At 69.0% G+C, this 114,015-nt stretch carries 108 protein-coding genes, 9 pseudogenes and 3 CRISPR repeat arrays (2 of these 120 running past the window's edge); of the genes and pseudogenes, 41 read left to right on the forward strand and 76 right to left on the reverse strand.

Features of this window, described 5'->3' with window-relative positions; translation table 11 throughout:
• Positions 1-740, reverse strand: partial view of a transcriptional repressor LexA gene (gene lexA, locus P3G67_RS24515; protein WP_276095410.1) — the 5' portion only. It extends 31 nt beyond the left edge of the window; the window shows 740 of its 771 coding nt (coding positions 1-740); its start codon is at positions 738-740; its stop codon lies beyond the left edge, outside the window.
• A gap of 510 nt (positions 741-1,250) precedes the next feature.
• Here lexA and nrdR point away from each other — a divergent pair.
• Together nrdR and P3G67_RS24525 are read left to right on the forward strand one after the other, a co-directional pair.
• A complete protein-coding gene (nrdR, locus tag P3G67_RS24520; RefSeq protein ID WP_276095411.1) occupies positions 1,251-1,850 on the forward strand; it encodes a transcriptional regulator NrdR in 600 nt (199 codons plus the stop codon).
• Positions 1,851-2,051: 201 nt separating this feature from the next.
• Complete coding sequence (locus P3G67_RS24525; protein ID WP_276095412.1) at positions 2,052-4,982, forward strand: vitamin B12-dependent ribonucleotide reductase; 2,931 nt, start codon at positions 2,052-2,054, stop codon at positions 4,980-4,982.
• A gap of 71 nt (positions 4,983-5,053) precedes the next feature.
• Here the strand turns inward: P3G67_RS24525 and P3G67_RS24530 are convergent, their stop codons facing one another.
• The gene (locus P3G67_RS24530; protein WP_276095413.1) at positions 5,054-5,458 is read right to left on the reverse strand and encodes a VOC family protein; all 405 of its coding nucleotides are present in this window, start codon (positions 5,456-5,458) and stop codon (positions 5,054-5,056) included.
• A gap of 97 nt (positions 5,459-5,555) precedes the next feature.
• Between P3G67_RS24530 and P3G67_RS24535 the strand changes: the two genes are divergently transcribed.
• From P3G67_RS24535 to P3G67_RS24545, 3 genes are all read left to right on the forward strand, one after another.
• Entirely contained in the window at positions 5,556-6,161 is a 606-nt protein-coding gene (locus tag P3G67_RS24535) for a DUF4937 domain-containing protein (protein WP_276095414.1), read from the forward strand.
• Positions 6,149-7,114, forward strand: coding sequence for an RNA polymerase sigma-70 factor (locus P3G67_RS24540; RefSeq protein WP_276095415.1), 966 nt, complete (start codon positions 6,149-6,151; stop codon positions 7,112-7,114). The genes P3G67_RS24535 and P3G67_RS24540 overlap by 13 nt, the downstream gene beginning before the upstream one ends.
• Positions 7,115-7,241: 127 nt before the next feature.
• Positions 7,242-8,051, forward strand: a complete 810-nt coding sequence (locus P3G67_RS24545) for an SDR family oxidoreductase (protein WP_276095416.1) — start codon at positions 7,242-7,244, stop codon at positions 8,049-8,051.
• On the opposite strand, the gene P3G67_RS24550 is transcribed toward P3G67_RS24545, so the two are convergent.
• Positions 8,024-8,650 carry a TetR/AcrR family transcriptional regulator gene (locus P3G67_RS24550; protein WP_276095417.1) on the reverse strand — a complete coding sequence of 209 codons (627 nt, stop codon included), beginning with the start codon at positions 8,648-8,650 and terminating at the stop codon, positions 8,024-8,026. The genes P3G67_RS24545 and P3G67_RS24550 overlap by 28 nt on opposite strands.
• 165 nt (positions 8,651-8,815) lie before the next feature.
• Here P3G67_RS24550 and P3G67_RS24555 point away from each other — a divergent pair, with 165 nt between their 5' ends.
• From P3G67_RS24555 to P3G67_RS35860, 3 genes are all read left to right on the forward strand, one after another.
• Positions 8,816-9,736: an ADP-ribosylglycohydrolase family protein gene (locus P3G67_RS24555; protein WP_269856612.1), complete on the forward strand. Its 921-nt coding sequence runs from the start codon at positions 8,816-8,818 to the stop codon at positions 9,734-9,736.
• Positions 9,737-9,934: 198 nt separating this feature from the next.
• Positions 9,935-10,630 (forward strand): ribonuclease HII, encoded by a 696-nt coding sequence (locus P3G67_RS24560; protein ID WP_269856611.1) that lies wholly within the window; start codon positions 9,935-9,937, stop codon positions 10,628-10,630.
• Between the two features lie 296 nt (positions 10,631-10,926).
• Positions 10,927-11,286 carry a hypothetical protein gene (locus P3G67_RS35860; protein ID WP_313881196.1) on the forward strand — a complete coding sequence of 120 codons (360 nt, stop codon included), beginning with the start codon at positions 10,927-10,929 and terminating at the stop codon, positions 11,284-11,286.
• A 40-nt stretch (positions 11,287-11,326) separates the two neighbouring features.
• On the opposite strand, the gene P3G67_RS24570 is transcribed toward P3G67_RS35860, so the two are convergent.
• The gene (locus P3G67_RS24570) at positions 11,327-11,920 is read right to left on the reverse strand and encodes a hypothetical protein (RefSeq protein WP_276095419.1); all 594 of its coding nucleotides are present in this window, start codon (positions 11,918-11,920) and stop codon (positions 11,327-11,329) included.
• 196 nt (positions 11,921-12,116) lie between these two features.
• The gene (locus P3G67_RS24575; RefSeq protein ID WP_276095420.1) at positions 12,117-13,931 is read right to left on the reverse strand and encodes a helicase-related protein; all 1,815 of its coding nucleotides are present in this window, start codon (positions 13,929-13,931) and stop codon (positions 12,117-12,119) included.
• Positions 13,932-14,110: 179 nt separating this feature from the next.
• Here P3G67_RS24575 and P3G67_RS24580 point away from each other — a divergent pair, with 179 nt between their 5' ends.
• The gene (locus P3G67_RS24580) at positions 14,111-16,270 is read left to right on the forward strand and encodes a RecQ family ATP-dependent DNA helicase (protein WP_276095421.1); all 2,160 of its coding nucleotides are present in this window, start codon (positions 14,111-14,113) and stop codon (positions 16,268-16,270) included.
• 111 nt (positions 16,271-16,381) lie between these two features.
• On the opposite strand, the gene P3G67_RS24585 is transcribed toward P3G67_RS24580, so the two are convergent.
• The 5 genes from P3G67_RS24585 to P3G67_RS24605 form a co-directional block, all read right to left on the reverse strand.
• Positions 16,382-17,749 (reverse strand): hypothetical protein, encoded by a 1,368-nt coding sequence (locus P3G67_RS24585; protein ID WP_276095422.1) that lies wholly within the window; start codon positions 17,747-17,749, stop codon positions 16,382-16,384.
• Positions 17,750-18,943: 1,194 nt separating this feature from the next.
• Positions 18,944-19,507 (reverse strand): hypothetical protein, encoded by a 564-nt coding sequence (locus P3G67_RS24590; RefSeq protein ID WP_276095423.1) that lies wholly within the window; start codon positions 19,505-19,507, stop codon positions 18,944-18,946.
• Between the two features lie 134 nt (positions 19,508-19,641).
• Positions 19,642-21,903, reverse strand: a complete 2,262-nt coding sequence (locus P3G67_RS24595; RefSeq protein ID WP_276095424.1) for a hypothetical protein — start codon at positions 21,901-21,903, stop codon at positions 19,642-19,644.
• A gap of 52 nt (positions 21,904-21,955) precedes the next feature.
• Positions 21,956-22,771 (reverse strand): hypothetical protein, encoded by an 816-nt coding sequence (locus P3G67_RS24600; protein ID WP_276095425.1) that lies wholly within the window; start codon positions 22,769-22,771, stop codon positions 21,956-21,958.
• 102 nt (positions 22,772-22,873) lie between these two features.
• Positions 22,874-23,563 carry a Crp/Fnr family transcriptional regulator gene (locus P3G67_RS24605; RefSeq protein WP_313881200.1) on the reverse strand — a complete coding sequence of 230 codons (690 nt, stop codon included), beginning with the start codon at positions 23,561-23,563 and terminating at the stop codon, positions 22,874-22,876.
• Positions 23,564-24,347: 784 nt separating this feature from the next.
• On the opposite strand from P3G67_RS24605, the gene P3G67_RS24610 reads away from it, so the two are divergent.
• Positions 24,348-26,474, forward strand: a complete 2,127-nt coding sequence (locus P3G67_RS24610; protein ID WP_276095427.1) for a hypothetical protein — start codon at positions 24,348-24,350, stop codon at positions 26,472-26,474.
• A gap of 121 nt (positions 26,475-26,595) precedes the next feature.
• Here P3G67_RS24610 and P3G67_RS24615 read toward each other — a convergent pair whose 3' ends face one another.
• From P3G67_RS24615 to P3G67_RS24625, 3 genes and pseudogenes are all read right to left on the reverse strand, one after another.
• Positions 26,596-27,924, reverse strand: coding sequence for an alpha/beta hydrolase family protein (locus P3G67_RS24615; protein ID WP_276095428.1), 1,329 nt, complete (start codon positions 27,922-27,924; stop codon positions 26,596-26,598).
• A gap of 134 nt (positions 27,925-28,058) precedes the next feature.
• Positions 28,059-28,622 (reverse strand): helix-turn-helix domain-containing protein, encoded by a 564-nt coding sequence (locus P3G67_RS24620; RefSeq protein WP_276095429.1) that lies wholly within the window; start codon positions 28,620-28,622, stop codon positions 28,059-28,061.
• A gap of 114 nt (positions 28,623-28,736) precedes the next feature.
• Positions 28,737-29,278 (reverse strand): annotated as a pseudogene (locus tag P3G67_RS24625) (IS5 family transposase); the annotation flags it as partial.
• A 32-nt stretch (positions 29,279-29,310) separates the two neighbouring features.
• Here P3G67_RS24625 and P3G67_RS24630 point away from each other — a divergent pair.
• A pseudogene (locus P3G67_RS24630) lies at positions 29,311-29,760 on the forward strand (recombinase RecQ); the annotation flags it as partial.
• A 115-nt stretch (positions 29,761-29,875) separates the two neighbouring features.
• Positions 29,876-30,696: a CRISPR direct-repeat array (repeat unit 29 nt; unit sequence CGGAACACCCCCGCGTCGGCGGGGAGCAC).
• Between the two features lie 17 nt (positions 30,697-30,713).
• Here the strand turns inward: P3G67_RS24630 and cas2e are convergent.
• From cas2e to cas3, 8 genes are all read right to left on the reverse strand, one after another.
• Positions 30,714-31,043, reverse strand: a complete 330-nt coding sequence (cas2e, locus tag P3G67_RS24635) for a type I-E CRISPR-associated endoribonuclease Cas2e (protein WP_276095430.1) — start codon at positions 31,041-31,043, stop codon at positions 30,714-30,716.
• Between the two features lies 1 nt (position 31,044).
• Positions 31,045-31,980 (reverse strand): type I-E CRISPR-associated endonuclease Cas1e, encoded by a 936-nt coding sequence (gene cas1e / locus P3G67_RS24640; protein WP_276095516.1) that lies wholly within the window; start codon positions 31,978-31,980, stop codon positions 31,045-31,047.
• A gap of 56 nt (positions 31,981-32,036) precedes the next feature.
• On the reverse strand, positions 32,037-32,696 hold the full coding sequence (gene cas6e / locus P3G67_RS24645; protein ID WP_276095431.1) for a type I-E CRISPR-associated protein Cas6/Cse3/CasE: 660 nt from the start codon (positions 32,694-32,696) through the stop codon (positions 32,037-32,039).
• Positions 32,693-33,484: a type I-E CRISPR-associated protein Cas5/CasD gene (cas5e, locus tag P3G67_RS24650; protein WP_276095432.1), complete on the reverse strand. Its 792-nt coding sequence runs from the start codon at positions 33,482-33,484 to the stop codon at positions 32,693-32,695. The genes cas6e and cas5e overlap by 4 nt, the downstream gene beginning before the upstream one ends.
• The gene (gene cas7e, locus P3G67_RS24655) at positions 33,481-34,608 is read right to left on the reverse strand and encodes a type I-E CRISPR-associated protein Cas7/Cse4/CasC (protein WP_276095433.1); all 1,128 of its coding nucleotides are present in this window, start codon (positions 34,606-34,608) and stop codon (positions 33,481-33,483) included. Before cas7e ends, cas5e begins: the two co-directional genes overlap by 4 nt.
• Positions 34,608-35,273: a type I-E CRISPR-associated protein Cse2/CasB gene (casB, locus tag P3G67_RS24660; RefSeq protein WP_276095434.1), complete on the reverse strand. Its 666-nt coding sequence runs from the start codon at positions 35,271-35,273 to the stop codon at positions 34,608-34,610. Before casB ends, cas7e begins: the two co-directional genes overlap by 1 nt.
• Positions 35,274-35,282: 9 nt before the next feature.
• Positions 35,283-36,920 (reverse strand): type I-E CRISPR-associated protein Cse1/CasA, encoded by a 1,638-nt coding sequence (gene casA / locus P3G67_RS24665; protein WP_313881205.1) that lies wholly within the window; start codon positions 36,918-36,920, stop codon positions 35,283-35,285.
• 203 nt (positions 36,921-37,123) lie between these two features.
• Positions 37,124-39,988 (reverse strand): CRISPR-associated helicase Cas3', encoded by a 2,865-nt coding sequence (gene cas3, locus P3G67_RS24670; protein WP_276095436.1) that lies wholly within the window; start codon positions 39,986-39,988, stop codon positions 37,124-37,126.
• A 166-nt stretch (positions 39,989-40,154) separates the two neighbouring features.
• A CRISPR array of direct repeats spans positions 40,155-42,198; the repeat unit is 29 nt; unit sequence GTCCTCCCCGCCGACGCGGGGGTGTTCCG.
• A 91-nt stretch (positions 42,199-42,289) separates the two neighbouring features.
• Positions 42,290-43,594: a CRISPR direct-repeat array (repeat unit 29 nt; unit sequence GTCCTCCCCGCCGACGCGGGGGTGTTCCG).
• 614 nt (positions 43,595-44,208) lie between these two features.
• Between cas3 and P3G67_RS24675 the strand changes: the two genes are divergently transcribed.
• Entirely contained in the window at positions 44,209-45,099 is an 891-nt protein-coding gene (locus tag P3G67_RS24675) for a DUF5655 domain-containing protein (RefSeq protein ID WP_276095437.1), read from the forward strand.
• Between the two features lie 81 nt (positions 45,100-45,180).
• Here P3G67_RS24675 and P3G67_RS24680 read toward each other — a convergent pair whose 3' ends face one another.
• On the reverse strand, positions 45,181-45,513 hold the full coding sequence (locus P3G67_RS24680) for a hypothetical protein (protein WP_276095438.1): 333 nt from the start codon (positions 45,511-45,513) through the stop codon (positions 45,181-45,183).
• Positions 45,514-45,578: 65 nt separating this feature from the next.
• On the opposite strand from P3G67_RS24680, the gene P3G67_RS24685 reads away from it, so the two are divergent.
• Positions 45,579-45,782, forward strand: coding sequence for a hypothetical protein (locus P3G67_RS24685; protein WP_276095439.1), 204 nt, complete (start codon positions 45,579-45,581; stop codon positions 45,780-45,782).
• Here the strand turns inward: P3G67_RS24685 and P3G67_RS24690 are convergent.
• Complete coding sequence (locus tag P3G67_RS24690) at positions 45,773-46,339, reverse strand: DUF6417 family protein (RefSeq protein WP_276095440.1); 567 nt, start codon at positions 46,337-46,339, stop codon at positions 45,773-45,775. The genes P3G67_RS24685 and P3G67_RS24690 overlap by 10 nt on opposite strands.
• Positions 46,340-46,488: 149 nt before the next feature.
• Positions 46,489-46,713, reverse strand: coding sequence for a hypothetical protein (locus P3G67_RS24695; protein WP_276095441.1), 225 nt, complete (start codon positions 46,711-46,713; stop codon positions 46,489-46,491).
• Between the two features lie 365 nt (positions 46,714-47,078).
• Here P3G67_RS24695 and P3G67_RS24700 point away from each other — a divergent pair, with 365 nt between their 5' ends.
• Entirely contained in the window at positions 47,079-47,975 is an 897-nt protein-coding gene (locus P3G67_RS24700; RefSeq protein ID WP_276095442.1) for a NucA/NucB deoxyribonuclease domain-containing protein, read from the forward strand.
• Positions 47,976-48,051: 76 nt separating this feature from the next.
• Positions 48,052-48,492, forward strand: a complete 441-nt coding sequence (locus P3G67_RS24705; RefSeq protein WP_276095443.1) for a hypothetical protein — start codon at positions 48,052-48,054, stop codon at positions 48,490-48,492.
• A 111-nt stretch (positions 48,493-48,603) separates the two neighbouring features.
• On the opposite strand, the gene P3G67_RS24710 is transcribed toward P3G67_RS24705, so the two are convergent.
• Positions 48,604-48,864 carry a hypothetical protein gene (locus tag P3G67_RS24710; protein WP_276095444.1) on the reverse strand — a complete coding sequence of 87 codons (261 nt, stop codon included), beginning with the start codon at positions 48,862-48,864 and terminating at the stop codon, positions 48,604-48,606.
• Between the two features lie 22 nt (positions 48,865-48,886).
• Positions 48,887-49,435, reverse strand: coding sequence for a hypothetical protein (locus tag P3G67_RS24715; protein ID WP_276095445.1), 549 nt, complete (start codon positions 49,433-49,435; stop codon positions 48,887-48,889).
• A gap of 305 nt (positions 49,436-49,740) precedes the next feature.
• Here P3G67_RS24715 and P3G67_RS24720 point away from each other — a divergent pair, with 305 nt between their 5' ends.
• The 4 genes and pseudogenes from P3G67_RS24720 to P3G67_RS24735 all read left to right on the forward strand — a co-directional run bounded on the left by P3G67_RS24720 (position 49,741) and on the right by P3G67_RS24735 (position 53,198).
• Positions 49,741-50,232, forward strand: a complete 492-nt coding sequence (locus tag P3G67_RS24720; protein ID WP_276095446.1) for a GNAT family N-acetyltransferase — start codon at positions 49,741-49,743, stop codon at positions 50,230-50,232.
• A gap of 139 nt (positions 50,233-50,371) precedes the next feature.
• Positions 50,372-51,450: pseudogene (locus P3G67_RS24725) on the forward strand (IS701 family transposase).
• A 502-nt stretch (positions 51,451-51,952) separates the two neighbouring features.
• Complete coding sequence (locus tag P3G67_RS24730; RefSeq protein WP_276095447.1) at positions 51,953-52,186, forward strand: DUF397 domain-containing protein; 234 nt, start codon at positions 51,953-51,955, stop codon at positions 52,184-52,186.
• 94 nt (positions 52,187-52,280) lie between these two features.
• Positions 52,281-53,198, forward strand: coding sequence for a helix-turn-helix domain-containing protein (locus P3G67_RS24735; protein WP_276095448.1), 918 nt, complete (start codon positions 52,281-52,283; stop codon positions 53,196-53,198).
• Positions 53,199-53,267: 69 nt separating this feature from the next.
• Here the strand turns inward: P3G67_RS24735 and P3G67_RS24740 are convergent, their stop codons facing one another.
• From P3G67_RS24740 to P3G67_RS24770, 7 genes and pseudogenes are all read right to left on the reverse strand, one after another.
• Positions 53,268-54,071: an SAM-dependent methyltransferase gene (locus P3G67_RS24740; protein ID WP_276095517.1), complete on the reverse strand. Its 804-nt coding sequence runs from the start codon at positions 54,069-54,071 to the stop codon at positions 53,268-53,270.
• Between the two features lie 398 nt (positions 54,072-54,469).
• Positions 54,470-54,688 (reverse strand): hypothetical protein, encoded by a 219-nt coding sequence (locus tag P3G67_RS24745; protein WP_276095449.1) that lies wholly within the window; start codon positions 54,686-54,688, stop codon positions 54,470-54,472.
• A gap of 314 nt (positions 54,689-55,002) precedes the next feature.
• Entirely contained in the window at positions 55,003-55,356 is a 354-nt protein-coding gene (locus tag P3G67_RS24750) for a helix-turn-helix domain-containing protein (RefSeq protein WP_276095450.1), read from the reverse strand.
• An 830-nt stretch (positions 55,357-56,186) separates the two neighbouring features.
• The gene (locus P3G67_RS24755; RefSeq protein ID WP_276095451.1) at positions 56,187-56,441 is read right to left on the reverse strand and encodes a hypothetical protein; all 255 of its coding nucleotides are present in this window, start codon (positions 56,439-56,441) and stop codon (positions 56,187-56,189) included.
• A 1,240-nt stretch (positions 56,442-57,681) separates the two neighbouring features.
• Positions 57,682-58,797, reverse strand: coding sequence for a DnaB-like helicase N-terminal domain-containing protein (locus tag P3G67_RS24760; protein WP_276095452.1), 1,116 nt, complete (start codon positions 58,795-58,797; stop codon positions 57,682-57,684).
• Positions 58,797-60,062, reverse strand: a complete 1,266-nt coding sequence (locus P3G67_RS24765; protein WP_276095453.1) for a DNA cytosine methyltransferase — start codon at positions 60,060-60,062, stop codon at positions 58,797-58,799. Before P3G67_RS24765 ends, P3G67_RS24760 begins: the two co-directional genes overlap by 1 nt.
• Positions 60,059-60,409: pseudogene (locus tag P3G67_RS24770) on the reverse strand (hypothetical protein); the annotation flags it as partial. The gene P3G67_RS24765 and the pseudogene P3G67_RS24770, both read right to left, overlap by 4 nt.
• A gap of 140 nt (positions 60,410-60,549) precedes the next feature.
• On the opposite strand from P3G67_RS24770, the gene P3G67_RS24775 reads away from it, so the two are divergent.
• The gene (locus P3G67_RS24775) at positions 60,550-61,059 is read left to right on the forward strand and encodes an NUDIX domain-containing protein (protein WP_276095518.1); all 510 of its coding nucleotides are present in this window, start codon (positions 60,550-60,552) and stop codon (positions 61,057-61,059) included.
• Here P3G67_RS24775 and P3G67_RS24780 read toward each other — a convergent pair.
• The 30 genes and pseudogenes from P3G67_RS24780 to P3G67_RS24925 all read right to left on the reverse strand — a co-directional run bounded on the left by P3G67_RS24780 (position 60,977) and on the right by P3G67_RS24925 (position 83,625).
• On the reverse strand, positions 60,977-63,193 hold the full coding sequence (locus P3G67_RS24780; RefSeq protein WP_276095454.1) for a tyrosine-type recombinase/integrase: 2,217 nt from the start codon (positions 63,191-63,193) through the stop codon (positions 60,977-60,979). The two genes, P3G67_RS24775 and P3G67_RS24780, sit on opposite strands and share 83 nt — an antisense overlap.
• A complete protein-coding gene (locus P3G67_RS24785; RefSeq protein WP_276095455.1) occupies positions 63,190-64,233 on the reverse strand; it encodes a tyrosine-type recombinase/integrase in 1,044 nt (347 codons plus the stop codon). Before P3G67_RS24785 ends, P3G67_RS24780 begins: the two co-directional genes overlap by 4 nt.
• Positions 64,234-64,267: 34 nt before the next feature.
• Positions 64,268-64,795: pseudogene (locus tag P3G67_RS24790) on the reverse strand (hypothetical protein); the annotation flags it as partial.
• A gap of 105 nt (positions 64,796-64,900) precedes the next feature.
• Complete coding sequence (locus tag P3G67_RS24795; protein ID WP_276095456.1) at positions 64,901-65,242, reverse strand: hypothetical protein; 342 nt, start codon at positions 65,240-65,242, stop codon at positions 64,901-64,903.
• A gap of 176 nt (positions 65,243-65,418) precedes the next feature.
• Complete coding sequence (locus P3G67_RS24800; RefSeq protein WP_276095457.1) at positions 65,419-66,222, reverse strand: hypothetical protein; 804 nt, start codon at positions 66,220-66,222, stop codon at positions 65,419-65,421.
• A gap of 71 nt (positions 66,223-66,293) precedes the next feature.
• On the reverse strand, positions 66,294-67,031 hold the full coding sequence (locus P3G67_RS24805) for a DUF317 domain-containing protein (RefSeq protein WP_276095458.1): 738 nt from the start codon (positions 67,029-67,031) through the stop codon (positions 66,294-66,296).
• Complete coding sequence (locus tag P3G67_RS24810) at positions 67,028-67,663, reverse strand: hypothetical protein (RefSeq protein WP_276095459.1); 636 nt, start codon at positions 67,661-67,663, stop codon at positions 67,028-67,030. Before P3G67_RS24810 ends, P3G67_RS24805 begins: the two co-directional genes overlap by 4 nt.
• A gap of 159 nt (positions 67,664-67,822) precedes the next feature.
• A complete protein-coding gene (locus P3G67_RS24815) occupies positions 67,823-69,625 on the reverse strand; it encodes a TraM recognition domain-containing protein (RefSeq protein WP_276095460.1) in 1,803 nt (600 codons plus the stop codon).
• A gap of 45 nt (positions 69,626-69,670) precedes the next feature.
• Positions 69,671-70,402 carry a DUF317 domain-containing protein gene (locus tag P3G67_RS24820; protein WP_276095461.1) on the reverse strand — a complete coding sequence of 244 codons (732 nt, stop codon included), beginning with the start codon at positions 70,400-70,402 and terminating at the stop codon, positions 69,671-69,673.
• Positions 70,403-70,407: 5 nt separating this feature from the next.
• Entirely contained in the window at positions 70,408-71,013 is a 606-nt protein-coding gene (locus P3G67_RS24825) for a hypothetical protein (protein WP_276095462.1), read from the reverse strand.
• Between the two features lie 71 nt (positions 71,014-71,084).
• The gene (locus P3G67_RS24830; protein WP_276095463.1) at positions 71,085-71,918 is read right to left on the reverse strand and encodes a DUF317 domain-containing protein; all 834 of its coding nucleotides are present in this window, start codon (positions 71,916-71,918) and stop codon (positions 71,085-71,087) included.
• Positions 71,915-72,271 (reverse strand): hypothetical protein, encoded by a 357-nt coding sequence (locus P3G67_RS24835; RefSeq protein ID WP_276095464.1) that lies wholly within the window; start codon positions 72,269-72,271, stop codon positions 71,915-71,917. The genes P3G67_RS24830 and P3G67_RS24835 overlap by 4 nt, the downstream gene beginning before the upstream one ends.
• Before the next feature lie 55 nt (positions 72,272-72,326).
• Positions 72,327-72,725, reverse strand: a complete 399-nt coding sequence (locus tag P3G67_RS24840) for a DUF317 domain-containing protein (RefSeq protein WP_276095465.1) — start codon at positions 72,723-72,725, stop codon at positions 72,327-72,329.
• A gap of 93 nt (positions 72,726-72,818) precedes the next feature.
• Positions 72,819-73,043, reverse strand: a pseudogene (locus tag P3G67_RS24845) (DUF317 domain-containing protein); the annotation flags it as partial.
• Positions 73,044-73,175: a hypothetical protein gene (locus P3G67_RS24850; protein ID WP_276095466.1), complete on the reverse strand. Its 132-nt coding sequence runs from the start codon at positions 73,173-73,175 to the stop codon at positions 73,044-73,046.
• Positions 73,172-73,978: a DUF317 domain-containing protein gene (locus P3G67_RS24855; protein ID WP_276095467.1), complete on the reverse strand. Its 807-nt coding sequence runs from the start codon at positions 73,976-73,978 to the stop codon at positions 73,172-73,174. The genes P3G67_RS24850 and P3G67_RS24855 overlap by 4 nt, the downstream gene beginning before the upstream one ends.
• The gene (locus tag P3G67_RS24860) at positions 73,975-74,364 is read right to left on the reverse strand and encodes a hypothetical protein (protein ID WP_276095468.1); all 390 of its coding nucleotides are present in this window, start codon (positions 74,362-74,364) and stop codon (positions 73,975-73,977) included. Before P3G67_RS24860 ends, P3G67_RS24855 begins: the two co-directional genes overlap by 4 nt.
• A gap of 342 nt (positions 74,365-74,706) precedes the next feature.
• Entirely contained in the window at positions 74,707-74,883 is a 177-nt protein-coding gene (locus tag P3G67_RS24865) for a hypothetical protein (RefSeq protein WP_276095469.1), read from the reverse strand.
• Between the two features lie 50 nt (positions 74,884-74,933).
• Entirely contained in the window at positions 74,934-75,128 is a 195-nt protein-coding gene (locus tag P3G67_RS24870; protein WP_276095470.1) for a hypothetical protein, read from the reverse strand.
• Between the two features lie 151 nt (positions 75,129-75,279).
• On the reverse strand, positions 75,280-76,683 hold the full coding sequence (locus P3G67_RS24875) for a hypothetical protein (protein WP_276095471.1): 1,404 nt from the start codon (positions 76,681-76,683) through the stop codon (positions 75,280-75,282).
• A gap of 119 nt (positions 76,684-76,802) precedes the next feature.
• On the reverse strand, positions 76,803-77,681 hold the full coding sequence (locus P3G67_RS24880; protein ID WP_276095472.1) for a hypothetical protein: 879 nt from the start codon (positions 77,679-77,681) through the stop codon (positions 76,803-76,805).
• Positions 77,681-78,457, reverse strand: a complete 777-nt coding sequence (locus P3G67_RS24885; RefSeq protein WP_276095473.1) for a tetratricopeptide repeat protein — start codon at positions 78,455-78,457, stop codon at positions 77,681-77,683. The genes P3G67_RS24880 and P3G67_RS24885 overlap by 1 nt, the downstream gene beginning before the upstream one ends.
• Positions 78,454-78,876 carry a hypothetical protein gene (locus tag P3G67_RS24890; RefSeq protein ID WP_276095474.1) on the reverse strand — a complete coding sequence of 141 codons (423 nt, stop codon included), beginning with the start codon at positions 78,874-78,876 and terminating at the stop codon, positions 78,454-78,456. The genes P3G67_RS24885 and P3G67_RS24890 overlap by 4 nt, the downstream gene beginning before the upstream one ends.
• Before the next feature lie 105 nt (positions 78,877-78,981).
• Positions 78,982-79,479: a hypothetical protein gene (locus P3G67_RS24895; RefSeq protein WP_276095475.1), complete on the reverse strand. Its 498-nt coding sequence runs from the start codon at positions 79,477-79,479 to the stop codon at positions 78,982-78,984.
• 49 nt (positions 79,480-79,528) lie between these two features.
• Positions 79,529-79,960 carry a hypothetical protein gene (locus P3G67_RS24900; protein ID WP_276095476.1) on the reverse strand — a complete coding sequence of 144 codons (432 nt, stop codon included), beginning with the start codon at positions 79,958-79,960 and terminating at the stop codon, positions 79,529-79,531.
• 27 nt (positions 79,961-79,987) lie between these two features.
• On the reverse strand, positions 79,988-81,271 hold the full coding sequence (locus tag P3G67_RS24905) for an MFS transporter (RefSeq protein WP_391858337.1): 1,284 nt from the start codon (positions 81,269-81,271) through the stop codon (positions 79,988-79,990).
• A 28-nt stretch (positions 81,272-81,299) separates the two neighbouring features.
• The gene (locus P3G67_RS24910; RefSeq protein WP_276095478.1) at positions 81,300-81,647 is read right to left on the reverse strand and encodes a hypothetical protein; all 348 of its coding nucleotides are present in this window, start codon (positions 81,645-81,647) and stop codon (positions 81,300-81,302) included.
• Between the two features lie 2 nt (positions 81,648-81,649).
• On the reverse strand, positions 81,650-82,180 hold the full coding sequence (locus P3G67_RS24915) for a hypothetical protein (protein WP_313881220.1): 531 nt from the start codon (positions 82,178-82,180) through the stop codon (positions 81,650-81,652).
• Positions 82,181-82,229: 49 nt separating this feature from the next.
• Positions 82,230-82,973, reverse strand: a complete 744-nt coding sequence (locus P3G67_RS24920) for a glycosyltransferase family 2 protein (protein ID WP_276095520.1) — start codon at positions 82,971-82,973, stop codon at positions 82,230-82,232.
• A 67-nt stretch (positions 82,974-83,040) separates the two neighbouring features.
• The gene (locus tag P3G67_RS24925; RefSeq protein WP_276095479.1) at positions 83,041-83,625 is read right to left on the reverse strand and encodes a hypothetical protein; all 585 of its coding nucleotides are present in this window, start codon (positions 83,623-83,625) and stop codon (positions 83,041-83,043) included.
• Positions 83,626-84,336: 711 nt separating this feature from the next.
• Between P3G67_RS24925 and P3G67_RS24930 the strand changes: the two genes are divergently transcribed.
• Both P3G67_RS24930 and P3G67_RS24935 read left to right on the forward strand, forming a co-directional pair.
• Complete coding sequence (locus P3G67_RS24930) at positions 84,337-84,672, forward strand: hypothetical protein (RefSeq protein ID WP_276095480.1); 336 nt, start codon at positions 84,337-84,339, stop codon at positions 84,670-84,672.
• 131 nt (positions 84,673-84,803) lie between these two features.
• The gene (locus P3G67_RS24935) at positions 84,804-85,226 is read left to right on the forward strand and encodes a hypothetical protein (protein WP_276095481.1); all 423 of its coding nucleotides are present in this window, start codon (positions 84,804-84,806) and stop codon (positions 85,224-85,226) included.
• A 255-nt stretch (positions 85,227-85,481) separates the two neighbouring features.
• Here P3G67_RS24935 and P3G67_RS24940 read toward each other — a convergent pair whose 3' ends face one another.
• The 7 genes from P3G67_RS24940 to P3G67_RS24970 all read right to left on the reverse strand — a co-directional run bounded on the left by P3G67_RS24940 (position 85,482) and on the right by P3G67_RS24970 (position 92,820).
• Positions 85,482-86,996, reverse strand: coding sequence for a VirB4 family type IV secretion system protein (locus P3G67_RS24940; protein ID WP_276095482.1), 1,515 nt, complete (start codon positions 86,994-86,996; stop codon positions 85,482-85,484).
• Between the two features lie 46 nt (positions 86,997-87,042).
• Positions 87,043-87,513 (reverse strand): DUF6238 family protein, encoded by a 471-nt coding sequence (locus tag P3G67_RS24945; protein ID WP_276095483.1) that lies wholly within the window; start codon positions 87,511-87,513, stop codon positions 87,043-87,045.
• Positions 87,514-87,573: 60 nt separating this feature from the next.
• Positions 87,574-89,046, reverse strand: coding sequence for an SCO6880 family protein (locus tag P3G67_RS24950; RefSeq protein WP_276095484.1), 1,473 nt, complete (start codon positions 89,044-89,046; stop codon positions 87,574-87,576).
• 87 nt (positions 89,047-89,133) lie between these two features.
• On the reverse strand, positions 89,134-90,504 hold the full coding sequence (locus P3G67_RS24955) for an SCO6881 family protein (protein WP_276095485.1): 1,371 nt from the start codon (positions 90,502-90,504) through the stop codon (positions 89,134-89,136).
• Positions 90,505-90,539: 35 nt separating this feature from the next.
• Entirely contained in the window at positions 90,540-91,232 is a 693-nt protein-coding gene (locus P3G67_RS24960; protein WP_276095486.1) for a hypothetical protein, read from the reverse strand.
• Positions 91,233-91,547 carry a DUF6112 family protein gene (locus P3G67_RS24965; RefSeq protein ID WP_276095521.1) on the reverse strand — a complete coding sequence of 105 codons (315 nt, stop codon included), beginning with the start codon at positions 91,545-91,547 and terminating at the stop codon, positions 91,233-91,235. It lies immediately after the preceding gene.
• A 136-nt stretch (positions 91,548-91,683) separates the two neighbouring features.
• Positions 91,684-92,820 carry a C40 family peptidase gene (locus P3G67_RS24970; RefSeq protein ID WP_276095487.1) on the reverse strand — a complete coding sequence of 379 codons (1,137 nt, stop codon included), beginning with the start codon at positions 92,818-92,820 and terminating at the stop codon, positions 91,684-91,686.
• A gap of 529 nt (positions 92,821-93,349) precedes the next feature.
• Here P3G67_RS24970 and P3G67_RS24975 point away from each other — a divergent pair.
• From P3G67_RS24975 to P3G67_RS25050, 16 genes and pseudogenes are all read left to right on the forward strand, one after another.
• Positions 93,350-94,105, forward strand: coding sequence for a DNA-methyltransferase (locus P3G67_RS24975; protein ID WP_276095488.1), 756 nt, complete (start codon positions 93,350-93,352; stop codon positions 94,103-94,105).
• Positions 94,106-94,275: 170 nt separating this feature from the next.
• Positions 94,276-94,929 carry a DUF4913 domain-containing protein gene (locus tag P3G67_RS24980; protein WP_391858335.1) on the forward strand — a complete coding sequence of 218 codons (654 nt, stop codon included), beginning with the start codon at positions 94,276-94,278 and terminating at the stop codon, positions 94,927-94,929.
• The gene (locus tag P3G67_RS24985; RefSeq protein WP_276095489.1) at positions 94,926-95,414 is read left to right on the forward strand and encodes a hypothetical protein; all 489 of its coding nucleotides are present in this window, start codon (positions 94,926-94,928) and stop codon (positions 95,412-95,414) included. The genes P3G67_RS24980 and P3G67_RS24985 overlap by 4 nt, the downstream gene beginning before the upstream one ends.
• Positions 95,411-96,160 (forward strand): DUF3631 domain-containing protein, encoded by a 750-nt coding sequence (locus P3G67_RS24990; protein WP_276095490.1) that lies wholly within the window; start codon positions 95,411-95,413, stop codon positions 96,158-96,160. The genes P3G67_RS24985 and P3G67_RS24990 overlap by 4 nt, the downstream gene beginning before the upstream one ends.
• A gap of 251 nt (positions 96,161-96,411) precedes the next feature.
• Positions 96,412-97,101, forward strand: a complete 690-nt coding sequence (locus P3G67_RS24995; protein WP_276095491.1) for a hypothetical protein — start codon at positions 96,412-96,414, stop codon at positions 97,099-97,101.
• A 55-nt stretch (positions 97,102-97,156) separates the two neighbouring features.
• Entirely contained in the window at positions 97,157-97,882 is a 726-nt protein-coding gene (locus P3G67_RS25000) for a hypothetical protein (RefSeq protein WP_276095492.1), read from the forward strand.
• Between the two features lie 199 nt (positions 97,883-98,081).
• On the forward strand, positions 98,082-98,429 hold the full coding sequence (locus P3G67_RS25005; RefSeq protein WP_276095493.1) for an SH3 domain-containing protein: 348 nt from the start codon (positions 98,082-98,084) through the stop codon (positions 98,427-98,429).
• A 110-nt stretch (positions 98,430-98,539) separates the two neighbouring features.
• The gene (locus tag P3G67_RS25010; RefSeq protein ID WP_276095494.1) at positions 98,540-98,995 is read left to right on the forward strand and encodes a hypothetical protein; all 456 of its coding nucleotides are present in this window, start codon (positions 98,540-98,542) and stop codon (positions 98,993-98,995) included.
• Complete coding sequence (locus tag P3G67_RS25015; RefSeq protein WP_276095495.1) at positions 98,992-99,432, forward strand: hypothetical protein; 441 nt, start codon at positions 98,992-98,994, stop codon at positions 99,430-99,432. The genes P3G67_RS25010 and P3G67_RS25015 overlap by 4 nt, the downstream gene beginning before the upstream one ends.
• Positions 99,433-99,444: 12 nt before the next feature.
• Positions 99,445-99,867 (forward strand): hypothetical protein, encoded by a 423-nt coding sequence (locus tag P3G67_RS25020; protein ID WP_276095496.1) that lies wholly within the window; start codon positions 99,445-99,447, stop codon positions 99,865-99,867.
• A gap of 32 nt (positions 99,868-99,899) precedes the next feature.
• The gene (locus P3G67_RS25025; RefSeq protein WP_276095497.1) at positions 99,900-100,796 is read left to right on the forward strand and encodes a winged helix-turn-helix transcriptional regulator; all 897 of its coding nucleotides are present in this window, start codon (positions 99,900-99,902) and stop codon (positions 100,794-100,796) included.
• Positions 100,793-101,368, forward strand: a complete 576-nt coding sequence (locus tag P3G67_RS25030; RefSeq protein ID WP_276095498.1) for a hypothetical protein — start codon at positions 100,793-100,795, stop codon at positions 101,366-101,368. The genes P3G67_RS25025 and P3G67_RS25030 overlap by 4 nt, the downstream gene beginning before the upstream one ends.
• Complete coding sequence (locus P3G67_RS25035; RefSeq protein WP_276095499.1) at positions 101,365-102,606, forward strand: MFS transporter; 1,242 nt, start codon at positions 101,365-101,367, stop codon at positions 102,604-102,606. The genes P3G67_RS25030 and P3G67_RS25035 overlap by 4 nt, the downstream gene beginning before the upstream one ends.
• A gap of 53 nt (positions 102,607-102,659) precedes the next feature.
• Positions 102,660-102,998 carry a hypothetical protein gene (locus P3G67_RS25040; protein ID WP_276095500.1) on the forward strand — a complete coding sequence of 113 codons (339 nt, stop codon included), beginning with the start codon at positions 102,660-102,662 and terminating at the stop codon, positions 102,996-102,998.
• Between the two features lie 98 nt (positions 102,999-103,096).
• Complete coding sequence (locus tag P3G67_RS25045; protein ID WP_276095523.1) at positions 103,097-104,299, forward strand: ATP-grasp domain-containing protein; 1,203 nt, start codon at positions 103,097-103,099, stop codon at positions 104,297-104,299.
• 103 nt (positions 104,300-104,402) lie between these two features.
• Positions 104,403-104,570: pseudogene (locus P3G67_RS25050) on the forward strand (DUF317 domain-containing protein); the annotation flags it as partial.
• Between the two features lie 82 nt (positions 104,571-104,652).
• Here the strand turns inward: P3G67_RS25050 and P3G67_RS25055 are convergent.
• The 6 genes and pseudogenes from P3G67_RS25055 to P3G67_RS25080 form a co-directional block, all read right to left on the reverse strand.
• A complete protein-coding gene (locus tag P3G67_RS25055) occupies positions 104,653-107,184 on the reverse strand; it encodes a TniQ family protein (RefSeq protein ID WP_276095524.1) in 2,532 nt (843 codons plus the stop codon).
• On the reverse strand, positions 107,181-108,257 hold the full coding sequence (locus tag P3G67_RS25060) for an AAA family ATPase (RefSeq protein ID WP_276095501.1): 1,077 nt from the start codon (positions 108,255-108,257) through the stop codon (positions 107,181-107,183). The genes P3G67_RS25055 and P3G67_RS25060 overlap by 4 nt, the downstream gene beginning before the upstream one ends.
• Positions 108,254-110,299: a Mu transposase C-terminal domain-containing protein gene (locus P3G67_RS25065; protein ID WP_276095502.1), complete on the reverse strand. Its 2,046-nt coding sequence runs from the start codon at positions 110,297-110,299 to the stop codon at positions 108,254-108,256. Before P3G67_RS25065 ends, P3G67_RS25060 begins: the two co-directional genes overlap by 4 nt.
• Positions 110,296-111,054, reverse strand: a complete 759-nt coding sequence (locus P3G67_RS25070) for a TnsA-like heteromeric transposase endonuclease subunit (protein WP_276095503.1) — start codon at positions 111,052-111,054, stop codon at positions 110,296-110,298. Before P3G67_RS25070 ends, P3G67_RS25065 begins: the two co-directional genes overlap by 4 nt.
• A gap of 369 nt (positions 111,055-111,423) precedes the next feature.
• The gene (locus P3G67_RS25075) at positions 111,424-112,200 is read right to left on the reverse strand and encodes a class I SAM-dependent methyltransferase (protein ID WP_276095504.1); all 777 of its coding nucleotides are present in this window, start codon (positions 112,198-112,200) and stop codon (positions 111,424-111,426) included.
• A gap of 203 nt (positions 112,201-112,403) precedes the next feature.
• Positions 112,404-112,926: pseudogene (locus P3G67_RS25080) on the reverse strand (AAA family ATPase).
• Between the two features lie 198 nt (positions 112,927-113,124).
• Here P3G67_RS25080 and P3G67_RS35865 point away from each other — a divergent pair.
• The 3 genes and pseudogenes from P3G67_RS35865 to P3G67_RS25090 all read left to right on the forward strand — a co-directional run.
• Positions 113,125-113,268 (forward strand): annotated as a pseudogene (locus P3G67_RS35865) (DUF317 domain-containing protein); the annotation flags it as partial.
• On the forward strand, positions 113,269-113,832 hold the full coding sequence (locus P3G67_RS35870) for a DUF317 domain-containing protein (RefSeq protein WP_391858338.1): 564 nt from the start codon (positions 113,269-113,271) through the stop codon (positions 113,830-113,832).
• Positions 113,833-113,857: 25 nt separating this feature from the next.
• Positions 113,858-114,015, forward strand: partial view of a hypothetical protein gene (locus tag P3G67_RS25090; protein WP_276095505.1) — the 5' portion only. It continues 343 nt past the right edge of the window; only the first 158 of its 501 coding nucleotides appear in the window; the start codon lies at positions 113,858-113,860; the stop codon falls past the right edge of the window.

Here is a 114,015-nt window from a genome sequence, read left to right on the forward strand (position 1 = left end):
CCGAGGATGGTCGCCTCGTCGCCGGGGATCGGCTGGTAGGCGGCGTTGTGCGGCAGCAGCCACACATGCCCGTTCTCCCGCTTGAAGCGCTTGACGGTGGCCTCGCCGTCCAGCATCGCGGCCACGATGTCCCCGTTCTCGGCGACGGGCTGGCGGCGCACCGTGACCCAGTCGCCGTCGCAGATGGCCGCCTCGATCATCGAGTCACCCACCACCTTGAGCACGAACAGGTCGCCGTCACCGACCAGTTGGCGGGGCAGCGGGAAGACGTCCTCCACCGACTCCTCGGCCAGGATCGGCCCACCGGCCGCGATCCGGCCCACCAGCGGCACGTAGGATGCGGAGGGCTTGCCGGTGGTGTCCGTGGGCTGCGAGTGCGGGGCGTCGGAACCGCGCACCTCGTAGGCGCGGGGGCGGTGCGGATCGCGCCGTAGGAACCCCTTCCGCTCCAGCGCCATCAGCTGGTGGGCCACTGAGGACGTGCTGGACAGGCCGACGGCCTGACCGATCTCCCGCATCGACGGGGGATAGCCGCGGCGCTGCACCGAATCCCGGATGACCTCGATGACCCGGCGCTGCCGATCGGTGAGGCCGGAGCTGTCGGCCCTGATGCCCGGCGGGCGGCCGGGCAGCGAGCGTCCTGGCTTGGCAGTGTCGTCGTTCATCACGTTCATCGGATCGAGCCGGTCCTGGGAGCGGTCCTGGGCGCTGATGGTCGCGCTGTCTGCGGTCGTGGTCACGGCGGCCCCTCTCTGGTGTTCTCCCTAGTGAGACAACGGTAGTTGCTTTCGAAAGGTTGCGCCAAACACACGTTCGAGTGAAAATTTATGATTCACCTGTCGTGATCAAGATATTGGGTGTATAGGCCGGAATTTGGCCATGCCAGGCGGCCCGCCGCCGGATTCCGGCCCGGGCCGCCCGGCGCCGCGCACCGTACCCCACCGTCGTCCGCGTGGCACCCAGCGTGACACCCGGGGCCGCGCGCACACCGTACCCGGGCTTCACGTAGGCTCGCAGGCGCCGCGCCGCCGCGACACGCGAGCACGGCACATTGACCCCCGGCACCAGATCTAGTGGTTTGATGGGGGGCAGCCACCTACAAGTTGTGGTTCCCGCGGTCTTCGCGGCCCCAGGGATCGCCTATGCTTGAGGCTGCTTCGCGGGGCCCAACAGGCCGTGCGAAGCGATGTTTTTCCATATCCGCGCGACGGTCGTCCGTGCGCGGACATCAGGGTGAGGAGGGAGAGGACATGCACTGCCCCTTCTGCAGGCACCCAGACAGCCGCGTGGTCGACAGCCGCACCACCGACGACGGAACCTCGATTCGGCGGCGACGCCAGTGCCCTGACTGCGGTCGGCGGTTCACCACGGTCGAGACCGCGTCCCTGATGGTGATCAAGCGCAGCGGAGTGACCGAGCCCTTCAGCCGGGACAAGGTCATCGCCGGGGTGCGCAAGGCGTGCCAGGGCCGCCCGGTCACCGAGGACGCGCTGGCCCAGCTCGGCCAACGCGTCGAGGAGGCCGTCCGGGCCACCGGAAGCGCCGAACTGTCCACCCACGACGTGGGACTGGCGATACTCGGCCCGCTCCAGGACCTCGACCTCGTCGCCTACCTGCGGTTCGCCTCGGTCTACCGGGCCTTCGACTCGCTCGACGACTTCGAGGCGGCCATCAACGAGCTACGGGCGGGCGGCGCCGCCGGGGCCGCCCCGGCCCCCTGTGCCACCCGGCCACCGGCCGACGGCCCAGGTCAGCGGCCCGGGGAACCCCGTGCCCCGCGGTCGGCGGACGCCCGCGGCACCGACGGGGGCGCGGCCGTCGCCGTCCCATCCGGCCCGGCCTCGCCCTGAGGCCGGGCGGCCCGGCGCGCCCCCACCGGGCGCCCGCGGCCCTGCCCCCAGGGGGACACGCGGCGCGGCGTACCGCGGGACCGCGACACACAGCAGGACACAGACTTCGTCCGGTGCCACGGGCGCCGAGGCGGCAGACAACACCGTGCGGCGGGAAGAACCGTGGCACTTCAGGGCGTTTTGCCCGTATAGGGAGGCGGCATGACAGAGACGACGAGCGGCTCGGCACGTAGCTCTCGCTCCAAGGACGGAAACGCTGAGAAGGCCGAAAAGGCAGTGAAGACCACCAGGACCGCCAAGCCCGGCAAGGGCCTGCGGATCGAGCGCATCCACACCACTCCCGGTACGCACCCGTACGACGAGGTGGTCTGGGAGCGCCGCGACGTCGTCATGACCAACTGGCGCGACGGCTCGGTCAACTTCGAGCAGCGCGGCGTGGAGTTCCCCGACTTCTGGTCGGTGAACGCGGTCAACATCGTCACCAGCAAGTACTTCCGTGGCGCCGTCGGCTCCGCCAGCCGTGAGAACAGCCTCAAGCAGCTCATCGACCGCGTGGTGAAGACCTACCGCGCCGCGGGCGAGGAGCACGGCTACTTCGCCTCCCCCGCGGACGCCGAGATCTTCGAGCACGAGCTGGCCTACGCCCTGCTGCACCAGATCTTCAGCTTCAACTCCCCGGTGTGGTTCAACGTCGGCACCGCCCAGCCGCAGCAGGTGTCGGCCTGCTTCATCCTCTCCGTCGACGACTCGATGGACTCGATCCTCGACTGGTACAAGGAAGAGGGGATGATCTTCAAGGGCGGCTCCGGCGCCGGCCTGAACCTCTCCCGCATCCGCTCCTCCAAGGAACTGCTCTCCTCCGGCGGCAACGCCTCCGGCCCGGTGTCCTTCATGCGCGGCGCCGACGCCTCGGCAGGAACGATCAAGTCCGGTGGCGCGACCCGCCGTGCGGCCAAGATGGTCGTGCTGGACGTGGACCACCCGGACGTCGAGGCCTTCATCGAGACCAAGGTGAAGGAGGAGGAGAAGATCCGCGCGCTGCGCGACGCGGGCTTCGACATGGACCTCGGCGGCGAGGACATCACCTCCGTCCAGTACCAGAACGCCAACAACTCGGTCCGGGTGAACGACGAGTTCATGAAGGCCGTGGAGAACGGTGAGAAGTTCGGCCTGCGCGCCCGGCTCACCGGCGAGGTCATCGAGGAGGTCGACGCGAAGAGCCTGTTCCGCAAGCTGGCGGAGGCCGCCTGGGCCTGCGCCGACCCCGGCATCCAGTACGACGACGTCATCAACCACTGGCACACCTCGCCGGAGTCGGGCCGGATCACCGCCTCGAACCCGTGCAGCGAGTACATGCACCTGGACAACTCCTCGTGCAACCTGGCCTCGTTGAACCTGATGAAGTTCCTGCGCGACGACGACCAGGGCAACCAGAGCTTCGACGCCGAGCGCTTCGCCAAGGTGGTCGAGCTGGTCATCACCGCGATGGACATCTCCATCTGCTTCGCCGACTTCCCCACCCAGAAGATCGGCGAGACCACCCGCGCCTTCCGCCAGCTGGGCATCGGCTACGCCAACCTCGGCGCCCTGCTGATGGCCACCGGCCACGCCTACGACAGCGACGGCGGCCGTGCCCTGGCAGGTGCCATCACCTCGCTGATGACCGGTACCTCCTACCGGCGCTCCGCCGAACTGGCCGCGGTCGTCGGCCCGTACGACGGCTACGCCCGCAACGCCGACGCCCACAAGCGCGTCATGAAGCAGCACGCGGACGCCAACGCCGTCGCCACGCGCATGGACGACCTGGACACCCCGGTGTGGGCCGCGGCGACCGAAGCCTGGCAGGACGTGATCCGGCTCGGCGAGAAGAACGGTTTCCGCAATGCGCAGGCGAGCGTGCTGGCGCCTACCGGCACCATCGGCCTGATGATGGACTGCGACACCACCGGTGTCGAGCCGGACCTGGCGCTGGTGAAGTTCAAGAAGCTGGTCGGCGGCGGGTCGATGCAGATCGTGAACAACACCGTGCCCAAGGCCCTCAAGCGGCTGGGCTACCAGCCGGAGCAGGTCGAGGCGATCGTCGCGCACATCGCCGAGCACGGCAACGTCATCGACGCCCCGGTCCTGAAGCCGCAGCACTACGAGGTCTTCGACTGCGCCATGGGCGAGCGGGCCATCTCGCCGATGGGCCACGTCCGGATGATGGCGGCCGCCCAGCCGTTCCTGTCCGGCGCCATCTCCAAGACCGTGAACATGCCGGAGTCCGCCACCGTCGAGGAGATCGAGGAGATCTACTTCGAGGGCTGGAAGCTGGGCCTGAAGGCGCTGGCCATCTACCGCGACAACTGCAAGGTCGGCCAGCCGCTCTCGGCGAAGAAGAAGGAAGAGGAGAAGAAGGCCGGGCAGCCTGCCGCCCCGGCCGAGGTGGAGAAGGTCGTCGAGTACCGCCCGGTCCGCAAGCGGCTGCCGAAGGGCCGTCCGGGACTGACCACGTCCTTCACGGTGGGCGGCGCCGAGGGCTACATGACCGCCAACTCCTACCCGGACGACGGTCTCGGCGAGGTCTTCCTGAAGATGTCCAAGCAGGGCTCGACCCTCGCGGGCATGATGGACGCCTTCTCCATCGCCGTGTCCGTCGGCCTGCAGTACGGCGTGCCGTTGGAGACCTACGTCTCGAAGTTCACCAACATGCGCTTCGAGCCGGCCGGTCTGACCGACGACCCGGACGTGCGGATGGCGCAGTCGATCGTCGACTACATCTTCCGCCGCCTGGCGCTGGACTTCCTGCCCTTCGAGACCCGCTCCGCGCTCGGCATCCACTCCGCCGAGGAGCGCCAGCGGCACCTGGACACCGGCTCCTACGAGCCGGAGGGCGAGGACGTGGACGTGGAGGGCCTGGCCCAGTCGGCGCCCCGCCAGGTGGAACCGCCCAAGCAGTCCCCGGCCCGCGGCACCCAGGACGCGGCCGAGCAGCCGTCGCCCCGGCTGGCGCACAACTCCACGGAACTGCTGGAGATCCAGCAGGGCCTGAACGCCGACGCACCGCTGTGCTTCTCCTGCGGCACCAAGATGCGCCGCGCGGGCAGCTGCTACGTGTGCGAGGGCTGCGGCTCGACCAGCGGGTGCAGCTGACACCGCTGAGTGAGGCATGAGGCGGGGCGCGGACCTTCCAGTCCGCGCCCCGCCTCATGCTGTGCCGGTGGTCAGTACGACTGGAGTTCGATCAGGTTGCCCTCCGGGTCGCGCAGATGCGCGGTGCGCAGGTTCGGGCCCCACTGCGGGCGGTCGCGCGGCTCCACGACGACCATGGCGCCGTGCCCGGCGAGCCTGCGCGCGGCCTCGTCCACATTGTCGACCCGCAGCACCAGCATCGCCGTGTCCTGCCCGGGCGACCGCGCCGGCAGCGCCTCGGTGCCGACGGTGCGGGCGACCGCCTCGCGCGCGTACAGCACGAGCACCGCCTGGCCGTCCACGTCCCAGTTCGCGTATCCGTGGTCGGGCAGCACCTTGACCGGCTCGACTCCGAGCAGGTCGCGCAGCGCCGCGGACCAGAACCGGGTGGCGGCGTCGAAGTCGCGGACCAGCAGGCGTGGGTACAGAGCGTCCATGCCGTGATCGTACGACCGTGCCCACAAGGGGAGTTGGGCGGGTGACGGGCTTTGCCGCCCGCACGGTGCGGGCACCTGGCGGCCATAAGATGGCGCGGTGCTGGTGAAGTGGAGTCGCTGTCGTGTGCTGGACCGGGAGGCGTTCGAGCGCGGGCAGCGAGAGTGGTCGGGGTTGCTGGGCGAGCCGGGGTTCCGGGGACAGGGCGGCGGATGGGGGCGCGGTCGCCCGAACGAGGCGCATGTCTTCTGCTTCTGGGAGAACCGCCGGTTCTACGACATGTTCATGGCCGGGCCGCACGACTCCATAGCCGTGGCCCAGGCGGGCACCTACGACCGTGCCGACGTCCGCCTCTTCGAGCAGCGTCAGGAGGTGAAGGTCGGGTTCCGGGCCCAGTTCAGGGACGCGGACCTGGTGCGCGCCGCGCACCTTCGGGTGCGTCCCGAGCAGGTGGAGCACTTCATGACGATGCAGGAGAAGGTGTGGAACCCGGCGATGGCCGGATCGCCCGGGATGCTCAGGGGCGTCTTCGCGGAGGGCGCCGGAAGCGAGTTCCTGGTCCTGTCGATGTGGGACTCCTCCACCGAGCGCGGCAAGTACCGCCCGGCCGCGGTCGGCAGACTGGAGCAGCGCGCGGAGTTGGACGCGGACCTGGTGTCGGTGGCGGGTGACATCATCGATGTGGTGCAGGCGTGGACGGTGTGAACTCCGGCCCGGCTCAGGCGGTTTCGCCGAGCGCCGGGTCGTCGTGCCTTCCGGCGGCGCTCGCCGAGCCGGCTGTGGTGTTCGAGCGGGAGCGGTCACGGCTGTTCGCGGTGGCCTACCGCATGCTGGGCTCGGCCGCCGAGGCCGAGGACGTGGTGCAGGAGGCCTATCTGCGGTGGCAGCGCGCGGACCGCGGCCAAGTCGCGGTGCCCGGCGCGTGGTTGGCCAGGACGGTGGTCAACCTGTGCCTGAACGTACTGGATTCGGCGCGGCTGCGCCGCGAGCGGTACGTCGGCCCCTGGCTGCCGGAGCCCGTGCTGACCGCGGACGGCGCGTTGGGGCCGCTGGAGAGCGCCGAGCGGCGCGAGTCGGTCTCCTTCGCGCTGCTGGTGCTGCTGGAACGGCTGACTCCGGCGGAGCGCGCGGTCTTCGTGCTCCGTGAGGCGTTCGGCTACCCGCATGCGCAGATCGCCGAGGTGCTGGAGCTGTCCGAGGACAACAGCCGCCAGTTGCTGCGCCGGGCCCGCAGCCGGGTCGGCGAGCCGCAGGCCCGTTTCGAGGCGACGTGGGAGCAGCGGCGGCGGATGGTCGAGGAGTTCCTGCGCGCCGCCGGGGACGGCGATGTGGCGGGTCTTGAGGAACTCCTCACGCAGGACGTGGTGGCCTGGGCGGACGGCGGCGGCCGGGTGTCGGCCGCGCGGCGTCCGGTGCTCGGCCCGTCGAAGGTGGCCCGCCTGGTCGCCGGGTTGGTGCTCAAGGCGCCGCCGGGCCTTCGGGTGGAGATCGTCGAGGTGAACGGCGAGCCCGCGATGGTCGCGCTGCTCAGGTCCAGGGTGCTCGGCGTGCTGGTGCCGGAGTTCGCCCACCAGGGCATCGTCGGGCTGCGCAACGTGCTCAATCCGCGGAAGCTGGAGTTCTTCGGCCGGCAGTGGTCCGGGCGCCCCACGGCGTGACCGGCGGCTGTCACGGTTCGGCGGGCTGTCCGGTCTCTTCCGTGAGATCTCCGCCGGGAGGTTCACGGGTGGCCGGTACCGGCCACCCGCCGTGGGTCCCGGCCCGCACGGAGGGAATGAGACGGCGATGGACACGATTTTGGTGACCGGCGGTACGGGTGTGCTCGGCGCCGCGGTGGTCCGGCGGCTGGTGGCCGAGGGGCGGGGGGTGCGGGTGCTCAGCCGCCGCGCCGACCGGACGGACATGGTGCCGGAGCAGGCGCAGTGGGCGGTGGGTGACCTCACCGGCGGCACCGGGCTCGACGCGGCACTGGACGGGGTGGGCGCGGTGGTGCACTGCGCGAGCGACAACCGGCACTGGAAGAACGATGTCGTCGCCGCCCGGCACCTGATCGCCGCGGCCCGGGGCGCGGGGGCACCGCATCTGCTGTATGTGTCGATCGTCGGCGTCGACCGCGTGCCGTACGGCTACTACCAGGTCAAGCGGCAGGTGGAACAGGAGCTGGAGGGCAGCGGGCTGCCCTGGACGGTGCAGCGGGCCACCCAGTTCCACGACCTGCTGCTCGTGGTGGCGCAGCAACTGGCCCGGCTGCCGGTGGTGTGCGTTCCGTCCGGGGTGTCGTTCCAGCCGATCGACGTGGGCGAGGTCGCGGACAAGGTGGCGCAGCTCGCCGTCGGCGAGGCGGCCGGGCGGGTGCCCGACCTGGGCGGGCCGCAGGTCCTGAGCGCGGCCGACGTGGTCGCAACGGTACTGCGGGCACGCGGGAGCCGTCGGCCGGTGGTGCCGGTGCCGCTCCCGGGCAGGCTGGTCAGGGCGGTGCGCGACGGCGGGCTGCTGGCCCCCGGGCATGCCGTGGGACAGCGGCGCTTCGAGGACTTCGTGGCGCACGCGCCGCTGGCGGAACGCCGCTACGGAGCGGCGCAGCGCTCCGCCTGACCCGGCCCGCCGGGTCGCAGCAGCCGCCACAGCGTGCGGCTGAGCTGGGCCGCCAGGTCGTCATCGACCGGGGCGTGGTGGCTTATCAGCCGGTACCACATCGTGCCGAAGGCGAGGTCGACGGCGAGGTCCAGCGGGACCTCGCCGTCTGTGAGTTCGCCGCGCTCCACACCACGCGCCAGCACATCGCGCAGCGCCGCCCGGCGCGGGCCGATCACGGTGCCCTGCAGCCGGGCGGACAGGTCCGGGTCGTGCTGCGCCTGCGCCATCAGTCCGACGAGCGCGTGCCCGGTCAGCTCCCGCGCGAGCCGGAACGTCGTGTCCAGCAGCGTGCGTACGTCCGCCAGGGTGTCGCCCGTGTCCGGGGCGAGCCGGGCACTCTGGCGGTGGACGAGGTCGCGCAGCGCTTCGAGCAGCACGGCCTCCTTCGTCGGCCACCAGCGGTAGACGGTCTGCCGCCCCACACCCGCGGCCTGGGCGATCCCCTTGATGGTCAGCGCCTGGTAGCCGTCGCGCTGGCACAGCCGCAGCGCCGCGTCCAGCACCGCACGCCGGGCCGTCTCGCTGCGGGGTCTGCCGCGCGCCGCCGTTTCCGCCATGATGCCACTTTACAAGACACGGTGTCTTGTATTTATGGGGTTCCGGTGCGGCCTGTGGTCGGTGCGGCGCCGGGTGCGCCGCTCTTGGCGCCGCACGCGAGACCGGTGAGTTTGCGCACACGGTGATTGACCCTGGTCAGGGGTGATGTCAGAGTTTCCGTCGCCATGACCGTTGACACCCTGCTGCCCGAGCGTTTCGACCGGGCCCTCGCCAGCCTGCGCGGACTGTCCGTCGGTGACGCACTGGGCTCGCAGTTCTTCGTGCCGTCCAACTACCCGGCCCTGCACAGCAGGGAGTTGCCGCCCGCGCCGTGGCAGTGGACGGACGACACCGAGATGGCCTGCTCGGTGCTGAACGTCCTCGTCCGGCACGGCCGGATCGACCAGGACGACCTCGCGCGCTCGTTCGCGGAGCACCACGACTTCGACCGCGGCTACGGCCCGACCGTCAACCGCATCCTGCGGCTGATCCGGCAGGAGGGCGCCGACTGGCGGGAACTGGCGGCGGGCGTCTTCAACGGGCAGGGCTCCTGGGGCAACGGCGCCGCCATGCGCATCGCACCCCTCGGCGCCTGGTACGCCGACGACCCCGTACAGGCCACCCACCAGGCGGAGATCTCCGCCTACACCACGCACCAGCACCGCGAGGCGGTGGTCGGCGCGATGGCGGTGGCCGCCGCCGCGGCCCTGGTGGCCGCCCCCGAGGGGCCGAAGGCACCGGCGGACCTGCTCAGCGCGGTCATCGACCTGGTGCCGCGCAGCGCCGTGCACGCCGGGCTGCGCCGCGCCCGCGACATGCTCGACTACGCGGACGTGGGGACCGTCGCCGCCGTACTGGGCTGCGGACGGCGCACCAGCGCCCATGACACGGTGCCGTTCGCCCTGTGGGCCGCGGCCCGCAACCTCGACGACTTCGAGCGGGCGCTGTGGACCACGGCGCGCGCCGGCGGCGACGTCGACACCACCTGCGCGATCGTCGGCGGTGTGCTGGCCGCCCGGCAGTCGGGCGCCGCGCCCGCGGAGTGGCAGCGCCGCACCGAGCCGCTGCCCGACTGGCTCGTACGCCCTGACTCCTCGCAGGCCTGACAGCCCACGGCGCAGCGCCCGCGCCTGCTTCCGCTTGTCCCCCGTTCGAACTGCCTTGTACCGCAGGGGAGTTCGGGCCGGGGCATGCCCGGCGCGTTCGGGGAGCGGTTCCGGATCGGCGCTGGTACGCGGTGGGCGGGCGGCAGGGGGACGGCGCCGCCTCACCGGTCGAACAGGGGGCGTAGGCTTGGCATTGCCATGCCGTACGAACCACCCACCCACAGCGTCGAACGCTCGCTTCGCGCCACCCTCGGCGTCCGGATCGTCGCCGGTATCGATGAGGTCGGCCGGGGCGCGTGGGCGGGACCGGTCACCGCGTGCGCGGCGGTCACCGGGCTGCGTCGCCCGCCGGAAGGTCTCACCGACTCCAAACTGCTCACCGTCAAACGGCGCACCGCCATGGCCGGGCAACTCGCCGGCTGGGTCACCGATCACGCGCTGGGCCATGCCTCACCCGAGGAGATCGACGAGCTCGGAATGACCGCGGCATTGCGACTTGCCGCCGTACGCGCGCTGGAAGGGTTGTCGGTGGCACCCGATGCCGTCATCCTGGATGGCAAGCACAATTACCTCGGCGGTCCCTGGCAGGTGCGCACCGTGATCAAGGGCGATCAGTCCTGTGTTTCGGTTGCCGCCGCCTCGGTGATCGCCAAAGTATGGCGCGATGCGCGAATGGCCGAACTCGGCGCGCAATACGCCGCGTTCGGGTTCGCCGAGAACGCGGGGTACCCTTCGCCGGTGCACCGTGCCGCACTGGAGGAGTGGGGGCCCACCCCATACCACCGACTGTCCTGGGCGTACCTTGACTCGTTGCCGCGCTGGCGACATCTGAAGAAGGTCCGCCAGATTATCGACGAGGCGGACGAGTCCGAGCAGTTGGGTTTCGACTTCTGACCTACCCGCTGCTGTGTCCGTCCACCGCATTTGATAGACAACTCATCATGCCTCTCATCCCCGAGGAGCCACAGATTCACGAGAGTGTCCCGGGCCCGCGCGCCGCAGCGGGGGGAACCCGTACTCCGCAAGCCCCCCGCCCCGCCCCGGTTCCCGGTCCCCGACCCGGCCCGCGCCCGGCGCCGCCGCGCGCGACCCGTACCCATCCGTCGCCCGGACACCCCGGCTCCGCTCGGACGACCGCCCCGGCGGGACCGTCCGCTACGCGAGCCGCCGAAGCCACGGCGCAGATCCAGTTGGTCCCGGCCACCGACGTCACCGCTATCGAGGCGGCCGACAACGCGGTCGACGAACTGCTGGACTCCGGACGTGCGCCCTCCGACATCCTGGTGCTGACCACCGGCGAGATCCACCCCTGGGCGCAGCACGAGCTGTCGTTCGGTGAGGAGCCCTACTGGCGCCAGCAGGACGAGGCCGACGACGTCTTCTACGCGCGTGCCACCGCCGAACGTGCCGTGAAGCGGCCCGTGGTGGTGCTCGCCGTGAACGGCGGCACCGACGAGGAGTCGGCGCAGGCACTGCCCGCCGCGATGGCCCGAGCGGAATCGCTGCTCGTCGTCTGCGGCGACCCCGAGCGGCTACGCGCACTGCTCTGACCGGCGCGCCTTCGCGTCACGACGGGGGGTCGGCCCGCGCTCAGCGGGCCACCTGGCGGCGGACGGCCTGCGGCGCCGCGTCGGTCGAGCCGAGTGCCGCCGGGCTTCCGGCGCGCTCCGACCACGAACCGGCGTGCGGCGTACGGCCACTGCGCCCGTCGCCCAGCACATGCCAGCCGCTCGGGGTGAGCGTGATGTACGCCCCGCAGCGCAGCCCGTGCAACGTGCAGGCGTCGCGCAGACCCCACATCCACGCTCCGTCGGCCGCGGTCCAGTCGGGCACACCGTCCCTGCACACCAGCAGCACGGCCGTCCGTATGGGAACACGGCGGCGCAGATCGTGCGGGATGACCCGGCGCAGATGGGCGAGTATCGCGTTGCGGTGCTCCCACCCGTCCACGCTGGCCGCCCGCTGGGAGAACGAGGCACTGGCGGCCGCACGCCCGTCCGGGGCGAACACCGCCACCACCGCGGTCGCCGGAGACGGCAGATGACGGGTGTACAGGTCCTTGACGACCTCCCGGGGCCTGGGCAGCAGCGGTATCCCGCATGCCGTCCACTCCTCGAGACCCAGGATCCGACTCAGGCGGGAGGCCGCGTCGGCTCCGGTTTCCGGAGAGAAGCCGAAAGCCATGGTCCTCCCTTCGTGCGCGCGCTCGGGTACTGGGCACGGGCGTACGCCGGTCCGGGGGCTCGATGAGCCAGCCGGGGGTCCGCTCCAATTCTTCCTTCCGTACGGACGTGCGGCAATGAGCAATTGCCGCCACCCGACCGGTATGGACCTGTCCGCCGGTTAGATCCCGTCGGGACCGTCGTGAACCAGCCTCCGATCAGCCCTGCATGGCCAGGACCAGCGGCAACACCGCCTGAGCGCCGGACCGCAGCAGAAGCCGGGCGCCGACCGCCAGCGTCCAGCCGGTGTCCGCGAAGTCATCCACCAACAGCACCGGTCCCGGATTGCGGGCCAACTCGGCGGCCACCTCCGGCGGAACGGTGAACGCGCCGTGCAGCGCACGCAGCCGCTGGGCGCTGTTGCTGCGCGGTATGCGCTCCGGCGCCTGGCCCTCCGCGTAGCACAACCGGCCCAGCAGCGGCATCCGTCCTATCTCCGCGATCCGCGCGCCCAACGACTCGATCAGCTGCGGGTGGCTGCGCGAGTCCACGGTGACCACACCGACCGGACGCGCCGGCGCGCCGGGATCGCCGCTCGCCCAACCACCGGGCCCCTTGGCCCAGTCCGCGAGCACCCGCACCACCGCGTCCACCGCGTCCCCGGGCACCGGACCGTCGGGCGCGCCCTCGGCGAACAACGGGCGCAGCCGGTTGCCCCAGCCGATGTCCGACAGCCTGCCGAGCGCCCGACCGCTCAGCGCCTGCTCGCCGACCGGAATCCGCCCCTTCAGGTCCACACCCACCGCGGGCATCCCGGTCGGCCACATACGGCGCGGCTCCAGTTGCACACCGGGCCTGCCCAACGCGGCTCTGGCAGCGTCCAGCGCGTCAGCGGAAACGCCGTCAGGGAAGCGGGCCCCGGCGCAGTTGTCACAGCGGCCACACGGCTCGGCCGCCTCATCGTCCAACTGCCGTCGCAGATACTCCATCCGGCAGCCCGTGGCGGCCGCGTAGTCCCGCATCGCCTGCTGCTCGGCCTCACGCTGCCGGGCCACCCACGCATACCGCTCGGCGTCATACGCCCACGGCTCCCCGGTCGCCGTCCAGCCGCCGCGCACCCGGCGCACCGCGCCGTCCACGTCCAGGACCTTCAGCATGGTCTCCAGCCGGGAGCGGCGAAGGTCGACCCGGGCCTCCAGCGCCGGAAGCGACACCGGCCGGTCCGCCTCCGCGAGCACCTCAAGCGTGCGGCGCACCTGCTCCTCACCGGGGAACGCCAGCGACGCGAAGTACCGCCAGATCGCCTCGTCCTCAAGGCCGGGAAGCAGCAGCACCTCGGCATGGTCCACACCACGACCAGCCCGCCCCACCTGCTGGTAGTAGGCGATGGGAGACGACGGAGAACCGACGTGCACCACGAAACCCAGGTCGGGCTTGTCGAAGCCCATGCCCAGCGCCGAGGTCGCCACCAGCGCCTTGACCCGGTTGGCCAGCAGATCGGCCTCCGCGGTGCGCCGATCCGCGTCCTCCGTCTTACCCGAATAGGAGGCGACGGCATAACCGCGCTGCCGCAGGAACGCGGTCACCTCCTCCGCCGCCGCCACGGTCAGCGTGTAGATGATCCCCGAACCCGGCAGCGCCTCCAGATGATCGGCAAGCCAGGCCAACCGGTGCGCCGCATCAGGAAGCCGCAGCACGGCCAGCGCCAGGCTCTCCCGATCAAGCGGGCCGCGCAGCACCAGCGCACCCCCGTCCTGGTCCGGACGGCCACCGGTGCCCAACTGCTCGGCCACATCGGCCGTCACCCGGGCGTTCGCGGTGGCCGTGGTGGCCAACACCGGTGTACCGGGAGGCAGTTCCGCCAGCATGGTCCGCAACCGGCGGTAGTCCGGCCGGAAGTCATGGCCCCAGTCGGAAATACAGTGCGCCTCGTCCACCACCAACAAGCCAGTGGTCGCGGCCAGTTTGGGCAGCACATCATCCCGGAAGTCGGGGTTGTTCAACCGCTCCGGGCTACGGAACTGGGAGGGCATTCAAATTCCAGGCGGAGCTGAAGCCCTGACCTGCGCAAACGTGCCGGTCGAGGACGGTCGTGGTCGAGCGTTTGGCCCTGGCCATCCTCGATCGGCGCGTGGTCGGTGGACCGATCGCGAGCGGCTGGTCACGCTGGGTGAGGTGGCCCTTTGTCCTTGCTATCGGGTTGCATGGGGGCATGGACAACCTGGAGCTCCGCGCTGAAGCCGACGCCATCCTCGCTGAGCTTGTCGGTGACCCGGGGGGTTCGGCGCGGTTGCGTGAGGACCAGTGGCAGGCGGTGGCGGCTCTGGTGGAGGAGCGCCGACGTGCCCTGGTGGTGCAGCGCACCGGTTGGGGTAAGTCGGCGGTGTACTTCGTTGCCACCGCTCTGCTGCGTCGGCGTGGCTCTGGTCCGACGGTGATCGTCTCTCCGTTGCTGGCGCTGATGCGTAACCAGGTCGAGTCGGCGGTGCGGGCCGGTATCCGGGCGCGCACGATCAACTCGGCCAACCCGGAGGAGTGGGACGCCATCTATGAGGAGGTCGAGCGCGGCGAGACCGACGTTCTCCTTGTAAGTCCGGAACGTCTTAATTCTGTGGATTTTCGCGATCAGGTGCTGCCGAAGCTCGCGGCTACGACTGGTCTGCTGGTGGTCGACGAGGCGCACTGCATCTCGGACTGGGGACACGATTTCCGCCCCGACTACCGCAGGCTGCGGGCGATGCTGGCCGAGCTTGCCCCAGGTGTACCAGTGCTGGCCACCACGGCGACCGCCAACGCGCGGGTCACTGCGGATGTGGCCGAGCAGTTGGGCACCGGCGCGGGCGAGGCGCTGGTGCTGCGCGGCCCGCTGGACAGGGAGAGCCTGCGGCTTGGTGTGGTCCAGCTGCCGGACGCCGCCCACCGCCTGGCCTGGCTCGCCGAGCACCTGGACGATCTGCCGGGTTCCGGAATCATCTACACGCTGACGGTGGCCGCGGCCGAGGAGGCCACCGCCTATCTGCGGCAGCGCGGCTTCAAGGTGGCCTCGTACACGGGGCGCACGGAGAACGCTGATCGGCTGCAGGCCGAGGCCGATCTGCTGGCCAACCGGGTCAAGGCGCTGGTCGCGACGTCGGCGCTGGGCATGGGCTTCGACAAGCCGGACCTGGGCTTCGTGCTCCATCTTGGCTCGCCGTCCTCGCCGATCGCCTACTACCAGCAGGTGGGGCGTGCGGGCCGTGGCGTCGATCACGCCGATGTGCTGCTGCTGCCGGGCAAGGAGGACGAGGCCATCTGGCGCTACTTCGCTGATACCGCCTTCCCGCCCGAGGCGCAGGTCCGCCAGACCCTCTCGGCCCTCGCCGATGCGGGACGCCCGCTGTCGGTGCCAGCCCTGGAGGCCATGGTCGACCTTCGGCGGACCCGTCTGGAGACCATGCTCAAGGTGCTGGACGTCGACGGGGCGGTCAAGCGGGTGAAGGGCGGGTGGATCTCCACCGGTGAGCAGTGGGTCTACGACTCCGAGCGGTACGCCTGGGTCGCTAGGCAGCGAGCGGCCGAGCAGCAGGCCATGCGTGACTATGCGAGCACGACCCAGTGCCGGATGGAGTTCCTGCGCCAGCAACTGGACGACGAGGGGGCGGCCCCGTGTGGCCGGTGCGACAACTGCGCTGGCCCCTGGGCCGATTCTTCTGTTTCGGAGCAGACGCTGACGGCGGCGGTGGAGGAGCTGGATCGCCCGGGGGTGGAGGTTGAGCCGCGCCGGATGTGGCCGACGGGGATGCCCGCACTGGGCATCGACCTCAAGGGCCGTATCCCGGCCAAGGAGCAGTGCTCCACCGGGCGTGCCCTGGGGCGGCTCTCGGACATCGGCTGGGGCAACCGGCTGCGCCCGCTGCTGGCTGAGAACGCGCCTGACGGGCCGGTCCCCGACGATGTCCTGCGGGCCGCGGTGGCGGTCCTCGCCGATTGGGCGCGCTCTCCGGGTGGCTGGGCGTCGAATGCGCCGGAGGCCGTTGCCCGGCCGGTGGGAGTCGTCGCCGTACCGTCTCTGGCCCGCCCGCAGCTGGTTGGTTCTCTCGCCGAGGGCATTGCGGCCATCGGCCGCCTCCCCTTCCTGGGCACCCTGGCATACACCGGGCCGAGCGGGGCGCACGCGGCACGCCGCAGCAACTCCGCTCAACGCCTCAGGGCGTTGTCCGGGGCCTTCACCGTCTCCGAGGAGTTGGCTGGTGCCCTGGCTCGCTCTCCCGGTCCCGTCCTGCTCGTGGACGATTACACCGACTCCGGCTGGACCCTCGCAGTCGCCGCCCGTCTACTGCGCCAGGCAGGCAGCGAACAGGTTCTTCCGCTGGTCCTCGCGGCAGCAGGCTGAGTTTCCTCTTTCTGTGTGTCAGGGTGCGTGCGTTCTCGGGTGGTGAGATGCCCACGTAACGTCATATCGACAGACGAGCGGGCTTGATGGCCAGATGCGCTATCCGGGCAGTCAGAAGCCAAACTGCCAGCGAATGCTCTCTCGCTCCCGCGGGTTGAATGGTCCTTGCGGGTCGGTCGGAGGGAGCTCGTCCTTCGGTGTAACGCTCACGTGGCTGAGCTGTTCCACGGGCGTCCGTTTCATCAAGTCATTCAGCAGATCAACAATGTGCGGAACCAGGTGCTCTACGAGCATGCCGGGGTCAGCGTCCCAGCGGCCGCGAATAATCTCCTTGACGCCCCAGTCTGCTCTACCGCCCAGCGCATCCATCGCCGCCAGAATCTCCGTACTGTCTGCCTGAGGTAGGTGTACGCGGGTCTCAATGGGGCCACTCATATTGCGAACCGCCAAGCTCGACAGCGCCTCCCCGTGTACAGAGTTTCGCAACAGTCGCAGAATCGTAACCGTGTGCCTGCCAGGCGTGTTCGGTCCTACAGCAGCAGCCAGACCTGGGTTCTTCGCCTGGACTTCCTTCAGCCAGTTCTTCTTTTGCCACGCCGCAGCGTAGATGCCACTTTGCAGGTCGAGGGCGTGGTGCGCTACTCGAGCGGCCACATCAATGGCACCCATAAGTGATACTAGGATGACATCCAGGCGGTCGAGGATCTCCAACGCCGTATCATTGTTCTGTTCGAGATTCAGCGACCTATGCAGTTCGTCGCGGTTTTGTAGCGCGGTCTGGAGGCGGCGCAATAGCGAACCTCCAAGGTTGATAAGCGTCTGGTCTCCGACGCCGATTGAGTGCTGAACACATGCCGCGAACCAGCGCCAGGCGGCAGGCAGCAATTCTCGCGTGCCGACCCAGTAGTAGAGACCTTTGTTCATCGAATACGTGCCCCGCCCATCCGGCCCTCGATACGTGATGTAGAGGCCCTGCATCCGGAGGTACAGCCCAATGAGTGCAAGTGCTTCCTGTGGCGTACACACGGTCACGCCGTATGGAATCTTTGACTCCCGCAGGTACGGTCGCTCGGTGATGAAAAGGTCGGCATGGACGGTCTCCGCGGCCTGAGCGGCCAGAGAGTCTGCTTCACGGCGTACGCACGCTGTCGCTTCGCCAAGCTCCTGGTAGGATTTTGCTGCGACGTCGGCTTGTGCAATCTGAGCCCGATTCCCAATAATGCCGCCTCGGCCTGCGCTTTCGGAATCTGCATACGTAAGCTGTCGCACGTGAGCGCCTGCGTCGGCGGCCAGCAACTCCACCCAGCCCGGAACGGCTTTGGTAAATGGCCCGTACTTCTTCCGCGGAAGATCGGCGGCTGGCCCGTCATCGGCATACCGATATAGCTTCACAAACTCATGTGTGAGCAATCCGCTCAACACCAACTCGGGAGACCACGGACCACTGTCGTTTGAAACCAGGCAATCCGCATCGGCCATTACGATCAGTCGCCGCAGCGGGGCGCGCGATACAAACAACGGAGTGCTCAGCTCCGTTGGGCTCGGCGGCCATTCTGAACGCCTGGTCGAAGTTATGTTCGAGTGCTGAAGGCGTCGAAGCATCTCGCGACTATAGAACAGTGGACTGGGGCAAATCTATGCATATTCAGTTCAAAGGTTGCTCAAGCCGTCGAGTGCTCGCTTCAGTGGCTCGGTGCCCCACTGCGCTTGGGGAGGTGCTGCATAGCGGCTACGTCGGCGGAAAGGTGCCCTACGAGTACCGCGTTCTCGTCAGGGGCCGTACCGGGTAGAGCCGCTGCTTGTACGAACTTGTGTGGAAGGCGGAAGGCGGCATCGCCCTGGCGGACTGTCAACGGCCCCACCACCCACCCGTGTGCATCCGCACTCAGGGTGAGGCCCCTCTCCCCGTGCGGACGAGCCCTGACCAGGCTCGCCAGGGGTACATGCCACATAACGAGGACGTTCCTCGGGAACCCCGGGAACATCAATGGCCGCTGGGGTGCATCGATCGGTCCGTCACCCGGAATGGGTAAGAGCGTCCGTCAATAGGCGGTGGCTTTGGTGAAGGTGGCGCGCGGACGGGCGCGGCGCCGTGATGGTGGACTTGTTGTCCACGCTCTGCGATCGGGGAGCCGCCGTGCCCGCTTGTCCATCCTGCGTCCCGCACTCCATGCGCCGCACCTGAGCCTCGCGGAGGGTCCAGAAGGGAGTCTCGCTCTACGAGGTCCAGAACCTCCTCGGCCACGAGAGCTTCCAGACCACCGAGCGCTCCGCCGTTTCATCTGTAGCCGGACGTGCACAAGGCTGTCCGTCCTCGGCGCGTGGGAGCGTGTAGACGATCCCCTGATAATTGCCGCATAAATACTCCCGTGCCCTGCCCTATTTGGACGGGGCGCGGGTGTTTGTGTGGGTGCGGGGGCTCAGATTAGGGGCGCCGGTCGGTCGGCTCGTCGTTCCTGGGCGGTATGAAGGGTGCACGGGCGCTGGACGCCTGGTCGGGGAGCGTGGCGGCTTGGTGGCCGTGGAGTCGGTAGACCATTTCGTCGGGACAACCGTGCAGGCGGGCTTGGCGCCAGGCAGCGTCGTAGGACAGGGGCGTTGAGCTGCGCCGTTGAATGAGAAGGGCTCGGAGGCTTGTCATGGGGGCCAGCAGTACCCGCCACAGGGCGAGCTTCATGGATGTGCCCTTCGAGGCGTCCCGTCAGACCCGGGCATGTCTATCGGCGCGCTGCTGCTGGGCAGGCTGCCGCCGTTCAGTGCCTTCAGGGAGTCGGACAGCACGACCATGGCTTGCTGTCGCTTCTCGATGTTCGTGAACCCTTGGCCGACCTGCTCCCATTGCTGCAGGAGCGGGAACCACCAGCGGTCGCAGGAGCAGATCAGGCGGGCGAGACGCTGGAGTTCGGCAACGTATTCGTCGGCCAGGGCGCCGGGGGCGTGGTGTTCGAGTTGGTCCAGGACGACGAGGTCCGGGTGGTCGTAGAGGTTTTCCTTCAAGAAGCGCAGGCGGCGGACACGTTGCTCGTCCGCTGCCCGCTGTGCCAGTAGCTCCTGTGCTGCGCTGGGCAGACCGAGGGTCGCGTATGCGTTCAGCAGCCAGTAGTTCGGGGCGCGGCGAGGCAGACAGCCAAGGGCAGCGTTGACGGCGTCCTGTACGGCGGGCACGTCCGAGGCTTCCAGACGCGCCGCTGTCTGGGCGGCCGTGGCGTGCACGGTGGCGCGTACTGTCTCCTCCACATTGGGTGGCACTCGCCAAAGCGGTCGCCAGGTGATCGTGTACACGGCCTCGATCGCGATGCCGTCGGTGGCACTGGGCAGCAGACGCGGCTGGACAGAGCTACTCGTACGGATTGCGCGGCGCCATGGCCACCTCATGTGAGGTTCTCTTCGAGGGGGAAGACCGTGTGCAGACGGCTGTCGACGAGGTGGTTGTAGAAGTCGTCAGCCACGCTGAGGCCCTCGGGGGTGGAGATGCCACTCAGCTCGTTCATGAGCTTCATGCCGGCCTCGAACATGTTGTGGCCGCGCAGCGCTGGCAGGAGCTGGTCGCGCAACTGCGTGTACACGCTGGGATCGTCGGCACAGGAGCGGATCCAGTCCGTCAGGCGTGAGATGACTTCGGCTGCGGTGACCGAGGAGGAGAGCAGGTCGTGGACGGCTCGCTGGACGTCGATGTTGGTGGGAGGGGTGCACACGAGCCACGGTGTGCCGTTGCGGCGTACGGTCATCAAAGCGAGGAAAGCCAGTGCGCCGCTGCGTGCGGAGGAAGCCTTGCCCTGCTGCCAGCCCTGAACCTCACCGGCCAGCCGCTGGGCCACAGCGGGGTGTTGGACTAGGGCGTCGAAGGCATCCAGGACTTGGCTGACCACGGTGGCGTCGGTGTTTTTGTGCGCGACGCGGCGCAGGCGCACCATTGCCCGCTTGGCCAGAGATGTGGCGACGGAGGAGTCTTCCAGGATGCGTCGGCACAGTGCAATCACCGCGGGCGCGTAACTCTTCTGCTCCGCCCACCCGTACAGCGCCTCCCACGCCAGGCGTCCGACGTGTTCGTTGCGCACGGCGCTTTCCATGACCGCACCGAGCACCATTGGGTGACTGCTACCGACGAGTTCGCCCAGCGTGGTGAGGTAGTCCACCGTTCCGTGCCGCACGGTGAGTTCGGCCAGCGCGGCCACTGCGCGGTCTTCCGGATCGGCGGTTTGGGCTGTCGCGACGAGCCAGGTCAGCAAGGGCTTGCGCATGACGTCGTAGTTGTCCCAGACGTACTCCAGCACAGCGCGTCCGTAGGCGGGCCGGTCGAAGACCACGGTGTCCTGCATGTCGACTCGGCCCCCGACGTCCTGGATACGCCGACGCATTCCCCGTCCAGCCAGGGCGCTGAGGGTTGGCGAGGGTCCTGCTGCCGTGCCGGGAGCGTCGGGGGTGTTTCCGATGGATGCCAGCAGATCGGCTGCACTGCGCGCGACGACAGGCATGGGCGCGGACTGCTGCACGGCCAGGGCCAGCAGCAGGCAACGGTCCTCCACGGTGAGTGAGGGGTTGTCGTGGGCGTGCGAGCTGTTCATCTCGCCGAACCGGCTGTCGAGTTCACCGCGCCAGTCGGTCAGCGCCGCGATGATGCGTTCTTCCAGAGTGATCGGGGTTCCACGCTCGCCGTCGATCTGTACGAGCGACCGCTGGAAGCTGGCGTGGATGTGTTCCTTCCAGACCATCGCGGCGGCGTGCGCGGCTCGCACGGCGGCCACTGCGGTCAGTCCGCGCAAGGAGGCGGTGGCCTTGGGGAGGGAGTTCAGCGCTGTGACCAGCTGTCCGTAGCCGTGGGCGTCTAGATGAGCCTCGACCACCTCCAGGGCATCAGGAGCCTCGCGCAGACGAACCACTTGAATGCCGTCACGATCGTTGAGGCGGTGATCCTTCCACAGGTCCTGTGCCACGGTCAGCGCCAGATAGGAGCGGCAATCCCGGAGGTGAGTGGCGTGTTCCGACAGCGCGTCGAGGAAGTCCATCGATACCCGATCGTTCACCGGGTGCTTGAGGTCGAGCTGGTAGGCGTGCGCCTTCTCCAAGGGTAGGCGGCCCTTGCTGGGGGTCTGCCAGTCCGCGTCCAGTTTGACCACGGTGGTGGTGTCAGCGGTGTGCTCAGCCAGCAGCCGCAGAGCGAGGGTTGTGGAGCCGCATGAGCGGGGCGCCACAATGATGATCACGGGTTGGTGAGGGCGGCTGGTAGCGGGATTGATGATCTGCTCCCAGACCGTTTCCCAATGCGTGCTGCGAACGAACGGCTGATCGAGCAGCCGCTCGCGGCTTTGTTCGACACCCTCCAGCAAGTCCCGCTTTCGGGTCTCCAGGATCAGCTGTTCGATGACGTTGGCGACGACTTCGGGGTCCCCAAAGACGTTTGTCGCTGTACCGTCGGTTTCGTACACGCGCGACGTGGTTGGGATGGCATCCGGCGACGGGGGAGTGGGGGAGGGGATTGGGTCGTCGGGGTTCGCGTCCGGCCGATCGGGAGCGCCGTTGCCGGGACGCAACCGATGCAGCCAGTTGCCGGAGCCGTTGGAGTGGTTCTCGCGGACCTCGCCGGTCGGCGGAGTGTTGTCGGAGCGCGTGGGGTCGAACGGCACGTCAGTCATACGGGAACTCCAGGGTGAGTGTGTGGGAAGAGCGGCAGGGTGGGCGGACGCCTCACCGCTGGCGGCGGTCGATCCGCAGAGTTTCGATGCGATCGGCGATCGTCGAGTCGCTGACCTGACCGTGAAACTGGAATGTGCCGCCGCTGCCAGGAGCCGGTGTCGTCGGCGCATCGCTCGGCTGCGGGACAGATGCAGGAGCTGCGGTCGGTGATGTGGCGTCGGTGAGGTAGAGGCGTACGGCAGGCCCGGTCAGGCCCGGCACGTGAATCCGGCAGGGTTGCTCGAAGCCGGGCTTGTCGCTGACGCGGGCAGCCACCCCAAGGAAGTGGTGTGAGCCCAGATCCGGTGTGCGCCCCGCGTGCACGGTGCGCCGGTAGGCGATCTCGGAGAGCGCGGCAGCAAGGAAGCCGCCGCTGTCCTTCGCGGCGGAAAGCGCCTGGCGGGTTGCCCGGCTGTCGAGCAGCCGGGTGGTGTCGTTGATGGCGTCACCGCGGTGGTCGGGCAGGGACAGTGGACCGACGTGCACACTGGCCCGCAGTCGCAGGACGGGACTACTGGCCAGTCGCTGCTGCTCGTAGCGCACCAGAGCCCCATTGAGCCGGCCGAGCAGTGGGTCCACGAGCCGTGCCAGTACCGAGGGCGGGAACAGCAGGATCGCCCCGTCGCCGTTGTCCTTGTAGCCGCCGGGAAGTTCCTGCGGGTCGGGCAGCTCACATTCGGCGAGTACAGTCGCCACGATGTCGTCCACATCGCACCGGGCGGCAGCCATCTTCGCCTCGGGGATCTGGCTGTACTTCTCCATGTCGATGGCCACGAGGGCGAGTTCGGCGGGCACATCCAGGGGCTCTGCGTGCAGCGGCGCATCCATCGAGCACCGTCCTTTCAGCACAGGCGGTCAGGGAAGTGCCCATGCTGATCGGGCGGGACGGCCACTGCTGCCCAGTAGTGGGCACACCTGAAGTGCGGCCTGTCACGCTTGCGTACGCGCGTGCGACTGAATCGAATGGATATCGCGAACGAGGAGCCCGCCACCGGAGGTAGTGCGGACCCAGTCCTGCTCGCGCCAGGGCTTGAGGGCGTTGACCACCGCATTGCGGGAAGCCCCGATCATCTGAGACAGCTCTGTCTGTGTCAGCCGCACGGCGAGATCCGAGGCTGAACTGGATGCGGCGTCGACCAGTCGGGACAGGGCCGATGCCAGACGCAGCGGCACAGATGCGGTGGCCAGTTCGAGCCGGACGGCCTCCGACTCCCTGACCCGAGCGATGGCGTGGCGCAACAGAAGGGCGAGTAGATCATGCTCCTCAACGAACTCGAGGAAGGCGGCAGCTGGGATGATGCGGATGTGACAGGTCTCGGCAGCGATTACCGTGGCAGTGCGCGGCTGGGAGTCCAACACGGCCAGCTCTCCGAGCAACTCGCCGGCACCGCGCACGGCAAGAAGCGTCCTTTCCCCGCAGTCCCCCGCCAGGGTGATCAACACTGACCCGGACTCCAGCACGATCACGTGCGTTGCTGGATCTCCCTGACGTAGGAGCACGCTCCGCGCGGGCCTGACACGCTGCGGTGCGAGCGTCTTCAGGCGTGCCCATAACTTGTCGCCGATCAACGTGGCATGCGACTGATACACACGTCCCCCTGCTGTGCGGCCCCGACACACTTAGGTGATCGTCTCAACTAACCAGAATATTGCTCAATAGACACATTCCAGCCACCAAGAGGGCTGCTAGGGCAAAATCGACGGCCAGACGGGCCGCTCGCAGCTTCCTGTCCGCCAGCCAGGCAAGCACCTGTAGCCGATGGACCTCGACCTGCCGTTCAAGCTCCCCACGCGAGGCCGTACTCACACCGACCCGGTGGTGTACGACCGCCTCGCCCATCAACGCGGTATGCAGCCCCGCCCTTGGGACCATGGGCCGCAGCGCGAGTAGCGCAGCCCCTATCGCGGCCATCAGTAACAGGCACATCAAGACCAGGGAGTACATTCCGATCATGGGCATGCCATGTGCACTCGACAGTACGGCGACCCCTGCAGCCAGCAAGCCACCCGCTATTCCACACAAGGCCGTTGCTTTCGTGTCCGCCCGCTGCACCTCGACGAAGGCGCGTTCGGCGTGCCCTTTCAGCCGCTCCGTCTCCGTCGGAATTCCGCATGGCTCGTGCATGCCGCCCCACACCCTCCGTGGCCGTCGCGTGCTTGTTATCGCAGTTGCCAGCCTGCTCGCCGCCGCCGACGAGTGATGCCTCCCGCAGGGCACGAGGAGCGCTAGGTCTCTCACTCCACGGACTTCCGCGGGCAGTAGTAATGGAGATGGGGGGCGCCCCAGTGCGCATTGGCAAGCCTTCGAGCCTGTTCGAGCTCACCTGGACGATCGCGCGCTGGGCCGAGGGGAGCCCGTTTCCAGGGGGCATTGTTGTCAGTAGGGACGGCTACGGTCCCTCGCATGCCGAAGAAGAAGCGGAAGAAGAAGCCACTATCGCGTGCCCGGCGGACCGGAGTGGTTCCCACGCAGGGGCAACTGCCCTCCACGATCAACCTCGGTGGCCCGCGTGTGCCTTCGCGTGGCTGGGGCTTTCAGGCATTGATCGACGACCTGAGGGAAGCTGGCCTGCCTCCCCTGGAATTCACGGCGTACGTACCCGAGGGGTGCTCATCCGATTTCTCCCCGCAGATCGATGCACCGCGTGCGCCGCTTCAGGCAGGCTGGTACCTGCAGTCCAACTTGGTCGTGCCGGTCTACAACTGGGTGTTCTCCGAGCAGCAACTCTCCGAAGATCCCAGTGGTTTGGACCTGCGCCGACGGGGGTTCGCCCTGTACGTGGCGCATTCGGCGTGCACGCACGGCAAGGCGGACTGTGGTTACGCCAGTGCGGAGGTCATGGAGACGTGGACTCCGATCGTGGCGCCCGACCCCAGCATCGTCGCCGCCGACCGCTACGGCGGCCACGCGCCCGGCTACAGCACCCAGGTAGCCGGACGGCTGCCGGAGGGAGCGCCCCGCACGGTGGGGGTGCTGGACGTGGACTATGCGCGGGTGGCGGGTCGCAGCCTGCCGGAGCGTTGGGACATCGACGTCGTGGGCCTCTTGGTGATGGAATGGCAGGAAGCCGTCGGCGTGCCCGGACAGGCCATCTGGCGGCAGCGCGCATTCCGCACGTTTCGAGATCACAATCTGTCGGAGCTCAACGCGGCCGCCGAGGACGTCGACTTGATCATCGGCCACAATCTCTTCGACGGCGACTACCGGTGCCTGCGCACCTACGGCGACTTGGTGAACGTCGGCGCGCTGGCCGCGAAGACAGTGGACACGTTGTATGCCGCCCGACACCTGTCCGCCGGCGACACGGCACGTCTGGACTTGACCACCCTGGCCCGCGCGCAAGGGCTGCGTGAGCGGGCGAAGAAGGCGTCCCGGACGGAGGCGCACCGCGGCATCAGGACGATCGATGACGCGGAGGAACGCTGGTTCTTCCAGCCGGTCTCCGATGACTGCGAAGTGATGCTGGAGCTCTGGCTGGGACTGATCACCAGCCGACGCTTGCGCACCGTCCTTAGGTCGGGAGAAGCCGTGGAGTACGCGGTCGGCGACGAGGATCTGCGGCTGCTCCTGGAGCCGCAACTTGCGCCGGACACCTTCACGAACCTGCTGACGACGAAGGGAACGGTCTACCCACTGCCCGGAGCGGCACGCAACGAGAGCGTCGCCCGGATCCACCGCGAGATCGAACAGCGCCGGGCCGACGGCGCTGCGGTCAACGGTCATCCGACCGCTGCCCACCGCCAGCGCTGCCTGGCACCCGGCGACGAGGCCGGACGACAGTGCGATCAGCTCATCCCGGCGACGGAGACGTATTGCCGCACCCACCGATCCAAGCGGCGCTGCCGAGGAAACCCGGCACTGGACGACACCTGCACCACCGTCGTCCATGACGACCTGGCGCATTGTCACTGGCATCGCATGACCGCCCTCTACGTGCCGCAAGGACAGCGCATCGTCGAAGACTTCAGTCTCCCTCTGCCGCTTCACGGATGGGCCCGGGGCAGCGACTGGGGATACGACACGGGAACGCGTTCCTTCTTCGCACGGCTCTATCGCAACGACGACGACCCTTCCGGAGCACCGACCATCTGGCTGTCGGGCTCCCAGCCTGACCTGACGGACGTGGTCGCGCTCACTCACGCCCTTCAGGAAGCGACCGGAATGGCCCGACGGGAAGTCGTGGACGCCCTGACGGCCGACCGGAAGTCACCCCAGCAACGCGCGGTAGCCACCCAGGACTGGGAACCAGCGCCGTGCGCCAGCCTCTGCCCGTGCGGCACTTCGGACTGCGGCCACGGCGAACCCTGCCCGAACGACGAGTGCACCGGCCACGACATCCACACGATGCGTAACCCCAGCAGCGAAGGAGACGTGACGGCGTGGCAGGACTACTTTGACTGCTGCGAGGGCTGCGGTGCAAGCGTCCTGGACATCTCGCTCCCGGAGCGCCCTTGGGGCGAAGTAGAAGCCGACGGGACCGTGACTGTCTACGCCGGGGTGTCTCACTATGAGCTCGGCGTCTACTCCTAGGGACTGTCTTCAGTCGTGATCAAGGGACTTTCAGAAGGCTGCTGATCTTGATAGTCGGTGCGCGGAGATGGAGTCCGGCGAGGTGGCTCTCGGGCGTCTTGTTGTAGTGGGACGGTGGCTGTCACGCGGCAACACCCCACCACACCGCCCAGGGCACGAACCCGACCGCGGCCAGCCCGACCGGGGCCAGACGCAGCCAGGCCGCCCAACTCGGCGTCGGCCGTCGGCGCCAGAGCGCGGCTGCCGAGACACAGGCGGACCCCACCACGGCGACGGCGAGACCCTGCACCACCAGCCACACCGCCGGACGTCCCCACACCACGGGCGCCACCGCACTGTCCCCGGCCACGAAGACAGCGAGCGGGCAGGTTACCGCCGCCGCGACCGCGAGCAGGCCGAGCCCGGCCAGCCACCGCACCGGACGCAGGACCGGGCCCCGGCGCAGGGGGGCACTCACCGGATAGGCGGCGAAGCCGAGGAGCAGCAGTGTCGGGGCGAGCCGGGCGTACCAGGCGTGGCCCGGTACGGGGGTGGTGGCGAGTGCCTGCGCGGGTGCGGGGGCGGCGCTTGACGCCGGTGGGTGGCCGGCGGCGTCGGCCCGCACCCATGAGGTAATGGTCTGTGCATAGCCGGGGGCCAGCTCTCCCAGTTTCTTGCCGTGGAAGAGGGGGCCGCCGATCCGGTCGAAACCGTCCGACGTGCGGTGCCCGTTGTGCGCACCGCCCGCGACGAAGCCGATGACCACGTGCTGGTTGCCCGCCCGGGCCAGGGCCTCGCGGAAGATCCGTGCGCTCTCCTGGGGCGGTACCTGCGTGTCGTGCTCGCCCCACAGCGCCAGCACCGGCGTTCGGTGGAGCCGCTCGAGCACGGGCACGGGGTCGTAGCCCGCCGCGGGGAACAGCCTGATGGCGCCCATGAATTGGGCGGTGGGACCGGCCACGGTGCGACGGAACGGTCCGCCCACCCCCCGGTGGCGCAGATGTGTGGTGAGATTCCAGGCCTGGGTGCGCAGCGGGTCGTAGCCGGACCCGCCGATGGTGACGATGAACGCGACGTCGGCCGAGCGCGACGCGGCCAGCGGCGCGACCCAGCCTCCCTCGCTGAACCCCCACAGTCCGACCTGGCGTGGGTTCACCCCGCTCCTGGACTGCAACAGCCGTACTCCGGCAAGCGCGTCGTCGGCCAGCAGGCCGAAGTCCCGATGGAGCCGGGAGTAGCCGACGGTCCGCTTGTCGTAGACGAGCGTGGTGATTCCGGCCCGGGCGAACGCCTCGGCCTCCTGCCGGTACTCGTCCCGGGGCCCGGCACCCGAGCCGCCGACGAGCACGATGCCAGGTCCTGGGCCGGGTGCTCTGTCCTTGCGGAGGACGGTGCCGTGCAGGACGAGCCCACTGCCGCCTCGGAACGTGACCTCCTGGCGGGCCAGCCCGTCCCCTCCGGCGTACGCCACCGGCGCTGTCAGTAAGAGGAGGGCGCCGGCCAACGCCCCGGACAAGGCGGCCAGTACGGCGCGTATCGGTGATGCGGACGTAGCCGAGCGCAGCACGGTGTGCGTCCCCCTGCGTTGTCGGTTGGGCCGCGCGGTCAGTTGATCTCGGGAATTCCGAGCAGCCGGACGAGCACGGTCCGCGCCTCGGGCGCTGCCTCGCCCTCCGGGGCCGAGTACCGGTAGAGGAGCGCGATGTACTCCTCGAAGAACGCCCGGAGTTGGTCGGGGTCGACCCGGAGCGTGGCGCGCGAGAAGAGCGCCGCGTCGGCCCAGGGCCCCAGCGTGTCGCGCGCCTCCCCGAACCGCCGGGCGGAGTCGATCAGTTCGGCGAGGTTCAACCGGTGCATCTCGGTCAGCGCCTCGCGCATCTGCGGCGTCTGCCGGCTGTACGGCGGGAACCGCCGGTCCCCCGCCACCGCCCGCCACCACCGCTCCCGCCCCTTCGCCAGCTCCGGGACCTCCTCGACGAAGCCGTGCTTGGCCAGCTGCCGCAGGTGGTAGCTGACCAGCCCCGTGCTCTCGCCCAACTCGCGTGCGAGCGCGGCAGAGTTGGCCGGTCCACGGCGCAGGCATTGCTCGATCTTCTGCCGCATCGGGTGTGCGAAGGCGCGCAGCGCCTCGACATCGGTGATCTCCCGGGCAGGCGGTTGTTCGGCCATGCCAGAAGGCTACGAATTGCAAAGGGTGTTTGCAAGGAAACCTTGCAACTCTCGGTGCGGACCGCGCCATCGCCTCGCCGCAGATCGCCGACCAGGGGCTGTCTTCAGTCGTGGTCAATGAGCTTTAAGGAGGCTGCTGATCCAGATGGTCGCGGCGCGGAGATGGAGTCCGGCGAGGTAGCTTTCGGGCGTCTTGTCGTAGCGGGTCGCGATGCCCCCCAGTCCTTCATCCTGTTGACGGCCCGCTCGACTGTGTTGCGGTCGCGGTAGAGATCGGCGTCGTGAGTGACGGGCCTGCCGCCCCGGCTGCCTTTCTTCCTGCGGTTGGCGGCCTGGTCCTTCTTCTCCGGGATGACCGCCTTGATGCGGTGTTTTCGCAGGTGGGCGCGGTTGGCGCGGGAGGAGTAAGCCTTATCGCCAGCGACTGCGGCCGGCCGAGTGCGGGGACGGCCGACAGGCAGGCGGACCCGCACCTTGCTCAGGACCGGGATGAACTGGGGGCTGTCGGCGGCCTGCCCGGCGGTCAGCAGGAGCGCCCTCGGCCGGCAGCGCCGGTCAGCGACCAGATGGATCTTGGTCAGCCCGCCCCGGGACCGCCCAAGCAGAGCGGCGCTCAGCCTGGCCCGCCGTCTGCGGCGGATACGTCGGCGTTCGGCACGGACTGGATCGCTTTCGCCGTCCTGCCCGGGTCCCCGACGATGTCCTGCGGGCCGCGGTGGCGGCCCTCGCCGATTGGGCGCGCTCTCCGGGTGGCTGGGCGTCGAATGCGCCGGAGGCCGTTGCCCGGCCGGTGGGAGTCGTCGCCGTACCGTCTCTGGCCCGCCCGCAACTGGTCGGTTCCCTCGCCCAGGGAATCGCGAACATCGGCCGCCTCCCCTTCCTGGGCACCCTGGCATACACCGGGCCGAGCGGGGCGCACGCGGCACGCCGCAGCAACTCCGCTCAACGCCTCAGGACGCTGTCCGGGGCCTTCACCGTCTCCGAGGACCTGGCTGGTGCCCTGGCCAGCGCACCCGGTCCCGTCCTGCTCGTGGACGACTACACCGACTCCGGCTGGACCCTCGCAGTCGCCGCCCGTCTACTGCGCCAGGCAGGCAGCGAACAGGTTCTTCCGCTGGTCCTCGCTGCGGCAGGCTGAGCCTGCCCATTTTGTCGGCGCGAGTGCGTGTTCCCGATGACGCACCACGTGGAGTGTGTGGCGGCGTTGGAGAACGGGCGGGGAGCACCCGGTCCCGCCCCCCGTTCGGCACCCGGGCAACACCCCCGCGTCGGCGGGGAGCACAACGACGAGGACCGCGCGCCCAGTTGGGACCGGGAACACCCCCGCGTCGGCCGGGAGCACCCCGCGCCCACCGCCGGGGACTGCGGGTCAGAAGGAACACCCCCGCGTCGGCGGGGAGCACACGCTCGTGGCGCCGAAGGGGTCGAAGGACGACGGAACACCCCCGCGTCGGCGGAGAGCAGAGCTACGCGTACGTGCGGGAGGACGTCCCCGGCGGAACACCCCCGCGTCGGCGGGGAGCACTCAGCCAGCTGTACCGGCCCGAAACCCTTCTGCGGAACACCCCCGCGTCGGCGGGGAGCACCCGATGGTGGACGTCCTCGACCCCATGGCGTACGGAACACCCCCGCGTCGGCGGGGAGCACGCCGCGACGGGCCGACTCGACAACGTGCCGTTCGGAACACCCCCGCGTCGGCGGGGAGCACTCCTCCTTCGGTAGCCCCGTCGCGGCGAGCACCGGAACACCCCCGCGTCGGCGGGGAGCACAGCTCAGGGGATAGGAGGACTATGGCAGCAGTCGGAACACCCCCGCGTCGGCGGGGAGCACTCCTCTCGAATCGCCTCCGGTGTCGGGTACAGCGGAACACCCCCGCGTCGGCGGGGAGCACGTGGGGCGGTTGCTCGGCGACGCGCTTGACGGCGGAACACCCCCGCGTCGGCGGGGAGCACAAGGACGCCTCCGACGAGACGCTCAAGAAGTTCGGAACACCCCCGCGTCGGCGGGGAGCACGAGCCCCCGCCGATCTCGACCACCGGCGGGGGCGGAACACCCCCGCGTCGGCGGGGAGCACACTTCCTGACCTGCAGTTTAGGAGGGGCTTGGCGTTCTCTTTACTTGCGTGGGGCTGTGTGGGGCTGCGGTCATGCGCATCAGTGTTAGTCCGTCGAAATCGATGGGGGTGCGGCGGCGCGTACCGGCGGTGCGAATGGCGTATCCCTGTTCGGTCGGTGCGGGATGGACGAGGACTGCGGCGCCGTCGCCTACTACTTGGGAAACGGAAGTCCACAACTCGTCGCGGACGCGTGCGGATACGGTGCCGACGAAGATGCCGGGAACGACCTCGATGGTCCAGCGGGAGAGAGCGCCGCGGAGGTGGTCGGGAACAGCTGTGGTTGCAAGAACAAGCATGGAGGGCATGTCAGTCGGCCTCCCTGGCGTAGTTGGTGCCGGCGGGGAGCACGCCGTGCTCGGGGTCCCAGAGGTGGACGATGTGCGCTTCGTGGCGCTCGGTGTCGTCGATGTCTACGAAGTCTGTGTCCGCGTCCGCTGTGAGGAGTGTCTGGATATCGCGGATGGTGCGCGGCAGCAGTTTGAAGAGGCGGAGTTCTTCGCGGAACTTTCGGCGTGCGTCGGCTTCGGGATTGGTCGACTGGTGCAGGGAGAAGGCGACCGGCAGTGTGGTGTGGGCTTTGTAGAGGTCGGCGATGTCGTAGACGAAGGCGTGTTGAGTGCCGGCGTGGACGAAGCCGAGTGCTGGTGAACAGCCGAGGGCGAGAAGTGCGGCATGGACGACGCCGTACAGGCAGGTGTTGGCTGAGGACAGGGCGAGGTTGACGGGGTCTTGCTGGTCCCATTGGTCGGGGTGGTAGTTGCGGCGGAAGCGGCCGATGCCGTGTTGCTGGGCGAGGAGGCGGTAGAGGGCCTTCATCCGGTGGCCTTCCATGCCGCGTAGTTGGGCGAGGGTGACATCGTCGGGTATGGAGTCATCGAAGCGCATGCGATACATGCGCACGGCGACGTGGAGTCTGCGTTGTGGGTCGGCCCAGGAGTTGGCCTGGCGTTCGAGCCAGTGTGTGGTCAGGGAGTCCGGGAGGATGCCTGCGTAGGCGCGTACGCCACCTGAGCCGGTGCATACGACGCTGGTGCCGTGGCGTGCCAGTGTGGAGAGCGCGCGGGTGGTGATGGACACGCCAGGGCCCAGCAGGAGGCAGGAGATGGCTGCTGTGGGGATGCAGACGGTGTCGGTGTGGTCGGGGGTGACCTGGATCTGGGCGCAGACGCCGGTGTCGTCTTGGATGACGCGGACCATGTCCAGGTAGAGGAAGGAAAGCGAGTCAGCGACGCGCGGGAGCATGGCCAGGGTGGGGGCGGCGAGCCGCTGGCGCGCGTCACCGCCTCTTCGTGGCGCGCTCACTCGGCCCGGGGGGAGACGGGGGCGAGGCTGAGCAGTCCGGCTCCATAGGACTTCCCCCTGCCGATGCCGTCGAGGACAGCGGCGGTGAGTGCCTGTGGGTCGGTGATGGTGGCCGTTCCGTCGTAGCGGATGAGCTGGTGCTTGATGGGGTGGGTGTCATTGCGCCGTGAGGAAGCAGGGCGCAGCGACGTGGCCGTGGAACTGTGCAGGTGTAGGCCGGCTTCGCTCGCCCGTCGGGTCCACCACTGGTCGGCTTGGGCCCCTGTCAGCGGTATCACCTTTCCTCGTTGGTTCTTCTGCTCCAACGGCAGTCGTTCGCGCTTGACCGGGCTGACGGTGATGCGATATCGGACCGTCAGGTCCTTGCGCAGTGCCGCGAACATGGGAGCAAGGCTCTTGACGTCAACGGTGCCGTAGCCGCTGGGCAGGCGGTGAGGGGTAAGCGGGATGGCGGCCTGGACGAGCAGGACGCTTTCGTGCTCGTTGTCGTCGAGACGGTAGAGCAGACCGGTGTCCTGACGCGGGGTGTCGCCGACGTTGTCGGGAACGAGCCGCATGAGGGTCTTGTGCATTTCGGTGGCGTAGCGCAGGTCACGCTGGACGTCTTTGCTGTACGGGTTGAGTCGGATGCGGGCGAGGTAGGCCGCCACGGTCATGCCGTCTCCTGTTCGGTGTGGGTGGCGTAGCCGATGAGACGTTGGCGCAGATCGCCCGGGGAGGTCTGCAGCTTCGCGGCGAGTGGTTCGGTGGTGCGTAGGATGCGGCGTTTGGCGTGGCTGCGGGCGTGCTGGGCGTAGCTGACCGGTACGTCGGTGATAGTCACGGAGACTGCGTCGTCGGGCAATGGGCCGAGGGGGTAGGTCTCCCAGATGAAGTCCACTGGCACGGTCGCCGTGCCCGCCTCGCTGGTTTCTTCGCAGTAGTGGGCTGCGGGCGTGCTGAGCGGGATGGTGCGCAGGAGTTCGTGTACGGGGTCTTCAACCTGGGCCCGCAGAACGAAGGGCTCGTCGGGGATGCAGGAGCGGCGGCCCAGGTAGGGGTTCCAGTACGGCTGGTGCAGGGCGTCAGCGATGCGGGCGATGTCGGCGTCCGGGCCGGTCACGGCGACGACGAAGACGGCGTCGGCCAGGTAGCGTCGGCGGGTGATGACGGCGTCGCCTTTGTGGTCGCCGCCGCTGGTGGCGGCGGTTCGGTCTTTAGGTTGTCCCCCGCCGACGGTGTGGTAGTCCACTAGTAGTTCCCCGGGCCGGTCGATGCGCACGGTGAACTCCAAGTCGGCGTAGCCGCCCGGGTCCTGGTCACGGTTGCGGCCTTCGGCGGCAGCGAACATGCCGATCAAGCCCGAGCGTGTGGGAAAGGGCGCGGTATCTCGCTGGGGGGAGAACACTGACCGTTCTCCCCAGGACTGCAACGGCCCGGCCAGCCGCAGCAACATCCCGCTCATGCCTGCGGTCCCGCTTCAGGGAGGGCGGCGTCCACGGCGGCTTCGATCAGGGCGGGGTAGGACTGGTGCATCTCGCCCAATCCGGGTAGGGCTTCATCAGGGATGCCGGCGTGGCCGTGGAAGGGGCGGTTACGGTCCCCGGTGAGCCGGTTGATGTCGCGCACGTATTGCGCCAAGGCAGTACGTGAGGGACCGGAGAATCCGCCGAAGCGGTCGGCGGAGACAGGTGTTTCGAAAGCGGCGGCGAGCGAGACGGGCCGCTGGGTGCGTACCGCGGCGTAGGCCAGGTCAGGGATGGTGTGCGGGGCGGTGCTGTTCTTCTTCGCCTGCGGTAGGGACATCAGAAACTGATCCGCGAAAGACGCCAGCACCGTCCGCGCCTGTTTGTCGTCTCCGTCCAGGTTCTTGAGCAGGTCGGTGACGTTGACGGTGGCGAATCGGTAGAACACTCCGGCGCTGAATTCCGCTGTGCTGAGGTGGCCGCTGCCGGTCTCGGCTTCGCCGAGCCAGTCGTCCACGGCGGTGAAGTAGTCCCGCTGCGGCTCGCTGGCGTGTGTGGTGAAGGCGTGCGCCACTTGAGCGGCGCCGTCGACGTTGGCGCCGGGAAGTTCGGCCAGCATCCGACCCAGCAAACTGATCGATGCGGTACGGCGCTTGAGGATCTCCTCGATGCGATCCGTCGGCAGCAGCGCGCCCGGCTTCGCCTTGCCGACGCCCTTCTCCAGCGTGTCGCGGTACTCCTCGCACACGACCGCCAACTCCTCAATCGCGCTGTGCGGCAGGAACAGCAGGACCGACGTGTGGCCGGCATCTTCGGTTTTCAGGGACTTCTTCGCGCTGGCGCTGGCCGCCACCTGCCCTCCGGCGAAGGCCGCCAACTCTGGCGGCCAACCTTGCTTCTCCAGGGCTTGGGCCACCTTGACCGGCACCAGGCGGGTCCGGGCCGCAGTCTCGCCCAGATCCTGCTCGACTCCGTGCCGAATAACGCGCTTCCAGGACTGACTGGAGACACGGATCCGCGGAGCGTTGCCATACTTGACGGTCTTGGGGGAACCGAGATCGTCCCGGTTCAAATTCGCGGCCGGCACGGACTGCAGGGCGCTCAGGTCAAGGAACAGGGACATCAGTGGTTCTCCTTCTGCTCTTCCTTACGGTCTTCGAGGGTGCGCACTCGGAAGTACGCCTCCAACCAGCGCGTCGCGACCCGATCACGGTCGACGTTCCACCACGCCAAGTCGTCCAGCAGCACTGACCAGTCGATACTCACGCCACCGTTCAGTACGTGGCGGGTCAGCGACGGCAACCGCTGCTGCACGGCATCACTGCCCTGACGAACCAGCAAGTGCAGGTCGTCCTCGGCGGTATCAGGCTTGAGAAGCTTCTTGTTGACGCCCTCTGCCAGCGAAGCGCCCAGGTTCGGCCGCCTCCACCACTCCACCACGGGAGTGGGCACACTCTCCACGGCATCAGCGTCGGCCTCAGCTTCCAGAGCTGCGGCCTTATCAGTGTCGCGGGCGGTCCTGGGCCGGGCGGCGATCAGTGAGGCAACCGCGTAGTGGGCCCGCCGGGCATCGTCGTACCAACCCGGCCTCTTCGGCTCCGGCAGACGCGGTACGAGGTATCGGTGCATGTAGGTGCAGCGCTCCAGCGGGCGGCCAAGACCGGTACGCAGGTCAGCCTGCGCCTTTGTACTTCTGCCGCACAGGTCGACGACGTAGGCGACGAATGCGTCGTACCTGTCGAATTGCTCTTGCCTCTTGCTACGGGGTGGTGCTGGGGCAGATGCCATGGCATGTCCCTATCGCGATGATTGGGTGACGGTTCGCTGGGAGTGGGGGATGACAGCGTGGAGTGCGGCGCGGGCTCGCGAGCGGGCCCGCGCCCCGCGCAGGTCGGCACGGGCCGCGCCCATGGCGGCGTCCAGCGATTCCAACGCCGCGGTGACGAACGGTTGATAGGCCGGGGCGTCGAGTTGCTGGGGTGTCGCGAGCTGCCAGAAGACGCGCTCAGCGGCCGGCCAGTAGTGACCCATGGCGGTACGAGCCCATGGGCCGGGCCGCTTACGATCCAGTGTGACCTTGGCTGATGTGTCCTCGGGCGGGTCGGTGGCCAGCTTCCATGCCAGCTTCGCCGCATACTCAAGCCGTTCCCCGACCTGTTCGGCGGCCTGGTGGCAGCGGGCGATATGCAGCGCCATCGCGTCGCCTTCGTCGCTCACTCCCTCAAGCCAACCCAGTACAGCGGGAGTTGTCGCCTCGAACCAGCCGTGGTCACGTTGCTGCCCGTCCTGGTCGAACCCATACGCACGAACCCGCAAGTCCGTTAGCCGCTGCGCAGGCAAGTACTCGAAACACAGTGGTCGTTGGCCTTGACCGTCGTCCTTGAGCAGCAGTGCGTCCAGGTCCCGCCACAGCGCGCGCTGCTGATCGGCAGCCCGAGCAAACGGCGCGCCGCCGGCTTTGGGCATGTCCAAGATGACGTGCGGATCGGGCGCTGCAGAAGGCGGCTGATGCGTCGACCAGGTCACATACGCGTCCGTCACGTGCGTACCTCCAGCCGAGGGCTCGAGCAGCACCGCGTGGCGGGCACGCCCGGTCAGCCACCGGCCCGGCCACGTCAACGGCCGTGGTGGCGCGAGAGGGTTCGGAAGTTCCTCCTCCCATGGGCACAGGTCTGCCTCGTCCAGGTCGATCTGATCGTTCGGGCCGGGCACCGCCAGGACCAGGGTTGTGAACAGATCCTCGGCCCACACATGAAACGACACGCTTTTACGTAGCGGACCGGCAAGCCCGTTCCCTGGCTTGTCTGCGGTGATCCGCCGCGGAGTGCACTGCCCGGAAGGCCCGTAGTACAGCTGAGCGATCATGTGCCACGTGGCCTCGGCCGCCGGAACCGGCACCGGATCACCATCAGTGAAGTGCCCGAAAAGAACAGCTCCGTTCACGCCCGTCGGTCGGCCGAACACCAGCTTGTTCACACCCGACGGATTCGCATTCCCCTTCGCATCAAGGCACTCATCACGCAGCCGCGGATCCTGCAGAAACGGCCGCTCAGCATCGAATAGATCGAAGCGACCGCAGGGCACCTCGTCATCGAAGTAGGCGTCCACCACCTTGCCGTCGAACCGCCCCTGCGCCAGGACCCGATCACGCAGCGCCAGCCAGTCCTCGATGTCCTCGGCCAACTCACGGTCGTCGAGCCGCTCGCCGTCGACCCGGGCAACCCGCGCCGTCATCGCAGCCAGCACACGTAAGAGCCCGGAGGCCGCCGGCGGTACCGGCAACTCCACATCCTCGATCTCATGCGCCCGGTGGAACAGCTCCCGAAACCCCACCCGCCCAGTCGCACCGTCCATGAAACGCACCGGAATCCAGGGCTGCTCCCTCAGATCCCACCTAGCGGCCATCCCTCCCCCTTTCAGGCAGCACTCGGCCATCACACAACCGGTCGGGCTGAACCTCCACCAGCGGTGCAGTGCAGACAGTGAAGCAGCCCCCACTGACAATCGCGGCCACTCTCCAAGATCCGCACCCGCCGACCCTCCTCACCTGCCGGGCGCCGAAGGAACGCGGACCAGGGGCCAGGCCCCCTCACCGGTCATCTTCAGGCCCTCGACCTCGGGGAGTAGCGATGGCGGGCTTACTGCCTGACGAGCCCGAGTTCCTCGTCCAGCCACATCTGCCTGCGGCCAACGGTCACCGGCTGTGGCTGGCCATCACAAACCGGCTGGGCAAGCACGAGCAGTTCGCTCAGCATCGGGTGATCAGCCCATGCAGTTGGCGGTTGACAGCGCTCGCGTTCGCCGCTGAACCACCCCGCACGCACCGGGATGGTCTTGCCCATCAACCTCCGCACGTCCTTGACCGCCCACCGACCGTCCTCGCCGGGCTGCGGAAGCTCCTGATCACCGCCGACGTCCAGCGTGAGCGTCCCGTCCGGCTGCTGGTAGACGCACAGCAGGCGTACCGAGTCCGCTCCCAGCCGGGTCGCGGCATCCCATTCGTCTTCCGTGCCTTGCAGGTGGTGCAGCTGATGCAGCTGGCGGACACCGCGTGGCCGGGGAATCACCAGCGCGCCCCCAACGCTACGCTCTGCCAGGCCCTTGCCGACATACGCCGACCATTGCTCCGAGCGCACCGGGTCATCCCAATGGAAAAGCTCCGGACGGTCGCCGTGCACCCGCTCGACAAGATCTTGAACGTCACCCGGGATCGCAACGGTCGCCCTTGGCAACTCACTCAGGGCCTTCGAGGTCTCCGCCAACAAAAACTCCGGGTACACCTCCCCCCACTGCCGCGGCACCCCGCCCCCGTCCAACAACGGATCCAGCACAACCAGCCGCGGGCCAGTTACAACCGCCCAGTCGGGACGGCTCCGCCCCTGCGGGCGCCCCTGCCCTGCCCACCAGGTCTCATGACGCCAGCAGCGACCCGCCCGCTGCAACAGCAACGCCAACGGCGCAAGGTCGCTGACCACCAGATCGGCATCCAAATCCAGCGACTGCTCAACGACTTGAGTCGCTACGATGATCCGCCGCTCAGGGCGTGGCCCGAGACGCCCCAGGCCAGCCGTCACCATCTGCGTACGGGCTTCGCGCACGTCGCCCGGGAACCGCGCATGAAGAATCTGAAGATCGCTTCGCGACAGCCCCCGGTCCTCGTACCGCTCCTTCAGCCACGTATATGTCGCCTGCGCGTTGCCCACCGTGTTGCACACCACCAGCATGCAACCCCCACTGCCGGAGACAATCGGGTCAGCGAGCCGCTCGATGACCGCAAGCCGATCGCGCGCCCCTCCGCAAGATCCATGTACAACCGGTACCTGATCGACCTTCAGGTCCATTCGCCGCTCGGCTGCCTGCTCCTCCCGGAGCGCATCCGAGATCACGGTGCACTCGGCCGTCTCCGCGTCGACGTACAACCAACCCGGGTAAGGAGCCGAGAAGGACCGCTCCTCGGACTGCTTACACCCAGCTCCCTTCAAGTACTCCTTGATCAGCCGATCACTGACCGACATCGGCAACGTCGCCGACATCAGCACCACCGGCACCCCATACGCCCCAAGCCAACACAGCAACCGCCCGAGCAACACCTGCATGTACGGGTCATACGCATGCGCCTCATCGACAATGAACGTCTTGCCCGACAGCGCCAGCATCCGCAACGCGTTATGACGCACCGGCAGCACGGCCATCAGCGCCTGGTCCACCGTCCCCACCGTGTACTGCGCCAACAACGGCCGCTTCGGCCCCCGCAGCCACCACCGCGGCCGCATCAAAGCCTGATAGCCCTCGGCCCGGGTGCTGTTCTCCAAACCGTCACACACCATGACCCGCGGGCCAGCGACCAAGTCATCGTCCGCGTACGCCTTGCTCAGCCACGCCATGCTGTGCGTCAGCGTCAAGCCCGCCCCACCCGCACCCTGCCGAGCCAACACCCCCGCCACCCGGCCGTGCATCTGGTCGCTGGTGGCCATCGTGGGCAGCAGGAAGGCAAAGCCTCGCGTCCCGAACCCTCCCGACAGCACTCGCTCCGCTTCCAAGGCGGCCTCGCTCTTCCCGTCCCCCGGAGCTGCGGTCACCAGCAAGATCCCCCCGCGCGCCCTCCTGCCCGGCTGCCGCGCCCCGACCGCTGTCGGCAACTCCTCGGCGATAGACCGCTGCAAAGCGTTCGGCTTCCCCGCGATGTCGTATGCCTCGCAAAAACCCTTCCGCTCCAGCGCAACGGGCATCAGTCCGGCCTCGCGCGCCAGACACTCGGCATCCCTCAACGACTTCCCGAAGTGCCCCTGCAAAGGCCCCAGTCGGCGCTGCCGAGACCTCAGATAATGCTCCTGACTGACCAACCAGTCCGCCAGGATCACCACACCCGTCACCAGCACCGCAGCTGCGGCACTGAACTTCATCGGCAGTTCCGGCGCACCCACTGCGTCGAACACGGCCGCCGCATGCGCCTCCCGCTGCAGCGCCCATGCCTTACCACCCAACAGTGCTTCGCGAGCCGACGACACCGCGAGCGGATCCGGGCGATAAAAACGCCCGTGATGGCCCCCGACGATCTCCGCCACCCGGGACACGGCAGCGCCCGACGACAGCTCGTTCCCAAAGCCAAGCGCTCGCAGTACCGCGGGGGCGGCCTTCATTCCCGCCAGGTCATGAGCCACGTCATCGACACCGATCTTTCCCCGATCCCGCATCAGCTCATCGCTCAGCCATCCCTCCGCCCTGGCCTCGCAGAACTGGAACCCCGAGATCTTCCCGATGTCGTGCAAACCCGCGCACAACCCAACGAGCCGACGAACGCGCTTCGGCTCACCGGCCAAATCCAGGCCAGCAGCGATACAGCTGCGCTGACTGCTCGACAGAAAGTTATCCCACAAGAACAACGCCATCGCTGCCGAATCCAGCAGATGCCGTACCAGCGGATACGGGGGCAGGCCGGGATCAAGCCCACGCGACTTCCCCCACAACGACTCGTCTAACGCCCACTCCCGCCTATGCGCCACCCGCCGCCTCCTCCGGCTCCACCCATCCTGTTGCCACCGATCGAACCAGACACCACTGACACTGGCGCCCGGCCGAACGGCTGTACCGTGTCTACGTGGCCCCACAACAGCTCACCCAGCAGGCAAAGCAAGAGCAAAGCCTCTCCTGAACCGCAGGTCAGGCAGTGTCCTCCCCGCCGACGCGGGGGTGTTCCGGCTGAGCTGTTGCGCATGGCCTATGCGGGCGGGTCCTCCCCGCCGACGCGGGGGTGTTCCGGTGAGCGTGGCCTTGGCCGTCGACAGGACCTTGTCCTCCCCGCCGACGCGGGGGTGTTCCCATGGGCGTCACGGTCGAGGGCTGATCGACCACGTCCTCCCCGCCGACGCGGGGGTGTTCCGATCACACCGGACCGGTACGGCGAGGTCATCGCGTCCTCCCCGCCGACGCGGGGGTGTTCCGGTGTTGTCGCAGACCAAGGTCACAATGTCCTAGTCCTCCCCGCCGACGCGGGGGTGTTCCGTTGATCGGCTTTTTGAAAACATCTTCCAGACCGTCCTCCCCGCCGACGCGGGGGTGTTCCGGCCCGCCGGTCCGGCGTCGAGACCCAGGGCGAGTCCTCCCCGCCGACGCGGGGGTGTTCCGATCCGGGACGTAGACGTCACCGAGGTGTTGGAGTCCTCCCCGCCGACGCGGGGGTGTTCCGGCTCTGGCGTGGTTCACACTGTGAGATTCGGGGTCCTCCCCGCCGACGCGGGGGTGTTCCGTTCCTCGCCACCGTGGCAACGGCCGCGGCGCTGTCCTCCCCGCCGACGCGGGGGTGTTCCGCTGCTCATCGACGCCCTTCCGTACCCGGCCTAGTCCTCCCCGCCGACGCGGGGGTGTTCCGATCCATTGCACGACGACGATGCACGCGTCACCGGTCCTCCCCGCCGACGCGGGGGTGTTCCGACGACCCGAAGCGCATGGCCCTCGCCTGCGACGTCCTCCCCGCCGACGCGGGGGTGTTCCGCAGTTCGTGGTCGCGGGGCGCTGACCGGTGGCGTCCTCCCCGCCGACGCGGGGGTGTTCCGTAGCTGGTCGCAGCCCCCGTGGACAGGGTTGCGTCCTCCCCGCCGACGCGGGGGTGTTCCGCCGTCCGGACCGTGTCCGCCGAACTCGACGCTGTCCTCCCCGCCGACGCGGGGGTGTTCCGCTGCTGCTGGCCGCCACCACGCCGCCCAACCAGTCCTCCCCGCCGACGCGGGGGTGTTCCGTACGTGTGGGGCGGCGCCAGCCCGCAGACCGGGTCCTCCCCGCCGACGCGGGGGTGTTCCGTACGTGTGGGGCGGCGCCAGCCCGCAGACCGGGTCCTCCCCGCCGACGCGGGGGTGTTCCGCCGCGGGCGTCGTGGTCGACGGTGTCGGCGGCGTCCTCCCCGCCGACGCGGGGGTGTTTCGCGAGGATCGGCCGAGGACTCTCTCGTCCTGCTGTCCTCCCCGCCGACGCGGGGGTGTTCCGCCGAAAGAGGTCGCTGCGGCGACCGGCTACAGGTCCTCCCCGCCGACGCGGGGGTGTTCCGACCAGCCTGACCAAGCCCAAGGCCCCGGTAGGGTCCTCCCCGCCGACGCGGGGGTGTTCCGGTGACCCTCGCGTCCGGCGCGCAGATCTGGCCGTCCTCCCCGCCGACGCGGGGGTGTTCCGCCTCTTCACCGGTGGCTTGTCGACAACCGTCAGTCCTCCCCGCCGACGCGGGGGTGTTCCGACCAGGCAGACCCGCGGTTGCTTGGCGTCGGCGTCCTCCCCGCCGACGCGGGGGTGTTCCAGCCTTCACGGTCGGCGAGCAAAGGGGCGTCGAGTCCTCCCCGCCGACGCGGGGGTGTTCCGCCCTCCGCCCTGATCGAACGCCCCGGCGAGCAGTCCTCCCCGCCGACGCGGGGGTGTTCCGTCGATGTCGGCGTCCATCGAGATCAGCGGAGGGTCCTCCCCGCCGACGCGGGGGTGTTCCGCTCAACGTCGAGCAGGCCGAACTCGCCATCAAGTCCTCCCCGCCGACGCGGGGGTGTTCCGGAACTGGATCGTGATGTCAGAAGAGACGTTCAGTCCTCCCCGCCGACGCGGGGGTGTTCCGTTGATCGGCTTTTTGAAAACATCTTCGAGGCCGTCCTCCCCGCCGACGCGGGGGTGTTCCGCAGTCCCGATGTTCGTCGACGAAGACGACCTCGCCCTCCCCGCCGACGCGGGGGTGTTCCGTTTCGCCACAGGTCCGACGCGCCCATTACTTAGTCCTCCCCGCCGACGCGGGGTGTTCCGTCCACCAAGTACGGCCACCTGTCGGCCGTCGCGTCCTCCCCGCCGACGCGGGGGTGTTCCGCCGGGAGCGACAACATCAGCACCCGGGTCCGCGTCCTCCCCGCCGACGCGGGGGTGTTCCGCCGGCCGGCGCCGGGCGGCCGCCGGAATACTGGTCCTCCCCGCCGACGCGGGGGTGTTCCGTCATGCCGCTGTTCCGCCGGGTGCACGCCAACGTCCTCCCCGCCGACGCGGGGGTGTTCCGCCCCATACGCCGACGACGGGACCAGGAGATGAGTCCTCCCCGCCGACGCGGGGGTGTTCCGGGCTGTCAGAGCCTCTTGGGCGCAATCCTCAGGTCCTCCCCGCCGACGCGGGGGTGTTCCGGAGGTGACGCATGCGTTGGCTACAACGCCCCAGTCCTCCCCGCCGACGCGGGGGTGTTCCGGCCCGCGCGGAGCTGCTCACGGTCGCCGGTGAGTCCTCCCCGCCGACGCGGGGGTGTTCCGTAATGCCTCAACCAGTGAGGCGTCATGGTGGCGTCCTCCCCGCCGACGCGGGGGTGTTCCGTCAGGCATAGGCACCTCGCGCCCTTCGTCGTCGTCCTCCCCGCCGACGCGGGGGTGTTCCGGCCGCCGAGCGCAAGTACCTGCGCAAGCAGGCGTCCTCCCCGCCGACGCGGGGGTGTTCCGCATGGCCGGACGGCGTCGCCGGAGCAGGCGGTGTCCTCCCCGCCGACGCGGGGGTGTTCCGCACGTCGTGACGCTGCCCCAGGACGGGTCGGTGTCCTCCCCGCCGACGCGGGGGTGTTCCGATGCGGGGCCATGGAGCGACCGCGGTTCAGTCGTCCTCCCCGCCGACGCGGGGGTGTTCCGATCCCCGCATGGCTGCGCGGCGGCGCAGACCGGTCCTCCCCGCCGACGCGGGGGTGTTCCGGAGGCCGGGGCCGGCGAGCACGCACCGGGCCAGTCCTCCCCGCCGACGCGGGGGTGTTCCGGACCCAGGTGAGTTCTCCTCTCAGGCCCCGGCGTCCTCCCCGCCGACGCGGGGGTGTTCCGTGACCGAACGCCGTGACACTCTCGCCTGGGCCGTCTTCCCCGCCGACGCGGGGGTGTTCCGCCGAAGGGCGCGGCGAACGTTGCGATGGCCAGGTCCTCCCCGCCGACGCGGGGGTGTTCCGAAGGGCGAGTTTGACATTCCAGCCTGACCGCCCTCCTCCCCGCCGACGCGGGGGTGTTCCGGCCGGCACCTGGCCGAGGGGGAGCAGCTGCTAGTTCTCCCCGCCGACGTGGGAGTGTTCCGAGGAGGAGCCCGGGGGCCGGGCAGCGCGGTCCTCCCGCCGACGCGGGGGTGTTCCGCCAAGGTCACCGTTCCTGGCGAGGAATCGGCTCGGGGGCCAGTGCGTACCGCCCTCGACCGGGACTCCCGCACGCCTGCGGACGGTGGACGGCGAGCTGGGAGGCGGGCCGGGCCATCGCGACTTGCTTCATCGAGGACCGGCGACAGGTCGCCCACTCCTGGGCAGCAGCCTACGACGAGGCGGAGCGCGGCCGAGAGGCGGTGCGGCTCGATCGAGCTGGCCGAGGAGCGGGTGGCACAGGACCAGGCGGCAACGGAGGCCAAGCGTGCCCAACGTCGGGACTCGCGGCGCGGGTGGGCACCGGTTGTGCAAGCGGTGCACGGGATGGGCAGAGTCGGGGGCAGGACTCGAACCTGGGCCAAGTGCTTAGAAGGCGCCTGCTCTATCCGCTGAGCTACGGGGGCTGACCTGCGCAAACGCGGTCCTTCATGCGCTCGCCCCACGAGCCTGTGGGACGTATGTGGGATCCGCGGAACCCTGGGGTCCGTGGGACGCGAGCGCCCCAGCGGGCCGCACGTAGGATCGCACATAATCTTCACCACTCCGAGGCCCCTAGCGGAAACAATCCTGCACCCGCCCGGCGTTGTCGATCTCCGAGCCGAGGAGGGGAAGGTGTCGGGCCTGAAGCTGTTCCACACGACGACGAGTGGCGTGACGGAGGTTACGCCGCGTCTTGCTGAGGTCGAGGCTGATGTGCAGGACCTCGTCGAGGCGCACATGGAGACGATGCTTGGGGTGCGGTTCCTGGCGAGCGAGTACGCCATTGACTGCGTCGACGGCGGACGGATCGACTCGCTGGGGCTCGACGAGAACAACGCACCCGTCATCGTCGAATATAAGCGCGGCACCGACGCCGGAGTGATCAACCAGGGCCTCTACTACATGTCGTGGCTCATGGCCCACAAGGACGCCTTCCGGGGCCTGGTCAGCGACCGGCTCGGGGTTTCAGCCGCGTCTCAGGTCTTGTGGAGTGCACCCAGGCTGATCTGCGTCGCCGGCGACTTCAGCCGCTACGACGCACACGCTGTACGCGAGCACCGGCGCAGCATCGACTTGGTCCGCTACCGGTACTTCGGTAGCGAGCACATCGGCCTTGAGACCGTGGCTTCCGTCACCGGGCAGTCGGCTGTGCCCAAGCGGGCCCGTCGACGCGCGGTCGGGCTACCGCCTGCCCGAAGGCAGGACGCAGCGATGGCGGAGTTGGCCGAGGCGGTCGACGAGGCGCTGCTCGGCCTCGGGGACGGCGTTACCCGGGTCCAGCGCAAGCAGTACACGGCGTACCAGCGGCTGCGGAACTTCGCCTGCGTCTGCCCGCCGCAGCAGACCAAGCTCCTCGTCTACCTCAAGGCGGACCCCAAGGGCGTCGACCTTGTTCCCGGCTTTACCCGGGATGTGACGGGGCTCGGTCACCACGGCACGGGCGACTTGGAGGTGCAGCTTCGCACCGAGCGGGACTTGGAGCGGGCCGAGGACTTGTTCCGTCTGAGCTGCGCCGCGGCGTAGTTCTTGCCCGCCGCGCTGATGTGGCTTGGAGCAGGCAGCCCGGTGTTGGTGCAGCCTGTCAGATGCGGTTCATCGGCCGGGTCAGGCGTCCGTGGGCTGCGGGTCGTCGACGTGCTTGAGCGCGGTACGGGCCTTGGGTACGTCCGGGCCGCTGAGCGTCGCCCAGAACTCGTGCGTCGCCAACTGCTGGGCTAGGTCCCGCTGGTGGGAGAGGAGCTTGTCGACGGCGGCGTGGTCGTCGTCGGTCCAGCCGACGGATGCCGGATGCTGCACGCCGCGGGCGTCGGTGTAGGGCTCGGGCATGGGTTCCGGCCTGTGTGGGAGGTGTGCGTACAGGTCGGCGAGGTCGCGCTGGGCTTGTTGCCAGTCGCGTTGGAGCTGGATCAAGTCATCAGGGTAGTGGAATTCGGCCACGCCAGAATCGTACAAAGCATCGATTCAAGATCGCGTGGCGACACCCCGAGTACCCTGACGAACTCATGGAACGGCTGCCCGAGAGCGTGGACCTCGACATCCTGGAGCACTGGATCATCTTCGCGCTGAAGACAATCCGCGAGACACGGGACTGCACCCTTCACGAGGCAATGGACGTCTTCACCCAGCGGTACGAACAGCTCCGCCGCCAGCGCCCGGACGACTTCCAACTGAGTCGGGAAGAGTACGGCCGGGGGTTCTACTCGTAACTCCCCGCCACCACAGGCGAGTACCTGATCTCGTGCTCCCGGGCCACCCGGTTCCGCGGCCTCACAGATCCTTGCAGCGCCTCAAGGAACAACACGCGTCCGATCTCCCGCGCCTCCGCCTCCGACACCTGCAGCAGCCAACCCCGCCGTTCCTCATCCCACACTGCCTCTACCACCGCGTCGTCCAACGGTGCGAGCAAGCCCTGCAGCTTCTCGGTGATTCGCACATAGCCGCGGACCAAGTCCATCTCCGAGGGCACCAACCCCAACTCGCGGTACGCCGGATCGGCCTGCTTGGTCAACCACCGCTTCTCCGCATCCGCTGGCACGGCCCGCAACTCTCGGTAGACCAGAGCGTCCGAGCCGTGCACGGTCAGCCGCACCGCCCAACCCTCACCGCGGCCCGGCGCCGGCACGGCCAGCTCGACCAGACCTCGCTCGGCCAACCGCCGGCAGCCCGCATCCGGCTCCCCGGACTCGCACGTCCACCACTCGTCCGCTGCCATCCGCTCGCGGACCGTCTCCAGCAACTCCCAGTCCTGCGGTCGCAGTTCCACCCACGCCCCCTTACGTGCTCGCTGGCGCAGATCCTGCCGCAGTACCCGCAGCCCCGGCGGCCGAACGAGCAGACAACCACCCGACAGAGAACTTGTGCAACACGAAGCCCCCGCCGCAGCAAGCGGCGAGGGCTGCACGACGCTCCGCCTCAGCCTGCCAGCCGAACCTCTCCAGCAGCGGTCACCGACCACTGTGGACCAGTGACGGCGTCACGGCACCACACGAACTGCCGACCGAGCTCCACGGTCATCCCGAAGTCGTACAGCTCCGGCTGCCCGGCATCGAGCCACCAGCCCCACGCCTGCTCGACCTCGTCCACCAGCCGCCGCGGCCCACCCTGGAGGGCGCGCTCCACCGCTTCACACGTGCGCAAGAAGTGGCTGGTGCGGAATCAGACATACCAGTGACGTGATCTAGTCAACCGACCTACGGGCAGGCCGACTTGTCAGACCCCTGTCATAACGTCACTCGCAACTGCCGTCACACTCCGGGCAGGGGGTCCGGAGGGGGGAACCGCGGCAGCGACGGGAGAAGCACATCGTGAGAGGAACGATCAAGCGAGCTGCTGGGGCTTCTATGGCCGCACTGGCGCTTACTGCATCCTGTATCGGCATCGCACACGCTGCACCGGCACAGAACCAGCTGACCGTCTCCGTCAGCCAGGTGTCCGCAACACCCGTACCTCTGAACACCCACGTGGCAGGCGCGCCGGCAGGGTTCTGCAAGATCCCGAACCCGATGACCAACGAGTTCTACCGCACCACCTACTGCCTGACCGAGAACCTGCGGGTCAACGTCCTACAGAACCGCACACCCGTCGGCAGCGCGACGTTCACCGTGTACCACGAGACGCACCTCAACCTGAAGGGCGCCAAGTGGACGGAGAAGGTGACCGTCGGCCCCGCCACCCTCATCGGGAACGCCTCCGGTATCGAGACCACCTACCGCGCCTTCTGCGGCGCCTCGTGCATCGTGTCGGAATCCGGCGGCATCGCCAGGCCGTTCGTGCTGGGCGCAAGCTCCCACACCGGCAGCCTGAACTACACAGTGGCCGTCAGCAAGGGCAACGAGCGCACCAACCACTCGGCCTACCAGATGACGTTCAACAAGCCCGGCTACACCCCGGGAGCGGTCTCGTACAACTCCGCCAGCTGGCGCTGCGACGACGAGGACGGCACCTACGGCGCCGGATGCGTCTACCCCAGCCGCATCATGGTCGACTCCGACACCGGCCTGTCCAAGATGGCCGCGCTGCCTGGCATCGGCGACAACATCCGCACCGTGCAGCGTGCCAGCCTGCACATCGGGAAGCCAGGCTCGTCCATACCGCTGACCCGCGCCACCGAAGCCCAGAAGAACACCAACCGTGGGCAGGTCTGCGGCCCCAAGGTGAAGCCGAAGCCCGGTGACATCTGGTGGACGGTCGACCCCAAGAACCCCAACACCAAGCCGTCCTGCGACGAGTACCCGTTCGCTGACAGCACGCAAGGCGGCACCAAGTACGCGGAACCGAACCGCGCCATCAAGTGGGTACCCCTGGGCGAGAACAACAGCCAGGGCGGAATCCTGCGGAACTTCTTCGGCCAGTACCACATCCTGCCCGGCGACAACTTCTACATCAACGTAGGCGCCTAAGGTAGGGCCACGCGCCCACCCGGCCCCCTGCCGCGCCCGGCAGGGGGCCGACCCCGTGTAGATCAAGGGATACTCAATGACTCTGCTGCCCGTGGATAAGTACACCGGCATGGCGAAGCTCCAAGAGGCGTTCTACGTCCTGTCAATCGGTGAACCAGAGGGCGTCGCCATCCCAGAAGGGCCCGGCTGGGTCACCGTCACACCCGGCGGCGGCAGCGTCACGGTCATGGCTGCCACCGAGTGGGACACCATCAAGATCACGCTCGCTGTGTATGACCAAGAACCTGAGCCCCTGCCCGGCGAATGGACCCACACCGAAGAATTCACCTGCACCGCCGACGACCGCCCCGCCGACTACACCAGCGGCACCTCCACCTCCAGCATGTTCCAACCCCCCTTGCCGCCCGAGCACTTCTTCGCCCGCGAAGGAGAACCCCCCTACCACTGGAACATCCGACTCCACGTCGCCGCCTACGAAACCGAGGAACACATCCTCCAGTTCTGGCCTCGGCCCTGACCAAGGCGAAGGCGGACCCACCAAACGACACAGGACGTCCCCACCGCGTTGCGCCAGCGGGCGCGCGCTGTAAAAGGGCATCGCGCGCCCGGCATCACGAGATGCGAAGGGTCAGGACAACACCGCGGCCACGATGGCCAGCGCCACCACGGCCACCTGTGCTGCCACTCTCACTGGAGCGCGCGTCCACAGATCGACGCGTTGCAACAGCAACGTAACCCCTCCTATGGCGAGGATGGGGAACAGGAGCCAGTTCACGCGGACCGAGTGCCGGAGCAGCAAGGTGATGGCGACATAGAGCGCGCCATAGGCCACAGCCAAGCTGGCCGCAGCGCTCTCCGGCTTCAAGGCCCGCTTCGAAACGGCACTCATCGTTACCCTCCTCCTTGCCTCGTCAGAAGCAGTTGCTCTGGATAGCGCCAATTCCCAAGATGTCCAAAGCCGCATTACCAGCGGCCCGCTTGAACGCGTTCACGTCACCAGCCATAACCAGCAGCTTGGCGGCTTCGGCCACGCCGCCGAGCTCCTTGATGGCCTTGTAAGCCTTGGACGTTGGGATAAAGGCCGCGCCTACAGCGGCGACGCACTTGGTGTACTTCCAGGTGGTACCCCAGAAGCTGTAGAACTGCGGCCCTTCGCTGCCGCCGGTGATCGCGGCCTTGGCGGTGGCCTGAGCCGCCTCATCACCCGGATACATGGCCCCAAGGACCTGGTCCAGAGTCCGGTGCGTCGGGAGCGCGGCAAGCCGGTCGTCGAGACCGTCCTCAACGATCGGCGGGACGCCGTTCTCGCGCATAGTGGAGGCGAGTTGAACGGCAGCCTGGTTCTGCTCGGCCCGCTGAAGGCCATTGGCCTCTGCGGCGGAAGCCAGAGGACCAGTTGCTACGAGGACCATGGCGGCGCCCATGGCGACTGTGGCGACACGGATAGTCGTGCGCTTCACGTAGGATCTCCAATTACCCGTATGGGTGGCGCGGTCGGAGTTTCTTGGCGGGAGCGACCGGCCGCGTCCACATCGCTCCCGTTCGGGGCGACCTGCCGACTTTAACTCTCCTTGATCAAACCTTGAAGTGCAGCGCTTGAAATGAGCCAAATACCCGACATGTCGTTACGGCGTCGTTGTAACCGGCCAGTTGGCCGAGTTACCTCTATTCCAGCCGTAGATCGTTATGTGCCCTGGTTTTGGGGCTGCCTGCCGCTGGCGGAAACTCAGGTGGCCTCAGCGCACGGTCTGGGTAGAGTCGGGCGGTGCCCGAGCTGAAGCGGCTGCATGCCGGCCACGCCCCGGCGGTCCTGGCCTTCGAGCTGGCGAACCGCACCTACTTCGCTGCCTCGATCTCCGACCGTGGCGATGACTTCTTCGACCAGTTCACCGACCGGTACAACGCCTCGCTGGCCGAGCAGGAGGCCGGCATCTGCGCCTTCTACGTGCTTGTCGCTGAGGACGGCTTGGTACTCGGCAGGTTCAACCTGTACGACTTGGAGGACGGCACTGCCAGACTCGGCTATCGGGTCGCGGAGCAGGTCGCCGGCCGCGGTGTGGCGACCGCGACCGTCCGGGAGCTGTGCCGGATGGCGACGGCGATGCATGGCCTGCGCACACTGCGGGCGGCCACCTCCCACGACAACGCCGCGTCCCAGAGGGTGCTGACCAAGGCCGGGTTCGTCCCGGTCGGCCCGGCCGACCTCGGCGGTAAGCCAGGCACCTGGTATCAGCGTGACCTAGAAGTCCAGCCGTAGAGCGCGATCTTGCTGGTGGACTGGCTGCGGGAAGGCTGCGGCCACCGCTGATCATCGGTGTGTGAAGACTAACGATCTTGCGGTGGCCGCAGGTCACAGCGTAGACCCTGCACGCTGGCAGGAGGCGTTCGAGGGCCTGATGGGCCGGATAGCGGGCCGATTCGCGCGGGTGGAGCCCCGGCGCCGGGTACGGGACTTGATGCTGGGGCTGCTGTCGGACCTGCCACGCAAAAACTGCTGGTCGATCGCCGAGTGGGCTGGGGAGGCGAGTCCGGACGGCATGCAGTACCTGCTCGGCCGGGCCCGATGGGATGCCGACCGCGTGCGCGATGACGTGCGTGAGTATGTGCTGGAGTATCTGGGCGACGAAGATGCGGTGCTGGTGGTCGATGAGACCGGGGACGTGAAGAAGGGCACCCACACCGTCGGTGTCCAGCGCCAGTAATCCGGCACTGCCGGGAGGATCGAAAACGCGCAGGTCGCCGTCTACCTCGTCTACGCAGGCCGCCGCGGGCACGCGGCGGTGGACCGGGAGCTGTACATTCCGCGCTCGTGGACGTGTGACCCGGACCGCTGCTGGGCCGCGGGCCTGGCCGAGGACACCGTCTTCGCTGCCAAACCGGAGTTGGCCGCCCGCATGTTCGGCCGGTTCCTGGACGCCGGGCACCGCGTGGGTTGGGTCGCGGGTGACGAGGTCTACGGCGGCAACCCGAAGCTGCGGTCCGCGCTGGAAGAGCGCCAGGTCGGCTACGTGCTCGCCGCCGCCTGCTCGGCCAAAGTGACCACTGGCGCCAGGAAGTTCCGCGCGCACGCCCTGGCCGCGAGGGTGCCGAAGCGAGCCTGGCAGAAGCTGTCGGCCGGGGCCGGCGCCAAGGGCCACCGCTTCTACGACTGGGCCGTCATCGACCTGGCCGAACCCCGGCCCGGCTGTCACCGGCTGCTGATCCGCCGCAACCGCACCACCGGTGAACTCGCCTACTACCGCTGCTGGTCGCCCGCCCCGGTGCCCCTGACCACCCTGGTCCGCGTCGCCGGGTCGAGATGGCGGGTGGAGGGACCTTCCAGGCCGGAAAGGGCCTGGCCGGACTCGACGAGCACCAAGTCCGCCGCTACACCTCCTGGTCCCGCTGGGTCACCCTGGCCATGCTCGCTCACGCCTTCCTCGCCGTCGAACACGCCCGGCACCCCGCCCCGGACGAGCTGATACCGCTCACCTGATCCATGGCCTGGCGGGCCTGTTGGAGTCCCTCGCCGGGGTACCGGGACCGACGCAGGGCAACAGATTGCTCGTACGCACTCATGGCTCTCTTGAACGCCTCGGCCCTGGCGTCTTGAAAGAGAGATCTGGTGCGAATACGCGCCCTTGATTGATGCGTGACCGGTTCACCCGAGCGTGGAGCGGTGGCTCGATGGGTCTCCGGGGAGAGGTGGTCAGGCCGCAAGTGCACTGTACGCCGCACGGCGGACTGATGCACTGCGACCAGGTCGGATATACAACGCGACCGCCGAACGTGCCAACTTATCCCGGGAAACGTCACTTCAAACTGCTGTTCGCATTCCACACCCTATTGGGGGACTGTTCGAGGTCAGGGTCGCGACTAGCCTGTTCTCATCTTGAACTCGCTCCGCCTTGCATATGAGAAGCATGGAGAGGGCTCTATGGGAACTCCGTGCGGTCGGGCCAGCGTGTTCTTCAGCGGTGAGGGAAAGGGGTTCTGCTGTGCGCGTGGAAAATGGGATCTCTGCAGGCGAGATCGAAGGTGTGGTGTGGATCAAGAGCAGTGCAAGCCAGGGCGTGGGGAACTGCGTTGAAGCCGGAGCTCTGCCCGGCTGGGGTGTTGCGGTGCGCAACTCTCGCTTTCCCGAGGGGCCCGCGCTGGTGTTCACGCAGGCGGAGATGAGGGCGTTCCTGTCGGGCGCCAAGGCTGGGGAGTTTGACCACCTAGCTGGCTAAGGTCTGACCCTGCCTAGATGACAGGTGGTTTGGCGGACGTGCGGTCTCCCCGCTGGGATACTGGTGTCAGTGGACCAGCTTCGAGGAGTGCCGCATGTCCGCCGATCGCTGTGCACGGGCCGCGCAGCCCGTCCCTATGCCGGGGGCCGACGTGTGCCGTGACGCGGCGACTCGTGCCCTGGGTAACTTCTTAAGGGACCTGCGCAATAGCAGGGGGCTGTCCATGGCGGAGGCGAAGGGTGCGATCCGCGGTTCGGTCTCCAAGATCAGCAGGTTGGAGCGTGGGGAGAGCCCGCCTAAAGAACAGGATGTGTGGGACCTGGCCCGCCTCTACCGGGCTTCTGAGTCCGAGATGGAGGACATCCACTCACTGTTGCGAAGTGTCCGGCAAAGTTCGAGGCGTAATCAGTTCTCTGATGTCACACCTCAGTTTCTGCGACGCTTGATCGAACTGGAGAAGTCCGCGGAGCACATCCGAACATACGAGAACCATGTGGTGCCGGGTCTGCTGCAGACTGCGGAGTATGCGCGTGCCGTGATCGAGGCCGCTATACCCGGTGCCGACAACATCACCATTGGCCAGCACCTGCATACCCGCAAGGACCGGTGGGAGTTGCTGTTCAGCGCTCAGGACACCGAGGTCACAGCCGCTCTCGACGAAGGAGTGCTGCGCAGGATGGTCGGCGGGCCTAAGGTCATGGTCAGTCAACTGCAGCATCTGCTGATGGCTGCCGGCGAGGACATGCCGAAGGTCAACATCCGGATCATCCCGTTCGACGAGGGCCTCAGCACCGCGCCCAGCTTCCCGATCACGCACCTGACCTTCAAGAACGGCGGCCCTCCGGAGATGGTGTATGTAGAGCAGTTGGACTCCGCGCACTACATCACGGAGCCGGCAAAACTCGACCAGTACCGGAACATTCTGGACAACACGCTGGATGCTGCGCTGAGCCGCCGCAAGAGCGTGGCGTTCTTGGAGAAGATGATCAGCTTGGTCAAACAGCGGTTGTGAGGGCCTCGCCTGTACAGCTCGCGGGAGCTGGAAGTCGAGCTCGGTCTCCCGCGAGCTGGCAGCGTCGCCTCACGGGCTAAGAAGCTCGCCCACCCCGCCCCACTCCACCCAGTCATCCTCCTTTTGCCGAGGGACCAGGTCGGTATCCGGGCGCCAGTCTGTCACGTCGCACAGGCCAGGATCGATGATCTTGAGGCCGAGCGCATCGAAGTAGGCACGCACCTCCCTCGTTTCGCGTACGCGTCCCCACGTGCCGTGGGTGGCACGGTCCATCAAAGCGGTGACACGGTCGCGCACATCGGCGCGGTCACTGACGAGTTGGCAGATCACGAAGAGACTCCCCGGAGCCAGGCGGTCTTTGACCGCGGAGAGCATGGGGACGACCTCTTCGTCTTTGAGGCAATGTGCGACGGACACGAACAGGGCTGCGGTGGGCTCGTCTTTGTGGATCAGATCTACGACGGCTGGGTGCTGGAAGATCTTCTTGGTGTCTCGCATGTCCGCTTTGAGTATGGCGACGCGGTCGTTTTGGTCGAGTCGGCTGCGTCCGTGGGCCAGCACAATCGGATCGTTGTCGATGTACACAACCCTTGCTTGAGGGTCGACCTGCTGGGCTACCTGATGCACGTTGTCTTGGGTCGGTAGGCCCGAGCCGTGGTCGAGGAACTGACGGATCTTGTACTGCTGGGCGAGGACGCGGACGACTCGGCGCAAGAATGCTCGGTTGTTGAGGGCGAGCGCCTTCGAACTGGGTGCGATCTCCAGCAGTTCCTGGCACGCTTCTCGGTCGCTGGGGTAGTTGTCCACTCCACCTAGCAGCCAGTCGTACATGCGTGCCACGCTGGGTGTTTTGGTGTCGATGGCGTCAGAAATGGGCTCCTCCTCACGGGTCGTCGGCCCCCCCCGCGTGAGTCCCGATGGGAACCGCGTCGGATGAAACCCCCATGGTAGGAGAGGGATTGATGCCCCCACAGGCTTCCTTCAAGCCTCGTTCGGAGTGATCAGGAGCACGGCGTGCGAAATGCGCCGCCGCAGGTACAAAACCCGCTGCCCCCGACGCACCCCCCACGCGTTAACGTCCGGCTTTAGTACGTAGGGGGACGCGCAGGTGGTCTAAGGGGCTGGGATTCCGGCTGGGTGGGGGAGGAGCCTGTTCTGACGATGACGCCACCGTCGTGGACTGCCTGAAGGCTTGGCCACTGCCGGTTGGACACCGAGCTCAAAAGGCGTGTCCCAGTGGACGTGACACCTCTGGCGCTGCTGGTGGTGGGCTATTGAGCGATCGTCGTCGGCACGGGGCTGCCAACGGATGTTGTCGGAAGGGGGAGCCCCTCGTGGCACAGCGCTTGTACCAGCCGGTTGCCGTCGGCCAATTTTCTGCAGGCGCCGGTGAACAGTGCACCAACGTTCCCCAGGCTTAAACCCATCAAGGCCGCGGCCTCCGACATGGGCAAGCCGATGCGTGCGTGCAGCACGACGGTGTCGGCCATGGCAGGGGGCAGGACGCAGTGCGCGCACGCCTGAGGGCACGCGGGGCAACGAGTGAACCGGGAGACGTGTTGTCGAAGTACGCACCAGGCCGAGGCAGCGGCACACGGGCTGCTGAGCGTCTTCCGCCACCGACGCGCGATGTCGCTGAAGGCGAGGCATACGACGTCGGAAGCCACGAGATCGGTAGGGATGCGGGCTTGAGTGTAGCGGCTGTACAAGTCATGGCGGTGTTCGTAGAACGCTCGGAAGTCAACCCGCTGAGCGGCGCTGGCTGGTCGACTAGGTATCGGCGCTATCACAGCAGACCTTCCTTCTAGCCGACGATCTCGCGAGGGACTCCGTCCCCCTCCCGCTGGCTGGTGGAAGGAAGCAGGATGATGCCGCCGCGGGGGAAGTGATCAGAACTGGCTTGAAAGGCGGACCGGACGTCATCCCAAAGTCCTTGCAGCAGCGCGGGATCCGCACGCAAAGCGGTCGTCAAGACAACGATGGTTGACCAGGGCGGAACGAGCTCCCCGGCAAAGATGCCCTGGATGGTGTCCGCAGGCAGACCAGCATGGGTACCCAACTCAGCCAGCGTCGGCCGACCCGCAGCCAGTCGCAGCCCTCGCAGCGCCGCGGCCAGTCGCCCCGCTGCCTCGTCGACGGATGACGGTGGCAGGCTCACCGCTTGCAGTGACGCCTGCCACAAAAGGCGAAACTCCTGCGGACAACCCCCAAGTTGCTTCACCGCATCGTGCAGGGCACTCCAGACAACGTGGTGTTCTCCCTGCTGAGCCCACGCAGCTGCATCATGTGCGGGGCTGGTACCCACTGCGCGGGCAGATGCCGTCTCACGCGCGGGCGCCTGCCGTAACTGAGACAAGGCCCCTCGCAGCAAACCTGACGCTGACTCGAACCTGGCCGTGCTCGGCACACGGCCACATGACCCTACTGGTGGCACACCACCCACCGGTCCTGCGCGCTGCACCAGATCCTGCACTCGCTGCGAGTTCCACCGCCTGCGAACGGACCGCTCACTCAGACCGGCTGCCGCGGCCACGGTCCCCCAATCCTGCCCGAGGCTCAGATGCTCGTTGACCATAACGCCCGCGATACATTCCGATAACCGCTCCAGACGAACAACCTGCTCCAACGCTCCCTCCAGCGGGCCGGTAAGCACCTGACCTAATCGGTCGGCGACCCGGTAGACCTCGCCCAACAGCACAGTGGCGGAAACCAGTTGCTCGCCCTTCAATGACGATCGACGCCGAGCCCGCTGACGCTGCGCGGCCCGTCGGCATGCAACGTCGCAATAGGTGCGCCGACGTCCCGGCCCTGTGCGCTGGGTGAATCCGCGCCCGCACCACGCACACCGTGTGAACAACGATGATTCCAATGCAGGCCCCTCGTGACTATGTGCTTGTCTCGACCCCAAGCCAGACGTCCTCGGCCCGTGCCGTTCCATGTCTGGCCAAGTGCGGGTGGCGAGCACGAAGGCTCGCCACCCGCCAGGGGCTACCGAACGCTGACCAGCACGAGGTAGTTCGGGGAATCCCCAACTCCCGTCAGGTCGGTCACGGCACGCAGGCCAGCAGCGACGATCTCACTGTCACCGCTCACGAGGATCGCCGCCACGAGGACGACCAACACGACCCGGACAACGACCCCGAAGGGCGCCAGAATCACTGTTTGCAGCCCGTCCCTGCGCGGGATACTGATGCAGGGCGCCGCGCACCCGTGCAGGAAGCCGCGGCGTAACTGATGGAACATGGAAACCTCCTTGTTCTATTTTCAAGCGGCCTCGGATGCGGACCCTACCCGCGCCGAGGCCGCTGCTTGTTTGTCGAGCATCGGACGGCTGCCGAATCTAGCCGACTCCCACAGCGCTTCGCAGGGCCCTCTCATAAACGCGGCGCAGCAACCTCTTCGTGCAACAGCAGGCGAGAGTAAAACGCCGTCCCTGTCGATTCACCGACCATCGCGTGAGATGCGGCATTCGTCACCCAAGAAGTGATCATTATTGATCGAACTTCGCTCACTCAAGAACAGAATGCGCGTGAACATGAAACGCCTCATCGTGGGGTGCACTTCGCCCCCTGAGAGGAAAATCGGATAAAGGGGTTCCTCTAACCACTCTTTCGGGTGAGTGGAGTGGGGCTGTCGCGGCGGAGGCAAGCCCTTCCCTGCACGTGCATATGCAACAACGACCAGGCTGACGCGGGTACTTGAGAGGCTCGCTCCCTGGCGGAGAGGCGGGCGGAAGACGCCGCGATGATTCCCAGCCGCAGGAGAATTTTTGACGACTGCCAAGGCGTCATCAGCGAGTCGAAATCGAACGTGCCGGACTGCTCGCCTTGACGCCCGCCGATCGATCTGGCTGCGCTCGATCACCCTCCCCTTGGCAGGCGAGTCGAGCGGCTCGCCACGGTTTCGCTGCCCGCCGTCTCCCGCGATCAGCGAGCACACCAGTCCCCGTGGCCGTTCCGTCAACTCGGCTCGTTCATCGCCTACAAGGCGAAGCGAGGTGGGGACCATTCATCGAGGTGGACACGGTCTACTCCTCGCATCGCTGCCTGCCAAGCTTGGGCCTTCACGCGACCCGTCAGCGCACCGGCGGCGAGTTGATGGCGCGGGGGGCGGCGGGCGGGCGGCCGATGCCGAGGGCATTGGTCCGGCGGCTCGGAGCGGGGGCGGGTGCTTGCCGTTGGGACTGGCCGTGGGCCATCTCGAAGAAGAGGTAGGGAGGACCAGGCAACGGGCTCGCGCGGCACTGCCGATGCCAGATTGGGCGTCGCGGACGGAACTGCGGAACACCAGTTTCGTGGCCCGAAGCCGTGGACGCTCAGCAGGGCGCGATCGCTTGGATGCTGGTGTCAACGATGGTGGCCGTGACGGCACTGGGGTGGTCATGGTGCTTGTCCAGGCGGATGTAGGTGTTCGTGACGGGGTGGGGTATGCGTTCTCGATTCGCCGCTCCGGTCGGCGTGCTGCCGACCGGAGCGGGAGGGGGTCATCGGTGGGATCGGGCTGCGGGCGCGGTAGTTCGCGGTGGCGGCCCGGCGCGGCTGGTCGCCGGGGTACGTGCTGTTCGCGTCGCTGTCGATTGGGTGGTGGTGGGTTGCCAGCGCGTGCGCAGGGCGGTGAGGTCGGCTAGGGCGCGGCGGCTGCCGGTGATGAGCTGATGGGGGGTGTTGGTCGGGTCCTCGGTGTACGTGGTGATTCGGGTGGCGATGGTGTGGGCGCGGGTGAGCAGGGCGCGCTGCAGGACCTTCTCGCCCCAGTGCTCGGGTGAGCCGACGGGCGTGGAGATGAGGGCCATCAGGTCGTTGGGGGTGATGGCGTCGGCGAGGAGGCCGCGGTGCTGGGCCTCCCACAGCACGTTGATCGGATCGACGGGATCGCCGCGGTGGACCAGCGAGGTCAGGCACTGCCACAGGGCTGCGTGCAGGGGCAGCGTGAAGTCCTCGGGCAGCAGCCACCGCATGTCCTTGAGGTCTGCGGGGTGTGCCGTCGCGGTCGCGAGCAGCAGCCGTTCCTCTTCCAGGGCCTCCTCGCCGCTGTCCCTGGGGGGCGTCTCGGGCAGCACGGTGCGGGGCAGCGAGCTGGGGTGCGGGGCGAACTGCCCAGACAGTTCCTCCAGGAACCGTCCGAGCGTGTCGGCCTGGGTGAGGGTGGCGGCGGCAGGGTTCGGCAGGGTGGGATCGGTCGCGGTCTGGGCCAGGCGTTCGGCGTGCATGCGCAGCATCCGGCGGGCGTGGTCGGCGCGGATCATCCGCGCGTACGTCGCCGCGTGCTTGGGCCACGGGCAGACCTGGGTGAGGGTGTGGAGGTAGGAGGCGGTCAGTCCGGGGGCTTCGGGGCGTGCGGCATCCAGGACGGTGATGAGCCAGGCCGGGTTGGTGCGGTGGGTCTCGGGGTCGGGTGGCGGCACGGTGCGCATGGCCGCGAACAGGGCGCCGTGTGTGTGGTTGCTGAAGTGGCCCGCCTCCAGGGCGGTGAGGGCGGCGAGTTGGTGGGGGTCTAGGAGGAGCGCGCCGAGCAGGGACTGCTCGGCGTAGTGCACGGGCGGGGGCGTCGGCAGGTCGTCGAGGTCGTCGTCCTCGTACGGGTGGATCGGGTGGGGCATCAGGCGGCCAGGGTGAAGTCGTCGGGGGTGAGGGTCTTGCCGAGGTGCGGGGCCAGCAGGTGCGCGGCGAGCCGAGGCGGCACGGCGTTGCCGACCTGGCTGAAGACCCGGCTCTTGTTGCCTTGCCAGGGGTAGTCGGCGGGAAAGGTCTGCAGGAGGCCGGCTTCCTGGGCGGTGATCCGGATGGACTCTGGCGCCGGACGATCCTCGTCCAGGCCGCCGGGAGCGGGTTCGGCGACCCAGACGCATTCGTTGGCGCGATGGCCGAAGAACAGTGTGCCGGCCGGTTCGTTGATGGGGCGCACCGTCGCGTTCGCCTGGTTGTTGCTGCGCAGGGACCACGACCAGCGGTGCGCCTTCGCGGTGAACGTCGGGGTCGGTACGTCGGCTGGCCGGTTCTCCCGCGTTGCGTGGCGCTCCGCCCAACCCGCCTCTTCCCGACGGGACTTCACCATCACGGATGTGGCCTGCGACTTCCACGTGCCGCGGTCACGGGCGGCGATGAGGGTCTTACGCGAACCCGAGGGGAAGGGCTCGGGCCCGCCGCCAGGACCGCCGCCGGCGCACACAGTCGGCACGGGACGGTCGGTGGCACCCCAGCCGAGAGCTTGGGCCATGGACACCCACTGCGCGCGGCCCGGCCCGAACAGGCTCTCCGGCTCGGCGAGTTTGGCGTGCGTGGGGGGCGGGGGCTCAGCGGTGCGGGTGCGTGAAGCGAGCAGGATCGCCCGCCGTCTAGTCTGGGGCACGCCGTAGTCAGCGGCGTTCACGATTCCGGTCCACACCGAGAAACCCCAGGTGCGCAGGATCGCCGCGTACTGGCGCCACAGTGGCAGGACGTCGGGAACCTCTTCCATCGCCACCCATTCCGGCTGGCCGCACTCGTTGAGGGCCTGCAGGGAGCGCATCGGCTCGGCGGCGAGCAGGGAACGCTCGTCCCGGCAGAAGGTCAGCAGCTGTCCGCGGGTGTCGCGGCCGGCGGCGAGGTCGGCGACGGCCTGGTGGACCAGGGGCTGGTCAACGATCCCGAGGCGCTTGCCGGCCATCGACCACGCCTGGCAGGGCGGGGAAGCGATCAGGCCCGTGGTCTTGCCGAGGAACGGACGGACGGGATACAGAGCCACATCGGTCCGGATCGTCAACTGCCCTGCCGCTGCCCGGGTTTTGCAGGCCCACTCGTCCCATTCCAACCCGACGTCCCGTATGCCGAGAACCGTCAGGGCATGGCTCCAGCCGCCCGGTCCCGCGAACAGGTCCAGGATCAAGAGGCCAACCCGAAGTCGTCCTGCGTCAGTTCTCGGACTTCGCCGCGGCAGGCCCACGGGGAACAGCCGTCGACGACGCCCTGCTCCAGGTCGTCCAAGTCCGGTGGAGCGGGCTCGATCTGCTGTTGCAGGGCAGCCCATTCGGCGGCGGTGACGTGGTCGATCGGCGCTTCGCCGAGGGGAACGCGCGAGCGGTGGAGAAACGCTTCACCCAGCAGTCGGTTCCCACTCGCGTTGGCTCGCGCGTTGCCTTTGCGGATGGCCGCGTCGAACGCGACCACGTCCTGCCACTCGGATGGTGAGGTGTCCCGGATGTGCCGCCACTGGGCGTTTCCGTGGTATGGGCAAGTTATTGAGAATTGAGACAGGGTCGTGATCCTTCGTTCGGTGGGGTGAGGTCGGTGTGAGGGGCGCTGGCTGTGTGACGGTCGGTCATTCCGGGCGGGTGTCAGTGGTGCCTGCGATCGTGTGCGGCGTGGATGAACTCGTGGAACGTGTTGATGCTCAGGACCGTGTGCTGGGGGTAGTCAGTCGGCGAGACGCCGTTCGGGAGGGCTGGCTGCACCGGGTTGGCGTGGTGGTGTGCCGCGATAGGCAAGGCCGTTATCTCGTCCATCGGCGAGCCGAGCACCTGTCCCGTTTCCCAGGGCACTACGAATTCGGGGTCGGGGGTGCTGCGGGAGTCGGTGAGTCCTATGAGCAGGCCGCTGCCCGCGAGGTCAGCGAGGAGCTGGGAGTGCGGGTGGCAGCGCGCCTTCGGTTCAAGTTCCTCAACCGGGGCGGGCTCAGCCCTCACTGGCTTGCGGTCTGTGACGCCGTGCTTCCGGAGATCGTCGCCCCTGATCCCGAAGAGGTGGCTTGGCACGGGTGGCTGACTGAGTCCGAGCTGCGGCGGGCTCTGCAGCAGTGGACCTTCACTCCTGATAGCCAGGCGGTTTTCGATCGATATCTCGGTTGTCGTGCTGGTCCGGCTTCTGCGCCGGAACGGTGCTCATGAGCTGGGTCAGGGGGACGAAGCCGTCGGTGGTCCCGAGTTCGCGTGGTGTGGGGCCGCCGGGGGTCGGTGTGTCCGCGAGACGCTCGGCGAGAGCGGTGACCGCTTCGCGGTCTCCTTCAAGGGCTTCGCGCTCGTCATCGGTCAGGTCCAGGCGTTCGAGCATCTGGTCGATGCCGTCCTTGACGGCCAGGAGTTGCCCCTGCGAGGACTGCTTGGGGACGTAGAAGGGGCAGCGTGCGCAGGCCAACCGGTGTGGGCACTTGGCGAAGAAGTCGTAGCTGCAGTAGCCCTCGCCCAGGTCGTAGTACTTCCAGGGCTGTTCGCCGCCGGCGGCGGCTCCGGTGAGGATGGACTCGCGGTCGATGAGGACCTGGATGGTGCGGACGTTGCGGGCGAAGTAGTCGGCCTTCTTGTAGGCCGCGGTGAGGGTGCGCTGCAGGATCGCCGCGTAGTAGCGGGTGCTGGCCGGGTGTTTGTGGCCGAGCCATTGCTGCAGGTCGTTGAGGGTTAACGGCTCGCGGGCGTTGAGGAGTTGGGTGGCGATGGTGGCGCGGGCCCGGTGGCTGGTCAGGGCGCCGCGGGAGTCGGTCTGCGGGACGCCGGACTTGCGGCAGAAAGCCGGGAGGATGTTGTGGTTGAGGTAGTCCTTGCCGACGAGCTGGCCCCGGTGGCAGAACAGGTGCTGCCGCTTCTCGCCGGTCTTGCGATCGGCCAGGTCGGGCTGAGGTGGCCGGACGAGTTTCCAGGCGTCGATGAGCTGGCCGACGACGGGGTCGACCGGCTTGTTGAACGGCCGGGACGTCTTGTTCTGCGGGATGTGCAGCAGACAGATGGTGAAGGGCTCTCCGCTGGTGTCGTCGGTGCCCTCGTCCCAGGTGACGCAGTCCAGTTCGAGGCGGCGGATCTCGTCGACACGGCAGCCGCCGAACAGCCAGACCGCCACCATGGCCCGGACCATCTCGACCGGGTAGTAGGTCGCCTTCCAACCGGCCTTTCGGGCTCGGCCAGAGCCGTAGGGCATGAGGTCCTCGGCGTTCAGCGTGAGCCCGGCGGCCATGAGCTTGGCCCATGATGCGTCGTCGATGATCCTGGGGTTCGGCCCCATCTGGGCGCGCAGGGAGAGCGGCATGCTCATCACGCGGCGCGGGTCGAACCGGGGCTTGATCCACTCCCATTCGATGAGGTCGCAGACGAACCCGCGGATGCTGTCGATCCGTGCTGCCCGTCCTCCTGCGGAGATGGGCTGGCCGAAGCGGTTGCGGTTGCGGTTGTGGCCGGCCCACTGACCAACGGTGGCCTGCATGGTGTCGGCGATGTACTCGGCCGCCATGTCCCGGGTCCACTGATCCGGCGAGATGACGTCCGGGTGCTTCTCCGCGGCCCAGCGTCCGCCGATGAGGATGACGGAGAACATCGAACGGATGGTGCCTGGCTCGTGGGTGGAGAACTTCCGCCAGCGCAGGGCCCACTCGGCCCACTCAGGTGGAACGGTGGAGAGCATGTCGGAGCGGGGCCCGGCCTTGTCCTCGTTGGCGTGCAGCGGGGCCGGGATGATGCCCTTGTCCGCGAGCACCCGCGAGATCTTGATGAGACCGCGACGCCGACTGGTCAGACCGGCCGCCTTGTAGTCGTCGACGAGTTGGCGTACGAGGTCGTCGGTGAGGTCTTCCAGGCGGGGGCTGCCCGCGCTGAGGAGCGCGTCGAGGACCGCGTTGCCGACCTGCCATGCCAGCAGATGAGGGGAGGTCTGCCAGGAACTCAGGACCTGTTCGATCTCGTCCAGCGCGGGCTGGGTGGCGCCGGGGCCGAAGACTAGGTCGGCGAGCCTGCGGAGCTGATTGATCCCGGCCGTGTGGTGCAGTCGGTGATGCCCACCGAGCAGGTGACCGAGAGCCGCGATGTGCAGACGGGCGGGGCCGGCGGTGAGGGATATCTCCGCCCAGGTGGCGTCGTCCCATGAACGGTAGGAGAGGCCGCGGACGCGTACCTCGTCAAGGATGCGGTTGCGTGCGGCGCGGGCGGTCTTGGGGGACCAGGCCCGGACTACCTCGTCGACCGGCCGCATCAGCTCCAGGAGAACCTCGCGCGGCATTGCGTCGCTGCCAGCGGCGTTGTTGGGATCGGTCGTGGTCATCGCTCCTCCAGCAGTGCGGCGAGCAGTCGCTCACGGTCGGCTTGGATGGTGGTGTTCGTGCGGTGGAAGCGGGCGGCCAGTTCGCGGCCGGACAGGTGGATGTAGCGCATGGTGGTGGCGAGATCGCGGTGGCCGGCGTACTGGGCGATCTGGTCGATGGTCCAGTCGGCGCGGGCCAGGTCGGTCAGCCGCAGATGTCGAAGGGTGTGGGTGGACAACCGGGCAGCTCCAGCTTTGCGGGCGATGCGTTCGACGGTCTTCGACCAGATGGAAGGACCCAGTGGGGCGCCGTAGTTGCGGTTCGAGACGGAGCGGAACAGCGGTCCGTCGATCCGACCGAACATCGTGCGGCGCTCGGCGAGGTAGGCCACGAACAGCTGGGACGAGGTGGTGCCGAAAGCTACTTCCCGGGCTCTCTGGGATTTGGTGGTCTCTGCCCGAAGGTGGATCAGCCGGTGTGCGGGTTCGAAGTCCTCGACGTCGAGCTGGACGAGTTCTTCGCGGCGTAGTGCACCGTCGTACGCGAGCGTGACCATCAGCCGGTTGCGCAGTGGCTCCTCGCCCGAGGCCGTCAAGATCCGTTGCCAGATCTCCTCGTTGGGGATCCAGGGAGCCTGTTCGACGCGGCGTACTAGGCCCTGGCGGGGTCTGCGACCACCACGGCTCGCCTGCCCCCGCCGCACCGGGTTCTGTTCACGCAGCCCGTCTTCCACCAGGTACTCGTAGAAGGATCGGACGGCCACCAGGCGCTGTTGGATGGTCGCGTTCGCGAGTCCCGCATCGGCCCGTCGTGGCCCCTTCGCAGGACGCCGGAGGGGCCGATCCAGCATGTCCCTGATCCAGGCTGCGACGGTGTCCGCGCGGGCCAGTAATGGGTCCGTGCCTTCCCTGGCGCAGAACCGCAGATGATCCTCGACCGCCCGCCCGTACGCGTCGATGGTGTTGGGGGCCCGTCCGATGTTCGCCGTGAACTGCAGCCACCGGTGAGCCAGTTGATGCTCTGCAACAGTGGGGAACTTGCCCCACGGGATCGGGGCCATGACAGCAGGCTAGACCCGTCTGTTTCCACATAAGGCAGCCCAGGCAACTGGACTTCGGGGTGTCGGCGAGCCCGAGCGCGGTCAGGTAGCGGACGCAGTCGCTGCGCGACCAGCCCATGTCGATGAGCGGATGCCGGTTGCGCATGTACTGAACGTCCGCGTCCTTGGCCCGGTGGAACTCATCGGTGGAGATGCCCACCCACTGCTCCACGAAAATCTCTTGGGGAATGCGCGCGGGATACGGGTATCCGAGGAGTTCGCGAACCTTCTTCTTGATCGGCTTGATCTTGTATTCGCCGGTGCATTGCCTGCGCGTCATCCCGGGCCTGCCGTCCTGGTTGCGGACGTAGAGCGGCATGGAGGCGAACCGGTGCTCGGGGTCCAGGGCGTCCTTGCGGATGTTTCCCGACGAGACGCGCAGGACGGGTATGCCCGCGGGGGCGGCTATTTCACGTTCGAGCCGGTCGAGATGGGCATAGACGGCCCGGGGTTCCCAGCCGGTGTCGGCGAAGATGGCGTAATCGACCCTCGGGAGAATCCCCTTGGCGGACAGGGCGAGCATGGCGCTGGATTGAATTCCGGCGCCAAGAGAGATGGCTGTGAAGGCGGGTGTTGTGGAAATAGCGGTTCCTTGACGCAGGAGGGGGCGGCAGGCGCGGTTGTTCGGTCAGCGTCGGCGGGTGGCGGGGGCGGTGGTGAAGTGCTTCGGAGGATTTGGTGGCCACAGCTGCGTCGCCGAGGGCGGGAAGGTGACGCCGGAGAGGTGGTTGAGGACGGACAGACCGAGCGGGGTCGGCGCGAGGCGCTGGCCTATGGCCGAAGCGGGGTGGGCGTCTCGGTCGCGGTGGACCAGGCCCTTGCGTTCCAGGGCGCGCCAGGTGGTGATCGCGATGTGTGACGAGGTCTGGGTGTCCACGTACAGGGAGCCGTTGTCGCGTTGCCTGATCCGACTGGGCGTACGGGCGAGGACGCGGAGGGCGGCGCGCTGGTGCCACGTCAGGCCACGCACGAAGGCCGACAGCTCGTCTGCAGAGGCGGCCGGACCTTGCGCGTCCGGCGTCGGGATGAGTCGGTCTTGAGGGTGCTGTGGCGAAATGGTTTTTGGGGCGGAAGTTGGATGGTGGAATGAGGTCTCCGGGGAGAGGCTGCGGGTGGGTGCTGGGTGCGGTCCGTGCTGCGTGGTGGTCAGCGGGTGTGCCGCTGGTGCGTGGGCGCGGGCGGTGGTATCGGTGTGGTGGTTTGGGTGCGGCCCGGTGCGGTGGTGGGGGTCGGCTGCACCGCGCGGGTGGTGGCCGGGGTGGAAGACGTTGGGCGGCCGAAGGTGTCGGCCAGGGCGCGGCAGCCGTCGGTGGTGAGGCGGACGCGCTCGAGCATGTGTTGGGGGCATCCCTCGCGGACCACGAGCGTGCGGGCTTCAAGGGAGCGGATCGTGCTGATGGTGATGCGGATGTCGTCGCGGCTGACGAGCGGCTTGCCGTCCAGGCGGTCGATCGTCACGTAGCCCTGGGCGATGGCGCGCAGGGCAGCCTGCTGCGTGGGCGACACAGCCAGCGGCTGGACCAGGGCGTCCTGCCGGCGCAGCTCGGTGACGAGGAGTTCAGCGGTGGCCGTGCAGTCCTGGGCACCGAGTGCGGTTAGCTCCTGAGCCAGCGTGATGCGACGACCTGCCTCCCACAGAAGCGCTTTGTCGTCGGATGCCCCGGGCCGGGCTCGGACGTCGTAGAGGATGTCGACCGCGTGGGAGAGGTGATCGGTCGCATCGGTGGCCAGGTAGTCGAGCTGCTTGAGCCGCGCGCCCGCCGCGCCGACGACAGCGCCGTAGAAGAGGCGCCGGTCATCGAGGGTGTCGATCGCCGCCACCACAGCTCTAGCCAGCGCCCGGGCGGAGTTGATCTGGTCGACCACCGCGTCCGGGTCGGGGTTCGGGCTGTTCAGGCAGAGAGACCACAGGGCGTCGTTGTGGCGCGTGTAGTCGGTAGCAAGGGCCAAGAGCTGTTCAGATAGGAAGAGTTGGGCGGTGATGCGTGGGGGCGGTAGCTTCGTTCCAAGGTGGGAAACAGTCAGCGGCGGCGGGCAGAGTGAATGCGGCCGATCTGGGCGGCAACGTGGTGGACACGGGGGTTCACGGCCGCGCCGCGCACCGGAGTGATGAGCGCTTCGTCCATGTCCCGGACGAGGCGTGGGATGTCGCGGTAAGTGCGTTCCACCGGCGTGTGCGTCGACAGATGGGTGAAGAACTGGGCGACCAGTACCTCGGGAGCGTCACGGGTGAAGCTGACGTTCCACTGGGTGTCGGACTCGTCGTGGACGGAGTGCTGGGCACTCCAGGCAACCTCGGCTTCCGGCATGTGACGCAAGGTGCAGTGCTCATCGCGCGAGGCGAAGGTCGAGCCGTCAGGGCTGACTGTCCAGTTGTTGAGGACAGCGATTTCGGTGAGCGTGCGGGAGGTGAGGGGGATGCCGTCGGCGTGACGTTGGTCGCCGAGGAGCTGGGGCAGGCTCCGGGCGACGGCAGCCACTGCCTCGATGGGGGTTTGCCGGGTGAACTCCACGGCCCAGTAAGGGTCGTGGTGGGTGATGTGCCACCATGCGCCGCCGCTCTCGGCGGAGTTGACGTCCAGCTGTACGCTGCGGTCCGGGCTGTCGAGAACAATGTGCCCAGTGGCGGCATCGTGCCGCTGTTGCCAGTCGAAGAGGTGGATCAGCGGGCCGATCACGTCGCTGAGGCGGTCGATGCCGCCGCCCGCGAGGTGGCGTGGGGAAATGAGGACTCGGTCGTTCGGGGCAAAGGCGCTCATCGTGTAACTCCTCGGCCCTGCTGCGGCGTGGGCATGTGCGCCGGGCGGGCAGGGCGGTTATTGCGGCGGTGGCCTGGTGCGGAGGGGATGTCGTCGGGTGTGGGTATGCCGAGTGTGATCGTGGCGCCCAGGCCGAGCATGGCGAGGTGGGCGTCCGTGAGAATGACGGCAGCGACCTGTTCTCGCTCGCTGCGATCAGCGGGTAGCACGTAGCCGTTCGCGGCAGGCGTGAAGCCGCGCTGTTCGAGAACATGACGGGCCTGCGGCACGTGGGCTATCGCGGTGACGCGTGTGCCGGACAGATCGAAGCGGACCACGGGGACGGGCAGACCGTCTTCGTGCCAGCGGGTGGTGCTGAGGTCGGCGAAGTCCATGGTGTGCGCGATCAGTTCGTACATCACTAGGCCGACGCGGTTGTGGGCCTCCTCGGCCGGAGTGTCGGGTGTCAGGAGGTATGTGGTGCGGCCGTGATGTTCATGGGGGGTGAAGCCAGCCTGCGTCAGGAGGCGGTGGGCTGCGCGGAGGCGGGAGTTGACGACGACGAAGGTGTGTCCGTCGTCCGTTGAGCCGATGAGGACTTCGTGGTGGTCGGTAAATGCCATGGAGGTCCAGATGCAGAGGGGGGAAGACAAGGGGGCCGTGTGTGATGCCGTGGGGCCAGGCTGCGGAGGTGTGAAACAGTCGGCAGGGGCGGTGTGCTGCACGGGCCGGTCGGCGGATGAACGCGAGGGGCGTTGGGCAGCACCCCGCCTGTCATGCCGTGCGAAGCACTGGTGTGGAATGTGCCTTGATCACGCGGCTGTGCCGAAGTCGTCCTGCTTGGGCGCGGTCTTGGCGATGGCGCGGGTGGTGATGGCCTTGGAGGCGCGGGCGGAGGCGGCGGACAGTTCGTCGGCGCCGGGTTCGGCGTACCAGGGGCGCAGGGTGAGCATGGCGGCGCGCATGCCGGTGGCGAGGAGGAGTGCGGTGCCCTTGGCCAGGGCGCGGATGGCGTCGGCGGGCAGGATGCGTTCCTGGCGCATGCTGATGCTGGTGGAGGTGCCGGAGTCCGAGGTGGAGGTGGACTTGGTCTCCACGTCGTGGTCGCCGATCAGCCTGCTGAGCTTGTCGGCGAAGTCCGGGTCGTCGATGCCGGAGCCGATGACCTTGATGGTGGAGGCGGACCACATGGCGTCCATGCCGGCGTCGCCCCAGACCTTCTGGCCCTGTCGGTAGGACTGCAGGATGGTGATCGGGATGATCCCGCGGGAGCCGAGGTGGGAGTACAGGTCCGGAAGGTCGCTGATCTTGCACACGTTGGCGGCCTCGTCCAGGATCGCCAGCAGCGGCGGGTCGAGGCGTCCGCCGTTGCGTTCGGCTTGGGCGGTGGCGGCCCGCATGACGGAGTCCGCGCACGCCGCGATCAACGCTGAGGCGCCACCGCCGCCGTCCTTCGACAGCAGGTAGAGCGTGTCAAGGGAAGTGACGAACTCGGCCGGCTTGAACTCCGGGACTCCCTTCTGCGGGGTGACCCAGGCCGCGATCTCGGAGTTGAGCAGTGCGGAGGCGTATTGGCGCGCGGTCTCGTAGATGCCGTCGCGGGTCTCCGGCGGGCCTTCGACGGTGCCCTTGAGCTGGGCGGCGACGGCGGTGAAGCCGTGGTCGCGCAGGATGTCCAGCGGGGTGCGGTCGGCCGGGAAGGCCAGCCACTGCATGACATCAGTGATCGGCCGCTCGTCCAGCGCCGCGGCCAGGAACAGCTGGGAGAGGATGTTGGATCCGGCCTTGGACCAGAAGTCACCCTGCTGACTTGCGTCGACGGACGCGGCGAGGAAGTGCCCGGCCAATCGGCCCGCCCCTTCAAGGGACTTGGCGTCGGCGAGGGGGTTCCACCACATCTCCCGTGTGGCGTGGGCGATTTGCTGCGGGTCCATCGTCCAGGTCCGGCCGACCTTGGCTCGCGCTTCGAGGGTGGCGGTGTAGGCGTCGCCGGCGGCCTTGTTCGAGGTGAGCAGCACCGGGCCGGGGGCGCTGAGGATGGAGGGGATGGCCAGGCTGGTGGTCTTGCCGGAGCGCGGGGCCATGATGGCGACGGCGACGTCTTCGTAGCCCATGCGGACTTCGTGGCGGGTGCCTTGGATGTTGCCGAGCAGGATGCCGGTGTCGTGCGCTGCGATGGTCTTGCTGTCTTTCAAACTGGGTCGCAGGGAGCGGGCCTTGGCGGTGATGGCTTTGGCGAGCAGGGGCTCGATGTCCTTGGGCTTCGCCATCCCGGCGACGCGCTTCTTGCGCCCGCTGCTGCCGTCCTTGTGCCGCTTGTAGAGGGCGGCTGCGGTGATGCCGAGGGCGATCAGCACGGCGCCGGGCAGGATGCGCGCGCCGATCAGGAGGGACGTGTCGTCCAGGCTGGGCCACAGCTGGTGGGGGTGCAGCAGGGCCTGGACGGGCTGATAGGGGGCGGTGCGTCCGGAGTCGGTGGCCCAGGCGGTGAGGTTGCCGCCGAGCCAGGCGAGGTTGGAGGCGGGGACGGCGATGGCGATGACGCCGAGCAGGACGCGGAAGGCTATGTCGTAGCCGTCAGTGTTTGAGGTGTTCGGGCTGGAGGGCTGGGGCAAGAGGGCAGGGCCTTACGTGACGGGGCAGGAAGGGGAGGAGGTGCATCAGCGTGGCGGCTCGGCGACGGGCGTGTTCGAGGGGGTGGTCGGTTGCCGGGCGGAGAGGGCGGCGACACGCTGCTCCAGGGCGAAAGCGACGTCCGCAACCGGGATGTGCTCGGTGCGGGTACGCGAGTGCTCGCGGGCGTACACGGGGATGCGGTGGGGATCGCGGCGCACGGGTGCGGGATCGGCGAGGGCCTGGGCGAACGCCGTGACCAGGTGCGGCGGGGTGGCGTTGCCCAGGTAGGCCCGCCAGAGGAGGCCGCCCTCGTTCTCATCGAGCCGGACTTCGGCGAACCAGGGGCCGTCGTCGCCGTAGTGCTCGATGGCGGCGATGTGGTCGGGCGAGGCCAGGCCCTCGCCGACGGTGTGCCATCCCGCCTGCCGCAGGACGTCGTAGGGATGGGGGCTGGAGGCCGGCGACGTGGGTGCGGTGAGGGCGTCGGTGAGGGCGGCGAGGATCTCGACCGGGGTGCGGGCGTCGAACCTGGCCGACCAGGCCGGCTGGTCGCCCTTGCGTGCGTGGCGCACGGTCCACCACGGCTCGTCCGGGTCGGGATCGATCCGTAGGGTTGCCTGCTGATCGGGGCTGGTCAGGATGGTGCGGGGCATCAGCGGGTTGTGCCCGTAACTCCAGCCGCAGGCCCGGTGCAGCGGGACGGTGATCCAGGCCGGATCACCGCCGCCGGCGAGATACCGCGGGGAGATGAGGGCCTGCTCGATGGTCTCGTGCATGCCTGTCACCTCCGTGCTGCCGACGATGTGGCGGACGCGGCGGGTGGGGCCGGTGCCCGGCTGGGGGCAGCGCCGGTGCCTGGCAGGCGCGATGGCGTTTTGAGGGCAGCGGCGTGGATGTCGAGGAGCGCCTGGCCGTGGGCGGACCACTCGCCCAGGTAGTGCCATGCCTCGGAGTTGCGCTCGTCGAGGACGTCGTCGTACGCCTCGGTGCCGGGCTTGGCGGACGCCGGGAGCGTGGCCCGGGTCTCCAGCCACTCGTGCTGCAGGGCGTTGAGACGGTCCAGGGCGTGGTGGAGGGCGGCGAGTCGTCCGGGCCAGTGGGGCCGGATGGCTGTGGCATCGAGCTGTTGCAGCTGGACCTCGGCGGTGGCGAGGAGGTCCTTGGCGCAGGAGCGCACGCGGTTGAAGGCTGTCCAGGTCTCGGCGTCGCGGACGGCGGCGCGCAGTCCGTACGCCTCCTGGTCATGGGGCCAGCCGGATTCGTCGGTGTGCTCGTCGGAGTACGCATCCCAGTTGGCGAGGATGAGTTCGCTCTCGCGCAGATACGTCGCGAGCTGCTGGAGCCGTCGCTGGTGGAGTTCGTTCGGGGAAGGGGCGGGTGCGGTCAAGGGCGCTCTCGGGGAAAGGCAGTTGGCAGGGTGAGCCGGGCGCCGGGCGCCGGGCGGCGCCCGGCTCACGGTCAGCGGTTTCGGACGGGCGCGGAGGGTGCGGCGGTGGGCGCAGGGCCGCTGCTGGTCGGCAGGGCTGCGGTTCGCCGGGCCTTGCGGGCGGCGGCGCGCACGGCCTTGAGATGTGCTTCGTGGGCGACGGCGAGCTGTTCGCCCTGCGGTCCGCGCTGCTCCTGGGTGACGAGGTAGGAGTGCGGGACGTCGCACATGCCGCGCTGGACGGGCTCGTCGCTGGCCAGGGCGGTGGTGAACGCGGCGATCAGGTGCCGGGGCATGGCGTCGTCGAGGGAAGCGCGCCACAGGAGGTCGCGTCCGCCGCCTCCTCCTGAGAGGGTGGCTTCGGCGGTCCAGAAGAAGCGTTCAGCGGGGGCGACGGTCCAGCGGCGCAGGCTCAGGGTGCCGTCCGGATGCATGGCGGTCTCGTTGCCGTGCTCGTCGCGCTCGTAGGTCCAGCCCGCCGAGGTGAGCGCCTGCCAGATGTCGGGCGTGGTCTCGGGCTCGGGCTCGGGTTCGAGCAGGGCGTCGGTCAGGGCGGCGAGGATCTCGACGGGGGCGTTGGCGCCGAACTCCGTGTACCAGCTGTGCCCTTCGGATTCACCGCGGATACGCCACCACGCGCCGTACGACTCCGGCTCGGGTTCCAGCACCACGGTGTGCCGGTAGTCGGGGCTGGCCAGGACGACGTGGGGATAGTCCGCATCGGAGTGGTTCTTCCACCCTGCAGCTCGCAGCGTCTGGGTGATGCGGCGGGGGTCGCCGCGCCCGGCCAGGTGCCGGGGGCGGGTCTCGAACCAGATCCTGTTGTGCGGCTCGTTGGCGCGGGTGGGGATGTAGGGGTGGGTCACTGGCAGCTGGCCGACGGGAGCGGGGAGTCGAACGGCAGCGCGCCGAGGCGGTGAATATCCTGGTGCAGGTCGTAGCAGTCGGTCACTTCGGGGGCGGCTGCCCTGAGCCTGGCGATGATCCGGCGGACCTCCACGGGCCACGGCAAGAGCGCCTGGCCCTCGATGAGGCGCGCGGCGGAGCGCAGGATGTTGCCGAGCAGGATGGGCACGCCGGTGTCCTCGTCGAGGAGCGGGGCGAGCAGCGGCAGCAGGTCGGCTGCAGGCGGGTTGGTGCGCAGGTAGTCCTTGACCTGGGCCAGGGTGGTGGTGGCCTGCGCGATCTGGTCGGGGCTGGGAGCAGGGGTGTGGGGCATCAACGTCCTTGTATGGAAGGGGAATGGGGCGCTTGGGCGGGTAGCCGGCGCTCGGCTAGCGGCGGTTGCTTCGGGGCGCCGGTCCCGGGGGCGAGATCGGGCCGGCCGGGGGCAGCGCCGGCGGCCTGGCGCGCTGGGCGTCTTCTAGCCGCTGCAGGTGGCGTAGGCGGCTCTGTTCCGGAGTGACCGGGCTCCGGGTGGAGTGGAGGTATCCGAAGGTGTGGCCGATGGTTTGGCCCTCGTCCCGAAGCAGCGGTGCGGGGTCGGTGAGGGCGGTGATGAATCCGGCGAGCGCGGTGGCGGGGGCGGTCTCGTCGATGGTTGCTCCCCATAGCCACTGCCGGCGCCCATCGGAGCGAGGGAGGGACACCTCGGTCTTCCAGCGCCAGGTGGGAGTGTCGGACAGGGTCTGGATTCGGGCGAGGATCGCGGTTTCGTCCGGGGAGAGCGCCACCTGGTCGGCGTCTGCCTGCTGCTTGGCCCACCCCCGGCTTTCGGCGATGTGCCACAGGTCGGCTGTCTGCGTCTGCGCTGGTGGTGCTGGGGTGGTGAGGGCGTCGGTGAATCCGGCGATGATCTCGACGGGGGTGTGGCCCCCGAAGTGCGCGGACCAGCCGGCGCCGGGAACGGAGGCGGGGTGGATTCGCCACCAGGTGTCGCGTTCCTCCGGGGCGGTGGGCTCCAGGGTGAGATGCAGTTGCCGGCCTGGGCTTTCCAGCAGAACGTGGGGGTAGCCGGGGACCGAATGGTTGCTCCAGCCCGCGGCGAGCAGTTACTCGGTCACGTGCCGTGGGTCACCTCCGTCGGCCAGCTGCCGCGGGGACACCTCGTCCAGGTACCGCAGACGGTTGACCCGGTGGAGGGTCGGCCCGTTGACGCGCGAATAGAAGCGTTCGTGGCTCACCGCATCCGTCCCGTCTGCCCGGCGTACGGCCGGGCGCCGGGGCTGGTGCGCGATCGGTTGGTGGCGAAGGAGCTGCGCGCCCAGGTGGCGGCGCGGGCGGCGGTGATCCGGGTCTGCTGCCAGGCGCTGAGCTGGGACGGCAGGACGGACACGGAGGTGGTGCGGATCCGCTGGGAGGGCGGGACGTGCCCGCGCGGACGCATCACCGGCTGCGGGTCCGACAGCGCGGTGCTGAACGCCTGGACCAGATGCATCGGCGTGGTGGGGGTGAACACCGCGTTCCATGCCTGGCCGTGTTCGGTCTGGGCCCCGGCATACCAGAACCCCTGGCCGGGTCCGGACTGGTGAAACTGCATGAATGCGTTGCCGTCCGGGCTCATCGCGGTGAAGTGCTGACCAGCTTCCGTCCGCCACCCGTGCTGCTGGAGCGGTTCCCACACGTTGGGGGCGTGCGCGGATCGCGGCCGGGTCAGGGCATCGGTGAAGCCCGCGACGATCTCCACGGGAACCTGCTTGCCGAGGGTGGCGTGCCAGGCTTCCTGCTGCCCGGTCGCCGCTCCCCGGATCGTCCAGCCGCCGGGCTGGGTGAACGGGTCGTACCCGATGCGAACGGACTTGTCCGGGCTGTCGAACACGATCGGGCCGCCGGTCTTGGACTTGTCCTTCCAGCCCGAGGCGCGCAGGTACTCGGTGACGTGGCGCAGGTCTCCGCCGCCGGCGAGATGGCGGGGCTCGACGAGATAGTGCTGCTCGGCCTGCTGGCCGGCCGGGCCCCAGCCTGCCCATTGCTGCTTCTTCCTCAACTGCGCCGCCTGACGACCATCGCGGAGGCCACGGGCTTGGGCGCCGGGCTCCCGGTTGCCGGGGAAGGCTTGGCGAGCCGCTTGATGGTGCCGGTGTGCTCGTTGAGGTCGGCGCCCACGCTGTCGAGTTCGTTGGCCGCGCGGCCCAGGGCCAGCCATACCTCTGGCCCGAGGATGCCGCGCTGGGAGCGGTCCTGGGCGAAACGTGAGCCGGTGGCGACGAGTTCGGTGACCCGCCCGAGGATGCCCTCGTCGTAGTCGAGGACCTTGCCGAGGATCTGGGCGGCCTCGCGCGGCGGTGACTGGGACAGGCGCTGGGTGAGCAGGCTGAGCTGACGGGCGATGTCGTCAGCGAGCCGTACGGAAGTGGGGGTCGGGTCGGTCATGGGCCTCCTGAACGGTTCAGGCCGGGCGGCTGGTTGGGGTGGATGCGGAAGCGGTCGATGAGGAGGAAGGTGTCAGGCGACGGGATTCAGCAAGGGCTGCCTCGGGGCGCCCGCCTGCCAGAGGGATGCTCCGTGTGCTGCTGCCGACGACGGGGGCGCGCAGATAGCGGCGGAACAAGGCAGTGGCAAGGCGGGGCTTGCGGCTGGCGGTGAGGGGAGGTGGGGTGCGGTCGGCTTCGTGGGTGACGGGAACTCCGTGGGTGGCAGGAGAGCCGGCTCCGGGCGGGGCCGGCGCGGTGGTCCGTGGGCACGGCGAGAAGGCGGCGCGCGCTGAGTTTCGGGTCAGCGTCGGCGCGGGGCTGCGCGGCGGCCGTTGGCCGACGCTGTGGCCTGCTGCGTCGAGGTGCTCGTCGCGGAGGGCGCGGCGACGGCGGGCTGACGTCGCACCTTGGCGACGGCGTCCTGGTAGGCGGCGGCGTCCCAGACGTCGCTTGTGATGTTGACCAGGTATCCGGCCATGAGCAGCGAGGGGACGGCGCCGGTGGCGAGTTGCTTCTTCTCCTGCTCGGTCAGGTGGTCCGGGGCTTCGTGCCAGAGGTAGACCGGGCCGGCTGTCCGCAGGGTCTTGCGTTCGAACCGAGGCTGTCGAGCAGGGCCAGGAGCTTCTCGGGTGCGCCGGTGGGGGTGTCGGCGTGGACGGTGTCGGTCGGGGGCTTGATGTAGATCTCGACGTCGGTGCCTTCGTCGTCGGCGCGGTTTCCCACGTACGGGCTGCTCCTGTTCGCAGGTCGGGGCCATCGCCACCCGGCGGGTGGCGTGTGCTGGGGTGTCGAGGGGCGGCGGGCTGCCTTGTTGCGGTTCTACTCAATCCCCCAGGAGTGGTGGGACAGGCTGGCGCCGGCGGTGACGGGCGCGTCATCGGGTCCGGTGCGCGGATGTGGCCGGCGGGGCCGGGGGTGCGAGGGCGGTGGTGCCCAGGGCGGGCCGGGCCGGCGGATGGCGCAGGACGACGCCGATGCCCAGCGCGGACAGGCGGTGACCGGCGGCTCGCACGCAAGCCCCCTGGCGGGCGGAGTCGTCACCGGACAGAACGAAGACATGCCTCGTCGCGTCGAAGGCGAAGCCGTGGTCGGTCAGGGTCTGGGCGATCTCGGGGCGTTCGAGCGCCTCGACGACGAGGTCGTCGCCGGACCAGGTCATCACCACGCGTTCGGGCTCTGCGGCCGATGGCGCCGCGAGGCGGGCGGTGTTGTGCCGGACCTGGGCGAGGGCCTTGTCGTACCGGGGCAGCAGGTCGTACGTGATGTCCTCGACGGCGGTGAACGGGCCGTCGGCGACGGCTATGCCGTCGGGCTCCCGTACGCCACGGAACGCTTCGACAGGAGCGTCCTGGGGGGCCAGGGCGGCGATCAGGTATCCCTCGCCGTGGCCGACGGGGTCCACCACGAACAGCCGTGTGCCGTCGGTGCGGGTCAGGACGGCGCAGCGGTCCACGGTGTGCTTGGCCAGGGCGGCGGCGACCTCGTTCATGTCCCACACCTCGTCGGTGAGGGCGTCGTGGTCGTTGTCGCCTCCGCGGTCCGGGTGGTACCGGCTGGTCCAGGTGCCGGGCAGTTCGCCAGCGAGGACGGTGGCGAAGGAGCCGAGGCCGGTGTCGGGGGTGGGGTCGTGCATGGTCTCCTCGGGACGGAAGGGGCGGTTCAGCGCCGCCGAGCCGCTGTGCTCAGCGAGGCGGGGCCGGTGCTGGGGGCGGCGGAGAGGCGTGGCGGGGGGCGGCGGACAGGCGCAGACGGCGGAGGCTTCGCGTTCGTCCGGGCCGACCCCGCCTGTGCACGCGCGGCGCTGGGGGTGGTCCTGGTGCCGGTCGGCGAGGTCGCCTCGCAGGTGCGCCAGGTCGGACCTGATGACGCCGAGCCGGTGCTCGGCGAGGTAGCGCAGTCGCTTCGCGATATACGGGTCTGGCGGTTGGCCCAGGTCCTGGTAGAACTCGGCGGTTGCCGCGAGGACCTCACCGAGGGCGATCAGCACCCCGTCGTGTGCGGCGGTCAGTTCGGTCAGCGCGCCGGCTACCTCGTCGGTCGTGGTGGCTTGGCGGATCTGCTCGGCGAGGTGGGCGATCTGGGAGCCGAGCGGCAGATAGTGCGCCTCGCGCAGGTCCGTGTCGAAGGCGTCGTCGGCCTCGACGTGGTAGCCGACGGCACGCAGCCGGGCTACCGCGCGGGTGGCGAGACGCTTCTCCTCGGCCTCGTCCAGGCCGGTGGGCAGGCGGTGATACGTCTCGTGGAGGCGGACGACGGGGACGAAGCCGGTGCGCTCCAAGATGCTATGGGCTTCGGGGTCACCTCCGCGGGCGAGGACTTCCCCGGAGTGCATATCGCGCCCCAGGGTCAACAAGCGGTCGGCAAGAACCAAGAGCAAGGGATCTTTCTGGTGCGGGGTCAGCGGGACACTCGTGCGCGAGCCGTCTGGGGGTGGGATGCGACCGCGGGGGCGGGCCGTGCGGGGCTCCAACTGGTGCTGTGCAGGGCGGCGGCGGTGGCTTCGAGGTCCTGCTGCATGCCGTGCAAACGGCGGGCGATCAGCTCCAGTTGGTGTCCGGACGCCGGACCGTACGCACGGGGCAGGCGGTTGAGGCGGTAGGCCGCGTGCTCGACGAGGCCGCGCACGGTGGCTACCGGGCCGGTGGCCTCGTCGGCAAGCTGGTGCAGCAGTTCGGCGAGCTGTGCCGTGGTACCGACGAGTTGCTCGGTGGAGTGGGCCGTGGGTTCCCCGCTGTCCCTGGTGTGCGCTGGAACGGGCTGTGCGGGGATCTGGGCAACGGGGTTGTGGTGAGGCGGGGTGAGCGCGAAGTCGGCCTCGATGCGCCGGCACTCGCTCGTCATCGCTTTGACCAGGTCCAGCTTGTGCGGCTGCTGTTGCCATGTGCCGTCGGCGCGGATGAGGTTGGCCATCAGGTCGAGGCGGCCGGGCTGGGCCTGGACGGCGATCCAGCGGCACCCGCTGCCGTCGCCCGGCCTGTGGATGCCGGCTGTGCGGGCGAGTCGGTGGGCGATCTCGGACCACTCCGCACGGTTGAGATCACGGTCGCCGGGATGCAGGCGTACGTCGGCGTGCCAGATGGCGTGGCCGTCGTCCTGTGGGCTGAAGGGGGAGGGGTGCTGCCTGCTCGGAGCGTTGAGGCTGTAGACGTCCGGCCCCGGCCAGTGGGCGACCACTGTGTACGCGGTCAGGCTCTCCTGGTAGCTGACGGGGCGGTCGAGGGCTTCGGCGAGTGCCTCTACGGCGTCGGGGTTCCGCCGGTGGATGCGGGCGATCATTACGGGCCGATTTTCCAGTCTGATAGGGCGAGTTGCGTTAGGTCGTGGGCTGCTGTGACCAGCGCACGTTCGCGCACCAGGTCGGCGTGAACGGCCAGCTCGCCGTGAGGCAGCAGTTCCAGGGCGCGGTCGATGGTGGCCAGTGCCTCGGGGTATCGGCCCAGGGAGCGCAGGGCCGACGCCTTGCGGAACAGCGCGATCGGATCGCCCGCTCCGCCGTCGGGGAGCCGGTCCACGAGCGCCAGCAGATGGTGCGCTCGCCGGGGAAGTAGACCGCCCAGCCTTACCCCGTGCAGCAGGACGTGCAGCGTCTTGGGGTGGTCACCGGCGGTATCGAGAACCCGCTCCATGTCGGCAAGGCCCTGCGAGCGGGACTGCCCCAGGCGTGCGAAGGCGTGCATCGCCCAGCTGTAGGGGTCTGGGTCCAGCACGCTCAACGGCACCCTGTTGACGAGGGATTCGATGGTGCGGCAGCGGAAGTCGTAGCGGAGCGTGCTCAGGTAGAGATGCCGGTACGTCCGCCCGGTGATCGGGTCGGGCCCGTGGTCGGTGACCTGATCCGGGCAGAGCACACCCAGCGCGCTGTGCCCGGTAGCGCGGGCCTGCCAGGCGACGTCGGCGCACACCTGGGCGGATTCCTGCCAGGTCGCATCGAGACTGCGCAGGGCCTCGGCCAGGCAGGCGGGCCATCGCGGGTCGGAGAACGTCTCGGTGGCGCGGGAGGCAGCATGTGCCAGAGCCGCAGCGCGCCCCGAGGCATTGAGGGCGTGCGTCACCGGTTACCTCGGGCGTCGTGGACGTGGACGAGCTGGTTAAGGCGGGTGAGCGAGTACCAGCCGCAGTCGATCGCCTCGTTGCTGCCTGCGAACTGGGGCAGCAGGTAGTCCTCCATGGCGCGCAGGTAGATCAGGCAGTCGGGGCACCGGCGAGAGAGGTGGACGAGGTAGCGGGGGTGGGCGGTGATGTACGTGCGGTCCCCGCCGTTGGCGTCGTACAGGCGCCACCCGTCCTCGTCGGTCGGGGTGTGCCACGAGGGGGTGACGACCTTGTACGCGTCGCCCCAAACCTCTTTGCCCGCAACGCCCTTGATGACGACGACCTTGTCGCCGGGACGGAAGTGGGCGTGGGTGATGTCCCGGTCGGGGGTGAAGATGTCGCCCGGTATGTACGGCGGGCGAAAGACGGCGTCGGGCACAGCTGGTCCTTCCACATCGAGCGCGGGGGTGGCGGTGGGAGGACCAATACTCCGAACGATCCCCGGTTTCGGTAACCGGGGATCGTCGGGTATATGGGCGCGCGCCTACCGGAACGGGTTCTCGGTGCCCAGGTCGTCGCTGGTGGCCGCGTCCAGGAGTTCGGGCAGGTCAGTGGCCTCGGCGTCTCTCTGGTCGATCCACCATCCGGCCCGGGTGACGGTGCGGATCTTCTCCTCCAGCACGGCCCAGTCGGCCTCATCCCAACTGCCTTCGGTCACCAGCGCGGTGTACGCGGTGGTGACGATCTGGTGGCGGGAGCGCTCGCCCCAGGCGAGCGCCTTGTGGGGGCCTTCGAGCGGCGGCATGTCGAACTGCTGGGCCCAGTCGGTGGCCGCCTGCTGTTCCTCGGCGCGCTTGGCGGCGAGCCATTCCTCCTTGCCAGCGCTGTCGGAGTCGCGGGCGGCCTTCCAGCAGTCGGTGCATTCGCGTCCTTCGAGCCAGCGGGCGAACCCTGCCCGCCGATCAGCGGGGCGGTTGGACAGGTCATGCTCGATTTCGTGTCCACAGCTGTGGACGACGGTCCAGGTCTTTCGGACGGCCATGTGCGGGGATCTCCTTGTGTCTGGGTGCGGTGGGGGGGTGCCGGTGGATTTAGGCGGCGCGGGGGCGCGTGTGGCGCTCGGTGAACTGCTTAGCGGCGAGGTCGAGCAGGTCCATCTGGCGTCGCCAGGACCGGCGGGCTGCGGTGGCCAGGACGCTGTCGATGCGCGGATCGAGGGTGCTGACCGCGTCCAGTCCGGCGGCGCGGGCAACGGCCAGGCGCAGCTCGGCATCGAGCCAGGCCCAGTGCTCGACGGCGGGCACCGGGGTGTCGTCATCGCCGACGGCCAGACCGCTCAGGTAGTCGCCGCCGGCGGACAGGATCTCGGCCAGGGGGATCTCGTCGGCGGCCATCCAGCGTCCGTGTTCCAGCAGCGTGAGGATGGCGCAGCGCAGCAGGGTCATCTCGTCGCGCTCCGGCGCGGTGCAGACCGGGCAGGCGTCGTTGTGGCAGTTCCAGGCGGGCTTGGTCGGGTGGGGCATGAAGAAGGACCTTTCATCGGTGGGGTGTTACGCGGAGCGGCGGCAGTGGCGCCCTGCGGGGACGGGTGCGTCGGTATGGCGCCGGTGCCGACCGCGACGCACCGCGCTGCTCGGGGTGGACAAGCGCCGCCTGGCTCCGACCAGGACGAGCAGGGTGAGGACGGCGCCGGCTGCCGGAAGGGCGGCGCCGATCGCGGGCTGCGCGGCGAAGAGCCCGGCCAGCGCGGTGCCGGCGGACTGCCCGATGCCGACCGAGGCGATCAGCCAGGCGTACGCCTCGGTGGTGGTGCCGGCCGGGGCGAGTGCCTCCACGGTCAGGAACGAGCTGGTGATCAGCGCGGTGAGGAACAGTCCCGGCAGCGCTGTCAGGACGGTTGCCGCCAGTGGCTCCGGGTCCGCGGTGAGAGGCACCCAGGCAGCGGCGAACAATGCTGCCGCCGTGAGGAGTTGACTGGCCAGGGTGCCGGGCCAGGTCCGTCTGCCGTGCAGGAATCCGCCGACGAGGCTGCCGACGGACAGGGCGGCGGGGATCAGCCCGGACAGCAGCGCCATGCTGTGGCGGTCGGCCAGGGCGACGGCCTGCACGTTCATGGCGCCCAAGGCGAAGCCGGTGCCGCTGACGGCGAGGAACAGCAGCCGCAGCCCGCTGTGGTGCAGCGGTCCGAAGAACCCGCCCGCACGGGAGGCGGCCGGTTGCCAGGCACGCGAGGGGGCGGCGCTGAGCACGATGGCCGCACCGAGCAGCCCGAGTGCGGCGGTGGTGGTCATGGCGGCGTGCGGGTTCCACAGGGTGGACAGGGCGGCGACCAGCGGCGGCCCGGCCACGTAGATCAGCCCTTGGGCGCCGGTATCGAGGGCGAGCGCGGCCCGCTGCCGTCCGGGGTCGGGCAGCACGCTGCCCCACAAGGCGCGCAGGTTGGCCTCCAGCGGCGGAGTGCTCAACCCCGCCAGGACAACGAGACCGGCCGCGAGCGCCGGCTGCGTGCCGGTGTGGGCGTAGGGCAGCAGCAGGAGGCAAGCCGTCGTGATCACAACGGCGGCCGAGGTGACCAGGGTCTGGCCTCGGCGGTCGACCATCCGTCCCAGGACCGGCTGCCCAACCGCCGAGGCCAGCCCGTACAGCGCGCACAACGCGCCGCCGGTGGCCAGGGATCCGCCCTGGTCGGCGACCAGCAGGAGGATCGCGACGGGCACCGTCGCGCCTGGCAGGCGTCCGGTCAGGGTGCCCAGCAGCAGGCGGGCGACATGCCGCTCGGCGAGCAGCGGGCGGGAGACGGAACGGGCCGATGGGCGGCCGGTCTGGGAGGTCAGGGCAGCGTCTTTCGTGTCGGGGTGCCGGTCAGCGCCGCTGGCGCCGTGCGGCGGCCGGCGGCGTCGGCTGGGTGGTCATCGCGGTCTTCGTGCGGCGGGTCGCTGGCAGCGCGGACGCGGCGGGCGAGGTGCGCAAGTCCGCGGAAAGGTCGACGGCATAGCGGGCGGCGGTGAGCATCTCGGCTGCCCAGCTGGCGTGTTCGTTCTCCCAGCCCTCGCCCATGTCGAACGGAAGCCGGATCCACTGGCCACGCAAGGACGGCCAGGTCTCGAATCCGGCGCGGGCCAGAATGCTGGCCGCGAACTGGTCCACGGCACCATCGACTTCAACTTCGCCGCCGGGCCCGCGGGTGATGCGGATCGGCTCGGAGGCCACGCTCACCTGCCCCGGCCCGCACTGGTGGACTGGGTGATGCCGACCGTGGGCGGGTAGCTGGGCTGCGGGGGGACGGGGCGGGCACCGGGCGACGTGCTCAGGGCGGGGCCGCGCTGGGGCGAGCGGGCGGCGGCTGCGTGAGCGATGCGGCTGCGGCGCTCGGTGTGCGCGTGGACAGCGATGGGGTTGTGGGACGGGCCGGGGGTGATGACGGGGTCGAGGGAGTAGTCGGCTTGAACGGCGTAGCCGTGGCGACGCAGGTCGTGGATGGCCTGGCGGGTGCGTCGCATGCCGTCCTGGCCGGGGTTGGTCAGCCGGTACACGCCGGGCCGTTCAGGTACCGGCTCGAACTGCTCGCGGGTGAGGAACCAGTGGGCCAGGTTCGCGGGCATCGCCTGGGTGGCGGTGGCGACGAAGCCGTGGTCGGGGTGGGCGCCGAAATGGAAGTGGTCGTTGGGGAGGCTGGCGGCCAGATAGCGGGGAGAGATGAGGACCTTCTCTCTCGGCCTGTCCTGGGCGGGTTCGGTGGGCATGGGCTTTTCCGGTGGGAGGGAGCGGAGCGGGGGAAGTGGGATGCCTCAACTACGCGTTGGAGGAGGCGGAATCGCGCGGGGAGAGCGACACGGCGCGCAGGCTGGCGCCGAACCGATGGGCAAAGACCCGCGCACGCGCTTCCAGCTGGCCGTACGAGTCCTGCGCGGTCATCTGGCCAGCGTGTTTGCGGTAGCGATACACGGGGACCGGCAGCACAACGCCCGGCGCGAGGCAGGTGACGGCGAGGGCGCAGTAGTCCTCGCCCTGGACGAGCCCGCCCATGGGGGCCGCGCGCACCAGATCGGTACGGGCCAGGATCGTGGTGGGACCGAGCGGGATGGTGTCGGCCGGGTCCTTCCAGTACGTCCACACGTCTCCGGCTTCGTGCCGGCCGGGCGGAGTTGGACACCGCCACAGCCGAAGCGTGCCGTCGGCATGCATGTCCTGGCTGTATCCCGCGCACCAGCCCACCCCGGTCTCCTCCAGCGTGTGCAGCCGCAGCGCCATGGCCTCGTCAGTGAACTCGTCATCGTCGTCGGCCCAGTTGACGTACTCGGTGCATACCTCGTTCAGAGCGAGGTTGCGGGCGCAGGCGGCTCCCACCGCGCGGGGCAGTACGAGGGCGCGGACGCGGGGGTCTGCCGCGAGCGGCTCCGGTAGGTGGGCGGGGTCGGCGCCGTCGATCGCGACAACGGCTTCCCAGGGGACGCCCTGGCGTTGAAGGCTGGCGTGCATGGCGGCCAGGTACTGCAGGCGCTCGGGCCGGAGCTGGGTGGCGATAACGACCGTGATCTTGGGGCGGGTGTGCTGGGACAGGGAGTTCTCCAGGGGAGAGGCGAGAGCCGGGCCGAGTGAGGGGCTAGCGGCGGGTGCTGGGCCGGGCCGTGGAGGCGGGCGCGGCTGCGGGCTGTGCGGGCGTGGCCTGGGGGTGAGTGGCGCGGGGCGGGATGGTGGCGGGGATGGGCCTGCCGGGCTTCCACCGTGCGTAGCTGTCGCTGAAGCGGGCGCGGGGGTCGGTGTTCCAGTCCACGACGGGCCCGTGGTCTTCCTCGGACAGGGGGATGACTTCGATGCCGTGCGGGTGCAGGACATAGCCCCAGTCCAAGCCACCGGTCGTGGCCTGCGTGATGAGTTGCCGCTTGGCAGGTGTGCCGTCGGTATTGATGACGTCGGTGTACTTGCGACTGGGGTATTCCGTGCCGCCGGTCAGGGTCTGGCGAAGGGCGTCGGGAGCGCCGTCGAGCAGGTCGGTGCCGATTTCGGACCAGCCGTAGTCCACGTCGTCGATGAGGTGCCGGGCCATGGCCTCGACGTCTCCGGCGAAGCGGTGCTGGTAAGCGGCCAGCAGCAGGGGGAGCCGGGTGCTGGGGTAGCCGTCGAAGTGGACGTACATGCCGGCGTAGCCGGTCTTCGTGGGGCGGGCGATCAAGGAGCGCGTGGCCAAGATGGCCTCCAAAAGGTTGGCGAGGTTAGCGGGAGGCGGAGCGCGGGCGTGCGGTCGTCGGCGACTTGGGAGACCTGTGGTGGGCCCTTGCGGTGCGGGGGCTCGGGTTGTTCTTCGGCGTTGTGGCGCACCGTGTGCAGGGCGTGCTGGTAGCGGGGCAGCACCCGTCGGGTGATCTGTGCGGGGCGACGGAGGACTACTGGACGGCGTTCAAGTGCCGGAGTTGTTACCGCGGTTCGTCAGCCGAGCGTCCGGCGTCCTGTCCGGACTGCTTCGCCTGGGGGATGCTGCGGCGCTACGGCCGGAGAGGCGGAGGCCACCGGCGGCGACCCTCGACGCATTTGCGACTTCTTCGGCCTGTCCGTCGGGGCGGCTCTGCGCTACACCGGTACCGTCGACCAGCCCGGCCTCATCGAACACAGCCTGCGCAATGCGGGGCCGGGCCCGCGGGCCAGGGGCTGAGTAGGACGGCCAGAGCCGTCATGGCTGGTGCGCGCGGCTCCAGCCCTCCAGTTCGGTCGCAAACCACACGGTCGGCGATCATTCCGCTTCCCCTATCCTGAGGTCGAAGCGCAATGACCGTGCACATGTCCTGATTGGGACGCTGTGTTTCTCCCGTCCAGATCCTAGGCTGATTCAACAATCCGATGAAAGATCGCCTGCCCGGTCGCCGGAGATCGACCGCGAGACCGGGCGGAGAAGGGGGAGGGCGTGACCACACAAGACTTCACACGCGATATCGACGCCGTCATCTGCTACAACGACGGCTATTGGTTCTTCAAGGGCAACAAGTGCCTCAAGACCAACATGGCTGGCGACAAGTTGATGGGCGGCGAGGTCGACATCACCTCCGGCGACGCATGGCCGGCCCTGGCGGGCACGACGTTCGAGCGGGATCTGGACGGCGTCGCGTACTCCAGCTATTCGGGGAACTTCTGGTTCATCAAGGGTGACTTGTGTATAGCGACCAACAAGGACGGCAACCAGATCGTCGCCCCCCAGCGAAAGCTCGCGGGCGGGGGCGGATGGACGGCCCTCGACCAGTGAGCACGGTTCCGCGCTGAGCTGCGGGCGCGGCTCCCCGCGCCCGCATACACAGGCGAAACGGCACTGCCTGCGGTCAGCGGCACACGGAAAGGGTTTCCAGCGGCAGCCCCGACGGCCGGTGCGTAGACCGGTTGCCGGTTCTGATCACGGGGCTGTACCGGTCGAAGGAGGAGGCCATCACCAGGGTCCTCAGGACATTCAAAGACCAGGAAGACGCCCAAAACATACTCAGAGACGCGCTGGATAGAGAATGCTGGTCCAACCTGTCTCAAGCACTCAATGCCGCCTATGACGGGCAAGGGAAATACTCCACCAAAGTCACGATCGACGACCAGGAAGTGGAAGTCTGGCACGCCAGCGCCGGAAAGCAGGGGGTAAGCAGTGTCACGCTGTTCTACTATCCCAAGAAACCTGCTGACTTCGCGTTGCATCTGATCGCGCTTGGCGAGCACGCAACCAATGACCTGTACGAGATCGCACGGGACTTCGGGCAGGAAGGCTTCCCGTATAAGAGGGGGAAGAGAGTCGGGGTGGACGGCCGCGGCGCGCGGTGACGCCGGGCGTCCACGAGTGCTCGACGTCCTGCACCGTAAGACGAGACCGTGCTGGACAGCACCGGCCGGACGCTGTACGTCACGGCGAACTGCCGGTCCGCCCGACGGAGAACACGCGCCCGACCCCGGCCGGCCGGACAGTGCTCCAGTTCTGTGCGCCCAGGCGAACCCACGTCCGCCCGAGTACGGATATGGCTGCTCCACCCGTCGGTTCGGTTTCGAGTCCACTGGGGAAAGCTCGAGCCCACTGGGTTTTCAGTGCATGCGACCGTCGGTGTCGAAGAGTGCCAACTCGGCCGGGTGAAGTTGGTGTTGGACGATGAATGATCGTCCGGCGACCTTCCATAGCCCGCGGCCTCGGTTGAGGTGGGCGATGGCGTCGGTCTCCACCGAGGTCAGGCCCAAGAGCCCGGCGGCAGCGTGGAGTTGGTCGGTCTCCTGCCGGTAGACGATGCGGGTGGAGCAGTCGGCGAGCAGTCCCTCGGCCAGGGCGCGTCCGCGTGATCCGGCGTCGCCGGCGGTGAGCAGGTCGGACAGCCGGTGGATGACCATCAAGTTCGCGATGCCCAGGCCACGGCTCAGCTTCCACTGGGACTGCATGCGCTGCAGCAGGCCCGGGTGGCGCATCAGGCGCCAGGCTTCGTCATAGACGATCCAGCGCCTGCCGCCGTTCGGGTCGGACAGGGCGGATTCCATCCAGGCCGAGGCGCAGGTCATGGCGAGGACAAGGGCGGTGTCGTCGCCGGATCCGCCGAGGTGCGACAGGTCGATGGTGAGCATCGGCGAGTTGGGGTCGAAGCGCACGGTGCTCGGCGCGTCGAACATGCCGGCGAGGTCGCCGTGGACGAGGCGGCGCATGGCGTGGGCCAGGTCGCGGGAGGCGTCGCCGAGGCGGCCGGACATCATGCCGCCGACGGCGTCCAGTTCATCAGGGTTGTTCAGGGTGGCCGCGATGTCGCCGAGCAGCGGGGTGCGCCCGGTGGCGGCGGCGCGGGCGACGACGGCGTCCAGGGCGACGTCGAGGCCGGTGTGCTCCATCGGCAGCAGATCCCGCCCGAGGACGGTGCGGGCCAGGGAACCGAGCAGCAGCAGGCGGCGCTTGCGGATCTCGTTGGCCCAGTCGGCCTCCGAGACGCTGGTGGGCCGGGGGGCTGCGTCCAACGGATTCAGCTTTCCGGGCAGTCCAGGGCCCAGCGCGATGGAGGTACCGCCCAGGGCTCTGGCTACAGCCGTCCATTCGCCCTTGGGGTCACAGGGGACGTAGACCCGGTACCCGAAGGCGATCGAGCGCAGTGCGAAGGACTTGGCGAGCGCGGACTTGCCCTGGCCGATCACGCCGGCCAGCAGCACGTTGGGGTTGGTGAAGCCCTCGATCTTGCCGTACAGGGCGAAGGGATCGAAACAGAAGGATGCCTCGGCGTGGACGTCGCGGCCGATATAGATGCCTTCCGCGCCCAGTCCGCCTTCGGCGAGGAAGGGATAGGCACCGGAGGCGGTGGCGGTGGTCATGCGGTGGGCGGGCAGCTTGAGCTTGTTGTTGCGGGCCGAGGCGGGGCCGGAGCGCCCGGCGGGCGGGAAGAGGGGCAGCGGCATCGCCTGCTCCTCCGCGCCGGCCGCGGTCGTGTGGGCGGCGGCCTCGGATCGGGCCTTCGCGGTGGCCTCGGCGAGCTGCCGGCGAGCCGCCTTGCGGGCGGCACGGTCGGCGCCGTGCGGGGTGAACAGGGGGCTGGCGCTGGCACGGCGGTCTCGGCGCGCGGGCCGGTGGTTCATGACATTACGGCTTTCACGGGTGGGTGGTCTCGGGCGCGGTGCCGGGTTAGCGGCTGCAGCTGGTGGTGTGGCCGTGCAGCGGGGTGTTGAGGTCTCTCGGGGTGGTCTTGCGGCGCACGACGTGGCCTGCGGCGAGGTGGCGCTGGCAGATGGTCAGGACGGGTGGGCCCTCGGGCAGCCGCTCGGGATGGCATTCGGTGTCCGGCGCGGTCTCGTGCACCGTCGGCAGGAGATGGAAGGCGTCGTGCACGGCAGCCGCGGACTGCCACAGCCGGGTGTGCGCGGTGGCCAGGTGGCGGCCGGCGGCGGGATGCGGAGGCCGGATGGTCTCGGCGAGATGGTCGAGCAGTTGGTGCAGCGAGGTCAGATGGGCGTGCAGCACGTCGAGGTGGACGCGGTCCGCGGATGCGGGAGCGGTATCCGCCCGCATGGTGAGGGCGCGTGTGTGGTGGCGGACGCCGGCGCTGGCGGCCCGCAGGTACGGGTGCGTGTCGCCGACGGGGTTGGCAGAGGTCAAAGGCGTAAGGATCCCTTCTGCCGATTCGGCAGGGACGGCGGCGGGCGGTGCGCAGGGGGGTTAGAGGGCGGTGCGGGCGAGCGGCAGCGCGCCGAGGGCGAACGCGTCGGGCTGCTGATAGTTCAGGCGTCGCAGGTCGACCTGGGCGGTGACCGCGGCGGTCTCGATCTGCGCGCAGGCGGCATCGAGCGCCGCGTCGGTCTCGGCGGAGACAGTGAGCAGCCCGGTCAGGGCGACGTCGGCGTGCCCGGCGATCAGCTGGCGTTCGCGGGTCTTGACGTCGGCGTACTCGACGGAGTCGGCCTCGGAGTCCACCTGCCCACGCCGGGCGCGCTCGTTGGCGTCGGCGATGATCGCCGCCTTCTTGCGCTGGACGTCGCGCATCGCGGACTCCAGCCCCTGCGGCACGTAGATGAGGGACAGGGTGCGGCGGACACCGGTGGTGAACATCAGCCCGTGCAGGAAACCTGGGCTGGTTTCGGTGCGGGGCCAGTCCTCGACCCAGTACGTGGCGTGCCGCGCGGTGTCGGTGGCGAGCCGGTCGTACTCCTCGACCTGGACCACGGGCCCGGCAGCGGCCGGTTCGGCCTCGGCCTGGCCGGACGGCGACCACTGCTGCAGAGCGGACAGTGCCTTGGGGTCGTAGGCGGTGCGGATGACGGCGGCGATCTCGCGGGCACTGAGCCAGCCCGTCACCATCAGCCCGGCGCTGCGGGCGGCCTGGGCGATGGAGGAGGTGGTCTGCTCCATCACCCTGAACGCACCCGGGAGTCCGCCGCCGGCCTGGCTGATGAGGCGTTTGGCGGCCTTGAGGTCCAAGGAGATCGCCAGGTACGCCTCGTGCGGCGCGGCGGCAGGGCCTGCGGAGGCGACCAGTTCGCTGTAGATCTGTCCGGCGACCGGGGTTTCGGGGTTGCCCTGTTGGGTCCAGTGGCGGGAGAGGGTGTCGCCGGAGTCGGGGACGGTGCGCTCCAGGACCTGCACGGTGGCGACGTGCCCGGTGCGGGCGATGCCCGCCAGCGCTCGTCCCCATCCGGCCACGTTGTGGTTCTGCGTAGCGGGGTCGAGCAGGGCGAAGGCTCGGCTGGAGACCCGGGCGACGGCGGTCAGGGTCTGCTGGTGCGGATCGTGCACGGCGGCGGCCTGGTTCGCCGAGTCGCCGGGGGTGACCACGCGCAGCGAGGCGGCGCTGCCGGGCAGGTGCAGGATGCCCTCCTGGCGGGGGCGGGTGACGGGCCGGGCGCGCCACATCGTCTGCCCGGTACGGCGCCGTCGTGCGTAACGCACGACGATCGGCGCCCAGTCGATCAGCGACCGTCCGTGCCGGCGGACGGCGACCAGGGCGGTGACCGCAGCCCATAGCGGGGTCAGGGCGATGGCACCGAGCAGCCCGGTGGAAACCACCGTGACCAGCAGGAGCGCCAACGCGCAGGAGACGAGGACGAGTTGGGGGAGGGAGAGGCCCAGCAGGATGCCGCGCCTGGATCTGTGCGGGAATTTGACCGTGAGGGGGGTGATGGAGAGGTCAGACAAGGGCCGTTCCGATGAAGCGCGGGTGGTGTCCGGGACGGCACGCTGTGCGAAGGGCACGGTGCGTGCCGCCCCGGAGTCGGGCAAGGGTCAGATGCCGGTGGGCGGGGGCGGCGGAGCGCCGGTCCCGCTGGCGGTGCCGGCGGAGTTCGAGGCCGGCGGGGGGCCCTGCGGCGGCGGCGTGGAGGCACCGGTCCCGGGCTGGGACATGAAGGTGCCGCCCTGACCGGCGGGTGATCCCGAACCGCTGCCGGGAGAGCCGCCGAACTGGCCGCTGGTGTCGTCACGGGGGCTGGTCGGCGGAGGCTGCACGGCCTTCTCCAGACCACTCTTGAGCCCGTCGCCTCCGGAGGAGCCTTGCGAGCCGGAGCCGCCCCCTTCCTTGCCGCCGCTGCCGCCGCCGGTGGGATTGGCGGCAACGTCACCGGGGAATCCGCCGCCGGGCACGGAGTCGGGGCCCTGCGGTGCGGCGCCCGCTCCGGCTGCCGCGCCGCCGGTTCCGGCAGTGGCGGCCATCGTCGCAGCCTTGCGTCCGGCGCGTTCGGCGTGCTGGCGAGCCATCTGGGCACCAGCTCCGCCGGCGCGGTGGATGTCCTCGCCATTGGTGCCCTCGGCCGCCCAGTGCACGAACTTGAAGGTCGCGTACGGGCACAGCAAAACCAGCACCATGATCACGATGCCCGACATGACGTCCGCGAGCGCGGCCAATCCGTCCTTGGAGTCGGTCTTGCCCATGGCGGTGATGCCCAAGACGAAGATGATCGTCATCAGCAGCTTGCTGACCACGAGGGTGGCGGTGGCCTCGATCCAGCCCTTGCGCCACCGGCGTGCGGCCTCCCATCCGCCGCCCGCGCCAGCGAACACCGCGAGCGTGACCAGGACGAGGATGCCGACCTTGCGGACCATCATCACGCACCAGTACAAGAACGCTCCGACGGCCGCGCCGAGCCCGGCGAACACCGCCACCAGCCAGCCCATGCCGGACAGCGCACCGATCTGGCTGACCAGGACGATGCGGCGGACGGCGGATTCGATGGACAGGTGCGCGGAGGAGAACAGCCCGTTGGAGAGCGCGTCGACCACTTCGATGGCGACGGTGGTCGCCGCGATGGCGCAGAAGGCGAACAGAACGCCGGACATGGTGCCGGTGAACGCCTGGGTGAGGGCTTGTCCGTCGCGCCGGACGGCGGCTCGGATGAGCTGCGCGCAGAACGTGCCGACCAGGATGATCAGGCCGATCGGCAGCAGCATTTCGTAGTTGTCGCGGAACCACGTGGCGTTCAAGTCCACGTTGGTGGTGTTGTTGACGGCCTTGGCGGCCAGATCGGCCGCTGCGGCGGCGAGTTCGCCAGCGCTCTTGGCCATCCAGTTGCCGATCGCCTTGCCGGGATCGGAGACGAAGTCGACCGCGTCGCCGACGGCGCACAGCTTGTCCGCGAGGGGGAGGTCGCAGAAGCCCAAGGGGAGGTCACCCTCCTTTCAGATAGAGGTCTGGGTCAGGGCGCGACGCTGGGGGCGATGGCGACCAGGGAGCAGTCGTGCGAGGGCCGGCACTGCACGGCGAGGGTCACGGCTTGGTCCTGGGCTCCGCTGCCGCCCTTCTTCCAGGCGATCTGCTGCGTGCCGGTGACGGTGACGTAGTAGATGTACGCGTCGGTGATCGCGGAGGGGTCGTCGGCCAGGGCCTGTTTGAACGCGGACGGGTAGTGCGCGTCGGTGACCTTGGCGGTGGCGTGCTGGGCGTTGTCGCCCAGGCGCGACCACAGAACCGGGTCCGATACCTGGCCGGTGACGGAAGACCAGTCGGCGTACTTGGCCTCGGTGGTCATCCACGCCTTCATGCCGGCCAGTTCCTGGTCGCGGCTGGTATCGCGGGTGTCGTAGGACCACAGCATCACCGCGGCGGCCTTGGCGTAGGCGAGAGGATCGCTGATCCGCGGGGGCTTGGGCACCGACCCGGTGCCCGACGGCGTCGCCGTCGGCGTGGGATCCGCGGAGGGTGCGGTGCTGTCCGACACGGACGGCGCGGCGCTGGCGTCGTGGTGGTGTCCGTCGTGCCCGGTGAACCAGGCGGCGATGCCGGCGACGGCGAGCAGCGCGGCGAGGACGACGCCGATGATCAGGACGCGCCGTCTGGTCGACCAGGTGGCGCCGTAGCCCGAAAGCGGGGAGCTGAATCGATTCGGCATCTAGTGGACCTGAGACCCCAGGGCCGAGAAGAAAGCGACGATGCCGTTCGCGGCTCCCAGGCCCAGGGCGGCGCCGGCTGCGACGACGGCACCCTTCTTGCCGTTGGCTTCCGCCTGGTGGCCACCGGTGTGGTGACCCCAGGCCCACACACCGAGAGAGACGGCCAGGGCACCGACGACGGCCACGATGCCGAAGAGGTTGATGCTGTTGACGACGTTCTTCAGCACAGACAGGCCAGGCAGGCCGCCGTCGGCGGGCGTGACGCCTGGGTTGTAGGCGAGGTAGACCACGTGGTCTGCGAGAGACATGGGTATGGCAAAGCTCCTTGCATGCGCAGGCCGGATGGCCCAGCGGGGAACGGGAAGAAGAAAAGGGGGAAGTGGCGCTCGGGGCGCGCCGGTGACCGGCCGGCCCCGCCCGGCGTCAGGACCGGGCGGGACACGCGGCGGGTCAGGAGACGATGCGGCGGGCGGCCAGGACGTCCCAGTCCTTGATCGGCTCGATCCGGACGGGTTTGGTGGTGCGCGGCGCGTTGATCACCAACCCCGAGCCCATGTACATGCCAACATGTTCGGGTGTGGCTGCGGTGCCGCGGGTGAACACCAGATCGCCGGGCTTGAGGTCGTTCAGCGAGACCGGCTTGCCTTCGGTGACCTGGGTGTACGTGGTGCGGGTGAGCGGGACGCCGGCGTGGGCGTATGCCTGCTGCATCAGGGAGCTGCAATCGCAGCGGCCCATAGGGTCGGGACCGTGCGGGTTGGTGCAGTCACCGCCCCACTGGTACAGGGTGCCGAGCTGCTGCATGGCCCACTGAAGGGCGACGCGGACCTTCGCCGGGGCGTCCTTGGGGATGGTGTAACCCTTGGGGACGGCGCCCTCCGGGATCGTGCCCCAGCTGGATCCGTCCACACCGGGCTTACAACCAAAGTCCGTTGGCTTCGCGGTGGCGTGGGTGTTGGCCTTGTCGGGTTTGGTGTCCTTGCTGCCGTGGGGGAGGGTCTTGACGATGGCCTGCTGCAGAGCGCGCGCCAGCGGTTCCCACTGCGCGTACGCGTCGGGGAAGCCGGATGCCTGGACCGCCTGGGCGGCCTGGGTGACCGTCATCTGCTGCCAACCGTGCACCTCAAGCAGCGCCTTGTAGAACTTGGTTGAGGCGTACACCGGGTCGCGGACCTGCTCGGGGGTGCCCCAGCCCGCGCTCGGGCGCTGCTGGAACAGGCCGAGTGAGTCGCGGTCGCCGTAGTCGAGGTTGCGCAGCCGGGATTCCTGCATGGCGGTCGCGAGCGCGATGACCTGGCCCTGCTCCGGCACGCCGAGCGAGATGCCGGTGGCGACGATGGTCTTGGCGTTGGGGATCTGTTCGTCGGGCAGGTCCAGTCCCTCGACTTGGATGTCCTTGGCGGAGCCTTTGCCGCCGAGGATGGCGGTGACCTGCTTGGCGACGGCAGCGGTGTCGATGTCCGCGCCCGTGGTGGTGCAGGAGGCATTCACGGCGCCGTCGCTGGCCGCTGCGGCCATCGCGGCGGTGCCGGCGAGGAGGAGGGGAGAGAGGCAGAAGACGCCGATGGCGGCGACTACGCCCTTCAATCCGGCCCGCCTTCCGGCGGGCGGTGGCCGGTCGGCGGCCGGTTTTGAGGCAGGGGCGGGTAGGGGTGCGTCACAGCGGGGTCCTTGGAAGTGAAGTCCCGGCCGCGCATGCGCAGTTGTGGAAAGGGTGCGGCGGCCGGTGGTGAGCGAATCTCAGTGCCTGGCGACGGGGGCGAGTTGACGCTCGCACCCGTGCGCCGGAAGTCGGGTCAGGTGTGCCGGGGCAAGGGGACACCTCCACGAAGGCAGGGGCGGGGGTGAGAGCCATCGGCGGTGTTCGCCGGGCAGTTCCAAAACAGTAAGGGCGGATCCCCGGTTGCCGAAATCGTTCGTGATCAAGGCTTGATTTCAAGGATTTTGGCGGCGATAGCGCTCAACCGGGGATCGTGCCCTACAGTTTTGGCTCCTCCCCTCGCCACCCCGCCGTGCGGACCGCGATGCCCTCTGCCCGCATCCGGTCCTGCGGGGCTTCCCGGCGAGCCGGAGCGCTTCTCCCTCACCTCGCCCGACCCGAATTGGGGTACCCCTTTTGGCTTTTTCCCTGCACCAGGGCGACGCGCTCAGCGTCCTGGCCGAGCTGCCGGACAACTGCGTCGACTCCGTCATCACCGACCCGCCGTACAACAGCGGTGGCCGGACCGCGAAGGAGCGCACCTCCCGCAGCGCGAAGCAGAAGTACACCTCCGCCGACGCCCAGCACACGCTGCCCGACTTCACCGGCGAGAACATGGACCAGCGCAGCTACGGCTTCTGGTTGACGCAGATCATGACCGAGGCCCACCGGCTGACCAAGACCGGCGGCACCGCGCTGCTGTTCACCGACTGGCGTCAGCTGCCGATCACCACGGACGCGATCCAGGCGGCCGGCTGGCTGTGGCGGGGTGTGCTGGTCTGGCACAAGCCGCAGGCCAGGCCGCAGAAGGGCCGCTTCACGCAGAACTGCGAGTTCATCGTGTGGGCCAGCAACGGGCCGATTGACGCCGCGCGGAACCCGGTCTACCTGCCGGGCCTGTACAGCGCCTCGCAGCCCTCGGGCAAGGAGCGGCAGCACATCACGCAGAAGCCCGTCTCGGTCATGCGTGAGCTGGTGCAAATCGCTCCGCCGGGCGGCACTGTGCTCGACTTCACCTGCGGCTCGGGCTCGACCGGAGTTGCGGCCCTGCTGGAGGGCCGTGACTTCATCGGCGTCGAGAAGACCAGCCACTATGCGCAGATCGCGAATGATCGGCTCACCGAGACACTGCAACAGACCCTGACCCAGGACGACTTCACCCTGACAGCCTGAGTCTCTATGCCTCCGTGTGGCACGGCATGGGTGCTGGTGTCAGTACGCCTTTGCCGTGCCGCGCACGGGGGTTATAGCACCGGATCCCCGGTTACCGAAACCGGGGATTGTCCGGATGGTTGGAGCCGTAATTCACGCCATCGGCTGCGGCTTCAAGGAGGCCCTTTTTCGTGCCTGAATCCATAAACCCCCCGGAGGACGGGGCCACGGAACCGGTCCGGCTTCCGGAATCCGATCTGGAGAGCATCGAGGCGAGCGTGCGCAAGCTGCTCGATCAGTCAGCCGAGCAGGCGCGGCAGCTCGACAGCCTCGCGTCCGCGCCCGCGCCGTCGGCTTCACCGTTCGGTGCCTTCGGGATGCCGGGATTCGCCGGCATGCCGCAGCAGCCCGCGCCGCCCGAGCCCCGCCCGATCCTGGAGCTGGAGGGCGAGGAGTACGAAGACGAACTCGACGCCTTGTCGGACTGGGTGGATGATTTCCTCATCCGGGTCTACTGCGCGGAGGTCACCACCGCCGCCCCGTGGTGCGAGCAGTGGCAGGAGCACGATGACGTCGTCGCCTGGCTCCATGCCCTGTGGCTGGCCTACCAGCAGCACAAAGACCCTGAAGCCGGGCCGGCCGGGCTGTTCGTGTGGCACCGGGACTTCCTCACCCACGCCATGGCCGCCGTCCGGGCTCCTGGCGGACCGTTGTCGGCGTGCATGACGGATCCGGACCGGCCCGCCCACCGCCTGCTGCCTGGCCCCCGGCCCTCGATTCGATCTTCAAGCTCCGCTGCCGAGGAGCCGAAGGAAAGCGACGGACCGGACCGGGCAGCCGGATGACCGGGCCCGAGATGCGGCCGGCCTTCGGCCTCTCTTTCAACCCCCGAGCCCTGACCGACCTCCTTCAAGCCCCCGGCGACATCCGTGACCTGGCCCTCGCCCAGCTCCAGGACGTTGTCAACGCCCGTCTGTTCGGGGCCAAGTTGACCCGGGAACTCGCCGGATGCCGCAAGATCTACGTCGACCACCGCAACGCCTGGCGCATCGTCTACGCCCAGCGACCGGCCCCCGCGAACTCCACGTACCGCACCGAGATCCATGTGGTGGCCGTACGCCCGCGCGAGGCGCACGACGTGTACGACACCGCCCGAGCCCGTCTCGGCATGACCCGGCAGCCGATGAGCACCCGGACCCACGCCGCCCGTACCCGTTCTCCGCAGCTGGGCACGCGGCAGCCGATCCCCAAGCCGGCACCGCCGCTGTATGCGATGCCCGGCCTTCCCCAACTTGCCCCCTCCTCGACCCTGAAGGGCCCCGTTCGTTGACGCAGTTCCCCACCCTGATCGACCAGGTCGCCACCGCCGTGCTGGCGCCGGCCCCGGTCGCCGAGAACCCTCACCACCGCGCCATCCTCGACGTGTTCGCCGAGGTCCAGGACCTCGACCGGCAGCTCGCCAGCCTGTCCGGCGACGAGCTGCCCGAGGGAGTCAGCGCCTCCGAGCAGTTCGACAAGCTCACCAGCGTGCTGATCGAGCGCATGGCGGCAGGAGCTGAGCTGAACGCCCTGCTGTCCACTACCTGCTGCTGCGCCGCCGCGTACGAACCCGACGAGGAGCCTGCAGACGAGCCGGTCGATGACGGGGGACCGGAGTTCGACCCCGACCTTGATTTCGATCCCGCTCTGGAGCCCGACTTCGAGCCTGACTTCGACCCCGACCTGGAGGACGACTTCGAGCCCGACTTCGAGGATTTTGAGGCGCACGCGCCCGAGCACGACGGCGTGTTCCGCCCGAGCCGTCCGAAGACGATCGTCCACGCCTGCCTGGATGCCTTCGACGCCTTGGCGGCCCCGGAATACGTCACCACCACCGATCTGGTCGCGTACTTGCGCGATCTGCCCGGCGAGGCCGAGGAGCGCCGGCCGTATGCCGACATCACTGCGGTCCGGCTTGGCCGGCTCCTGCTCCCGTTCGGCGTTCGGCCCCGCAAGCCCCGTGCTGCTGACGGCAGCCGCTACACGGCCTACCGGCGCAGTGACCTGCTGGCCGCACGTCCCAACTGGTCCTGCTGACGCACCCCGCCTGGCACGTACGCGGCCGGTAACGGCCGCAGGCTGGGGCCTGAAGCGTTGCCCGTGGCCTGGCCAGGGCACCGGCGTCGCCCTGGCCCGGCAGGCAGCCCCGAGCGGCCCCCATGCTCCGGCTCCTCGACTGCTTGGGACCGACGCAGCACCCCGGTGACACGGTCTGTCCGTCGAGGTCCGCGTCGCCCTGGATCCGCACGGCCCGCGGGCCTTCGCTCGCTGACAAGAACCGCTCCGTTATGACCTCCACCCCCGCACCCGCTCCCGCCCGCAAGACGCTGACCGCCCTCGATCACCGCATCGAGACCGCGGTGGGCCAGACGATCGAGCAGCTGTGGCAGCACCGCGACCGCGGCCTGCTGGACGCCGCGCGCAGCGCTTTGGTCGATGCCCACCGCGACCTCGTCAAGGCCGAGACAGCGGTTACCTTCTACCGCGTCCTGCTCGCCCGCCTCGCCTCCGGTGAATTCCCGGTCGACCAGGCCCTGCTCGCCCGGATCGACCGCACCATGGATCAGCTGGCGGAAGCCGTTGGCGAGCGCGACGCCCAACAGGCCATGGTCCAGGCCACGCTGGAACCGATCGAGACCGCTGCCCCTCCCCAGCACCCACGGCACGTGTCCACGTCGGACCTCGCGGCCCTGCTCGCCATCACCCAGGGCGCCAAATTGCACGAGCACCTGCTCACCCGGCGACTGGCCGTGGCAACGTCCTCCCGCACGCGCATCTCCTACCACCAGCTGCAGCGCCTGGAGAAGGCCGGCCTCGTCCACCGCGACACCTCCCACCCGGTGCACGCCGGCCAACCCGTCACCCTCACCGACGCCGGCCGGGCTGTCCTAGCCGCCCCACGCCCGGCCGGCCCACCGGGCACCACGCCCCCGCCCGTCCCAGGAGCGCCGGCAGCCCTCGCGCGCCCCCGTCGCTGAGTGGCCCAACGGGCCGTGCGCAGATGCCAACGGCCTCGTCGAACCGAAAGTACCGATGCCCCACCACGAACCCGACTTCCGCCTCGACGGCTACGACGCCGTCAACGACCACGTCGCCGAACTGTTCTCGCACCACATCGAAATCGAGAGCGACATGCTCACCGTGCTCGCCGAGCACCACACCGAGGACGCCGAGCACAGCTTCTACGTGATGCACAACGGGGCCGTCACCTGGGGCATCCCCGGAGAGCCCCAGATCGTGGCCCTGCACCTCAAGCGCGACACGGATGCGCGCACCTTCCGCTTCACGCACGAGATGCTCCCGCTGCCGTCCATGGCCCAGTCCTGGCTGATCGCCCGTGGCTGCCCCGAGGAGAAGATCCTCCTGCCCGACGGCATGGGCACCACGCCCGCGGATCAGTCCACCCGCGCCCTGGAGGCGCGAGTGCGCAGCGACGGCGACCACTTCGCCCTGCTCACCAGCTACACCTACGACAGCGAGCCGATGCAGACCACCGTGATGCTGCGCGCGCTGGATGAGCGGGCACCCCTGCCGTTTCGCGTGCTGCTGGAAGAAGTAGACACCGATGCCTGGACGCACACGCTGCGTGAGGGGGGTTTCGCCACCTTTGAGGCCGCCACCCAGTGGTGGGAAGCGCACTGGCGCGGCGAGGACGTGCCGCTGCCCAGCGCGTCGCCGGCGGCCCGCCACACCGCGGCGGCATCTGCCGTCCGCGCACTCCCCGCTCGCCCGGCTCCACCTCGCGGACCGAGTCGCTGAATTCGCCGCTCCCCGCCGCTGCGCATTGCCCGGCCCGGAGAAATGCCGTCCGCGCCGCGTAAGGCGGCGCGGAACATAGCACCCAATCCCCGGTTACCGAAACCAGGGATTCTCCGGATTCTTGTTCTCGACCCGCACGGCATCTGCCGGGGTCTCTTTCCCGCATTCCCTCACTCCTTGGCATGGAGGCCAATTCCCGATGCGCTCCACCCGTTTCGTTGCCTCTGCCGCTGTCCTGGGTGCGCTGGCGCTCCCGCTCGTGGCTGCCACGACCGCGAGTGCCGCACCGGCCCAGGCCCCGGCCACTGCACTGTCCAGCCAGTGTGACCGGCTTGGACCGTGGGTGATCGGCACGAAGGCCGTGACCATCCGTTCGAACGCGACCACCAAGTCCACTGCTGTCGGCGTGCTGTACCGGGGGCAGAAGTTCACCGTCCATAAGACGAGCGGCAACTGGCACTACATCACCGACAAGAAGACCGGCGTCACGGGCTGGGTTTCCGGCACCTACGTCTATCGCACCGTCTACACGTGCATCGACATCTAGCCCTGGCGCACCACCTCGCCTTGCGGCGCTGAATTCAGCAGTCCGACGGCCTCATTGGGCGGCCAGCAGGCGGCAACCCCGTGACGGATCCGAACGAGAGGAGATTTGCAGTGCCTGACGGCATCGAGGACGTGATGGGTTTCATCGCCCAGAGAATCGAGGACCGCTTCCAGGTGCCGCTCGCCGACCTGCGTCGGGCGGTGGCTGCGGCGCCGCAGGCCAACCCGGAGGCAACCAGCGTCGTGCACTGGCACGGCCTGCTCGCCGAAGCCCAAGCCGTGTTGGAGAAGGCAGAAGACGCACTCGTTGACGTGCTTCGCACCACGCCGGGCGAACTCGACGACCCGGCCATGGAATTGGCCCATCAGGTCAACGCCGCCGTCGCCGTGCGCGACGGCCGGGCGATGGTCGTCAACTACCTCCTGGACCCCAACGCTCCCGGCAAGCAAGGCCCCGGCGCCTGGCGTGGCGCTTCCCCGGCCGCCCGCCGCGCACCGGCGCTGCCCACCACCGCTCCGGTGCTGCCGAGCACCCAGGCCGTACCGGTGCGAGGGGCGATGCGGTGAGCGTCGCACAGAAACCCACCAGCCGGGACCAGGTGCTGGAGCAAGCCTTCGGCGCCCCTGTCACGGAGCTGTACGCGCAGGCGGTGAGCCCTGCTGCCTACGCGGCACTCCAGCGCGCGCTGGAACTGCGCAGCTTCCTGGCGCTGGCCGAAGAACAGGTGGCCCGGGTACGCGAACGCGTCCACGACGCCACCGCCGCCGACCGCGACATGGGCGAGCTGTCCGCCGACGACCTGCGCATGGACGCGGCCTGGCTGGAGGCGGCTCTGGCCGGCCGCGAGGGATATGCCGTCGCACTCGATGACCTGCTGCGGACCATGCCCCCGGTCAGCGAACACTCCCCGCGGCCCGCGCAGTTCACCCAACCCAAGATCACCGCCACTGCGCCCGCCCCGGCATCCGTGCGTGCCGGAGCGGCGCCGGCCCGACGTCCGTGAAAGCCCCGCCGATTGCCCCAGCCCCACGCCACCGCGCACTCCGCCTCCCAGATCATCGCCCAGCGCATCGAGCAGCTGTACGGGCAGCCGCTCGCCCACCTCGAAGCCCTCGCCGAGACCAACCCCCGTGACAGCATGCTCGCCGCCCTGACCGGCACCCACACCGAGCTGGCACTCGCCGAACGCAACATCGCCTTCCAGAGGGACCGCCTGCGCGAACTCGCCTCCTCCGAGCGTGAGATCGGCCGCTTCGAAGCCGGTCACATCCTCGACTGCGCACGCCGCCTCGCCGACTCCGTCGCCGCCCGCGACGCCTACGCCAAAAGCGTCGGCGCAGTTCTGGGAGGACTGCGACGCATCTCCGGCCCGAACACACACCCCCCGGCTGCGCCCGCACCCGCCACCCCGGCGCCGGCCACCTCCCGTACCCGCTGACCTGCCCGCACCGCTTGAGGAGTCCCTCCCCCTTGGCCACCACCGGTCTGCCCCGCACCACCTTGAACGATCTCTCGCGCGTCACCGAGAGCCTGGAGATGCTCGCCCCGCGCTGGAGCGTGTGGGCGCTGATGACCCTTTCCTCCCAGCCGCTGCGCTACGCGGAGATCAAGTCCCGGCTGCCGTGGCTCCACGACGGCCAGCTCCACCCCAGGCTGCGCCACCTCACCGACGCCGGCGTCGTCGAGCGCACCGAGTACGCCCCGCGTCACGTCACCTACGGCCTCACCCGCCGTGGCGCCGAGTTGATGCCCGTCCTCACCGTGATCGCCACCTGGGGCGATGCCCACCTGGAGAAGGACCTCGTCCGCAACAAGACCACCGGCGAGATGGAGCCCGAGCGCATCCCGGCCGCCGAGAACGTCGAAGACGCGCTCACGCTGATCAGCCCCCGGCACGCCACCCCGATCCTGTGGACCCTCAAGTCCCATGGCGCTGCGACCGCCAAGACACTGGCGGTCGAGGCCATGCCCGGCTACGGACTGACCGCCGTCTACAAGCCGCTGGACCGGCTGGTCGCCGACGGCCTGGTCACGGCCACCGGCACCGGCGATTTCCAGCTGTCCGCCAGTGGCCAGGCCCTCGCCCCCGTCTTCCAGACGGTCTCGGCCTGGGCGGGTGGACGACCGCTCGCCGACGCTGGCGCCCACCCGCTGTGGGGCCAGGGCCCTGCCCCGTCTCAGGCCCGCTCCGCCCCCTGGGCTACCACCCAGACGCGTCTGCCGGCGCCCACGGCCCCCGCCGTGCCGGCCGCCGTCCCGGCGCTGGCGACCACGCCTCCGGCGAGCACCGCGTGGAAGGCCAGCGACCTGTTCTCCCACCAGATACCCGCCCGACCCATCGCTCCGGCAGGAGGCCCGCGTCGATGACCACCCCGGAGATCCTCCACCACCCGCACGCGCGCCGAACGATCACCGCCCTGTCCTCGGCGGGCCTGATCCGGCTCATCAGCGAGATCGACGACAACGGCCCGGTCAGCCGCGGCAGCCTCGGCGGCACGTTCGACGACCTCGCCCGCCACCAGCTGCGCCGCGCACTCGAAGCCGCCCGCGACGTCGGCGTGGTCTGCGCCGACGAAGAAGCCCAGCCGGCCCGCTACCGGCTCACTCGCAGCGGCGAGGACCTTGCCGAGGTGTACGACACCGTCGCCCGTTGGGCCCGCACCCACCAATACCCCAGCCACAGCGGTGATTTCGTCACCCGCGTCCAGAGCACACTTCAGCTCCTGGCCCGCGTGCCGGACACGCATGAGGACCCGGGAGACGATGGTGCGAAGGGCCGACTGGAGGCTTTGAGTGCGGTGTTGGGCCCGAACGCGGCGCGTGCTCTCGACGTCCCGCGGGTGGCACTTGCCGCCTGGTTCCAGGAGCACCCTCACGCCCTGCGCCAGACGCAGACCCGCTCCCACCACGCGGCGGACGAGACGGAGCACGCTGCGTGAGATCCCGCGTCGGACCCCGGCACGCCCGCCGGCCGGTGTCCACCCTGCTGCGCGGCATCTACCTGCCGCGCAGCATGGACGCCGCCGCGTTCGCGATGACGACGTACGGCATCCCGCTGCTGGTGCTGGCCACCACCAACTCCGCGGCCCTGACCGGGGCTGCGTTCGCGCTGGAGTGGATCCCGCGCCTGGGGGCGTTCGCCATCGCCGGGGCCCTGGTCGACCGCCACGGCACCACCACTGTGCTTCGCTACGCCTCGGCGGCGCGAGCCGTGGTCGTCCTGGCCGCAGCCCTCGTCCTGTCGGCGCAGGCAGACGGGATCGGGACGACGGTCACCGTCATGCTGCTCGCCGCGTCCACCGGCGTGCTCACCGAGTTCTCCTACATCGCGGCCGAAACCGCGGGCGGGGTGGCCAGCCGCGAGGCCGGCGACCGCGCTCACCGCGTGCAGTCCGTGCTGCTCGGCATTGACCAGGGGGCGACCCTGGCCGGACCGGCGCTTGCCGCACTGCTGCTCCAGTGGGCCGGGACTGCCGGGATGCTCACCGCGATCGCCGGATTCTCGCTGCTCGCCAGTGCCCTCGCCCCCCGCCGCCACCAGCGGGAGAGGACCGGTGCGGGGGAGTCCGTGCTGCAAGGACTGCGCACCGGCTGGTCGACCCTGAAGTCGCTGCCCGCCCTCGGCTGGCTGGTGACCGGAGTGACCGTCTCGAACCTCGCCGTGGGCCTGCTGCAGGCTGCCGCCCCGGTGATCGTCGTCAGGCAGCTCGGGCACTCCACCGCCGATGTCGGCCTGGTCTGGTCGGCCGCCGCCGTCACCTCCCTCGCGGCGGTCGCCGCATGCCGCCGGGCCATCGACCGCTGGGGCCTGTGGCCGGTCGGCGCCGTCTCAGCCGCGATCGCCGCCTTCGCGTGCCTGGCCGTCTCGCTCACCCACACCTACAGCGTCTATCTCGCGCTGATCGCCGTCCTCATGGCCGGCGAAGGCGGCCTGACCGTCGTGCTGCGCACCCTGCGCTCCCACCTCATCCCTGCCCAGGTGTTCGGCGCCACCTTGTCGCTGACGATCCTGCTGCTCCTGCTGCCCTACCCCGTCGCCGGCGTCCTCGTCGCCGCCGTGCCGCCCGCCCTGCTCGGCCCCGTGATCACCGGATGTGCCGTCCTGCAGGCCCTGGGGCTGTTCACCTCCTTCGCGCGCCTGCGCACCACGCCTGGCCTGCGCGCCTCCTTCGCCTGACCACTCCGGTCGCCCTGCTGCTCACCCACCGCTCGCCCCTTGGAGACTCTGCGATGCCCACGCCCCACGCACTCGCCCACCACAGCGCCTTGCCGGTGGCCCGTCCGTCGTTCCGCGCAGGGTCGAGGCCCGCGCTCACCGACCGTTTCCTGGCTTTCGACGCTGAACACCCCTACGTCTACCGGGCCTTGGAGCGGTTGACGGCCCAGCGGCTGGCGGCCGGGGCGACCCGCGTCGGATTGAAGGCGTTGTTCGAGGACCTGCGCTGGCAGCTTCCCGCGGGCGTGCGCGGCCTGAACAACAACTTCACCGCCCTGTACGCGAGGAAGTTGATCGAGGACCACCCCCACTGGGCCTCCGCTTTCGAGCTGCGCCGCCGCCGCACAGCCTGACCCGGCCGTCGCCGCCTTGAACTCCCTTTCCCTCTCTTACTGTTTGGAGCGCTCTTTTGCCCTCTCGTCCCGTCGTCCTGGTCGTCGCTGCTGCTGATATGGAGGCGCAGGCGTACCGCGGATACTGCCTGGAGAATGTCGCCGCGCACTACGACGTCGTCCTGATCTGCGGTGCCGAGCCGACCTGGGAACGCGAGTTCCTCCTCGACTGGGAGGTCGCCGACCCCACTGATCAAGCGGCGCTGTCGGCGGCAGGCCGCGCACTTGCCGAGCGGCACGAGCTTGCCGGGGTGATGACGTGGACCGAGTGGTATCTCGTCCCCGTCGCGCGCTTGGCCCGCCAGCTCGGCCTGCGCACCACCGCGCCGGAGGCACTCCAGGGCTGCCGCAACAAGAGCACCTCCCGCGTTCTGTTCGCTCGCCACGGCGTGCCCTCCGCAGCCTCCGTGAGCGTGGCAACCAAGGGCGAGGCAGCCGACGCAGCGCAGCGCGTCGGCTACCCGGTCGTCCTCAAGCCCGCCTCGCACGCAGCCAGCATCGGCGTCATCCGCGTCAACGCCCCCGACGAACTGCCCGGCGCGTACGCCTTCGCAGCCCAGGCCGCCGGCCAGGGGGTGGAGAGCACGCGGGTCCTGGTCGAGGAGTACCTCGACGGACCGGAGGTGAGCGTCGAGTGCGTCACCTACCGGGGGCAGACCACCGTGGTCGCCGTCACCCGCAAGACCGTCGGCATGCCACCGTTCTTCGAGGAACTGGCGCACGTGGTCGACGCGAGCGACCCGCTGCTCGCCACCGTGGCCCCGGTCGCCGTCGCGGCCCTGGACGCCCTCGGCGTCTCCGACGGGGTCAGCCACGTAGAGATGCGCCTGGTCGACGGCCGCCCCCACCTGATCGAGGTCAACGCCCGGATCGCCGGCGACATGATCGGCCACCTCGTCCACCTGGCTACCGGCGTGGACCTGGCGCGCGCCGCCGCCGACATCGCCTGCGGCCAGGCCCCCGACCTCACCCCGACCCGCAGCCAGGCAGCGGCGATCCGCCTGATCTACCCCGCCTACTCCGGCACCCTCACCGCCCGCCACGTCGACGCCGAGTTCGCCGCCCGTGCCGACTGGCTGGAGCGCGTCTGCTTCCAGCGCCAGGCCGGCGACCAACTCGTGCTGCCGCCGCAGGGCGACATGTTTAGCGCGCGCATCGGCTTCCTGATCACCACCGGCCCCACCGCCGCCGACGCCCAGGCACGGGCCACCGAGGCGTACCGGCACCTGACCATCCAGCTCACGCCCAGCGTCCCCGCGTAACCGCTGCCCGCTCGACCCACCCCGAGCCTCCCGGCCCGCCGCGCCCGCCTCGTACGCGATGGCCACCCGCTGAATCCGTGCCCCGAACCTGACGGATGTACCCATGACCGACCCCGACACGATCGACGGAGACGTCTACGTCTCCCCGCGCTACCTCGCCGGCAGTACCGCCATCGGCGACCCGGCCCTTGAACCGCTGCTCGCGCTCGGCTGGGAGCTGCACCATGATGACCTCGCCAACGCCTATCTGACAGCCCCCGACCGCAATGTAGGTTCTCATTTGTCGGGTCGTGCTGGGGTGGATTGAGCTGGAGCGTCTGACCACGTTCTCAGCGGCTTGTCGGCGCCGATTCTCACGGAGTTTTCGTTTTCTTCGACATGGTGCTTCTCGCGCCGCAGGCTGTCTCGCGGATGGCTTGGATTTCGGGACGAGCCAGGTCACGTAGGAGTGCTGCCCCGCGACCTGTGAGCTTTATCGGTCTGGCGGCGGTGGCTCGGTGCAGGAGTTGGGTTCCGATGGAGCGCTCGAGCTGGCGGAGCTGGTGGACGAGTGCGGAGGGCTCCACGCCGAGGTGGCGGGCCGCGGCGTGGAGGTTGGGGAACGCGGCGATGGTTTGGAAGCGGGCGAGCCGCTGCCAGCCGGTCGCTTTGCCGTCTACTGCTCGGCGGATGTCGTGTGGGAGGGTGTCGTCCCAGGTGATGAGCCTGCTGGGCAGGCTTCCAGTCCCCGGCGGGCGCGTCGTGATGCCGTAGCGGTGCAGACTGCGTTGAATCGTGGACGTGCCGACGCCCCGCATGTGGGCGATGTCTGCGATGGAACGTTTCCGGACGAGGTACTGATCGGCGAGCCAGTCGACGTCGATAGGGATGGGATCGACGCCGTGCCGCAAGGCGATGCCGGCGTCTTTCGCGCACTGGCTGAGGCGATTGCGGTTGTGGCCGGTCTCGTGAGCGATCCGGCGCAATGGCTTTCGGGCGGAGAGGTATTCGCGTTCGAAAAATTCCCGGGTCGGAGGTGTCCAACTGTCCGGCGGTGAGGAGTGTTTGAGGACTTGACGGATGTGGAAGGCGCTGGTGCCGAGCTCGGTTGCCGCGCTGCGCAGGGGCCTCTGCTCGACGATCACGAGGCGATGGAGTGCGGCGCGGTCGACGTCCTCGGGAGTGCGACCGGGAAGTTGCAGTTGCCCGCAGCATCGGTCGGGTGGGTGCCAGGCGACCGGCTCGTCGATGCCCAGACGTTGGAGCACTGCTGCCGCGTGCTCGGTCAGGGCCTGGTGTTGAGGTGCGGTCAAGGTTGACGTGAACTTCAGGTACTGGCCTCGATCCCGAACGGAACGCAGCGTCAACGGGTGACGGGGGTAGTTCAGATCGTTCCCGGTCAGGAGTTGGTTCACGTATCGCTGGGCGTTGAGGAGTCTGCGGGCCCGGCCCTGTTGTGCGCCGGTCAGGCGGCAGAGTCGTTGCCACTCGGTTGCGGTGATGGCCTCGGCCGGGATCACTTCGCGGCGTCGTTGGTAGTCGATGGGGCTGCCGTGTTCGTCGAGGTAGTCGGCGAGGTGGCAGATCACGGCAAAGATCTGCTGGTGCCCCTGCGCGGCCAGCGCCCGCAGCGAGAAGGTGAGACGCCTGCGCAGGTAGGGGTGGAGATGCGCAGTGATGGCGGCGGTGTTGCGGGTGGGAGCGCCGGGGATCAGTAGGCAGGCGGAGACGGCGGCGCGGAAGCTGTCGACGAGCACGTGTGGGGAGGCCAGCAGCCGGATCGTCCAGTGTGGCCACAACAGTTGCGGGATGTGACGGGCGCGGGCAGCGGACGGGTCGGTGACGGGTGGGGGAAGGGCGGCGCTGGCGACGCACGAGCGTAGCCGGAGCCGGTCGAAGCTGCGGAAGTTCGGGTCCGCGGCGCGCAGGAACCGTGCTTGCGTCTGAGTTGACAGACGGGGCCAGTGCTGCGCGGCCATGCCGCTGGGACAGGCCCATGTTGGTCCGCCGGCGCGGTGGAGCAGGTCGCGGATCCGGGCGATGGCCTGGTGATCACCTGTGTCGAGCAGGGGGCGGGCGTATGTGGTGATCAGGCCGGCCACGGCGGCGTCCAGGGGCCGCAGCCGCCACGGGATGGCGTCGGGATGATGGTGCTGGTGCCATGCTTTTTCGATCACCGGCCCCAGCGCCCGGACCTCGGCGGTGGTCAGCTGGCGCAGCAGCCAGCCCGTGAGGAGGTGAAGGTCCGCAAAGACGCGGGCCGCGGTTTCGAGCGCCGGTGAACCGCCGTGACTCTCGGCGGTGTTCAGCACAGTGTCGATCCATTCTTGGGCGGCCAGCAGGGGATGGCCGCTTGCCAGCGCGGTGGCCGGTGCGTCGGAGAGGGGATGCAGGCAGGTGCGTCCGGCTGTCCATGCGGTGCAGACTCCCGGTGGGCGCAGGCTGGTGCGGCAGGCCGACGCCGTCCGAGGGTAGGCGTGGCAGGCCGGGCAGGTGTCGTTGAGTATCACGCGGTGGCGGGTGCAGGCGAACACCCAGGGCATGCGCCATCGCAGCAGCCACCGGCCGTCGCGTTCGGATAGACATGCGGGGCAGTAGCGGGAGGCCCGTGCGCGTTGTGGACCAAGAGGGAGCGCCGGGTTGAGCACGGCCTGATCCAGGCATCGGTGGGCGAGACCGGCCTGTTGCTCGACGTCGCGCAGCGCCTCGGACGGGATGCTCGTCACCAGAGCGTGGCTGCGCACCTGTCCCCGGTCGGGGAGCGGGAGGTGCAGTGCGGTGGCCATGGCCTGCACCGTCAGGCCGTTGCGGCGGGCGAGGGCTTCCAGCCAGCTGTCCAGGCCCTCGCCGGGCAGCAGCGCAACGCGCAGCGGCAGGATCCTGCGGGGTGTGGCGGTGCTGGTCATGAATGTACCGAGGCTGCGCTGGTGCGTTCTTGGGCCGCGGCCAGATGGCGGCGGGCCTGTTCGGAGGCTTCGTCGATCCGGATGGTGCTCAGCAGGTCGGCGGTGAGGGCCTCGGCCCTGGTGCGGATCGCCTTGAAGCAACCGCGCGTGATCAATGTGATGAAGGAGCCGATGTGGCCGGTGGTGCGCTCGAAGAGATAGTCGGCGAGGTCGGTGAGCATGCCCGGTTGCTGCCGGGCCAGGACGAGTTGGCGCTCAGTGCTTTTGAGAAGACCGAGCCAGGCGCGTCGTGCGCTGCGGCCGTCCAGGTGGAAGGGCGGGACCTCAAGTCGGGTCCATCGGCGGGCGGTCTGCGCGAGGGCGGCATCCTCACCCAGCAGCCCTTCGGCGAAGAAACGGCGCTCGGCGAGGCCGACGCCGATGTAGATGAAGGTGACCGGCAGCTCGTTGGCAAGCCACTTCAAATGGTTGCTGACGGCCAGACCGTCGCGATGGTGGGGATCGATGAAGTGCAGGTCGTCGATGAGCCCGACGCGGGTGTGACACGACAACACGCAATCCAGCGCATGGCTGGCCAGTTGAGCGGCGCTTGCCCGGCCGGTGGCCGGATGTCCGTAGAAGTCGCAGATCATGCGGTTCAAGGTGCGCAAGGTGGTGTTCGAGGTCAGGCCGACCCGGAAGACCGGGATGTGTTCATGACCCTCGCTGGTGACCGGGCCGAGCCGGTGCATCTGCTGGCGGTCGAACGCGCGCGCAAAGGTGTTGGCGATGGTGGTCTTGCCCAGGCCGGGCAGTGCGTCGATGACCGCGGCACCCCTCACCCGGTCGGGATCTTGCCGGTTACTGGCCACGATCTGCTCCAACTCCTCGTGGACAGCGGCCAGCTGCGGCGTCTGCACGGTACCGAAGTTCGCGTGCCAGTCGTGCCGGGCCTCGTCGTACTCCTCCCGCGCTGCCGAGCCCAGGGCGGACAACTGCCGGACCGAGAGGAGTTCCGGGCGCTGACGTGGCAGTGCCTCCACGTACTGGCGCCAGCCCTCCTTGCGGGACAGACTGAAGAACGCCCGGCTCATTCGATGACCTCGAACGCGTCGGCGTAGAAGTCCTCGTCATCAACGTCGTCGAACAACTCCTCGTCCCGGTCGTCGTCACCTGCCACCAGGTCGGCACTGCCGGTTGCGGCGACCGGCACTGCGGAGTCGACCAGGGTGGGCAGGGCGACGCGTTCGGCGGCGATCCGGGCAGCGATGCGCTTCTCACGCCGGTCGGCGACCTCCCCCTGGCTCCAGCGGGCCAGCAGCGCGGCAAGGCCGCGGGCCGGATCCGCCTCGCAGTTGGATCCGGTGGCCAGACGCCGGGCATACTGTGCGGCCTCGGTGCTGAACGGGCCCTCCAGCAAGGGAGCGTGTTCCCACCACAGTCGGTGCCAGGAGGAGTCGGCGGGGTCGTGGAAGTACACGCACCGCACATCATCGGGGTTGACCCGGATCGGCCACTTTCCCGCCAGCGTGCCGCCGTAGGGGCTGGTCGAGCCGCGGTAGGGGTCCAAGGCCGGGCCGTTGTAGCGCAGTCCGTGCACTTCAACGCCGTAGTGCTGGATCGTGCGCGGCACCACCTGCAGGAAGTCGTAGGCCAAGCCCGAGCAGGCAGGGATCCGCAAGACGCCCGCTTTCGCCACCCCGATCGCGAACATCTCGCTCGGGGAGAGCTGCAGCGTGGGCCATTGCGGCACCACCAGCCCGGAGTGCTTGGCGTGGTGGTAGACCTCGCGAATCCATTCGCGGATCAGGTCCTCCAACTCGTGCAGGAAATAGAACGCCTGGTCCTCGATCCGCTCGCCACGGCTGTAGATGTCCGGTCCCTTGTAGGCGGGCAGATGCTGGATCAGGCCCTCGCGCAAGGTCCGGAAAAATCTCTCCACGGTCGGTTTATCCGTCGGCTTGTAAGGCTGGGCAGGCTGCACGGACACTCCCAACCGGGCACAGATGCCGATCACATGCGCAGAAAGGAAGGCCCGCCCGTGGTCGACGACCAGCGTCTCCGGCGGACACACCCCCGCCTCAAGCCCGCCGCTGGTCTCGGTGAACACCAGATGCTGCGGGATGCCGTGGTAGGGCAGCGCGCTGTCCAGCTCCTGCACGGCCGGAGGCGCCATGGTCTGGTAGAGCACCCCGGCGACGTCGACCGCCTTGGTCGACACCGGCGTCAGTCGCAGGCCCAGCACACAGCGGGAGAACAGATCTTGGGCGACGGTCAGTTGCACCGGCAGCCACCGGCCGGTCACCGGCTCCATCGCGTAGACGTCCAGATCCTGCGTATCCAGCACCACGTACTCGCCCGGCCGACTTGCCCGCAGCCGCCCATAGGTCCCGCTCGGCCGGGCCGCGATCGACCGGCGCCCCGCAGCACTGCCCGACACCGCGTTCGTCCCCGCCGTCCACTCTGCCAGCCGCCGAAACGCTGTGGCCTGCGACGGCATCGGCACCACCCCGGGCCCGTGCACCTCCTCCACGCGCCGAGCAGCCTGCTCCAAGACAGCGCGGCGCGTCGGCGTGGAGGCCGTCACCCTCTGGGCCAGCACCCACCGCACGGCCTCCTCCCACCGCGGATCCACCCGCGTCCCCCGGCCGCGCACCGAGCGAGCATCCACCAGCCCCGCCTCACCGCTGGCCTGGTACTCCGCCGCCCACCGCTCCACCGTCCGCGCCGTCACCCCCAACTCCTCGGCCTTCGCGCGATACCGGTCCTTGAGCGACCGGGCCGGATCAAACTGCGGGCGCGGCTCACCTGCGGCAGCACCGGCCCGGTAACCGCTGCGGAAACCGGTCAGCACCTCCCGCACATGCTCCGCCCGCTCCCGCACCGCCGCCAACTGGTCCTGCGGCACCGCGGCCAACACCACCCCCGCATCAGCCCCAGCCCCACCCTCGTCGGCCGGCACATCGGCCAGCGGCCGGGCCCGGGCTGCCAGGTGTCCCACCGACACCGTCGTGAACTGCCCCGTCGCCGAGACCTTCAGCACCGCACGGACCCCGTCGAGCTGGACCACCTCCGCCGCCTGCCCGTCCAGCAGCAAGTCGGCCCCCGGGAACAGCGACAGGACGCGCACCGTCACCCTGCCTCCCCGGCTTGGCGTACTGCCGTTGCCGTTCCCAAAGGGGAGGACAGATCCGCAACCAGACGGCCCGACCACAGCAAGTGCAGCACCACCGGCCGCACCAGCGGCGCAGCATGGGCTCCCGCCAGGACGCGTTCGATCCCGCCGATCGTCTGCTGGTCACCCACGCACTCAAGCACCGCAGGGACGAGTCCTTCATCGATCAGCGACCGGCGGCGGTAGCCGGCCAGGAACCGCACGTTCTCCAAGTACCGCGGGTCTACCCCGGACCAGACCTCGAACCGCCAGCCCCGCTCGGCGCAGAGGCGCCCCGTCCAGGCGAACTGGGCCACCACCAGTGGGTCCTCCAACCGGGAGGAGGCTTTGACATCCACCACCGTCACCGAGCCATCGGCATGCATCAGCAGCACGTCGGGCACGTGGCGACGTACCCGCCCGCCATCCTCGCCCACCAGCTGAAACGGCTGCGCGGCGAAGGCAACCACGCTCCGGTCGAAGTCGGCCAACAGTAGCCGGGCCAGCTCCAGACGGCTCTCGTAAACCACCAACCGCCCCATGCTCGCCGACCAAAACCAGCCCGAGTAATGCCGCCGCCCCCTGTACGAGCGGAACTCCCGCACCGGAAGGCCATCCACCACCTCGCTGACATCGAGCCGGTTCAGCGGCACTTCGGCGAACGCGCCGCCCGAACAGCGATACCGCACCCGCACCCCGCCCGCCCGAGCGCCGCCAGGTCCGTCGGCCTCCGCCATCGCCGCCCCACGCCTCTGGTCCGCAAAGAGACGCCGATCACGTCCCATCCAGATGCTTCCCGGCATACACCCCAATCCATGCCGTACATCTCGAAAAGGACCATCCGATAACGGGAGACCGCAGCGGCCCGGGCGTGGCGGGCTTTGGACAGACTCACAGCCGAAGCTGCTCGTCAGAGACTGTAGGAAGTCGGCCAAGCTTCTGCGCGACACGGTCGCGTAGGAGCAGGTATTCCTTCCGGCGACGCGGCTGCTGCCCGGCGAGACGCTTGATGATCGAAGCGCTGCGGGGGCTCGTGGGTCCGGTCGCGCGGACGCAAGTCGACGAACCGCGACACGCTTGCACGAATATCGGGCAGTCGATGGCGGTCACAGCCGCTGGACGCGCAGCACACCGGTCAGCATCGGGAGGGTGAACTCGCCGTGAGCGGTCTCCGGTCTGCTCGCGAGGAAAGCACGGATCCGGCCGAGCGTGGCCTGTTGTTCCTGTTCCGGCATGACGAGCATCCCCGCGCGCGTCGCGAGTGTCGCGACCAGAGAGTCGGCGGTGCGGCGCTGCCCGTGCGGGAACTCGGCTTGCTCCGGCGAGCCGAACCGGGCGATGCCGATGTTGGGAAGGTGCATGTCTGCCGTTGCGGCGCGCCAGTTGCTGAGCGTGTCACGCGGGCCGATGGCCGCGCTGCCGCTGACCCGCTCGAGTCCGGCAGCCCACTCGACCCGGTTGTCGATGACGTTCCACAGGCCGGCCAGGATGCCGCCGGGGGCAAGGACCCTGGCTATCTCGGGTCCCGCGACGGCCATGTCGAACCAGTGCATGGCATTTCCGGCCAGCACGGCGTCAACGGACGCGTCCGGCAGCGGTAGCGCCTCGGCACTGCCCGGCAGGGCACGGACATCCGGCAATGCTTGGCGCAGCTCGGTCAGCATCGCCGGGTCGGGCTCGACCGCGATAACTTCGGCGCCCAACGCGACCAGCGTGGCGGTCAGCTTGCCGGTTCCCGCGCCGAGGTCGAGCACCCGCAGGCCGGGCGCGGGCTCGACCGCCCACCGCACCGCGGCCTGCGCGTAGTCCGGGCGGTGCTCGGCGTACGCGGCCGCCGCCGCGCCGAACGACGAGCTGTGCAGAAGCCGTTCGTCCTGATCCACACGGTCATCTTATCTACGCCGCGCACGGCAAGCGGGGCGACCGCGATTCGCAGCCGTCGATTCTCAGCAGTTGCGACTTTTCGGGGTAGATGACACCGCGGTGCTGGGCTCAGGGGCCCCTGGCTAAGGCTATTCGCACCGCTTGACACCAGAAGGACGTTCTCTGTTGCCACCTGCGCCTGTTTTCGCGCAGCGGGCGGACCTCAAGTCTTGACGGCCTCTGCGATCTGCAGGGCGGCCTGGGCGGGCGTGAGGTGCGTGGTGTCGACGACCTCGGCCTCGCCGTGTAGCCACGTGCGGGCCGCCTCGGCGTAGGGCTCGAGGTATTGGAGACGGAATGGGGAGTTGGGGCCAACAACAGTGTCACCCGCGATGCGCCCGCGGAGGGTGTCTTGGTCAGCGTGAAGGACGAAGTGCCGTACGGGGATGGCATGTTGGGCGAGGTCCGTGCTGATCTCGCGCCAGTACTGCTCGACCAGGACAGTCATGGGCATCACCAGAGTGCCGCCGGTGTAGTCGAGTACGCGATGGGCGGTCTCGACTACGAGCTGCCGCCACGGTGGCCAGTGCTGGAAGTTGTCCGTCCTGGGCAGCCCGGGCGTGATGTCCATGAGTGTCTCGCCGACCTTCTCGGCGTCGAACACCCGTGAATCCGGGCAGCTGCTGCACGAGTGCACTGGTCGTCGTCTTGCCTGCGCCGTGGGTGCCGTTGAGCCATACGATCACGGTGCCCAACGCTAGCGCTGTGCGGGCCGCGGGAACGGGCACAGCCGAAATCCGGTACAGCTCGGCGTTCTCAGGGCGGTGTCAACCACCAAGATCAGGTGTCACCCATCTCGAAGAGTCGCAGCCATATGTCGCAGGCGACAAGTTGACGATGGACTGCTGAGAAAGCGAAAAATCTAACGCGAACCTACACGCAAGGTCCGCCTCGGGTTCCTGCCCGAAGGAGACGACGACGGGCTGTGGCGTATCAACGCCTACCAGGACCGCTTCGGCCCGCCCGCCTGGGGCGTGAGTTTCAACGACACCTGCCCCACCGAGTTCGTCACCGCGTTCACCACGGCCCTGGCTCAGGCGTACCAGGACGGCCCCGACCACTACCTTGCCCCGCCCGACCCCACGGATCCCGAACTGGCCGCCTTCGCCGCCGTGGCACCACTGATCAACCGTGGCTGGAAGACCCAGCACCCACGATGGGACGTCCTGGAACTGCAGACCCCGGACGGGATGGCCGGTCTGGAATACACCACCGGCCGCCTCGATCCGGAAAAAGAACTCACCACGCTTCAGGCCCGCTGGTACATGTGGGGCGGCCCGAAGAACAGCTACTCCCGCTGGTACGCCACCGCCTCCACCAACACCCCGGTCCCGCTGGTGAAGGCCATCACCCTGAGCGTGTCCGACCCCGCGCCGCTGCCGCGGTGGAAGGACTCCATGCTCCGCTCCCTGCGCGAGCACGCCCAGCTCACCCCCGTCACGCCCCCGCCACCTCCGGTTCCGACACCGCTCGACGTCCAGCGGCTCGCAGCCCGACGGCCGCCTGCGCTCACCGCACGCAGCGTCCCGCGGTGGACCACCACCACGCTCCCGCCCGCCGTCCTTGCCGGACGCAGCGGCCCGCGGCGCTGACCTCCCATCCCCACGAGAAGGTCAAATGTCCTTGCACGTACAGCAGTTCTTCGACGATGTCCTCGCACTGCCCTTCGACGACCACGCGGTCATCGGCAACTCCTACTACGCTGCCCCCCAGTCGGACTCGCCTCTGCGGCTGCGGATCGACTTCGCCCCCACCATCCGGCACGGCGAGTACGA

The organism is Streptomyces silvisoli (assembly GCF_029269905.1).
GTDB classification, from domain to species: domain Bacteria; phylum Actinomycetota; class Actinomycetes; order Streptomycetales; family Streptomycetaceae; genus Streptantibioticus_A; species Streptantibioticus_A silvisoli_A.

Coding starts and splice junctions, on each gene's coding strand:
- nrdR (WP_276095411.1), top strand. CDS start 1,251: ATGCACTGCCCCTTCTGCAGGCACCCAGACAGCCGCGTGGTCGACAGC.
- P3G67_RS24900 (WP_276095476.1), bottom strand. CDS start 79,960: ATGCCCCACCCGACCAAGCCCGCCTGGAACTGCCACAACGACGCCTGC.
- P3G67_RS24525 (WP_276095412.1), top strand. CDS start 2,052: ATGACAGAGACGACGAGCGGCTCGGCACGTAGCTCTCGCTCCAAGGAC.
- P3G67_RS24895 (WP_276095475.1), bottom strand. CDS start 79,479: ATGGCCGTCCGAAAGACCTGGACCGTCGTCCACAGCTGTGGACACGAA.
- P3G67_RS24880 (WP_276095472.1), bottom strand. CDS start 77,681: ATGATCGCCCGCATCCACCGGCGGAACCCCGACGCCGTAGAGGCACTC.
- P3G67_RS24710 (WP_276095444.1), bottom strand. CDS start 48,864: ATGAGTGCCGTTTCGAAGCGGGCCTTGAAGCCGGAGAGCGCTGCGGCC.
- P3G67_RS24760 (WP_276095452.1), bottom strand. CDS start 58,797: ATGCCCCACCCGATCCACCCGTACGAGGACGACGACCTCGACGACCTG.
- P3G67_RS24745 (WP_276095449.1), bottom strand. CDS start 54,688: ATGGCCGACACCGTCGTGCTGCACGCACGCATCGGCTTGCCCATGTCG.
- P3G67_RS24865 (WP_276095469.1), bottom strand. CDS start 74,883: ATGGCCGGATACCTGGTCAACATCACAAGCGACGTCTGGGACGCCGCC.
- P3G67_RS25060 (WP_276095501.1), bottom strand. CDS start 108,257: ATGAGCCGGGCGTTCTTCAGTCTGTCCCGCAAGGAGGGCTGGCGCCAG.
- P3G67_RS24700 (WP_276095442.1), top strand. CDS start 47,079: ATGACCAACGAGTTCTACCGCACCACCTACTGCCTGACCGAGAACCTG.
- casB (WP_276095434.1), bottom strand. CDS start 35,273: ATGGCATCTGCCCCAGCACCACCCCGTAGCAAGAGGCAAGAGCAATTC.
- P3G67_RS24755 (WP_276095451.1), bottom strand. CDS start 56,441: ATGTTCCATCAGTTACGCCGCGGCTTCCTGCACGGGTGCGCGGCGCCC.
- P3G67_RS24835 (WP_276095464.1), bottom strand. CDS start 72,271: ATGCCCCACACCCCTGCTCCCAGCCCCGACCAGATCGCGCAGGCCACC.
- P3G67_RS24940 (WP_276095482.1), bottom strand. CDS start 86,996: ATGAACCACCGGCCCGCGCGCCGAGACCGCCGTGCCAGCGCCAGCCCC.
- P3G67_RS24610 (WP_276095427.1), top strand. CDS start 24,348: ATGCCGAAGAAGAAGCGGAAGAAGAAGCCACTATCGCGTGCCCGGCGG.
- P3G67_RS24960 (WP_276095486.1), bottom strand. CDS start 91,232: ATGCCGAATCGATTCAGCTCCCCGCTTTCGGGCTACGGCGCCACCTGG.
- P3G67_RS24685 (WP_276095439.1), top strand. CDS start 45,579: ATGGAACGGCTGCCCGAGAGCGTGGACCTCGACATCCTGGAGCACTGG.
- P3G67_RS24985 (WP_276095489.1), top strand. CDS start 94,926: ATGACCGGGCCCGAGATGCGGCCGGCCTTCGGCCTCTCTTTCAACCCC.
- P3G67_RS25045 (WP_276095523.1), top strand. CDS start 103,097: ATGGAGGCGCAGGCGTACCGCGGATACTGCCTGGAGAATGTCGCCGCG.
- P3G67_RS24995 (WP_276095491.1), top strand. CDS start 96,412: ATGACCTCCACCCCCGCACCCGCTCCCGCCCGCAAGACGCTGACCGCC.
- P3G67_RS24780 (WP_276095454.1), bottom strand. CDS start 63,193: ATGACCACGACCGATCCCAACAACGCCGCTGGCAGCGACGCAATGCCG.
- P3G67_RS24620 (WP_276095429.1), bottom strand. CDS start 28,622: ATGGCCGAACAACCGCCTGCCCGGGAGATCACCGATGTCGAGGCGCTG.
- P3G67_RS24785 (WP_276095455.1), bottom strand. CDS start 64,233: ATGGCCCCGATCCCGTGGGGCAAGTTCCCCACTGTTGCAGAGCATCAA.
- P3G67_RS24545 (WP_276095416.1), top strand. CDS start 7,242: ATGGACACGATTTTGGTGACCGGCGGTACGGGTGTGCTCGGCGCCGCG.
- P3G67_RS25055 (WP_276095524.1), bottom strand. CDS start 107,184: ATGACCAGCACCGCCACACCCCGCAGGATCCTGCCGCTGCGCGTTGCG.
- cas1e (WP_276095516.1), bottom strand. CDS start 31,980: ATGCTCCCGCGCGTCGCTGACTCGCTTTCCTTCCTCTACCTGGACATG.
- P3G67_RS24805 (WP_276095458.1), bottom strand. CDS start 67,031: ATGAGCGCCTTTGCCCCGAACGACCGAGTCCTCATTTCCCCACGCCAC.
- P3G67_RS24570 (WP_276095419.1), bottom strand. CDS start 11,920: ATGGCTTTCGGCTTCTCTCCGGAAACCGGAGCCGACGCGGCCTCCCGC.
- P3G67_RS24560 (WP_269856611.1), top strand. CDS start 9,935: ATGCCGTACGAACCACCCACCCACAGCGTCGAACGCTCGCTTCGCGCC.
- P3G67_RS24550 (WP_276095417.1), bottom strand. CDS start 8,650: ATGGCGGAAACGGCGGCGCGCGGCAGACCCCGCAGCGAGACGGCCCGG.
- casA (WP_313881205.1), bottom strand. CDS start 36,920: ATGGCCGAGTGCTGCCTGAAAGGGGGAGGGATGGCCGCTAGGTGGGAT.
- P3G67_RS24530 (WP_276095413.1), bottom strand. CDS start 5,458: ATGGACGCTCTGTACCCACGCCTGCTGGTCCGCGACTTCGACGCCGCC.
- P3G67_RS25040 (WP_276095500.1), top strand. CDS start 102,660: ATGCCCACGCCCCACGCACTCGCCCACCACAGCGCCTTGCCGGTGGCC.
- P3G67_RS24820 (WP_276095461.1), bottom strand. CDS start 70,402: ATGCACGAGACCATCGAGCAGGCCCTCATCTCCCCGCGGTATCTCGCC.
- P3G67_RS25070 (WP_276095503.1), bottom strand. CDS start 111,054: ATGGCGGAGGCCGACGGACCTGGCGGCGCTCGGGCGGGCGGGGTGCGG.
- P3G67_RS24595 (WP_276095424.1), bottom strand. CDS start 21,903: ATGACTGACGTGCCGTTCGACCCCACGCGCTCCGACAACACTCCGCCG.
- P3G67_RS24585 (WP_276095422.1), bottom strand. CDS start 17,749: ATGGCCGATGCGGATTGCCTGGTTTCAAACGACAGTGGTCCGTGGTCT.
- cas6e (WP_276095431.1), bottom strand. CDS start 32,696: ATGACCGTGGCGGCCTACCTCGCCCGCATCCGACTCAACCCGTACAGC.
- P3G67_RS25000 (WP_276095492.1), top strand. CDS start 97,157: ATGCCCCACCACGAACCCGACTTCCGCCTCGACGGCTACGACGCCGTC.
- cas2e (WP_276095430.1), bottom strand. CDS start 31,043: ATGCCCTCCATGCTTGTTCTTGCAACCACAGCTGTTCCCGACCACCTC.
- cas7e (WP_276095433.1), bottom strand. CDS start 34,608: ATGTCCCTGTTCCTTGACCTGAGCGCCCTGCAGTCCGTGCCGGCCGCG.
- P3G67_RS25030 (WP_276095498.1), top strand. CDS start 100,793: ATGACCACCCCGGAGATCCTCCACCACCCGCACGCGCGCCGAACGATC.
- P3G67_RS24600 (WP_276095425.1), bottom strand. CDS start 22,771: ATGGATGCGCCGCTGCACGCAGAGCCCCTGGATGTGCCCGCCGAACTC.
- P3G67_RS24575 (WP_276095420.1), bottom strand. CDS start 13,931: ATGCCCTCCCAGTTCCGTAGCCCGGAGCGGTTGAACAACCCCGACTTC.
- cas5e (WP_276095432.1), bottom strand. CDS start 33,484: ATGAGCGGGATGTTGCTGCGGCTGGCCGGGCCGTTGCAGTCCTGGGGA.
- P3G67_RS24580 (WP_276095421.1), top strand. CDS start 14,111: ATGGACAACCTGGAGCTCCGCGCTGAAGCCGACGCCATCCTCGCTGAG.
- P3G67_RS24860 (WP_276095468.1), bottom strand. CDS start 74,364: ATGACCGACCCGACCCCCACTTCCGTACGGCTCGCTGACGACATCGCC.
- P3G67_RS25005 (WP_276095493.1), top strand. CDS start 98,082: ATGCGCTCCACCCGTTTCGTTGCCTCTGCCGCTGTCCTGGGTGCGCTG.
- P3G67_RS24735 (WP_276095448.1), top strand. CDS start 52,281: ATGTCCGCCGATCGCTGTGCACGGGCCGCGCAGCCCGTCCCTATGCCG.
- P3G67_RS24915 (WP_313881220.1), bottom strand. CDS start 82,180: ATGCCCACCGAACCCGCCCAGGACAGGCCGAGAGAGAAGGTCCTCATC.
- P3G67_RS24705 (WP_276095443.1), top strand. CDS start 48,052: ATGACTCTGCTGCCCGTGGATAAGTACACCGGCATGGCGAAGCTCCAA.
- P3G67_RS24555 (WP_269856612.1), top strand. CDS start 8,816: ATGACCGTTGACACCCTGCTGCCCGAGCGTTTCGACCGGGCCCTCGCC.